The organism is Mesorhizobium australafricanum (genome assembly GCF_033977265.1).
GTDB lineage: Bacteria > Pseudomonadota > Alphaproteobacteria > Rhizobiales > Rhizobiaceae > Mesorhizobium > Mesorhizobium australafricanum.
The window spans coordinates 54,660-166,779 of sequence record NZ_JAVIIT010000003.1; the positions used below are offsets into that span (position 1 = coordinate 54,660).

Consider the following 112,120-nt stretch of genomic DNA (forward strand, 5'->3'; position numbering starts at 1 on the left):
GGCTTCGCGCTCGCGCCCCTCCTCCACAAATCCGCATTTGCGATAGCAGGCGATAGCGCGGGAATTGCTCGATAACACCCGCAGGGACACACGATGCAGGCCGCGCCCGAAGGCATAACCGAGGACGAGCGTGATCGCTTCGGGACCATATCCCTTGCCGAGATACGCTTGGTCGTCGATGCCGATGGCCAAGGCCGCTCTCTTGTCCTGCCAATCTATACTGTGGAGGCGGATATGACCGACAAAGCACCCTGCATCGATCACCCAAGCACAGTTCTGTTGCTCGATGAAGCGAATGGCGGCTTCGGCTTCGCCTCTGGTAAAGGTTGCGTTTGGGTCGAATGTCCCACCGTAAGCTTCAACGATCTCGCGATTCCGTCCAAGCGCGAGCCGCGTTTCCACATCTTGGGGCATTGGCCCGCGAAGGATGAGGCGAGCGCCCCGGAGTTCGGGAAGATCGGCTGTCATTTGCAAAAGCTAAGATGTTCGCGCCTATTTGTCGAATGGCCGGCTCCACCCATCGCGTTCATTCTGCGACAACCAGATGATCAAGTGTCAACCTTAGAGCGGTTCAGCGCTTGATGGATCACCGGCCCCCTAAGTATTTGTTTTTGCGCAATTCCGAGGCGGAAAACGCCGCGCATCCTTCCTGGAATTCCTCTAGATCGTAACGACCATCTTGCCGGCATTGGCGAGCGGCGTCGTGATGCCGGACAGCATCGTGCGGATATGGGCCACGCTCTGGTAGCGGCCATTGACGGAGATGCGCGGCAGCGCATGCAGGAAGCCGGCATGCTCGGCGCGCAGCACACCGTGCCGCGTCGTCACCGCCGAGGCATAGCCCGCGTCGCGGGCAAAGCCCACCTCACGGCAGCCGACGGCGCTGGCATAGCCATATGGGTAGGCCAAATGGCGCGGCTCCTCGCCGAGCTTTTCCGCGAGGATGCGGCGGACGTCGCCGATCTCGCGGCGCGCATCGCCTTCGGAGAGCCGCTTCAAGTTGCGATGGTTGACGGTATGCGCGCCGATCGTAACCAGCGGGTGCGCCGCCATGGTGCGAAGCTCGTCCCAGTTCATCAACGTGCATGGGCGGCCCGAGCCGAATTTGTAGCCATTCGAACGAGCCAGTTCGCGCAGTGCCGCGCCTTGCTCCGCCTCGGGGACTTCCACGGTCAGCCAGACGTTCAGCCGCGCGACGGCCTGGAGCTTCCGGCCTGATGTCGAGCAATCGATGATTGTCGACCCACCCGCCATGTTCAGCGTCAGGCGCGAACTGGTGTCGACGATGTCTTCAATCACGTCCCACCAGAGGTCGGCGGCGCCGTCGATCAAGCCAGGGGCGACGTAGATGGTGATCGGGGCGCCGTGCTTTTCCAGCACCGGAAGCGCCTCGGTCATGTTGTCGCGATAGGCGTCGTCGGCGGTGATCGTGGCGAACTGCCCGCCCTTGCCGCCGACCTTGATGCGCTCGATCGCTTCATCAAGGGAGACAAAGGCATAGCCCCTTCCCTTCATGTCGGCGATGAGCCTGTCGAGGAAGGCGGGATCGATGTTCAGATGCCGATTGACGCTGTTCGGCTTCTCAGGTGTCGCGGTGACGCGGTGCAGCATCAGGATGGCGCCGATGCCGCCGACAAACGGCCGCGCCAAGGGCGCAAGACCGGAGTAGCGGGCAAGGTTCAGCGCCAGTTTCCGGATTGCCTCGCCCCCGTCGATCATTCCTTCACCTTTTGCGCCTAGGCATATCCAAGCACGAATTGCGCCTATGCGAACCCCAAGTCGGATCCAATACGTCTTAAGGATTGAGGTATGGTTGACGCCGCCGCGTCATTTGACGGCAACCGGGTCGCGGCCAAGGAGGCTTCCGCGCGATCCATGCGAGCCGATCGGGGCCGGTGGGTTGCGAGCGCAAGCGACGGTACCGGCCTGGCCGACTACGTTCAATTTTGCGCCTCGGCGCTGTTTGCGCCGGCGCAAAGCGCATCCTGGGTGAGCAACTGGGCGACCGCGACCGGCGCCGACATCGTTGTGGCGACGCTATCGTGCGATGGCCGTCCGGCACTTTCGCTGGCGCTGGAAGTCGTGCGGCGCGGCCCGTTCAAACTTGCCCGTTTCACCGGCGGTCGCCACGCCAATGGCAATTTCACGGCGACTGATCCGCGCTTCCTGCCTGCCATCGACGGCCCGGCGATCCGCTCGATGTTCAAGGAGATCGCCAGGGCGCGGCCGGACATCGATCTGATCTCGCTGGAAAGGCTGCTGCCCGACCTCGATGGCGTCGCCAACCCGCTCGCCGCGCTGCCCGGCTTCCCAAGCCCGAACCTCGCGCTCGCGGTCGACCTAGACGGCGGGTTCGACGCGCTGCTGTCGCGCTGCAGCGGCAAGCGCAAGCGTAAGAAGCACCGCTCGCAAACGCGCAAGTTCGAGGCGGTCGGCACCTTCCGCCGCATCGAGGCGCGCACCCGCGAGCAGGTCGACAGGCTGCTCGATGCCTTTCTCGATATGAAGGAAGCGCGTTTCGCCAAGATGGGCATCGCCAATGTGTTCGGCGATAAGCAAGTACGCGACTTCTTCCGAGCGCTGTTTGCCGAGGCGCTGACGCAGGAAAACCCGTCCTTCCTGCTGCACGGCCTGGAGGTGGCGGGAAAGCTGCGCGCGGTGACCGGCTCCAGCCGGTCGGGCAAGCGGTTGATCTGCGAGTTCGGCGCCATCGCCGAGGACGATCTCGCCTTCACCAGCCCCGGCGATTTCCTGTTCTTCGACAATATCCAGGAAGCCTGCGATCTCGGCTTCGATGTCTACGACTTCTCGGTCGGCGACGAGCCTTACAAACGGCTCTGGTGCGATATCGAGATCCAGCATTTCGAGGTGCTTGCGCCGCTGACGTTGAAGGGCCGCGCACTGGCAACGACCATGCGGCAAGGCGCGCGCGCCAAAGCCTTCATCAAGAACAACCCGACGGTCTGGAAACTGACCAAGATGCTGCGCCGCAAGACGGCGCGTCAGGCTGCGCCCGCTCCAGCCGAGGACGATAACTGATCGTCGCCCCTAAACAGTCGGCCGAGTTCCTTCAGCACCGCCGCGTTCTTCGCGCCACCTTCAGGCCGCCGAGCGGCGACCCGGCACCGGCGTTCCGGGCGGCTCATGGCCTACCGGCGTCACCAGCGTGAGATTGGGATAGCCGTTCTCGATCAGCTTGACAGCGGCCTGCGTCACCTGATCGTCGGCCTCCAGCATCGACAGGAAGACCTCGGTGCCGTCGCCGACCAGGCGCCCGATGCCTTGCGCGTCGGCCGGACCGCATTCGACCACGACGAGGTCGTAGGCCGTGGTCAGCGACTGCATGATGATCGGCAAGCGGTCGGCGGCGCGCATGGCGCGCACCGGATCGGCGGTGCCGACAGGGACGACATGCGCATCCGAATATAGATCGGGATGGATGACGTCGCTGAACTGCGCCTCAGAGGCCAGAAGGTTGGTGATGCCGGGGAAGAGGCTTGAGTCCAGCATCGGCCGCGACGCCGCTCCCGATGCGGTGAGATCGAGCAGCAGCACGCGCAGGCCGGCGTCCGAAACTTCGCGCGCCACCAGCACGGCGGACGCGGCCGCCTCGTCGCCTTCGGGCGAAACGAAGATCGCGCGCGCCGCGCCGGAAGCGATCAGCTTCTCGGCCGCCTTGTCGACATCGATTTCGCCGAGCCTGGATGGAAGCGGTTCGGGTTTCGGCTCAGGGATAGATTGCTTTGCCTCGATGGACCCTGGCTCGATCGCCTGGCTCTCCGATATCCGAGGCAGCCTCTCCGGCAATCGTTCGCTGGCAACAGCCGCCTCATAGGGAGCCAAAGGACTGTCATCGTCTTCGACTTCGGCGACCACTGGTTCGGTGCGTGCAGCAGGCATCGCCACCTGCTCTATATTCTCGAAGCGGGCACCCGGGGCCGGACGCATTGCGCGGCCGGAGAACAGTTCGCCAAGCAGCGTGCCGATCGCCGTCAACAGCAACGAAGCGGCGGCGGCGGCCCCGGTGATCGGCCCGATCTTCGGGAAATAGGGCTGCGACGGCACCTGGGCCTTCGCGATCAGGCTCGCCGCGACTGGCAGGTATTTGCGGTCCTTGCGAGATGCCACCGCGTTGTAGCTTGCCATATAGGATTCAAGCTGTTGGCGCTGAACGTTCGCATCGCGCTGCAAGGCGTCCAGTTGCACCTGCTGCTCGCCGGCGCGCGCCGAGGCGGCCTTTAGGGTGTTGACGTCCGCAACCAGCTGATCCTCGCGGGCCTTGGCCGTCTGGGCCTGAGCCGACAGCCCCCGAATGATCTTTTGAGCCTCATTGCGTATCTGGCCGTCGAGGTCGGCAAGCTGCGACTTCAGCGCCCGAATGCGCGGATGGTTGTCCAGCAGGGTCGTGGAAAGATCGGCAATGCTGGCCCTGAGCTCCACCTGGCGCTCACGCAGGCGCTGGATCAGGTCGGAAGACAGGACTTCCGGCACGCTGTCCAGCGAAGCGCCGTTCTGCAGCGCCCGGCGCACGCTCTCGGCGCTCGCCTCGGCGGCGGCGCGACCGGCTCGCACGCGCGACAATTCACTCGACAATTCAGAGAGCTGCTGCGTTGGAAGCACCGAATTGTTGCCGCCCATCAGAAGGTCCGACTGGGCGCGGAAGGCTGCGACCTTCGCCTCGGCGTCCCTCACGCGATTCTGCAGGTCGGCGATTTCCGGCGCGAGAAAGTCGGTGGCGGCGGCGTTCGATTCGAGCTTGGCATCACTCTTCGAGGCGATGTAGGCGTCGGCAATGCCGTTCGCGATCTCAGCGGCAAGCCTGGGGTCCTTCGAGGCGAACTCGATCGCGATCGCGCGGGTCTTTTCAACGGCGTAGACATTGAGCTTGTCGTGCATTGCGTTCAACACGCGCTCGTCCGGTGGGATGTCGAAGGGATCGCTCTTCAAGCCGACAAGAACAAGCACGCGCCCGAGCGCCGACATCTTCAGCGTTTCGTCGAACTCCGGCAACTTGTCCAGGTTGAGCTTGGTCGCCACCTGCTTGAGGATGTCGGGCGAGGAAATGATCTGAACCTGGGTGGCCACGCCCTGCTCGTCGAGAATAGGCTTGTCGTCGTCGTTGGTGCCCGGCGGCCGGGTAAACTCCGATTCCCGCGAGCCGATCTCCAACTTGGCCGTCGCCTTATAATAGGGCGCCGCGAGCCAGGCGAAAGCAAAGGCCATCCCGGTGACCAGAAGCGTGATAAAAACAATGCGCAGCCAGTTCCGCCCCAGACTGGCGAAAAGCTGTCTCAGGTCGACGTCGACGTCTGCGGCCGCGGACTGAACGGACATGCATCCTGCTCCGAACTTTGAGTCGAGGATGGACCGTAAACAGCTATGGTAACTCACCCGTTAAGATCGGCGTGCGGGCTTATTAGAGGGCACTCAAAGAAGGCCGGGCGAAAGCAATAGAACAATTGAGCTTTTTGCCGATCTGCGCTGTCCCGAACCGCACTCCTTTACCGCCCATTAACCCTAACAGGATGATAACGGACGCACTTTCCTGGGGTTGGCCGCGGCTTGCGGCAAGAGCGATGAAGGTTCCTGGCCGGTCATGAAAAGCACAGCTTCCCTCCTTCACGCTTTGCTTGCTCTGTCGCTGCTCACCGGCTGCTCGAGCTACCGACCGACACCGGCCGCCTTCCATGAAGTGCTCGATCAGCCCTACCGACTCGGCGCCGGCGACCGCGTCCGGGTCACGGTCTTCGAGCAGGACGGATTGACCAACACCTACAGCGTGGACCAGTCCGGCTATCTCTCATTCCCGCTGGTCGGCGCGGTGCCGGCGCGCGGCCACACCGCGCAGCAGCTGGAAAAAGAAATCGCCGACAAATTGCGCCAGGGATATTTGCGCGATCCCGACGTTTCGGTGGAGATCGACCGCTATCGGCCGATCTTCGTGATGGGCGAAGTCGGTGCCGCCGGCCAGTATTCCTACGTGCCGGGCCTCACCGTCCAGAAAGCCGTCGCCATCGCCGGCGGCTTCACGCCGCGCGCCAATCAGGAGAGCGTCGACATCACCCGCGACATCAATGGCAAGGTGATGACCGGGCGGGTGGTGACATCCGACCCACTGCTGCCCGGCGATACCGTCTACGTCCGCGAACGCTTGTTCTGAAAACTGCCGTGGCGGCGAATCTCAGGATCGTCCACTGCTTTCGCTCACCTGTCGGAGGAATCTTCCGGCATGTACGCGACCTGACCGAGGCACAGGTCGCTGCCGGCCATTCGGTCGGCATCGTTTGCGACTCGACCACCGGCGGTGACTATGAAGAGCGCTTGTTCGAGACGATGAAAGACAGCCTGGCGCTCGGCATCCATCGCACGCCGATGCAGCGCCATGTCGGGCCGGGCGACCTCGCCTCGGCCTGGCGCACCTACCGAATCATCCAGGAATTGCGGCCGGACGTGCTGCACGGGCACGGCGCCAAGGGTGGCGCCTATGCTCGGCTGTTCGGCTCACTGTTGCGGGTATCAAGGTTTCGCGTTGCCCGCCTTTATTCGCCGCATGGCGGCTCCCTCCACTATGACGAAACGACGGCGACAGGAAAACTGTTCTTCGGCCTGGAGCGCTTCATGGCGCGCTTCACCGACTGCCTGCTGTTCGTTTCCGACTACGAGCGGAAAACCTATCGCCGCAAAGTCGGCGAACCGCCCATACCCAACCGGCTTGTCTATAACGGCCTGCGCGCCACCGAGTTCGAGCCGGTGGGGACGGCGGCAAACGCCGCCGATTTCTTATACATCGGCATGATGCGCGACCTGAAAGGCCCGGATATCTTCATCGATGCGCTGGCTTCGGCCGGCAGCGCGTTGGGCCGTCCGCTGAGCGCCGTAATGGTCGGCGACGGCGACGACCTGCCGCGCTACCACGCACAGGTCGAACGGCTCGGCCTCAAGAGCCATGTCCGTTTCCTGCCGCCTATGCCGGCGCGGCAGGCCTTTGCACTGGCGGATCAGATCGTCGTGCCCTCCCGCGCGGAGGCGATGCCCTATATTGTGCTAGAGGCTCTCGCCGCCGGCATGCCGATGATCGCGACCGCGGTCGGCGGCATTCCGGAAATCTTCGGCGAGGGCTCCCCTGCCCTGATCCGGCCGGATCCCGGCGAGCTTGCCGGCAAGATGGGCACGGCGTTCGGCGACCGCGATGCTTACCGGAAGGTGATGCCGCAGACCGACGAGCTCAAGGCCCGGTTCGGAGCCGATGTAATGGCGGACGAGATCGAGAAGGCCTATTTCGCGGCGCTGAACAACTAGGCCTTTGCCACACAACAACTCCAAAACCACCGGTTGTTTCAAGGCTTTCTTAGCTCTCTTTTGCTAAGCAGTTGCGCGAAGCTGGCGGACAGTTCCCATGAATGAGATCGACCCCGCGCACCGCTTTTCCATCGATGCGGTGCGCAACTACGACGCTCCCGCCGGGAGCGAAAAACCTGGCGGCATCAACGATGTCGCGCGTCAGGTCGCCTCGCAATACCGGCGCGATACCATGTCGCCGATCATGGTCAGCGGCGTGCTGCGCATGGTCGAGTTCGCGATACTCTTCCTGTCGGGGCTCGGCGTCTATTTCTACTATGTCGGCTTCTTCATTTATCTGGCCTGGCAATATCCGCTGGCGATCGCCGCGACGTCGTTCCTGGCCGTGGTGCTGCTCGACGTGACCGACTGCTACCAGATCGCGGCGCTGATGCGCCCGCTGGCCAATTTCGGCCGCGTGCTGCTCGTCTGGGCCGGCAGCTTCGCGCTGATGGCGCTCACCGCCTTCGCCATCAAGGCTTCGGAAGACTTTTCGCGCCTGTTGTTCGGCACCTGGTTCGTGGCCGGCTTCGTGCTGATCTTCGGCCTCAGGCTGGTGATGTCGACGCTGATCCGGCGCTGGGCGCGCGACGGCCGCATGGAGCGCCGTGCGCTTATCGTCGGCGGCGGCAAGGCTGCTGAACAGCTCATCCGCTCGGTCGAGAGGCAGCCCTACAACGATATCCGCATCTGCGGCATCTTCGACGACCGCAACGACAAGCGCTCGCCGCCGATCGTCGCCGGCTATCCGAAGCTCGGCACGATCTCGGAGCTGATCGAATTCGCCCGCATCGCGCGCATCGATATGCTGATCGTGTCGCTGCCGCTGACCGCCGAATCGCGCGTCTTGCAGCTTCTGAAGAAGCTCTGGGTGCTGCCGGTCGATATCCGGCTCTCGGCGCATTCGAACGCGCTGCAGTTCCGGCCGCGCGCCTATTCCTATATCGGCTCGGTGCCGATGCTCGACATCTTCGACAAGCCGATCAATGACTGGGATTCGGTTGCCAAGCGCGCCTTCGACATCGTCTTCTCGCTGATCGGCATCATCGTCTTCTCGCCGGTGATGCTCGCCACGGCGATCGCCATCAAGCTCGACAGCAAGGGGCCGGTGCTGTTCAAGCAGAAGCGGCACGGCTTCAACAACGAGACGATCGAGGTCTACAAGTTCCGCTCGATGTTTACCGACCGGTCCGACCCGACCGCCAAGCAGACGGTGACCAGGAACGATCCGCGCGTCACCCGCGTCGGCCGCTTCATCCGCAGGACCTCGATCGACGAACTGCCGCAATTCTTCAACTCGCTCTTCGGCTCGCTGTCGCTGGTCGGGCCGCGCCCGCATGCCATCGCCGCGCAGTCGCACAATCTGCTCTACAACGAAGTGGTCGACGGCTACTTCGCCCGCCACAAGGTCAAGCCCGGCGTCACAGGCTGGGCGCAAATCAATGGCTGGCGCGGCGAGATGGACACAAACGAAAAGATCCGCATGCGCACCGAATACGACCTCTATTACATCGAGAACTGGTCGATGCTGTTCGACCTGCGCATCCTGTTCCTGACGCCGATCCGCCTGCTCAACACGGAAAACGCCTATTGAGCGCCATCGCCCATGAATTGCCGGCGCCGGCGGTCAACAGGTTGCCGCCCTCGGCGGTCAACAGGTTGCCGCCCTCGGCGGTCAACGCCAAGCTGATTTCGCTGATTGCGTCGGCGGCGATCGGCGTCGGCATCCTGCTCTCCGGCTTCGTCATCAGCGAGCCCGCGCCTTACGAAATCTACATGGCCGGGCTGATCGCGGTCTGGGCATTGTTCGGCCTCAGGATCTCGCGCGCCATCGTGCCGTTGCTGGTGCTCCTGGTGGCGATGAATATCGGCGGCATGATCGCGATGACGCAGATGGCGGATCTCGCCAACACGCCGCTCTATCTCGCCGTCTCGCTGTTTCTCGCCTTCAGCGCGGTGTTCTTCGCTTCGGTGACCTCGGTCCAGCCAAGCCTCTACCGGCTGATCTTCATCGCCTATGTGGTGTCGGCGGTGGCAACGTCGCTGCTCGGCATCGCCGGTTATTTCCATGCCTTTCCGGGCGCGGAGATGTTCACCAAATACGACCGCGCCGCCGGCGCCTTCCAGGACCCGAACGTGTTCGGGCCGTTCCTGGTGCTGCCCGGAACCTATCTGCTCTATCTGCTCTTGACCGGTCCGGTGGCGCGCATGCCGCTTTTGGCGGTGCCGCTGCTCATCATCACCGCCGGCATCTTCTTCTCCTTCTCGCGCGGCGCCTGGGGCATGTTCGCGGTGTCGGCGGTGCTGCTCACCGCGTGCCTCTTCCTGCAGAGCGCCAGCGGCATGTTTCGGCTGCGGGTGGTGGTGATGACGATCGCGGCCGTGGCGCTGCTCGTCATCGCCATCCTGGTCATCCTGCAACTGCCCGGCGTATCGGACATGTTCACCCAGCGCGCGCAGCTCGAGCAGAGCTACGATTCGGCGCGGCTTGGCCGCTTCGCCCGCTATGCGATCGGCTTCCAGCTGGCGATGGAGCATCCGTTCGGCATCGGCCCGCTGGTCTTCGGCACGATCTATGGCGAGGACACGCACGACATCTGGCTGAAGGCGCTGATGGACTATGGCTGGCTGGGCTTCGTGTCGTTCCTGACGCTGACGCTATGGACGATCGGCGCCGGCTTCCGCATCCTTTTGCGCGACCGGCCCTGGCAGCCCTATCTGCTTTGCGCCTATGTCGCCTATCTCGGCAATATCGGGCTCGGCACCTTCATCGACATCGACCACTGGCGCCATCTCTATCTGCTGATGGGATTGGTGTGGGGCGCCATCGCGCTGGAATATCGGCATCAGCGGCAGTTGCGGCTGGCCAAGCCCGCATCTCTTCTTGCAATTTCGCCTGCGCGATAGGCACCGAATTCGGTTGACCCGCACCGCCTTATCACGATACATCGCCACCCGGTCCGGAGTGTAGCGCAGCCCGGTAGCGCACTTGACTGGGGGTCAAGGGGTCGTCGGTTCGAATCCGGCCACTCCGACCATTTAAATCCTTGAAATCCCCCAATTATTTTGAAAGGCGCCGCTTGGCGCCTTTAGCAATTTCGGAACGAAAGGCGCTCAAATCGCCCGTTTCGGAACGCTGAGTCCCGAAAAAGTCCCGAAGTAGACCCGCGAATGTTCCGCATTCGTCCCGGATGATTCTGCCTAAACCCGCAGCCCACTAGGAACCACGACATTGAAAATACGATCAGCGCGGCCGGTGCGGCAAGCACTGAGTCCGCGGGGATTTCGCACTCTGGCGAAGTTCAATTTTGAGGTGACGCCAGACGTCACGGTTTATGACTGCAGTCTGGTCATGGCGCCAGACGGAAACGTCCTGCTGTACGGCCCTGGCCGCGAAGCGAGCACGCTTTCCGTATCGCGCACCGCCCGCCAGCAAATCATTGAGATGGCGCTCCGCGCCGTGGGGATGGATCTGAATGTCAAAGCATCAGCCTAAAGAGACACTGCTCGACCTGATAGAGGTCGGCGACACTGCCCGCTTGGGCGACTTCTTCTACACCAGCCCGCGAAGGCCAAAGGCATCGTTAAGGTGCGGCCCGCCGACGTCGAATGGGACCACTACACGTTCACGCATGAAATGCTTCAGCCGGCTGAAATCGACCCTGCCGACATGGACGAGGCGATGCGCTGGTGCGTCCTAGTTGACGACATTCCCGAATGCGACGCCGGCACCAAGGCACTGATGTATCTGGAGCGCGATACCGGCGTCATGATAATTGCCGCGCTGTCTGGTCCTGAACATGACCATGACATTGCGATCCGCATGGTGGCGCGAGACCTAAAGGCCGAACAGGCGAATGCACCTGCTCGTAAGGTATTGCGAGAGACTGCCAGGATCGCCGACAACCAGAACAACCAGAAGATCGGCAAGTTCACCATCACGCGATTCCGTGACCTCGGCAAAGCCAAGCCCAAGCCTGTCGTCGTCAAAGGCGTTCGGTACGCCGACGAGATTTCCTACATGGTGGCCAAGCCTGGCGGCGGCAAGTCGGTGCTCGAGGCGGCTGATGCGCCTGTGCAGCCGCTCCTGGCGGGTTGCACATGCTGGCACCCGCGCGGTGACTCTGCGTGGCCGGTGGAGTTGGCCGTTTATCGGCGGTTAGCTACGTGACGCACTTCACAAATCGCTAATGCAACTCCGTGGTAGGCTTGTCAGTCGGAATTTACCGACATTTCAAACTTGGGAGACGTCCATGCCTGGTGAGGAAATTGTCAAGAAGGTGGACCCGTTTGACGAACATAGCATGGCGCACAAATGGAAACACGGCACAGGAACAGAGGCAGGCGGCGGCGATGGATCCAAACAGGAAGGCGCCTATGCGAGCTATTTCGCCGGTTGCTCTGACTGCCCGCAGGCTGGCGGGTGGAAAGGGCCAAGTCACCCGACGCGTGAGGCTGCTCAAGCTGACGCCGATGCTCATAACGACAGCCATCCTGGCCATAGGGCTTCGGTAGTGGCGTTCTAACCTATAGTTCGACGTTGCCGCGCAGCTTGCGGCGGGAATCACCCGCCGCATCCATGCAATATGACCCGCTTGGGTTCGAGCTGCAAATGAACTCCGCGAAATTGGCGAGGGTCGATGATTGGCCATGAGGCGCCCGCCATCCAATGCCAGCCTTCATTTCCCGGGGTCGGAGTTCCATATGTCCCGGTAGAGCTTCCAGCTGCCGTCCTGACCCTTCTTCCAGACCACCACATACTTCCCAGCGGCATCCACCAGCTTCGAATCCTTGCCTGGCGCCTTGAGGGAGAAACTGCCGGACTCGAACGCAAAATCTCCGCTTTCCTGAACGTCAAGCGTGGTGAGCTTGAGCTCCGATATGCCCATATCGATCGCGCCCTGCCATAGCTTCTGGATATTTTGGCGGCCGTCGACTCGCGCCATATCTGGCGGGAATGCAGCCGCATCATCCGCATACTTTGACGCGACCCCAGCCGCATCTTTGCCGTTGTACGCCTTCACGAACTCGGCATTAGCGGCTTCAATGGCTTCTTTCGTAGACTGGGCCTGGGCAGATCCCATGCAGAGCGACGTGAAAACGACGGCCAGCAGACAACGCTTGAATGTCATTTCATCCTCCCGTGTTCCGGTTTCTGGTTACCAGTTCCTCCAAGGTGAAGAGCATTCGTCCGAATGGTCTTGAGCCTCATCCTATATTAATTTAACTATTGCTAATATGCCATGCAAATTGCTGGCTGCCGATCCAACTGCCCTGCCCTCACTGCGCTTCCTCGGTCCGCGTCACGGAGCTTGTGCCCATCGGCGCCAGCGTTGACGGTCACGTCTTCCGTCGACGATGAGTTCGGCATGGAGTGTTGATAGGTTTGTTAATGCGTCCCGGAGTATGAGGTTTTCCAGGCAGCACCGAGAGTTCTGAACACCGCTTCAAAAGAATTGCAGCTAGATACTCTCACAGCCGAGGCACTCTGCATGGAACCGAGGTCTTCTCCAGTTGTGTCGGACTTGACGCAGTTGACCAGCTTGCGGTTCTTCGCAGCCGTCTGTGTGCTTGCATTTCATTCCGCCGACGTCAGCGGAGCGCCATATCTGGTCGCCAATTTCGTGAAGAACGGCTATCTCGGCGTCTCGTTTTTCTTCCTGTTATCCGGATTCATCCTCACCCATTCCTACTTCGACAAGATGTCGGATTGGGGCGACGTTCGACGGTTCGCCATAGCGAGATTTGCCAGAATTTATCCGGTCTATCTCCTTGCCCTTGTTGTGGCTCTGCCGCTGTTAACCCTGCCTTTTGATTATCCGCTTGCATCACTGGCGACACTTGGCCTCATTCAGGCCTGGGGTGCACCGACGTCGGAGCTTGGATTCTTCTGGAATCCTCCGGGCTGGACGCTTTCGATCGAATTCTTTTTCTACCTTATGTTCCCGTTGCTGCTTGCCCTCCTTTCAAGACTTACGAATGCAGCCCTGTGGGTGAGCTTGGCAGTTACGGTGCTGATCTTCGCCGTTATGTGCCTGCCGGGCCTCGGACCGACGGGTTACCTTGCGTTCGGCTGGATGGAGCTGGTGCCTCTCCCGCTTCTGAGGCTGCCCGAATTCATGACCGGCATAATTTGCGCCTTGCTGTTTCGGGCCGGCGCGCTCAATCGTTTTCGCAGCGACTTGGCCGCCATTCTGGCCATGGCGTTCACGGTAGCCACGCTTATCGCGACAAGCACGCAGACGACAGGATGTTTCGCGGCAATAGGCTTCGTTGCCCTGATTGCGACTTGCGCCGTGAATGACGGTATCGTTCAACGCGCGCTGTCTTACAGGCCGCTCTTGCTGCTGGGCAAAGCCAGCTATGCCCTCTACCTCCTTCAAATCCCGGTTCGAGGGTGGACTCTGGTGATATTCACCGGAGAATGGAATTGGGTCGGACGCCTTTTGTATCTGCCCTTGCTGATCATTGTTTCGGTCGTCGTCTTCATTCTGATCGAGGAACCCGCCCGCAAGCTCCTCCGCGGTTCGATTCCGAAGCGGGCGAGCCCTTCCGTCGCATAATTCAAGCCGTATGCGCCGCGAGCATGCGGCGCGCGCTTTCCTCGTCGGTGATCAGGATGGTCGGCGCGATCAGGTTCATGGCGCCGAGCAGCGCCGCGGTCTTCTCCGCGCCGCCGGAGGTGAGGATGCGGATCGGAGCCTTGCGCAGGCGGTCGACATCCACCGACATCACATGGCTGTTGACGGGATGGTCGACCAGATCGCCATTGCGGTCGTAGAAATGGAACAGCAGGTCGCCGACCGCGCCTCGCGCCAGCAGGGCCTCCCGGTCCGCTTCCTTGAGGAAGCCGCCGCGCGAGAAGGTGGTGGCCGAAGCGATGCCGCCGACGCTCAGCAGAACGGCATCGAGCGCGTCGGCCATTTCAAAAACCTCCTGCAGGCCGCAACGCTCGACCAGCGCGATCTTGGTCTCGACGCTGTCGACGACCGCCGGCGTCGGCATCAGATAGCCGTCGCCCTGGAAGATCTGGGCGAAGCGCCAGGCGAACTCGGCCGGGTTGACCCGGCGCGCGATGCCAACACCGCCGAGCAGCGAAATCACCTTGAAATCGGTCAGCGACTTGGCGCTGATGAACGGCAAGGAGTTGAACAGCGTCACGCCCCAGCCGACACCGACCTGCATGCCGGATTTCATCGCGTCGGACAGGAACATGCCGGTCTTGGCGGCGATTGCCGGGATCGGATCGGCACTAGGGTCGGTGAGCGGCGCGACCAGCGCTTGCTGCAGGCCGAAGGTCTTTTCCAGCGCCCGCTCCAGCCGCACGATCTCGGAGAGCTCGCTCTCGATGGTGATCTTGACCTCGTTGCGCGCCCTCGCTTCCGCCAGCATGCGCACGATGGTGACGCGGCCGACGCCGAGCACGTCGGCGATCTCGTTTTGCGTCATCTGCTCGACGAAATACATCCAGGCGGCGCGGATCCTGAGGCGGTCGGTCCGGCTCTCAGTGACGACCTGCTCGGCCGCTTCCGCTGTCGCCTTGCCGTTTACGGATTCGTCCTGCCGTCGCCTGCCCAAGTTCCCCTCCGCGATACAACTGCCGTCGCCGATTCTGCATGCTGGTTAAATATCGCCTATTGATCTACCAATCGATACGAACAATCTAGAGAGGGCGACTGGCACCCCGAAGCCATGGTCGGCTTCAGCATTTCGAGGCGATTGGCGATGCTGCGACAAATTTCCGAAGATGTCCGCGTCAACCTGAAGGATCGGCTTCGGGAACTGCGCGATGCCATCCGCCAGAACCGCCACGACAGCGCCGGCGAGACCTCGCACGATATCGCCGGCAATTTGCCGCCCTTTCCGGGCCGCAGCCTGCTTGGCCATGCCGCCAGCGCTGTCGACGAGGCGCTGACAATCGCCGAATCCTTCGTTCCGCATTCCCGGCCGCTCAAGGTCGACGGCACGACCGTCAAAAGCCTTCGGGCTTATTTCCCGGAAGGTAATGAAGACCGGCAGATCAGCGGCGAACGTCAGTTCAGGCGCGACATGTATTATCTGACCCGTGCGGTTCTCGCCGGCTACGGGGTCGACAATCCGCGCGTTCACGAGGCGAGTTTTTCCGCCGTGCACGCCGCGATGCGCAAGCGCCACGCCGATCTTCTGGCTGGCGCGACGGCAGACGCGGCATCCACGGATCAGGTCGCGGCCGCCTGCGCCGCCCTGCTCGTCGAATGCCTCAACCACCGTCCGGTTCAGCCGGGCGAGATCGGTACGGGCCCGGCGATCGCCGGCGACCGGTCTCTCGACATCAAATGCCTTGCGCCTGTTGTTCTTGCCTGCGGACTGGCGACGAAGGCGGACGGCGGCACGCCGGAGCCCGACATTCTCGAGATTGCGGTGCTGGCGGCCGAGGTGCGGGAGGATCGCATCCGGCAGGCCTGCGCCCAGGCGAATGCGGTGCAGGAACTGATACCGGTTCTCGCCACCCTGCTTGCGCATCTGACGTAACCGCCGCGACGATCCGCTATCTTTCGGCAGCCATGGCCGCGATGGTCTTCTTGGCGCGCTGGATCGAGGCCGGGCTCATGCTGAGCTCGGTCAGGCCCATCTTGATGAAGGCCGGGATCAGATCCGGACGGCCGGCGGCCTCGCCGCACATGCCCACCATGATGCCGGCGGCGACACCGGCCCTGGCCGTCAGCTCGATCGCCGACATCACCGCCGGATTGGTGACGTCATTAAGCTTGGCGACCGTCGGATTGAGGCGGTCGGCCGCCATGATGTACTGGGTGAGATCGTTGGTGCCGATCGAGAAGAACGCCACCTCTTTTGCCAGCGCTGGCGCAATCAGCACGGCGGCCGGCGTCTCGATCATCACGCCGAGGTCGAAGCTTGCATGCGGCACGCCCTCAGCCTGCAGTTCCGCAGCGCATTCATCGACCAGCGCGCGGGTGCGCGTCACCTCCGCAATCTCCGAAACCATCGGCAGCATCACCTTGATGTTGCCTTGGATGGCGGCGCGCAGCAGCGCCCGCAGCTGGCGCTTGAAGATATCGGGTCGGTCGAGACACATGCGGATGCCGCGCCAGCCGAGGAAGGGATTTTCCTCGTCGGGAAATTCGATGCCGGCGATCGGTTTGTCGCCACCGATGTCGAGCGTGCGCACGATGACCGAATGCGGCGCAAACGCCTTGGCCAAAGCGCTGTAGGTCTCGGCCTGCATGTCTTCCGACGGCAGGTGCATGTGGCGCATGAAGAGCAGCTCGGTGCGGAACAGGCCGACGCCCATGGCGCCGGCTTCCTGCGCCGCCTCGATCTCCTCGAGCGAACCGATATTGGCCGCGACCTCGATCACCGTGCCGTCGGCGCGGGTAGGCGTCACGCCCTTGAATACCTTGAGGCCCGCGCGCTCCTGTGCCGCCGCCTCGACACGCCGGGCGAAATCGGCACGCGCCGCCTCGTCAGGATCGACGATCACATGCCCGGCATTGCCGTCGATCGCCACCTGCCTGGCGGTGCGCAACTCGTTGACCTTGTCGCCAAGACCCAGCACCGCCGGGATGCCGTGCGAGCGCGCGATGATGGCGATGTGCGAGGTGGCGCCGCCATGGCCGCAGACCACGCCGCCGATGCGCTTCAGCGGCGCGCGCGCCAGATCCCAGGCGCCGATGTCATCGGCAATCAGGATCGCGCCCTGCGGAATGGTCTCCAGGCTGACCTCGTCCTGGCCGAGCAGCACCAGGCATATCTGCCGGCCGACGGCATGGACGTCGTCGGCCCGGGCGTTGAGATAATGGTCGTCGACCGCGCTGAAATCGGCGGCGACGGTGGCTGCGGCGGCAATGACCGCCGAAACCGCATCGTCGCCGCCCTGGATCAGCCTTTCGACCTCGCCGGTCAAGCTGTCGTCGGCGGCGATGTCGCGCAGCGCCGCGACGATGCCACGGTCACCGGCCGAGAGACTGTCTTCGGCAAGCGTACGATCCATTCGCGCCTGGACCGCGGCGACAGCGCTGCGGAAGCGTTTGCGTTCGCCCTCGATCTCATCGGCCTGCAGGCGCCTCCCCGGTCCCGCAATCTCGGGTGGGAAATGGGCAAAGGCCGGCCCGATGGCCACCCCTTCGCTGGCGGCGACGCCCTGCAGTTTCGGTGTTCCATCCGCCTGTGCGGCAGCCGGTGATGCTGCCTCGGGAGCGGCTGCGGAGGCGGCTTCGACCGCCTCGCCATCGTCGTCGAGACCGGCGCGCGGGTTCTCCAGATAGCCGATCAGCGCCTCGATTGCTTCGATCGCGTCGGCGCCGTTGGCGCGCACGGTGACTTCCTGGTTTTCCTTGACCGCCAGCAGCATGAGCTTGACCGAGCTCTTGGCGCTGACCGCCTTGCCGTCCTTGACCAGCTCGACATCGGATTCGAAACCCTTGGCGAGCTTCACGAACCGCGTGGCGGGACGGGCGTGCAAACCTTCGTGCACTCTGACGATGGTCGAGCGTTCCATGGCAATACTCTAGATTTGGGCGCCGTCGACAGACAGCGCGGATATTATCAGGCGGCGATGGTGATGACAGCGCCTGGCGTTAGCGCCGCCACGAGCGCTCCGGTATCGACCTCGGATGCGCAGACTTCGCCCGGTCTTTCGGCCTCGGTCGCTCCATTGAAGGAGATGACGACGTGGCCCATCTCCCGGACCTTGCTCCATGCGGTGGAACCAACCGCCGTTATCGTCGCCGACACCGGTCCGAGCGTGATCGAGGCGCCCTTTTGCGGCGCGTCGTCGCTGGGTCCCTGCTCCATGCTGTGCAGCACGGAAACCTCGGCCAGTTCGGGAGGCGAGCCATCCGCGAAAAGGATGACCACGCCGCCCTCGGCGAGGTCCGCCACTTCGGGTCCAATTGCCGTGACCCGTGTCTTGAGAAGAACCGACATATGGCGAACCTCGTTTTTTTAGAACACGATCAGGGAGACGACCCATGCGATCAGCACGGAGACCGGGCCCATGATCTGGCGGCTGATGAGCACCGCCGGCACGCCGATCTCGATCGTCTTCGGCTTGGCCTCACCGAGCGCCAGACCGACGGGAACGAAGTCGCAGCCCACCTGGGTGTTGTAGGCAAACAGCGCCGGCAGAGCCATTGCGGGCGAGATGGTGCCGTTGGCGATCTGCGGGCCAATGATGGCGACGCCGATGACCTGCGCGATGACCGCGCCCGGCCCCAGGATGGGCGACAGGAACGGCAGGCCGCAGATGGCCGAGATGACCAGCAGGCCGACGATGTTGTTGGCAAGCGGACCCATCGGCTGCGCCAGCACGTCGCCGATGCCGGTGTAGAGGATCAGGCCGATCAGCATGGTCACGAAGGCCATGAAGGGCAGCACATTGCGGATGACCTGATCGATGGTACGGCGGCCGGCGTTGAAGAAGATGCCGACGACGCGGCCCATGACGCGGCCGATCGAGCTGATCAGGCCGATCATCCCGCCTTCGCTCGGCAGCGGCTGTGGCGCCGCAGCCGCAGTTTTGTTGCTTGAACTCATCGATGCTGCTCCCCCCGCAGTGGTGACCGCCTCGGATCCGTCCGCCATTACGACGTTGGCCGGCTTGACGCCCGAAACGTAGATGTCTTCCGTGATGAACTGGGCGAGCGGACCCGCCTGGCCGACCGGCGTCAGATTGACGGTCGGGATGCGCTTGCGCGGATAGACGCCGCAGCGCGCGGTGCCGCCGCAATCGACGACGACGACAGCCATCTCGCTTTCGATCGGCGGCGCCTTGAAGCCGTCTACGGCCTCGGCGCCGGTCATGTCGGCGATGAGCTGCGCCACCGGATGAATGCCGCCGCCGGTTACCGACACGACCTTGCTGCGCTGCTCGGTCGGCTCGATGACCAGCGGGCCACCCCAACCGGTGGAGCCCCTTGAGATCTTTACTGCCTTGTATGTCTTGGCCATGGTGTCCTCCCGCCCTTTAGAGCTCGACGCCCTGGCGGCGCGCCATGATGGCCGTGATGCGCTCGGTCAGGATGCCCTTCAGCAGGATGACGACGAGGCCGACAAGGGCGTACCAGATGGCCACCTTGACGTGATAGCCGCTGGCGATGACGCCTCGCTTCTCGAGGTCGAGCAGCGCGACCAGCATGCCGCCCCAGACGAAATATTCACCGGGGTTGATATGCGGGAAGAGGCCGAGCGGCGGATGCACGTAAGACACTGCCGCGTCGTAGAAGGCAGGCTTATGCCTTTCTTCCAGGAACGAGCCGAAGGTGTAAGCCATCGGGTTGGTGAGGAAGAACACCGACAGCACCGGCAGCACGGTGTAGCGGGTCAGCGCTATGCGGCCGGCGCCTCGCGCCAGGCCATGGACGCGCTCCTCGCCGACCAGTTCGGTGACGGCGTAGAAGGCGGTCATCAGCACGACCAGCGTAGGGATGATGCCGGTGACGAAGCCGGCGAACACTTCGCCGCCCTTCTGGAAGATGCCGATGAAGTATTTGCCGATCGCGGTCAGCCAGCCGAGCTGCTCTTCCTGCTGCACGTTCTTCAGCTGTTCCTTCAGCTGATCGGCGGTGACCGGCGCGCTGTCGGTCTGCGCCTGCGCCAGGACCACGAGATGATCGGTGGCGTGCTCGACGCCGAGCTTGCCGTGCCAGGCAGCATCCGAGACCATGGTGCCTGCCACATGCAGGTTATGCACCGCCAGGTCGGCATGCTGCGCCAATAACGAAATTATAGACATTTCTCCTCCTTATGACCCCTGCCGGTCATTCCCAGCCGGCTGCCGGCGTCGTTTAAGCCCTTGCTACGTTCAAGCCGGACAGGCCCGGCTTCTTCCCCGGCTCCGACCGCGCGCGGTCGATCTGCTCGATCGCCCGTTTCACGGCCTCGGCCACACCGGGTTCCCCCTCCCCCATGATCGCAGGGTTGGACCGGAGTCGATCGAGGGGGATGCCCTCGAATTCTTCATGTCGCTTGAATTTGGTCAGCACCGAACGGCCGCTCATGACCATCATGCGGCGCACGATGAGGTCCGGCGTCACGACGATGAGCGCGATGGTGCCCTTGGCCAGCCGGCCGCGGAAGTTGCCGGCGCCGACGAAGCCGTCCTTGTACTGATTGGTGACGCCTTTGAAGACGTCCGAATAGTGCCGCATCTGCAGCCAGACGCCGAGCGATTGCAGCGCCCAGACAACAAACAGCAGAAGCAGAGCCCACTGCCAGATCGCCATTTCGGTTTCCTCCCGAGTCTCTTTCTCCGGCGCATATTGAACGGAGGCGAGATGACCCGAAAGTGAGAACATTTGTTTCCAAGAATGTCAACATGTATTATATTGGTCGCCGTAACGCTCCACAGGCGACTGGCCGATTTCGGCATCGGCGGCGCCTGTGCTAGCCTGTCTTCAATTGGGATGTGAGACATGGACCTGCCCTTCAGGCACGAACTGGCGCTTATGCCGGACCTTCGCCACCGACTGCGGCAGTTGCGCTGGTTTCGCGCCACGTTCCGCAGCAGCGCGAAGGTGGTGTCGGAAACATTCGGCGTGCGCTTCGAGATCGACGAGGCCAAGCTGACGCGCGCCTTTCTCGACTGGATCGAGGTGATGGAAGCGCAGAAGCGATTCGCGGCGATAGACCGTGCGGACTTCATCGTCTTCGCCGCCGGGCTGGTGCTGCGCGAGCTGATCCGGCAGGCGCCGGCGCGCGAGATCTCCGGCCTCACCGACATGATCGAGTCGGAGGCCAATGCCGGCACGGCGGAAATCGTGCGCTTCTGGCCGGAGGGATTTCTCTATACCAACTACTGCGTGTCGGCGATCCTGGCTGTGCACGAGCAGGAGTTCGGCACGGCGCCCAGCATCGACAAATGCGCCGACGACCTGCGCACCTGGTGGTCCTATCGCGAGAACGCGACGGAAATGCCCGCTTACGCCGTGGCTTTCCTCGACCGCTTCCTCGGCGCCGAGCCCAACTGGATCACGCCAGACCGCGCCCAGTCGCGCCAGGCCATGCAGCGCGCGCTTGGGTCCTCGCCGGTCAGCGAGGCGCTGCGCCAGCTTTGATGGTCGGCCGCTTACTATTGAACATCTGACTTTTTACCGATAGCGATGTGCAACATTGATATCGAAGCCGGGAGAGGCGCGTGGGGCGATCCAGACTGATGATTTTCGACTGCGACGGCGTTCTCGTCGACAGCGAGCCGCTGGCCGCCAAAGCCTATGAGCGCGTCTATGAGAAGCACGGCATGCCCGGCGTCCATGGCGGCGTCATCGCGCAATGCATCGGCATGAAGCAGTCCGACATCATCGTCAAAATCAAGGAGCTGACCGGCCATCAGTTCCCGCCCGCAGCCGACGGCGACATCTGGGCCGAGACCAAGCTGCTCTTTTCCGAAGAGTTGAAGCCGACGCCGGGCATTGTGCCGTTCTTGAGCGCGCTTGCCGGCGACCGCTGCGTTGCCTCGTCATCCTCGGTCGAACGCATCAACCACAGCCTGTCGGTGACCGACCTGTCGCGCTTCTTTGGCGAGGCGATCTTCTCCTCCTCGATGGTGAAGAACGGCAAACCGGCGCCCGACATCTTCCTCTACGCGGCCGAGAAGATGGGCGCCAAGCCGGCCGACTGCATCGTGGTCGAGGATTCGCCGTTCGGCGTCCAGGGCGCGGTGGCAGCCGGCATGATCGCCATCGGCTATACCGGTGGCGGGCATACTTATCCCGAGCACGGCGCGCGGCTGAAAGCTGCCGGAGCTGATTTCATCTGCGCCGACTGGCATGAGGTTGCCCGGCAGTTGGCGGGGCTTGGCGTGCCGGCCTGAGCTCAGGCGACGCGCTTTAAGTCTTGATGCATGTCGTTGTCCCAGAACCGCTGCACACTTCTGGGCGACATGCATTAGCGAAGACTGGGGAAGCGACGCCGGGTCCAGTCACCGGGCGGGACCACTCCCCCCACACGGAAGTTGAAGGACAGGACCCTCGTCGCATCAGCGTCGACCTCGCAGCGGAAGCTCAGATCGTACCATTGCGTTGTCGTGCTGAAGGCGGCCTGCGGAGGGTTGAGAACATTGCCTTGCTTCAGGGGAATGGTCGGGAGCCATTTCGGCGAGTAGTCGGCGCTTTGCAATTCCTGGTTCAGAACGTTGGCGCAAAGATTGGCAACGCGCTGATCGCGCGGCACGTTCTCCATCGAGCTTGTGGCCAGCGCGTTACCGGTTGCACCCGGCGAGTAAAGCTTTCGGACACCCGGCAGGCCGGAATAGATCGGCGATCCCGCAACCTCGCTGTCGGCGGAGTTCGACCTTCCCGGGTTCCCGCCTGGCGCTCTCAAGGCTCTTGCGGATTTGAACTTCATCGCCTTGGAAGGTTTAGGCTTTGCCTTTTCGGCTGAGGATGGAGGCGCGGGCTTGTCGCCGGGCTCGGCAGTCAGTGGCTTTGGCGGCGCGACCGCCTGCTGTTCGGTGGTTTGAGGCGGCGTCTCCTGTTTGTCGGGCTGCTGCTTTCCGGCATCCTCAGTGGCCTGCTTCTCCTCGCTTTGCGTGTCCGGCGCGGCGGTTGCCGGCTTCTCTTGAGCCTTGCTGGAATCCGCCTGCTGCTCGGGCGTTGCGGACGGAGCCGCCTCGTTCGGCGCGGGCTTTGGTGCGACCGGCGGCTTCGCAGGTTCAGTCTGGGCTGGCGACGGCGCGTTGGCTGGAGCGCTGCCTCCGTCGGCTGATTTCTCCGGGCCGGTATCCTTCTCGCCATACTGGAAAACGGGCTTCAGAACCGGGATGTCCCGCGGTTTCGGCGGCTGCGGAGGCGGTGGCTTTTGCACGGCCTGCTCAGGTGGCTTTTCAGCCTTCTTTTCAGGCGTCGGCTCCGGCGGCTTTGGAGCGGGCTTTGGCTTGGGCTGATCGGGTGGCGGCACGATCGCGACGTTGACCGGCTGTTCCTGCTGATCCGGCTGTTGCTCGGGTCTCGGCAAGCCAAAGAACAGGAACGCCGCGATCAGGGCATGCAGGAATAGCGATGCGGCCAAGGCCCACCGCCAATTCCGAAACCATTCCCGCATCTTGCCGTTCATTGCGCCCGATGTGGAACGAAATGACGGCGGCTTCAAGCACTTGCCGGGATTCGCGCGAGCTGCCGGCCTGACAAGTCGGTGATCGAAGGGCCATGCGGCGCAAGATCAAGGCCCTGCAAGGATTGGTCTACACCAGCATGCCCATCGGGTTTTCGATCAAGCGCTTGAAGGCACCGAGCAGCTCGGCGCCGAGCGCGCCGTCGACGGCCCGGTGATCGGTGGACAAAGTCACCGACATCACATTGGCAATCTTGATCTCGCCGCTCTTGACCACCGCGCGCTGCTCGCCGGCGCCGACCGCCAGGATCGTCGCGTGCGGCGGGTTGATGACGGCGGCAAAGTCCTTGATGCCGAACATGCCGAGATTGGACACCGCCGTGGTGCCGCCCTGGTACTCTTCCGGCTTCAGCTTGCGGCTTCTGGCACGGCTCGCCAGGTCCTTCATCTCGTTGGAGATGGTGGACAGCGTCTTTTCATCGGCATGGCGGATGATCGGCGTGATCAGGCCACCGGGGATCGACACGGCGACGCCGACATCGGCGTGCTTGTGCTTGACCATGGCGCTGTCGGTCCACGAGGCGTTCGCATCCGGCACCGCCATCAGCGCCATGGCCATGGCTTTGATGACCATGTCGTTGACCGAGAGCTTGTAGGCCGGCGCCTCGCCCTTTTCGGTCTTCTTCATCGGTGCCGCCGCATTGAGCTGCGTGCGCAGCGCCAACAGCGCATCGAGTTCGCAATCCAGCGTCAGATAGAAATGCGGAATGGTGCTCTTGGCCTCGACCAGGCGGCGCGCGATGGTCTTGCGCATATTGTCATGCGGCACGAGCTCATAGGAGCCTTCGGCAAACAGCTTCAGCACCTGGTCGTCCGACATAGGCTTGGGCGCGGTGGCCGGAGCGGACGGCGGGGCTTCGGCCGGAATCTCGGCGACCGGCTGAGCAACGGCGGCCGCGCCTTTCGCGGCGACCGCGGCCTCAACGTCGGCGCGCACAACACGGCCGCGCGGGCCGCTGCCCTCTATGCCGGCAATCGAAAGACCTGCCTCGCGTGCCAAGCGACGAGCAAGCGGCGTCGCGCGTGCGGCCGAAGGCGATTGGCCAATCTCCCCCCCAGGGGGGGAGATACCCGGCAGGGCAGAGGGGGGCGCGACAGAGTGAGACGTTGGCGGGACAGCGCCCCCCTCCGTCGACTGCGTCGACATCTCCCCCACAGGGGGGGAGATTGGAGTCTCGTTCTGCGCCGCCTCAGCCGAATACACCTCGTCGTCGGCATAGATCCAGGCAACGGGCTCACCGACGGGAATGTCGACGCGCTCCTTGCCGGTGACGTTGCGCAGCGTGCCGCTGGCAGGCGCATCGATCTCCATCGCCGCCTTGTCGGTCTCGATCTCGAAGAGCACGTCGCCCTTCTTGACGTGCGCGCCTTCCTCGGCGAACCAGCGCGATATCTGGCCGGTCGCCATGTCCATGTCGACCTTGGGAAGAATGACTTCGGTCGGCATCGCTCAGCGGACCCCTTTCACCAGGTCACGCGCGGCGGCGACGATATCGGGGACCTGCGGTACCGTCGCCTTTTCCAGATCCGGATTGTAGGGGATCGGCGTCTCGGCACCGCCGAGGCGCACGATCGGCGCATCGAGATAATCGAACGCCTCGCTTTCTGCGACCAGCGCGCTTACTTCCGCGCCGATGCCGAGCGTCTTTACCGCTTCGTAGACGCAGAGCAGGCGCGAGGTTTTCTTCACGCTGTCGATGACGGTCTGCCTGTCAAGCGGCCTGATCGTGCGCAGATCGACCACCTCGATGTCGATGCCCTCGCCTTCCAAAGTCGCCGCGGCGTCGAGCGCCTTCTGCACCATGATCGATGTCGCGACGATGGTGAGATCGCGGCCCTCGCGCCGGATCTCGGCCTTGCCGATCGGCACGGTGTAGTGGCCCTCCGGCACATGGCCCTTCATCTTGTAGAGCAGCTTGTGCTCGAAGATCATGACCGGGTCCGGATCGGCGACCGCGGCAAGCAGCATGCCCTTGGCATCGTGCGGCGTCGCCGGCTGGATGACCTTGAGGCCAGGCACATGGCCGAGCCAGGCTTCGAGGCTCTGGCTGTGCTGCGCGGCCGCACCGGTGCCGGAGCCGGCGGGGAAACGCATCACCACCGGCACCGAGACCTCGCCGCCAAGCATGAAGCGCATCTTGGCGGCCTGGTTGACGATCTGCTCCATGCCGAGCGTTGCGAAATCCGAGAACTGGAATTCGAAGATCGGCCGCATGCCGGTGACGGCCGCGCCCACCGCGACGCCCGCGCCGCCCAGTTCCGAAATCGGCGTGTCGATCACCCGATCGGTACCGTAGCGCTCGACCAGATCGCCGGTCACCTGGAAAGCGCCGCCATAGACGCCGATATCCTCGCCCATCAGGAAGACACGGTCGTCCATGTCCATGGCGATCGCCATGGCTTCCTGGATCGCCTGGGCGTAGCTCAGTTCACGCACCGCGGCATCCATCACGCATGCTCCGTGTAAACATAGTCCTCAAGGGTGGCGATCTCCGGCGCCGGGCTCGCCTTGGCGAACTCGATGCCGTCGGCGATCTCACGGGTGACCGCGTCGCGGATCGCCTGGATGCCCTGATCGTCGATGAAGCCGAAATCGCGCAGCTCGGTCTCGAAGAGCGCGATCGGATCGCGGTTCTCCATCCAATCCTCGATCTCTTCCTTGGTGCGGTAGCGGTTGCGGTCGCTCTTGGAATGGCCGCGATGGCGGTAGGTCTTCGATTCGATCAGCGTCGGCCCCTCGCCGGCCCGCGCCCGCTCGACCGCCTTGAAAGACGCCTCGGCCACCTCGGAGAAGATGTTGCCGTTGACGATGACGCCGGGCATCGCATAGGCGGCCGCGCGCTCGGCAATGTTCTTCACAGCGGTCGAGCGCGCCGTCGAGGTGGACATGCCATAGCCGTTGTTCTCGCACACGAAGACCACCGGCAGCTTCCAGATCGCCGCCATGTTCAGCGCCTCGTGAAAGGCGCCTTCATTGTTGGCGCCGTCGCCGAAGAAGGAGACCACGACCTTGCCGGTCTTCATCATCTTGGACGAGAGCGCCGCACCGACCGCAATCGGAATGCCGCCGGCAACGATGCCATTGGCGCCGAGATTGCCCTTGGCGACATCGGCGATATGCATGGAGCCGCCGCGGCCCTTGCAGTAGCCGGTGGTCTTGCCGAAGAACTCCGCGAACATGCGGCTGACTTCGGCGCCCTTGGCAATGCAATGACCATGACCGCGATGCGTCGAGGTGATCTGGTCATCCTCGGCGAGCGGCATGCAGATGCCCATGGCGCTCGCTTCCTGGCCGATCGACAAATGCATGGTGCCGTGGATGAGGCCGCGCGTGTAGCACTCTTCCGCGCCCTCTTCGAAGCGGCGGATGAGGTACATCTTGTGGAGCACCTCTGTGAGCTGCTCCGGGCTGTATTGGCGATAGACGAAAGGCGGGTTGGCGCGGCTATCCACGACGGCTTTGCTGGCTCCGGCCATGATCACGCCTCCACGGTACCGTAAACGAGCTTGTCCTGGCGGGCGCGCAATTCGGCGATCTTCGAGCCCGGCGCGAGCGCTGCATTGGCATAGGTGATGAGCTCGCCCTTCTTGATCGGTTGGGTGACCGAGCCGCCCTGCAGCAGGCCGCAGGGGATGGCCCGCGCCGCATGGGCTTCCGGCGCAGTCATGATCCAGGCGCGATAGCAATACTCACCGATGGCATCGAGCTTGTCGCCGGGCTTCATATCCTTCTTGGCGACGGCGCAGACTTCGGCCACCGGCTTGGCCAGCGGCACCATGTCGGCCTTGCCGTAGAGCACGACGCGCGCGCAGGTGAGCGGCACTTCCAGCGAGGTCAAGTGATAGGGGCGATGGAAGGTGAAGTACGGGCCCTTGCCCATCTTGAGGTCTTCCATGCGTTCGGAAATGCGCGGATGCGACATGTCGGCGACGACGAAGACGCCGGGCGCCACACCCTTGCCGATCGAATAGTCGACCACGCCGACCTTGGACAGCACGCCGCCGTCCTTCTCGGGCACCAGCACCTTCGACAATTCGCCGAGTGTCGCCGACGGGCCGTGCATGCCGGGCTTGTCGGGCACCAGCCCGGTCGCATTGGCGATCGCCGCCATCTCGACCATGGTTTTCGAGCCGTCGACGAATTCGACCAGCATGCGCACATTCATGTGCCGGCGCTTCGCCTCCTCCTCATAATCGGGAGGCGTGGCGTCGATGTTGAGCGGGTTGTTCTTGCCCTTGCCGGCGGCGACGATCGGATGGCCCATGGCGGAGACGAACTCGATCAGTTCCATGCAGGAAGACGGCTCATCGCCCGCGCCCAGCGAATAGGTGACGCCCAACCGGTCGGCTTCGGCCTTGAGGTAGGCGCCGATGGTGACGTCGGCCTCGACATTCATCATCACCAGATGCTTGCCATGCTCCATGGCGCGCAGGCCGATCTCGGCCCCGACGGCCGGAACGCCGGTCGCGTCGATGACGACGTCGATCAGGTCATTGCCGATGACAAGGCTGGAATCGTTGGTGACGGCGATCTTGCCCGCCTCCATGGCGGACGTCATCGCCGCGGCATTCGAAACCTCGCGCGCATGGCCAGTTTCCTGGAAGGCGATATCGACCGCCTTGCTGGCCGCCGGCAGGTTGAGTTCGGAAATGGCGCCGATCTCGATGCCGGACATATGGGCGACGCGGGTAACGATGTCGGTTCCCATTTCGCCGGAGCCGATCAGGCCGATGCGGATGGGCTTGCCGGACTTGGCGCGCTCATCGAGGTCACGGGCAAGGCCCGTCAACGAAATATTGGAAGCCATGCCGCTTATTCCTCCCACATCGCATGCTGTTCGATTGCTTGACGGGTATTGAACATCTGTATTTCTGTCAAGACTAATGTCCAAATCTTTGACCATTTGTCGCCGCTTTTCGCGTTGGTCGAGGCGCAACGGCTAAAGGCGCGGGCGGCGGGCGCCTGCACCAAACAAAATGGAAGCGAGCGCCCGCGACCGAATGCCGGTCAAAGCCGCGCGACGGCCTTTTCGCGAACCACGAAGAGATATCTAGGCGGCAATTGCTACTGGCAAACGTCGACCCATACGGCGCCGACCAGATCGGCCATGCGCTGCGGCGTGATGCGCACCGCAGCATTGGTGGCGCCGGCAGCGGGAACGACTTCGCCGAAGGGCTTGAGCGACAGATCGCAATAGATGGGCAGCGGTGCCGGCAAGCCGAACGGGCAGACGCCGCCTGGCGGATGGCTGGTGGCCGCCAGCACTTCCTCGCCACCAAGCATGCGCGGCTTGCCGCCCATCCTGTCCTTGAACTTGCGGTTGTCGAGCCTGGCGACGCCGCTGGTGACAACCAGCATGGTCTCGTCGCCGACGCGCAGGCAGATCGTCTTGGCGATCTGCGCCGGCGTGACGCCATGGGCCTCGGCCGCCAGCGCCACCGTTGCCGAGCTTGCTTCGGTGACGATGACTTCGATGTCGGGCGCATGCTGCGCGAAGAAGGCGCGAACCGATTCCAAGCTCATCGTTAACCCCTCGTCAGGTCTGTCGAACAGCAGCGATCGCCGAATCGCATGGCGCAGCCGTTATTGGCAAGAGCCAGCGCCTCTGCCTTGCAGGCACTAAAAAGCCCGCCGGGCAAAACCTCGGCGGGCTCTCGGATGGACGCTTTTGGCGTCTCTATTGCTGCATGGGCCGATTCTCGGCGGCCGGCACCCTGATCAATTCCTCTTCCGGCATCTGCAATGCCGAGGCAATGCGCCGGAGCTTGGCGGGATCGGCGTCCTTGCCGTCCTCGATGTCGATGATCTCGCCCACGGCCAGGCCGCAGGTCAAAGAGAGTTCCTCGATCGTGTATCCCCTGGTTTCGCGAGCGGCTTTAAACGGATTGAGGCCGGACGCGGCAATGATGTCGTTGGAAACAGCGTTTCGTACGGTGTTGGGCATGGCAACTCCTTGAGATGAAACAGGGTCGGATGAAATGTGGCGTTGCCCGAGACGGGCGGGAGAATGCTCGTTAACAAATGATTTGCCAAGAGCCTCGGCCGTCACGCCATCGTGAAGCGGCATTTTCCGGTCGGATATCGCAGGCCTCGTACATGTAAGGTCGTACGGCGTTCAATCAAGTTCTTTCGAGGGTCCGCGATCGGATTCGCCGGCATTTTCGCGTCTCGATTCGTTAGCCACCAGCTCCGATGAAGAAGCATCACTATCATCACCGCAAGCATCATCGCCATCATCGTCATCACCACCACCACAAGAAGGTGGCGAAGAAGGCATGATCTATCCCTGTTGCTGATGGGAAGGCACGTTCTTGCTTGTTGAGTGGTCCGGTCTTCCCTTCGGAGTTTTTCCGCGTAAGCATCCGGTGATGCCGTACCGCACTCCGGATCTGATGGGAACCAGCGCCGACCTGCCGGCCAGGCACCGTCTGGCGCTGATGGCTGCCCGAATCCTCCTCACCCTTCGCCATCCGCTGCTCGTTGCCCGCTTCGCCGGAAGGTTGGGCTATCTGCCGAATCCGGCCGCCCCGACGCGCTACAACGAGCTGATGCTGTGGCGGAAGATCACCGACCACAATCCACTGTTCGTGAAGCTGACCGACAAGCTGGCTGCAAAGACTTATATCCGCGCCGCCTGTCCCGAGGTGCCGGTGCCTGAAACGCTATGGTCCGGCCGGAATCCGGAAGACATCCCGGCGGAACTGCTTGCCGGGCAAATCGTCGTCAAAACCAATCACGGCTGCGCGATGAACATCTTCGTTTCCGGCAACCGGCCCGAGCGGTCGGAGATCGTCCGCAAGACGAAGCGGTGGATCAGGAAACGCTATGGGCGACGCAATGGCGAATGGGCCTACTGGTCGATCGAGCCCACAGTCTTCGTCGAAGAGAGGCTGACACTCGCAAGCACATCGATCGCCACCGACATCAAGGTTCATGTCTGTGGCGGCGACATCAGTCATGTCTGGGCCGAGGACAAGCTCGCCGGGCGCTCGCATCTGTTCGACGGCGACGGCCGTCCGTTACCCGGACGTGATCCCGACTATCCGCGGGAGGACCAATCCCTGCCGGTCAGTCCCGCCCTGCTCGACTTTGTCCGACAGGCGGTAGCGTTGGCGCCACGGATCGCCGGCGACCTCGATCATGCCAGGATCGATTTCCTGGTTACGGACAGGGGTCTCTATGCCGGCGAGATATGCATCTATTCCGCGGCCGGCTACGGCACATGGTCTAACCCTGTCATCGCCGAGCGGCTTGAACGGCTTTGGCGGCTCGAAGAGTCGGCCTATCTCAGGCGACGGCATCGCGGGGTAAGCCGCCTCTATGCCGAGGCGTTGCATGCCAGATGCGCGGTGCGCGCCGCCAAGGAGAGTCACGCTGAGGTCGACCCGAAGAGCAAGATCAAGCTCGCTCGCTGATCGCAGCCTCCGGCATGGAAATGGCGGCCACAACATGCCGCCGCCATTTCTATCTCGAATCCGAGAAGATCAGCGCCGGCTGATGAGAAGGCCGGCAAGCAGCCCGACCACGACCAGCCCGACTGCGACGGCCGTTGCCGGATGGTCGCGCGCGGACCGCTCGAGCGCCCTGCCCCTGCGCCTTATCGCCGGCAGCGCCTCGTGCAGGCGATCGGCAAGCTGTGAGTAATAGTCGGACGCCGCCTCGCGGCCATCTTCGTAGTAGGCGTCACCCCGCTTGGCCAAAACCTTCTTGAGATCGTTCAATTGTCGCGAGAGCGCCGCGACCTGCTTGTCGAGATCAAGGTCGGAGAGGGTCGAAAACGATGCCATGCCTGTTGTCCTTCTCTTCGAGAGAAGGCCTAACGCATGGACGCAGCGCCAGTTCCGGCGGTCGGACGGAGCGGCGGCAGATCGAACGATGACCGATCAACGAACCTGGTCGAGCAGGCGTTTGCATTCCAGCAGGTCGAACAGCGCCTCCTGCAGCAAGGCACGGTTGTCGCGTGACAATTTCGAAGCGTCAGGTTGAACCGGACCTTCGTCGTCGCCCTTGCCGAGACCAAAGAAGCGGCGGCTGGGCTTCACCTTGGGCTGGCCGACAAGCGCATCCTCGTCGCCGCGCGGCTGCGCGGCCGCCGTCAGTGGCACCTGCTCGGCCTGACGACGCTGGGCAATCGCTTCCACGGCTGCCATGTCGCCATTGCCGATGGCGACCAGAAAATGGTTGCCGTTCTCGCGCAACAGCTTCTGCACGCCTTTGATCGTATAGCCCTGATCGTAGAGCATATGCCGGATGCCCTTGATCAGCTCGACGTCCTGCGGCCGGTAGTAGCGGCGGCCGCCGCCGCGCTTCATCGGCTTGATCTGGGTGAAGCGCGTTTCCCAGAAACGCAGCACGTGCTGCGGCAGATCGAGATCTTCCGCGACTTCGCTGATGGTGCGGAAAGCGTCGGGGCTCTTGTCCATGGGCCAATCCTCCACACTGGACCGCGATCCGGTGCATGATGCCGAATCGTGCCTTATTTCAGCGATTTATGAAACGATATTCAAGCCCAGCGTCAAAACGGCCAGTGGTTTTCAACCGCATTCGCCAGCAAACTACTTGCCGCCCTTGCCCTTGCTGTTCTGATGCGAGCGCAGGATCCGGCTCTTGAGCACGTTCGACGATTTGAACGTCATCACACGGCGCGGCAGGATCGGCACTTCCTCGCCGGTCTTGGGATTGCGGCCGATGCGCTCGTTCTTGGAGCGGACATGGAAGGTGGCAAAGGACGACAGCTTGACCGTCTCACCCCGAACAATGGCTTCGCAGATTTCGTCCAGCACGGCCTCGACGAGTTCCGCCGATTCAGTTCGCGACAAGCCAACCTTCCGGTAAACGGCTTCAGCAAGGTCGGCACGCGTAAGTGTCTTTCCCCCCATGCGACCGTCCCATCTGTTCGCAAAAATGTAAATCGATACAGGCAAAGGCTGAGCCTAAGTAATTGATCCGGCAAGGTCAAGAACCGAACCGGCGCGTTCGGCACTTACCAGCGGAGCAACACCGCGCCCCAGGTGAAACCTCCACCCATCGCCTCGAGAAGCACCAGGTCACCCTTCTTGATGCGGCCGTCGGCGACGGCCACCGCGAGAGCGAGCGGCACGGAGGCAGCCGAGGTGTTACCGTGTAAATCGACGGTGACCACCACTTTCTGCTCGGCAATCCCGAGCTTCTTGGCGGAAGCGTCAATAATCCGTTTATTGGCCTGATGCGGCACGAACCAGTCGAGGTCCTGCGCACTTATGCCGGCCTCACCGAAGGTCGCCTCAATGACATCGGTGATCATGCCGACGGCATGCTTGAACACCTCACGGCCTTCCATCCTGAGATGGCCAACGGTTCCCGTCGTCGAAGGGCCGCCGTCGACGAAGAGCTTGTCCTTGTGCACGCCGTCGGAGCGCAGGCTCGCCGCCAGCACGCCGCGATCGGTGATCGCACCGGTTCCTTCTTCGGCTTCGAGAACCAGCGCTCCGGCGCCGTCGCCGAACAGCACACAGGTCGAACGGTCGTTCCAGTCGAGGATGCGCGAGAAGGTTTCAGAACCGATCACCAGGACGCGTCTGGCCAACCCGCCACGGATATAAAGGTCGGCGGTGGCGACGGCATAGACGAAGCCCGAGCACACGGCCTGCATGTCGAAGGCAAAGCCGTGATGCATGCCGAGCCGGTTCTGGATGTCGACCGCGGTTGCCGGAAAGGTATTGTTTGGCGTCGACGTCGCCAGAATGATGAGGTCGATATCGGCAGGCGTCATACCGGCGCTGTCGAGCGCGGCGCGCGCGGCCGCCTCGCCCAGCGAGGCCGTCGTCTCGTCATCGGCCGCGACGTGGCGCTGGCGAATGCCGGTGCGCTGGACGATCCACTCGTCGGAGGTCTCGACCATGCCTTCGAAATCGGCATTCTTCATGATGCGGCGGGGCAGCGCGGCACCGTTGCCGCGCACGACTGATCTGATCAAAGCTCTTTCCTATTCCTCGACGTCGGCGGCGACGCCGGATTTCCTGTTTGCCTGGGCAGTCGGGTTGCGCGCATGGAACAGATCGAGGTCGGCCTCGATCCGGTCAAGCAGATTGTTGCGCACCATGTCGTAGCCGAGCTCGATGGCCGCCGCGAAGCCATCCGAATCGGCGCCGCCATGGCTTTTCACCACGATGCCGTTCAACCCCAGGAAGACGCCGCCATTGGAGCGACCGACATCCATCTTCTCGCGCAGCCTGTCGAAAGCGCCCTTGGCGAAGACGTAACCGATCTTGGCCATCAGCGTGCGGCTCATGGCGGCGCGCAGATAGCCGGCGATCTGCCTTGCGGTGCCTTCGGCGGTCTTGAGCGCGATGTTGCCGGCAAAGCCCTCCGTGACCACCACGTCGACCGTGCCCTTGCCGATATCGTCGCCTTCGACGAAGCCGCGATAATTCATCGAGGCCATGTTGGCCTCGCGCAGCATGCGGCCGGCCTCCTTGACCTCTTCCTGGCCCTTGATTTCCTCGACGCCGACATTGAGCAGGCCAACGCTCGGCCGCTCGACGCCGAACACCGAACGCGCCATGCCGGTGCCCAGAATGGCGAAATCGATAAGTTGGTGCGCGTCCGCGCCGATGGTGGCGCCGACATCGAGCACCACGCTTTCGCCGCGCGTCGTCGGCCAGAGCGCCGCGATCGCCGGACGGTCGATGGTGGCCATGGTGCGCAGGCAGAATTTCGACATCGCCATCAGCGCACCGGTGTTGCCGGCCGAGATGCAGGCCTGCGCGCCGCCGTTCTTTACCGCCTCGACGGCCTTCCACATCGACGACTTCCAGCGGCCGTGGCGCAGCGCCTGGCTCGGCTTGTCGTCCATGCGCACGGCGATCTCGCAATGGACGAACTCGCTTACTTCGGCGAGTTTCGGGAACTTGGCGAGTTCGGGGCGCACCACGTCCTCGCGGCCATAGATGACGAAGCGGATATCAGGGCGGCGGATGGCGACCGTCATCAGCGCCGGGATGACCACGCTCGGTCCGTGATCGCCGCCCATGGCATCGATGGAAATCCTGATCACGTAGTGCTTTTCTCACGGTTTGCCTGGCTTGCGGGGGGCGCCTGCCAAGGTAAGGGGGCTCGCGAAGGTTCGGCGAAAATAGCGGTTTTGCGCCTGCGCACAACCAACTTTTCCAAAATCCGGACCACTCTCAGGATTTTCCAAGCAGCGAACGCAGCTTTTTGTGGAATTCGCTTTCCTCGGGCTGGTCGTCACCAGCGACGTCGAGAGAGGCTCCCGGCTTGCGCGGATAGGGGTCGATCGCCAGACCGAAAAATTGTTCGGCCAGCGCGCCGACGTCGATGGTTTCGCCGGAAAATGTCTCTGGACTGTCCGGTCCGTCGGCGTCCAGGATGATCTCGCCGCCGCCCTCGAAGCCCTCGCGCCCAAGCTTCGACTGCTCGGGCAGAAACAACGCTTCGACCGGCTCGTCGATGTGGGCGGTTACCGGCTCCAGGGTCACGATGCAGGCCTGTGTGATGTCGGCTTCGACGCGGCCAGTGAGCCTGACGCCGTTGCGCCTCCAGGAGGCTACGAGCAGCTCGGCGCGATAGCTTTCGACCGAAAGCAAGTCATGTTCGGCGGCAAGCGCTTCGCGCTGGCGCTCATCGGCTACGACCACGACAGGCAGGCCCTTTTGCGGCAGCCGCGCGACATTGGCGATAAAGGATACCGGGCTGCGTAATTCGGCGTCTTTCATCATCGCCTCCTCACGCCGCCCCGGCAGCCGGGAACGCGGCCGTGCCGGCGGCGATCGATTCGGCCGGCTGCGCGGCAAGCTTTTGCGAGGCCTGGCAAACATAGTCCGCCAGCAGCGGTGCCTGCGGCCAGGGGCCGGCGTCCGGCCTGACGTTGCGGGCAAGCGCCGCCGCGAGCGCCGCGCGGTCGTCTTGCTTGAGGGCATCGTCATAAGCGGCCGTGCGACCGTAAAACATCTTTGCCAGCTTCTTCATGCGTTTGGGCACGCCGACATCGCTGATGCCAAGCTCGCGCAGCGAATGCTCGACATCGAGGAAGAACTCGTCGATCAGCACTTGCGCGACCTCGGCCGCAGCACCCTGCTCGCCATGCAGGCGGTGCTGGACGAGGTACATGTGCAGCGACAGCATCTCGAAGCGGCCAAGCGGCGTATCCGGCACATTCCAGTCGGAATAAAACACCGTTTGCCGCGCCGCCGCCACGATTTGTGCGTAGAGCGCGTCGGTGATGGCGCGGTTGGCATTGCGTTCGCGGCCAAAAAGGCGCTGGAACATTGAGGGCGGTCTCCCGGGGACCTGTTGTTTGATTTGGCCTTGTTGCATCGGCATGCAAGCTGGTTTACCGGTTTTGCGGCCCAGCGCAAGTTGCGGGGATGTCATGGAGAATTGTTGTTGGGTGCGCTGAAATTCAAGTCGTTCTTTGCGCCCGCCCCAGTGGGCGTGGCTTCGCTGCTGATTGTGGTATCAGCGCTTTCTGCCTGCAATTCGTCCAAGATGTTCGGCGATCTCCATCCAAGCGAAACGCTGACGAAAGGCTACGTCATCGACCAGCAGGCCATCGATTCGGTGCCGGTAGGCTCCAGCCGCGAGCAGGTGATTCTGGCGTTGGGCACGCCGTCGACGACGGCGACCTTCGACAACGAGGCCTTCTACTACATCTCGCAAACGCGCAAGCGCTATGTCGCCTTCGACAATCCTCGCATCATCGACCAGCATGTGCTGGCGGTCTATTTCGGTGCCGACGGCCGCGTCACCCAGATCGCAAATTACGGCCTGAAGGACGGCAAGGTCTTCGACTTCATCTCGAGGACAACGCCGACCGGCGGCAAGGACCAGAACTTCCTCAGCCAGGTCATCAACGGCGCCAGCAAGCTGGCGCCCGGCATCCCGGGTGGCGGTGGCGGCACGCCCTGAGTTTGCTCACCCCTGCAGCCTGGATAGACAAGACCCGCCATTGGCGGGTCTTTTGCTGCCGGCCGAAGGCAAGTCGGCTGCGCTTGCTTATGCTCATCTGGCCACGTATGACGTCGCGGCGATTTCCGGGGGCAGGATATGAGCGACAGCGATCGTATTATACCACAAGGCTGGATGGCGACGGGCACGCCTGACCACCAGACCGTGACATCCGACTGGCTTGCCGTCGATGCGCCGGCGATCGACGGCGTGACGTTCAAGGAAATCCGACCTGTCGCGACTTCGACCGGTTATCTCACCGAAGTCTTTCGTGAGGAATGGGGTCTGGATGGGCTCCCCGTCGGGCAGGTCTTTCAGCGCAGTCTTTATCCCGGCGGAGTGAGCGGATGGCATGCTCATGGCGTCACCACGGACCGGCTTTTTTGCTCGGTAGGCAGCGTTCGGATTTCGCTGTTCGACGGTCGCAAGGCCTCGCCGACGTTCGGCGCGGTCTGGCACAAGATTGTCGGAGCGGTCAGGCCCGCCATCGTCATCATTCCGCCGGGCATCTGGCACGGCATCGCTTCCCTGGGGCCCGAGACGGCCTTGGTGCTCAATCTCGTCGACAAGGCCTACGCCTATGACGCACCCGATCACTGGCGGCTGCCCCTCGATACCGACCAGATCCCCTACAAGCTGGTGTAGCGTGGAACGGGCTGGCCAGCGCGCGCCAACTGGACCGATCGAACCGCTGGTCTCGGTCGTCATAGCGACGCACAATCGTCCGGCGGTGCTGCATCAAGCCCTGAGGAGCCTCGTTGGTCAGACCCTGCAGGACTGGGAAGCCATAGTCATCGGCGACGCGTGCCGGTCGGAGACCGCGACCACGGTCGCCGCTTTCGGCGACGCCCGCATCTCCTATATCGATCTTCCCGTGAACTTCGGCGAGCAGTCGGGGCCGAACAATATCGGCTTTGCCAGAGCCCGCGGCCGTTTCGTTGCCATATTGAACCATGACGACCTCTGGTTTCCCGACCATCTGACATCCATGAGCGGCTGGATCGACGCCACCAGTGCCGATGTGGTGATCGCCCGTGGTGCGGTCATCGAATCGGCCGCGAGCAATGGTTCCAGACATATGATACTCGGGATGGGGCGGGACGGCTTCTATGACCCCGTCACCACAGTCGGATTCGGCTCTGCGCGAATGATCCGTCGGACGTCACTGCCAAGGCTTGGGCCATGGCGCCCGGCCAGCCAGTGCGTCTGCGAAAGTTCCCAGGACTGGCTGTTCCGTGCCTGGCGCAAGGGTGCGGTGATCGCAACGATGCCCCATCTGACCGTGCTCATGCTGCATTCGGGCAAGCGCGAAGGCAGCTATGCGCGAGATACGGCGCAGGAGCAGGAAGAACTGATGGACGCGATGGACGCGCCAGACGCGTTGCGCGCCAGGATTCTTGGCAACGCCGAGGAACCTACTCCCCTCAAGCGCTCCCGCTACCTCAAACGCAGGCTTCTGGCTGCCCTAGGCATACATCCGCGGGCGCGTACCTTCCGCCGCCAACATCGCCGCGGCGCGTTCATTGCCATGCTGCGCCAGAAACGCGGCTTGCCGCCAATGCCCGAGCGAGAACCAGACGCCGATGAGTTGCTGACCCGCTATCGCCATGGCACAGAAAAGCCAGAAGCCAGCTGAGTGCCCACTTAAAGCGCGTCGCGCTGAAACGGATTCAGGCGACGCGCTTTAAGTCCTTGTTTTTATGCATGTCGTTGTCCCAGAACCGCGTACACTTCGGGGCGACATGCATTAGATACGGAATGCATCAAGGATGTCATGCCGAAAAACAAAGCCCGCGGGATCGCTCCCGAGGGCTTTGTCCTGGAATGAATAGCCGCCGCGATTAATGCGCGTCGCGCTGAACCGGATTCAGGCGACGCGCTTTAAGTCCTTGTTTTGACGCATGTCGTTGTCCCAGAATCGCTGCAACTTCTGGGCGACATGCATTAGCCGTGCGCGAGCACGGCGAGCAGAAGCAGCGCGACGATGTTGGTGATCTTGATCGCCGGGTTGACGGCCGGGCCGGCGGTGTCCTTGTAGGGGTCGCCGACGGTGTCGCCGGTGACCGAGGCCTTGTGCGCCTCGGAGCCCTTCAGGTGCTTGACGCCGTCCTTGTCGGTAAAGCCGTCCTCGAACGACTTCTTGGCGTTGTCCCAGGCGCCGCCGCCGGAAGTCATCGAGATGGCGACGAAGAGGCCGTTGACGATGACGCCGAGCAGCGAGGCGCCAAGCGCCGCGAAGGCCGAGGCCTTCGAGCCCGAGATCAGCAGCACGCCGAAATAGACGACGAGCGGCGCCAGGACCGGCAGCAGCGACGGGATGATCATTTCCCGGATCGCCGCCCTGGTCAGGATGTCGACGGCGCGCGCATAGTTCGGCTTCGAGGTGCCGGCCATGATGCCCTTGTCCTCGCGGAACTGCTTGCGCACTTCCTCGACGATCGAGCCGGCTGCGCGACCGACGGCGGTCATCGCGATGCCGCCGAACAGATAGGGGATCAAGCCGCCGAAGATCAGGCCGGCTACGACATACGGGTTGGAGAGATCGAAGGAGATCTCGCCCATGCCCTGGAAGTAGGGGTATTTGTCGCCGTTGGCGGCAAAGAACCTGAGGTCGTTCGAGTAGGCGGCGAACAGCACCAGGGCGCCGAGACCGGCGGAGCCGATGGCATAGCCCTTGGTCACCGCCTTGGTGGTGTTGCCGACGGCGTCGAGCGCGTCGGTGGAGTGGCGCACTTCCTTGGGCAGTCCGGCCATTTCGGCAATGCCGCCGGCATTGTCGGTAACCGGGCCGAAGGCGTCGAGCGCCACGATCATGCCGGCAAGGCCGAGCATGGTGGTGACGGCGATCGCGGTGCCGAACAGGCCGCCGAGCTGGTAGGTGGCGATGATGCCGCCGACGATGACGATTGCCGGCAGCGCCGTCGATTCCAGCGATACCGCAAGGCCTTGGATGACGTTGGTGCCGTGGCCGGTCACCGATGCCTGGGCGATCGAATTTACCGGGCGCTTGTTGGTGCCGGTATAGTATTCGGTGATGACGACAATGAGCCCGGTCACGACGAGACCGATCAGGCCGCAGATGAACAGGTTCTTGCCGGTGATGGCGATGCCGGCGACGGTGCCGACCTCGCCCCAGCCGACCGTTGCCGAGGTAGCGATGGCAAGACCGACGATCGACAGCAGGCCGGTGACGATCAGGCCCTTGTAAAGCGCGCCCATGATCGAGCCGTTGGAGCCGAGCTTGACGAAGAAGGTGCCGACGATCGAGGTCAGGATGCAGGCGCCGCAGATGGCCAGCGGATAAAGCATGGCCGCGCCGAGAGCCGCAGTGCCACCGAAGAAGATGGCGGCAAGCACCATGGTGGCGACGACCGTCACCGCGTAGGTCTCGAACAGGTCGGCGGCCATGCCGGCGCAGTCGCCGACATTGTCGCCGACATTGTCGGCGATGGTGGCCGGGTTGCGCGGATCGTCTTCCGGGATACCGGCTTCGACCTTGCCGACGAGGTCGCCGCCGACGTCGGCGCCCTTGGTGAAGATGCCGCCGCCGAGACGGGCGAAGATCGAGATCAGCGAGGCGCCGAAGCCGAGCGAAACCAGCGAGTCGATAACGACGCGGTCATTCGGCTGCAGTCCCATCGGACCGGTCAGGATGGCGTAGTAAATCGAGACGCCGAGCAGCGCCAGGCCCGCCACCAGCATGCCGGTTATGGCGCCCGACTTGAAGGCGATGTCGAGGCCGGCTGCAAGGCTGTTCGAAGCGGCCTGCGCGGTGCGCACATTGGCGCGCACCGAGACATGCATGCCGATGAAACCGGCGGCGCCCGAGAGCACTGCGCCGATCAGGAAGCCGATAGCGGCGGTGATCGAAAGCAGCCACCAGGCAAGCAGGAGCACGACGATGCCGACGACCGCGATGGTCGTGTACTGGCGCGCCAGGTAGGCCTGGGCGCCTTCGCGGATGGCGGCGGAGATTTCCTGCATGCGCTGATTGCCCTGATCGGACGCAAGGACCGAACGTGTCGCCCAGATGGCGTACAGAACTGACAGCAAGCCGCAGGCGATGACGGCGGTAATGATGGTCATTGCCGGATTTTCCTCGATTGATGGCCCAAAAGAACCCCTCCCTGGGCCGTTGGAACGGGGATGATGCCGCGCGCGGAATCCACCCCTTGGTTGGGGTGTATGCGAAACAGGGCTTGGAACGTCAAGATATTGTTCGGTCTTTGCCCGGCTTTCGCCCAAAAGAAGAGGGCAGGAATTGTTGTGCCAGCGCGGGCCTGATTTTAGATCGATTGAAATGACGCTACGTCCGGTCGCGGGAAGGCTAGCGACGCTGGGAGATGGACGCTTTGCAAATCCTCACTGGCAAGCATATCTTCCAGATGGGACAGGAGTTGATCAATGAAGTTCAAAGCTATCGTTCACGAAGCGGAAGAAGGTGGCTTCTGGGCCGAGGTTCCAGCCATTCCGGGATGCGCGACCGAAGGAGAAACGCTGGACGAACTCTTGGCAAATCTGCGTGAGGCGATTGAAGGCTGCCTTTCCGTTGAGCTGCCCTCTTCGGTCACTTCAGTACCCGGCAGGGTGGTGGAAATCGCAGTTTGAAATCCATTTCAGGTAAAGACCTGGCGAGGGCCGTCGAGCGGCGAGGCTGGCAACTTCTGCGAATAGCGGGCAGCCATCACATTTACGGAAAGGAGGGAAGCATTGTACGTCTTTCCATTCCTATACATGGCAACAAGCCACTCAAAACAGGTCTCGTTCGCCATCTTCTGAAGATGGCGAATATCAGCGAAACTGATGTCTGAACATTCCTACTCCGCCCCCTGCCCCATCCGGCGCGCGGCGTAGCGTTCGATCGCCGACAGGCCGTCATAGATCAATACCGCAAGCGCAGCGACGATCAGCCCGCCTTGCAGCACGAAGGCAAGATTGTTCGAGATAAGGCCGGCGATGATCACCTCGCCAAGCGTCTTGGCGGCAACCGTCGAGCCGATGGTTGCGGTGGCGAGGCTGATGACCACCGAGAGCCGGATGCCGCCGAGGATCACCGGGGCGCTCAACGGCAACTCGACCTTCATCAACCTTTGCCAACCGGTCATGCCGGCGCCGCGCGCCGCTTCCATCACGTTGCCCGGCAGCGTGGTGAGCGCGGTCAGCGCATTCTCGAAGATCGGCAAGAGCCCGTAAAGGAAGAGCGCGATCAGCGTCGGCTTCTCGCCGAAACCGACAGCCGGCACTGCAAGTGCCAGCACGGCAACCGGCGGGAAGGTCTGGCCGATATTGACCAGGCTGCGCGACAAGGGCAGGAACTCGGCACCGGCCGGCCTGGTGACCAGTATGGCCAGCGCCACCGCGACGATCGTCGCCGCCACCGTTGCGATCAGCACTGTTCGCAGATGCTGCAAGGTCAGCGTCAACAGGCTGCCCTGGTTGTAGATTGCCGGCGCGCCATTCTCGGTCAGCGGTTTCAGCAGCGGCTCGAACCAGCTGGGGCTGGTGACGAAGACCACCAGCAGCACCAGGACAACTAGCCTCAGCAGCGCGGGCAGCCAGGCTTTCATTGCGGCCTCGCCGCGCGCTTCACCAGGCCTTCGACGGTGACGCGGCCAAGCAGCTTGCCGTCGGCGTCTTTCACCGGCAGCGCGGGGCGGCCCGACCACAAGAGCTCGGCCAGCGCGTCGCGCTGCGTGGCGTCGCAGGGCATCGCTTCGCCTTCGGCGCCACCCGGCTCCACGGCATCGCGCACGTGGCCAAGCGACAGCAGCCGGAACGGCCTCTCGCCGGCGCCGACCAATGTCTCGACGAAGCCGCTCGCCGGTCTGGCCAGAATCTCGGCCGGCTTTGCGTATTGCACCAGCTTGCCGGCGTCCATGACCGCTATTTTGTCGCCCATGTGCACCGCCTCTTCCATGTCGTGGGTGACAAGGATGATGGTGGTGCCGAAGCGCTTTTGGATCGCCAGCAGGTCCTCCTGCGCCTTGGCGCGGATGATCGGGTCGAGCGCGCCGAAGGGTTCATCCATCAACAGCACGTTGGGTTCGGCGGCAAGCGCGCGGGCAACGCCGACGCGCTGCTGCTGGCCGCCGGAAAGCTCGTGCGGATAACGCGGGCCATAGGCCTGGGGGTCGAGTTGGTAGAGCGTCATCAGCTCGTCGACCCGCGCCTTGATGCGATCGCTGTCCCAGCCGAGCAGCAGCGGCACGGTGGCGATGTTTTGCGCCACCGTGCGATGCGGAAACAGGCCGTGGCCCTGGATGGCGTAGCCGATGCTTCGGCGCAGCTGATAACCGGGCACGGAGCGGTTGTCGGTGCCGTCGAGCTTGATCGCGCCCGAGGTCGGCTCGACCAACCGGTTGATCATCCTGAGCAGCGTGGTCTTGCCGGATCCCGATGTGCCGACAATGGTGGCGATGGTGCTCGGCTCGATGACCATCGAGACATTGTCGACCACCGTCGTCTCGTCATAGCGCTTGGTGATGCCTTCGATCTCGATCATGCCGTTTCAACTACCCTGCGCTTGGTGGCGGTCATCTCGATGACCGCGTCGAGGATGATGGCCGCCGCAAAGGCCAGCGCCACGGTGGGCAGCGCGCCGAGCAGAACGAGATCCATCGCCGTCTGGCCGACACCTTGGAACACGAACACGCCGAAGCCGCCGCCGCCGATCAGCGCGGCGATGGTGGCAAGGCCGATATTCTGCACCAGCACGATGCGGATGCCGGTCAGGATCACCGGAAAGGCGAGCGGAAACTCGACATCGAGCAGGCGCTGGCGATCGGTCATGCCCATGCCGCGCGCGGCGTCGTTGGCCGCGCGGGGTACACCGGCCAGCCCGACCACGGTGTTGGCCACCACCGGCAGCAGCGAATAGAGGAACAAGGCAACAAAGGCCGGCGCGGTGCCGATGCCCCTTATGCCGATCGCGGCGGCACCGGGCACGTGGACGGCGACCCAGCCGAGCGGCGCTATCAGCAGGCCGAAGAGCGCGATCGACGGAATGGTCTGGACGATGTTGAGCACATTGAGGACGCCCGCCCGCAGCTTCTCGATGCGATGGCAAAGGATGCCGAGCGGTATGCCGACAATCACCGCGCCGGCCAGCGAGCCAAGCGCCAGCGTAACGTGCTTGGAAGCCTCAGCCCAGAAACTGTCGGCGCGGCCGGCGTACTCCTTGAGGATGGAGAGACTGTCCCAAAGTCCTGACACGAGCAGCCCGGCGATGGCGAGCGCGGCAAGCACCAGCGCGCCGACACGCGCCCAGGGCGACAGGTTCAGCCGTGTCAGCACATCGGCCAGGAGCAATGTGAAGGCAAAGATCAGCAGCCAGAAACCGGAGGCCGGGGCGACGCGGGCGAAGGTGTTGCCGGCCGGCGTCAGGAAACCGCCGGCGACGCCGATGAGGACCGACAGCGCGACCAGCGCAACGATGCTGGCGGCCAGCCTGAGCACAAGCGGCGTCCTAAGCAGGGCAACGATGGCGCCCACGATCACGATCGCCAGCATCAGCATGCCAAGCGTCGCCGGCAACGCATCGAGGATCGAGCGCGCCTGTCCGGGCACGATACGGTTGGCGCGGAACGTGGCAAAGGGTGCGAGGAGCGCGGCATAAGCCACGATCGCGGCGATGACGATGCCGAGCTTGTCGAGGCGGAGGGTCATGAGGAGCGTTTGCGCGAGGCACCCCCCTCTGTCCTGCCGGACATCTCCCCCTCTAGGGGGGAGATCAGATGTCGCGAAAGCTTGCGCCAATCACCTGGGGTAAAGAAGAAAGCGGGAGGCGGCAACAGCCAATCTCCCCCCTTGAGGGGGAGATGTCCGGCAGGACAGAGGGGGGTGCCTCGCACCGGCGTTTTCAAGGTAGACTTGCTACTTCAAGAACCCGTTCTTCTTCAAAAAGTCCTCCGCCACGCCCTTGGCGGGTTCGCCGCCCAGCTGGACGCGGCCATTGAGCTCCTGCAGCGTGACGAGATCGAGCTTGGCGAAGACCGGTTTCAGCAGCGCCTCGATTTCGGGGTGCTGCTTCAGGACCTCTTCGCGGATGATTGGCGCGGGCTGGTAAACCGGCTGCACGCCTTTGTCGTCCCCGAGCACGACGAGGCCGGAGGGCTGGATCCCGCCATCGGTGCCATAGACCATGGCGGCGTTGGCGCCGTTGGTCTGGTTGGCGGCGGCGGCGATGGTCGCCGCGGTATCGCCGCCGGAGAGCGTGATGAGTTGGTCGGGCTTCAGCGTGAAGCCGTAAGTCGTCTGGAAGGCCGGAAGCGCTGCCGCCGAATTGACGAACTCGGCGGAAGCCGCGAGCACGACCTTGCCGCCGCCGGCGACGAATTTGCCGAAGTCCGTGAGGGTGGCGAGCTTGTTCTCGTCGGCCACTTCCTTGCGCAGCGCTATCGCCCAGGTGTTGTTGGCCGGCGACGGCGACAGCCAGACGATCTTGTTGGCGTCGTAGTCGAGCTTCTTGGCGGTTTCATAGGCCTTGGCGGCATCCTTCCAGACCGGATCGTCGGCCTTCTGGAAGAAGAAGGCGGCATTGCCGGTGTATTCGGGATAGATGTCGATCTCGCCGGCGCTGATCGCCTTGCGCACGACCGGCGTCGCGCCGAGCTGGATGCGGTCGGTGGTCTTGATGTTGTTGGCGTTGAGCACGAGCTGGATGATGTTGCCCAGCACGCCGCCTTCCGTGTCGATCTTCGAGGAGACAACCACCTGGGCACTGGCCGAAGCGGCGGTGATGCCGAGCGCGATCGCCGCCAAAGCGATCTTTCTGATTGAAAACATTGTGAAAATCCCTTGCTATGAACCGAGAATCCGGTGGTCGCATATGAGCACGGCTATAATGGCCAGTCGGGGTACACGGTTTCATAACTAGGAGGACACGCGCAATAATTTTGTTCAGCCGGGGCCAAGGCCCTGTTCCACCCGCCATAATATGACGCCGACCTAAGGCCGGCTGGCGGCCTGCCCTGTTCTGGGGAATATTAGGAACGGCGGGGTCGGCGGCCAACACGGGAGTATGTCATGGCCAAACATAAAGTCGGCTACCTCATCGGCAGCCTTGCCAAGGGGTCCATCAACCGCAAGCTTGCGAAGGCCCTCGTAAAACTGGCGCCGCCGGAACTTGAACTGACGGAAATCCCCTTCAAGGACCTGCCACTCTACAGCTACGATTATGACGCCAACTTTCCGCCGGTCGCGCTGGAGTTCAAGAAAGCCATCGCGTCCGTCCAGGCGGTGCTTTTCGTCACGCCGGAGTACAACCGCTCGATCCCCGGCGGCCTGAAGAATGCAATCGACTGGGCGAGCCGCCCTTACGGCAAGAACTCCTTTTCCCGCAAACCGTCCGCCGTCATCGGAACGTCGCCCGGCGCGATCGCGACCGCGGTCGCCCAGCAGAGCCTGCGCAGCGTCCTGAGCTTCTGCAACGCACCCCAGATGAACTCTCCCGAAGCCTACATTCAGTTTACCCCGGGATTGATCACCGACGATGGCGAGGTGACGGTGGAGACCACCGAAACATTCCTGCGCAACTACATGGACGAGTTCCACATGTTCATCGCGCGGGTCCTCCAGGTGCTCCCGCCGGATGCATGACGCTGGCCGTTTCGGGCACGCCGTCCTGGCGGCCGGAAGAACTGGTCCGGCCGCTTCTTCAAAATTTCGCGGCACCCACCATTTTCAAAGTGCCGAGCGCGACAAAACAAAGCAGGACGACCGGGAAGACGATCCAGTTCAGCATGGTCCAGCCCCAGGCATTGTAGATCGCGCCGGACATCAGCGAGGCGAAGGCGACCGAGCCGAACAGGACGAAGTCGTGGAAGCCCTGGACCTTGCTCTTCTCGGAAGGCCGGTAGCTGGACGCTACCATGGCGGTGGCGCCGATGAAGCCGAAGTTCCAGCCGAGCCCGAGCAAGATCAGCGCCGTCCAGAACTGCCACAGCGCCAGGCCGGAAAGCGCCACGGCGGCGCAGCCGATCAGCAGGACGAGGCCGGCGGCGACGATGCGCTCGGCGCCGAAGCGATGGATCAGCGAACCGGTGAAGAAGCTCGGCCCGAACATGGCCATGACGTGCCAGGAAATGCCAAGCGTCGCATTGTCTTCCGAGAGGCCACAGCCGACCATGGCGAGCGGCGCGCCGGTCATGACGAAGCTCATCAGCGCGTAGCTGCCGACGGTACAGAACAGCGCGGCGACGAAACGCGGCTGAGTGACGATTTCAGCCAGCGGCCGGGCGTCGCTTGCAGCGGTTTCAGCAACGGCGCTCGTCCGGGAGGAAACACTCAGAAACGACAGAATGAGCGCGCCGGCCGCCGCCAGCGGCAGGATCGAGGCGAAGGATCCGGCAAACATCACCGGGGCCAGCAATTCACGCGTGTAGATGACGATCTGCGGGCCGAGGATGGCGGTGATGATGCCACCGGCCAGCACGAAGGAGATGGCGCGGGCCTTGAACTCTGGCGGCGCATTGTCGGCGGCGGCGAAGCGGAACTGCTGGACGAAAGCGCCGCCGGCGCCGATGACGCAGAGGCCGAAGGCGAACAGCCAGAAGCTTGCCTGGAAAAGCGCAAGCGTCGCTATCAAGCCGCCGAGCGCGGTGACGATGGTGCCGGTCATGAAGCCGCCGCGATGGCCGAGCCGGCGGATGATGGCGGCGGCCGGCAAGGCTCCGAGCGCCACGCCGAGATTGAAGCCGGTGACCGGCGCCGTCGCCAACGACTTGTCCGGACCGAGCAGGTATTGACCGGCAAGCGCGCCCAGCGAAATGGCGATCGGAGCGGCCGAACCGACGATCGCCTGCGCGGCGGCAAGCAGCACCGCGGTGCGACGCCCTTCCCTGCCGGTCTCGGCGACCGCGGCCGCTGCGGTCGTCACGAAGCGTCCTTGCCCCGACCCTCGCCGCGAACCTGGCGCGAGACGCGATCGAGAACGGCGTTCACCAGCTTCGGCTCGTCTTCCTCGTAAAAGGCCTTTGCGATGTCGACATATTCGGAGACGATCACGGCGACCGGCACGTCCTCGCGCTTCATCAATTCATAGACGCCGGCGCGCAGGATGGCGCGCAGCGTCGAATCCAGCCGCGACAGCGGCCAATCCTCGGTCAGCGCCTGGCGGATGACGGGATCGATGGTCTTCTGGTTTTCGACGACGCCGGTCAGTATGGCGCGGAACCATTGCGCGTCGGCCTCGCGATAGAGCGCGCCATCGACTTCCTTGCCGAGACGGAAGGTTTCGTATTCGGCCGTGATCTCGAAGACGCCGCTGCCGGCCACATCCATCTGATAGAGCGCCTGGACGGCGGCAAGACGGGCGGCACCGCGCTTGTTGGCGTGGCGCACCGCTCCGGTCGAGGCGGGATCGCTCACGATTGGGCTCCGAATTTCTCTTTGAGCGCGATCATGGTCAGCGCCGCGCGCGCCGCGAAGCCGCCCTTGTCGCCTTCGGTTTTGCGCGCACGCGCCCATGCCTGCGCGTCGTTCTCCGTGGTCAGGATACCATTGCCGATCGCGATTGCCTCCTGCAACGATAGATCCATCAGCGCGCGGCTCGATTCATTGGCGACGATGTCGAAATGATAGGTATCGCCGCGGATGATGGTGCCGAGCGCGACGAAGCCGTCATAATGCGTGCCGCCTTCGGCGGCGCCATCGAGCGCGAAGGTGATGACGGCCGGTATTTCCAGCGAACCGGGAACCGTGACGACGTCATAGGTGGCGCCGGCCTCGTCGAGCGCGCCGGTCGCGCCCTCGAGCAGTGCGTCGGCGAGATCGTCGTGAAAGCGCGCTTCGACAATGAGCAGATGCGCCTTCGCCTTCGGGCGAATGAACGCTTTGCCGTGTTGGGATGTGCCAGCCATAAAAGTCTCCGGGGGGTTGCCGGTGACTTAGGCCGAAGCCGGGTTGATCGCAAGCACAAGATTGCCAAACCGACACCGGCGTTCTCATCCCCGACGGGCTGGGGCTCAAGAAAACTGCGCAGCGCGATCTTTTGGGACGCCCTTGGCTAGGCAGGCGAAGCCTCGATGATCGAGATCGGTGCTCGGGTGTCGATCACCCGCTCGAGCTTCAGGCCTGCGCCTTCGAACAGGCTGGCGAATTGTGCCTTCGTCCGCTCCCGGCCGCCGGTTACGGCGAGCATGACCACATCGATGGACTTGATCTGGGCCGGTTCGTCGCCCGCAGGTACGAGTGTCTCGGCCACGAGCACCCTGCCATGCGCTGGCATGGCCTCGCGGCAACGGCGCAGGATCAACCCCGCGCGTTCATCGTCCCAATCGTGGATCACCCTTTTGATTACATAGACGTCGCCGACGGGGACACTGTCGAAGAAGTCACCGGCGACGAAGTCGGTGCGGGGCAGGTCGCCTCCGGCTCCAGCGCGCGCCGCCGCCACTCCCGAAGGCAGATCGAGAAGAACCCCACTCAAATGGGGATTGCGAGCAAGGATGGCCGAGAGAAGCTGCCCATGCCCGCCCCCGACATCGACAACGCGCCGGTATGGGCCGAAATCATACGCAGCCGCGACCGCCTCGTTGCTGCCCTGGCCTAAGGCGACCATGGCTCGTTGAAACAGCGCGGCCTGCTCCGGGTGAGCCGAAAGCCAATCGAATCTCGGGCTTCCGAACACCTTGTCGAAGGCCGGCTTTCCGGTGCGGACGGAATGTATGAGTTGCTCGAAGGCGAGATAGGCCTCGCTGTTGATCATCCGGATGAAGTCACGCGGTCCAGGCCGGTCGGAGCGAAGCACCGCGCCAACGTCCGTCAAGGCAAAATGGCGAGGGCGAATTTCACTAAACACCCCCTCAGGCGCCAGAAGCCGCATGACGCGATAGAGCGATTCTGCATCCGTCTTCGTGGCGGCTGCCAAATCTTCAACCGATTGCTCGGCGGAGGACAGAAGATCGGGAATGCCGAGTTCGACAATGACGCGCAGCGCCTGTGACACGGCAAATCCGAAACCCAGCCTCATGACTTGTTGCGACGGGTTGATCATGGCTTTCCCTCCGGCCAGGTGAAAGCTTACGAGGGGCGCGAGCACAAGTGAAGCGGGAAGCAGTGCTCAAAGGTGAGCGGGCAGCGTGCTCAAGGGTGAATTGTGCTGGCGGAGGCCGAAGCCGGGTTGATCGCAAGTGGAAGATTGGCGGAGGTGACGCTTGGTCTATCGCATCTTTGCGTTCGGCACGGGGAGTGGACAACCGGTACCCAGGCTTTCGGCCCAGGCAAGGACGACTCCCTGATCCACCACACGGCCGGCGTCCACATCGGCCATTGCTTCGCGGGTCAGACGCTCTAGTCGCTTGGAATTCTCGCCCTCTGTCGTAGTCTCCGTTCTCATCTGAACAGCTCCTCGATATCGGCCATTGGCCGAAACAGCTTCATCGGCTGATCCGGAAATGGCAAGAAACTTTCTCGTTCGTAGAAGCGGCATGCGCTCTCGTCCTTTGCATCGACAATCACGGCGTACGATGCAATCTCACTACGGAGAGACCGATGCAAGGCGTCGGCCAGGAGGTATCGGCCATAGCCCCTGCCCTGTTGTCGTCGATCGACGGCCAGGCGTCCGAGCAGCGTCGCTGGAATGAGCGGATAACGCGGCAGCTTACGCACGGTCTCGGCAGGCCACTCGCCGACATTCACCGCAGTCGATGAGAGCGTGTAGTAACCAGCGACAGCTCCATCCGACAAGACCAGCACGAACGGTGCCGCGATGTTCTTGCGGGCATCTTGTCCGGCCTGTATTCGAAGATATCGATCGAGCGGTTCCGCGCCGCTTTCGAATGCGTTTCTGTTGTGCTGCGGACCGAGCACCTCAACTCGTAAAGACGCCTCGGTTGAGCCCGTCACCCTCAGATGCCAGTGGCTTGGCGATACCGACGCACTGTATCGCGCAGGCGATCGTTCACAGGCTTCGGATTGACGAGGGCATCCACGAAGGCCCGGCTGTCGCGGACAGATAGTTCCAAGCGCTCGTGCTCCTCGATTGCACGGCGGGCGGCTTCCTGGACGCTGGTCAGCACAAAATCCGTCACCGTGCGGCCCTGTAGCGCCGCAGCATGCTCGATAAGACTCTTCTGGTCGGCCGTGACACGTGTTTCCAGACGTTCGCCACGAACACGGCCGCGTGGCAGCTGTGCCGTCATTGTCGTTCTCCTGACAACAATGTACGGCCAATGGCCGGTTAGTTCAAGCCGCCGTCAAAGCCCTTCTTTCGCCGCGTCCGCCAGGCGCGCGGCGTAGCGGGCCATGGTGTCGATCTCGATGTTGACGCGGTCGCCGGCCTGACGTTCGCCCCAGGTGGTGACGTTCAGCGAGTGATGGATCAGAAGCACATCGAAGCGGGTGCCTTCGACCTTGTTGACGGTGAGCGAGGTGCCGTCGAGCGCTACCGAACCCTTCGACGCGATGAACTTCGCCAGATGCCGAGGCGCTTCCAGCGTGAAGCGAACCGCGTCGCCCTCTTCCTTGCGCTCGACGATCTCCGCCGTGCCGTCGACATGGCCGGAGACGATGTGGCCGCCGAGTTCGTCGCCGACCTTCAACGCCCGTTCGAGATTGATCCGGGTGCCGGATTTCCAGTTCGATGCGGTGGTCAGCCTCAGCGCTTCCTCCCAGGCCTCGACCTCGAACCAGCGTGCGTTCGAGCCATGTTCCGGGAGCGCCGTGACGGTGAGGCAGACGCCGCCGCAGGAAATCGAAGCGCCGATGGCGATGGTCCCGGGATCATAAGCCGTGTCGATGCGCAGGCCGACGCCTTCGCTGAGCGGCTTTGCCGTAGCGACGGTGCCCACATCCGTGACAATTCCCGTAAACATCAGAGAGCGTCTTTCGTTTTGACCATGATTTGATCCAAAAACCGGTTCCCACTTTTTGGGATCATGGTCTCACCCACTCGGCATAGCTGTCTTCGCCGAAGCGCATCCGGCGCAATTCACGGAACCCAGCCGGGATATGGTCAGCGTCGATGGGCGATGCAATGCCGTCCTCGCCGATCGCTTCCGGCCCCTGGAACAGGACGATGCGGTCGACCAGGTCTTCTTCAAGGAAAGCCTTGGCCACCTTGGCGCCGCCCTCGACCAAAACGCTCGCCATGCCGAGCGCGGCAAGGTCCTCGAGCAATTCCGGCAGGGCGACGACGCCCCCATATGTCTCGGTGCCGATGAACCGCGCGCCCGCGCGCTCGAGCGCCGCCCGCCGATGCGGATCGGCCTCCAAGCAAGCGGCGATATAGAGCGGCACGCGGTCGACTCCGGATACCAGCCTGGACGTCTCCGGCAGCCGGATCTGCCGATCGAGGATGATGCGCGCCGGCGAGCGGTTCTCCAGCCCCGGCAGACGCACGGTCAGCGCCGGGTCGTCCTCGAGCGCGGTACCGATGCCGACCAGGATGGCATCGGCCTCCGCGCGCATCAGATAGACATCGCGCCGCGCGATCTCGCCGGTGATGGCGACCTGGCCGGCGCCCTTCCTGCCGATCTTGCCGTCGCTCGAAAGCGCAAGCTTCAGAGTTACTTCCGGGCGCTTCTTCAGAGAACGAGTCAGATAGCCGGCCATCTGCTCGGCGGCCTCGGTGGCCAGCACCTTCTCCACCACCTCGACACCGGCGGCACGCAGGATGGCGTAGCCCTTGCCGGAGACGCGCGGATCGGGATCGCTCGCCGCGCCAACGACGCGCGCGATGCCGGCATTGACCAGCGCGTTGGCGCAAGGCGGCGTGCGGCCGTGATGGGCGCAAGGCTCCAATGTGACGTAAGCCGTAGCACCACGCGCGAGCTCGCCGGCCTCGGCCAGCGCCTCGGTCTCGGCATGCGGCCGCCCGCCGACGGCCGTCACGCCGGTGCCGACGATCATCGGGCCGGCGCCGTCGTCGCGCACGATGATGGTGCCGACGGAGGGGTTGGTCGAGGTGCGGCCGGCATTGCGGCGCGACAGCCTGATGGCCGCGGCCATGAAACGGCGATCAAGGGCCGCCTGCGCGGCCTCGTTCAGTTGCGGTCCCGCCATGATCAGCCGGCTTCCTCTTCGGTCTTTTCCTCGTCGCCCTTCAGTTCGCCCAGCAGCTCGTGAAAATCCTTGGCTTCGCGGAAATTGCGATAGACCGAGGCGAAGCGGACATAGGCGACGTCGTCCAGCGATTTCAGCGCTTCCATGACCAGCTTGCCGACCTCGCCCGAGGCAATCTCGGTTTCGCCGGAGCTTTCTAGCTGGCGCACGATGCCGGTGACGGCACGGTCGATTCGCTCCGGATCGACATTGCGCTTGCGCACCGCGATCTCGACCGAGCGCAGCAGCTTATCGCGATCAAAAGGCACCTTGCGGCCGGACTTCTTGACGACGACGAGATCGCGCAATTGCACCCGCTCGAAGGTCGTGAACCGACCACCGCAATCAGGGCACACCCGCCGCCGGCGGATCGCGGCGCCGTCCTCGGCGGGACGCGAGTCCTTCACCTGCGTATCTTCGGACTGGCAATAGGGACAGCGCATAGGAAGCTTTCGGTTTGGCGATTCTCAGGATGCGGAAAGGCTTAGTGCGTTTTGCCGCCATGGCAAAGCGCAGCCTTGGTATCAGAGATAGCGAGGCGCAAGCACAATTGCCAGCGCCCTGCCCCCGACGGCCAGCAGCCTCAGGGCGCAACGTCCTTGGTCGGAAAACCGCAGGACGTGCCCAGATTGCGATAGGCCTTGGTGAAGCCATCCATTGGAATGCTGGCGACGGCCTGCTTGCCGAAAACCACGTCGAGCGAAGTGACCTTGCGCATGGCGCGCAGCAGGGCAAGGCTGGTCTTGGCCTGGTTGTCGACCATCCAGCTGGGCCGGCCACCGGAGGCTGCGTTGGAAGTTACGGTCGCGGCAACTTTCACGCCAGGGTCACCGAATGTCGCGGCGATCTTGCTGCCGGTAGGCAGGGTCTTGTTGTCGACGATGAACATGATGGCGGGGTACGCATCAGGCGGCAACGCGTCGCCGGTCGAGATCGACATCGTCAGAGAGCCCGCATTGCCGAGGCCGTCGACGAAGGCGGTCGAGGCGGCGCAGGTCTTGTGCGCGTCCTGCCCGGTGTCGAGCATATCGATGATGGTTGTCCACCTGCCGAAGGTATTGGTGGCCGGCATGTCGGAGGCAGGCTGCGTCTGCTCCTGCGCAACCACGCTGGAGATGGCGAAAGCGGCCAGCGAGGCGGACAGTGCCAGGGCGGCAGGACGGAAAGTGCGCATCATCCAAGTCTCCGGTAAGCCGCGCCGCCCGATCGAGGAGCGGCGCAAAGCGCAAGGATAAAAGATGACGCGCGGCGCCCAGTCAACCGACAGAGGGCAACCGACAGAGAGGCTCAACCGAGATATGGGTAGAGCGGGAAGCGATCGGTCAGCGCCATGACCTTGGCCTTGACGGCGGCTTCGACCGCGGCATTGCCTTCGTCGGAATTCGCAACCTTCAGCCCGTCCAGCACCTCGGCGATCAGCTTGCCGATCTCGCGGAATTCGGCTTGGCCGAAGCCGCGCGTGGTGCCGGCAGGCGTGCCGAGACGCACGCCGGACGTGACGAACGGCTTTTCCGGATCGAACGGGATGCCGTTCTTGTTGCAGGTGATGTTGGCGCGGCCAAGCGCGGCTTCCGCGCGCTTGCCGGTGGCGTTCTTCGGCCTGAGATCGACCAGCATCAGGTGGTTGTCGGTGCCGCCCGAGACGATGTCGAGGCCGGTTTCCTGCAGGCTGGAGGCCAGTGCCTTGGCATTCGCGACGATGCTTTCGGCATAGGCCTTGAAGCTCGGCTTCAGCGCTTCGCCGAACGCCACCGCCTTGGCGGCGATGACATGCATCAGCGGACCGCCCTGCAGGCCCGGGAACACCGCCGAGTTCATCTTCTTGGCGATCTCCTCGTCATTGCACAGGATCATGCCGCCGCGCGGGCCGCGCAGCGACTTGTGCGTCGTCGTGGTCACGACATGGGCATGGGGCAGCGGCGACGGATGCACGCCGCCGGCGACGAGGCCCGCGATATGCGCCATGTCGACCATCAGATAGGCACCGACCGCATCGGCGATCTCGCGGAAACGCTTCCAGTCCCAGATGCGCGAATAGGCGGTGCCGCCGGCCAGGATCAGCTTCGGCTTGGTCTCATGCGCGGTCTTCTCGATCGCGTCCATGTCGAGCAGGTGGTCTTCCTTGCGCACGCCGTAGGAAACGACCTTGAACCACTTGCCGCTCATGTTGACCGGCGAGCCGTGCGTAAGGTGGCCACCCGAATTCAGGTCGAGACCCATGAAGGTGTCGCCGGGCTGCAGCAGCGCCAGGAACACCGCCTGGTTCATCTGGCTGCCCGAATTCGGCTGGACGTTGGCGAAATTGCAGCCGAAGAGCTTTTTGGCGCGTTCGATGGCCAGTTCCTCGGCCACGTCGACGAACTGGCAGCCGCCATAGTAGCGCTTGCCCGGATAACCCTCGGCATATTTGTTGGTCATGATCGAGCCTTGCGCTTCGAGCACGGCGCGCGACACGATATTTTCCGAAGCGATCAGCTCGATCTCATGGCGCTGGCGACCGAGCTCGTTGCGGATGGCGCCGAAGATTTCCGGATCGGCATCGGCAAGCGTGGTCTCGAAGAAGGACTCGAATTTGCTGGAGGATGCCGCGGCTGTTGACATGGCTTGCTTTCCCTTGGGGCCGGAGGTCTGCGAGGTCGCCGCGCATTAACACAGTTGTTTTCCGCCCGCCACGTTTGCGGCGCGAAATTTGCTGGCCGGTTTGCGCCAAGGCTGGTCGAGCGGACACTAATCCCGTGGTTCGCGACCTTTGAGGATCGCTTCCGAGAAGGTGATCTCGGTGAACAGCTTGCGCGCCGTATGGTCATTGATGTCGCCGCGGCGGAGCATGGCCTGCAGCTCGCCGCGCTCTGCCTCGATGCCGGCAAGCCTGAGCTCGACCTCGATGCGGCCGGACTCACGGGCCTCGGCGCGCGCCTCGTCGGCGCCGTCGGAGAGCGAGATGCGCCGACGATAGATGGACGCGACGCTCTCGGCGATGGCGAGCTTCATCTCCGCTGCCTCTCCTTCATTGCCGTCGCTGGCGAGGCCTTCGATCCTGGCGATGGCCGCATTGGCGGCGCTGACCCGCGCCTTGCGTTCCTCGGCGGCACCAGGATCCTGGCCAGGTTCGACGAGACCGCGCGCGACCGTCGGCAGGGCGAGGCTGGCAATCGCCAGCGAGCAAATGATGACGCCGGCGGCGAGGAAGATCACTAGATCGCGGGCCGGAAAGGGCGAGCCGTCCTGCAGGGTGAGCGGCAGCGACAGGATGCCGGCCAGCGTGACGGCGCCGCGCACGCCTGCGATCGAGCCGGCAAGCCTGACGCGAAAGCCGATGGGCTCGGCCTTGCGCTTGCCGAGCCGTGCGGCCACTACGGCGCCCATGTCGCCGATCCAGATCCATGCGAAGCGCAGGCCGATCAGGCAGAGCGTGAGCAACAGCACGGTCAATGCCGGCTCGAACAGCCAGTGCCGGGTCGTCAGTTCCGGCGGCACCTTGCGGATGATGTCGGGCAGTTGCAGGCCGAGCAGGATGAAGAGCGAGCCGTTGAACATGAAGATCAGCATCGACCAGAGCGAAATCGTCTGGATGCGCGCCGAGACCGCCATGTGGCGGACGATGCCGGAGTATCCGGTGAGAAGGCCGGCGGTGACCGCCGCCAGAATGCCCGAAGCGCCGAAATGCTCGGCGATCAGGTAGGCGACAAACGGCAATAGGACCATGACCAGCACCTGCGCTTCGGCCGGCGTGCTGGTGATGCGGCCGAGGACCTGCAGCGACTTCGCCGCGATAAACAGCGCCGCCACGCCGGCGAGGATGCCGACCGCGACCGCAAAGAGGAAACTCAGGGATGCCGCGGCAAACGAAAAACTGCCGGTCAGCGCCGCCGCGACGGTGAAACGGAACATCACCAGACCGGAGGCGTCGTTGAGCAGCGACTCGCCCTCCAATATGTGCATCAGCCGCGCCGGAACGATGTTGCGGTCGACGATCGAGGATACGGCGACCGCGTCGGTCGGCGACAGCACGGCGGCAAGTGCGAAGGCGACGACCAGCGGGATGCTCGGCACCAGCCAATGCAAGGCGTAGCCGAAACCGACGATGGTGAAGAAGACCAGCCCGATGGCAAGGTCGAGGATCGGACCGCGCAACGCGATCAGCTCGCGCTTTGGCGCCGAAAAGGCATCGCCGAACAGCAGCGGCGGAATGAACACCAGCAGGAAGAGTTCCGGATCGATTTCGACATGCATGCCGCGCGCCGGCCAGGCAAGGGCGGCGCCGATCGCGATCTGCAGCACCGGCAGCGGCACGCGCACCAGCCGCACCAGCGCGCCCGACAGCGTCACGAAGGCGAGCACGATGAGGATGAAGATGGCGACGTCCATGGCGCGATTCCGGCTCTCTGGCGGACCATGCGCAATTGAACGCGCCGCGTCCAGCGCCGACGCCCGGCTACACAAGCCGATGGAGATCGCATGCTCCCCAAATGGGCAAGGTAAAGAGCCGAAGATGCGCCCCGACGGCCCCACGCCCAAGCTCCGCTCCCCTTCGCCGCCGCCGCGGCGTCTGGTCGAGAGCGGCCCCCATGTCGGGGCGCATCTGGCGGCGGCTCGCAATCCTGGGAGCGCCGACCGAAACTCCGGAGCGGTTCACCGTTTTACCGAAACGGCACGTCGTCCTGATACGCGAGCAGAAAACCGTATCAACCTCCCGATACCGCGAGGTTGACAGACGGATGCCGTGAGATTGCGGCCTTGCGGCATGGAACGGCCCGTGCGACCGTGCGTGCCGGGTGGGTTGAAATTGGGGCGACTGATGCTGTCGCGATTGATGACGCATGTCGAAGCGGCGTATGCGGCGCCTACGGCCGGGGATGCCAGCGTGGCCTTCTTCACGGCGATGGAAGATTTCGGCGCCTCCTATCTGCAGACAAGGCTCTACCGGCGGCCGGCGGCAATCCTGACTTCGGCCAGTCATTGGGCGGCCGGCGGCTTCATCACCAGGCTGGCGCCAAGCGGCTGGTCGGGCAGCCCGGCCTTCAACTATGTCTGCTTCGAATGCAACCCGCTGCTCGGCGCCATCCGCGAGAGCCGCACGAGCTACCGCTTCAGCGATTTCGCGCCGCGCGACAGCGCGCTATACGGTTCTTACTGGGAGGCGTTCAGCGAAGCCAACATCGACGACGCGCTCTGCGCCACCTCCTACGGCGCCGATGGCGCCATTGCTTCGCTGCATCTCGGCTTCCACAAACGGGACTTTTCGCCGGACGAGCGTTTCGCCATCCATATGGCTGGCCTCGCCCTGACCGAGCGGCTGATGAGCCTGACCTCGCCGCCACCGACACCCGCTGTCAAACTCACGGCGCGCGAGCGCGACAGCCTGGCGCTCGTCGCCGAAGGCAAGACCGACTGGGAAATCTCGGTGATCCTGGGCATCGCGGAAGCCACGGTGCGCTTCCATGTCGACAATGCCAGGCGCAAGCTCGGCGCCGTGAATCGCACACAGGCGGTGGCGCGGCTGGTCAACCAGCGGCTCATCTAAACAAAAAAGGCCGCTGTGAGAGCGGCCTTTTTGCTTTTTAGATCAGATACTTATTGTGCAGAACTGATCTGCAGCTCCGCAGCGCCGTCGAGGGCATAGATGTCGTCGCGGAACTGCACGACGCCCGGAGCGGTCGACCAGGCCGACAGATAGAGGAAGTGGACCGGCACCGGGTTGACGACCTGAATCGGCGTGTTCTCGCCGGTCTTGATCGCCGCCTCGAAATGCTGGCGATCCCAGCCGGGCGTGTCGCGCAGGATCCAGGTGACGAGATCGCGCACGTTCTGGACGCGCACGCAGCCGGAGGAATCGAAGCGCATCAGCTTGCCGAACAGGCTCTGCTGCGGCGTGTCGTGCATGTAGACGCCGTCCGGGCTCGGGAAGTTGATCTTGACCGAGGCCATGGCATTGTTGTTGCCCGGATCCTGGCGGAAACGGTATTTGGCGGCATCGTCGGTCGACCAGTCGACGGTCATCGGATCGACTTCGCTGCCATCCGGCGCGAACAGCCGGATGTGGCTTTCCTTGAGGTAGTTCGGGTCCTTCCGCATCAGCGGAATGATGTCCTTACGAACGATCGAGACCGGCGCGTTCCAGTAAGGATTGACGATGACCTCGTTGATCTTGGAATTCACGATCGGCGTCTGGCGGTCGATCTTGCCGACGATCGCCGTGTGGCGGAGTACGACGCGGTCGTTCTCGACCGCTTCGACCTGGGCGGCGGGAATGTCGACCAGCACGTAACGGCTGCCGAGCGTGCCGGCCTTCTCCTTCAGGCGCTGCAGATTGGTCTGCAGCTGGCCGAGCCGGATCTGCGCCGAGACGTTCATCGCCGTATAGGTGTATTTGCCCATCGAGCCGTCGGCCGGCAGGCCATGGCGGAGCTGGAAGCGCTTGACCGCCGAGTCGACATAGGAATCAAAGGCCGTCGAAATACCGGCGCTCTGCGGCAGGTCACCCGAGACCATCAGGCGCTTGCGCAGCGGCACGACATCCGGATCGTCGACGCCGAGCTGCAATTTCTTGGTGGCCGGAACCTGTTCCCATCCGCCCTGGGCGACGATGTTCTGGTACTGCGCCACGGCCTGCTCGGTGAAGGCAACCGTCTGCTGGCTGAAGATCGGCAGCGTCGAGGCGACCTTGTTGGTGTTGTTGCCGCGGGCGTCGAACTGATCGTCCCAATTGCCGCGGGTCGAGGATTTCAGGATGTCCCCGATCACGTCCTGCGCGCTGGCGTGGCCGGCGGCAAAAGCGACGGCGAGCGCGGAGGCTCCAGTGAGGAAGAAACGGCGGCTGGTTCTCATGGCAGACATTCTTGGCTATTCGCTCTCGCTCAATTCGCTTGCCCGGGCGGCTTGTCCGCACTCTAGGGTTGGCAAACTTAACAATTCGCCAACCATGACCCGCATCGCCGGCCGCCAGAAACGCGCTGCCGCCATACAGGTTCCAAGGAGCGCAGGGCGTGGACCCGCAGCATCACCCACCACCCGCATCCACCGCGATTATGGCGGCAACGTGGCCTTGGCCCGCGATTTGCTCATGGCAATGGGATGGAAAACGCAACCGGTGCTTTTTGGCACCGCTTCCTTCCACGCCCTGCCTGATCGGTCGCCGGCCGCCTCTGTCCGCCCCCTACTTCACTCGGTTCGGGCAGAGCAGCTTGAACTCATCGATCGTATAGCCGTAGCCAGAGGCGCCCGAGCCATCGAGCACCACATTCTCGTCCGTAGCGGTGATCTTGTATTCGGTCGGACTTCCCTCGGGGCTGCGCCCCTGGAAGAGCATGTTGGCGCCGTAGAAATTGATGAATTTACCGCTCTTGCAGTCAGCGGTGATCTCCAGGTGCAAGGGCGTATTCATCTCCGAGACGATGCAATCCTCGGTCACCTTGCCCACATAATCGCGGCAGAATTCGATGGCGTTTTGCCTGGTGTGCTTGGTGAGCACAACTGCATGCGAGGTGCCGATGCCCGATTTCTTGACGATCGTGACCTTCATTCCCACCCTGGCGCCGTAAAAGATAGTCTTGGCGTTGGCTGGGGAGGCAAGGATCAGAGCGGATATGGCAAGCGGGACGTAGCGCATGAAGAGCCTCCTTCTCTCACGAGAGAGCTTTCACGCACGTGGGCGCCCGGTCAACTCCCCTGTAGCAGCCTGCCTTGGCGAAAAGAAAAGGACCGGTGCGTCCGGCACCGGCCGATATTCTTTCCCCGGGCCGCGCTTCGTCGACGTGGCTTCGATGTTCCAGGCTTCGGATACTTACATCCGGTAAGCGATCGTGTCGTTCCAGAAGCGGTCCAGGCGCTGCAGCGCGCGGTTCATCTGCTTGAACTCGTCGGTGTTGATGCCGCCGACCGCCTCGATCGAGCCGACATGGCGCTCATAGAGGCCGGCGACGACGTCGGCCACCTCATTGCCCTTCGGCGTCAGCGAGACGCGAACCGAACGACGGTCGATGCGCGAGCGCTGGTGGTTGATGAAGCCGAGGTCGACCAGCTTCTTCAGATTGTAGGACACGTTCGAGCCGAGATAGTAGCCACGCGAGCGCAGCTCGCCGGCGGTCAGCTCCGAATTGCCGATGTTGAAGAGCAGCAGCGCCTGGATGGCGTTGATGTCGGAACGGCCGTTGCGGTCGAACTCGTCCTTGATCACGTCAAGCAGGCGGCGGTGCAGACGCTCCACCAGCTGCAGCGATTCCATGTACAGCGAGCGGATAGCCTCGCGGCGATCGTCGGATACGTTTGCGGTCTTCGCCGCCGGACGCGAATTGATCATTGTCTTTGCCTCTCGTTTGTCGCCTTGGTGATTTTTTGTTTTTCACCTTGATCGCGACACTATCGAATACTCATAAAATTCGACTTAAACGCCAGGGCTAACAAGAGCTTACCGGTAAGAGGTTTCGGAAGACGCTTAACGATCGGTCACCCGAGCAAGAACAATTAACCTAAAGATTTAGCCAATGGATCTTGGGGCAGAATGGCGCGCGAAACCGGCCCGGGAGCCAGCGCGGCCGGCTTTATGAGTGGAGCATGATGTCGTCCGAAAACCGCTTCACACTTTTCGGCATCATGCTCTATTGGCGAAGCTGGCGCTTCTGCAGCCAGATGGTGACGCGAAAGACGATGTAGAGCAAGGCCACGCAGGCATGCGAGACGACGATCAGCAGCCGATGGCCGAAGAGATCGGGGAAGCCGGCATACATCACCGTCTCGGTCACCGCGCAGATAAACCAGATCACCGGCCCCCAGGACGCCAGCATCCAAAGCCCTGCGGCGGCGAAGGGGAAGAAGACGGCAAGCGTTGCCGCCGCCACCTGCCAATGCACCGGCATCAGGTCGAAGCGCCACAGCGCGCCGGGATAAATGCCGATGAGCCGGACCCAATAGAGAATGCCGAACAAAAGGCAGTAGCCGGCGATCAGGCGCTGGAACCAGGCGAAGATGATTTCGGTGGTCGAGGGCTGCAGCACCACGCGCCTGGAGGTGACCTCGCTCACAGGACGAGCTCCCCGGGCCCAAGCGGCGCGAAATAGGCGTCGATGTCGGCAGCGTTGACCGCATCCAGGTCCGCCGGCCGCCACCGAGGCTTCGAGCCCTTGTCGATAATAGCGGTGCGGATGCCTTCATAGAAATCATGGCCGGCAAGCATGCGGTTCAGGATGCGGAACTCCATCTTCATGCATTCGTCCATCGACAGCGTCTGCCCGGCGCTGATCTGGCGCCAGGCGACGTTGAGGCTGGTCGGCGAGCGGGTCTTTAGCGTCGCCAGCGTCTTTGCGGCAAAAGCGTCTTCCGCCCTGGCCCGTTCCAGGCTAGCGACCATGTCGGCGAGCGAAGGCTGCGAAAAATGGCGCGCGATCGACTCCAGGTCCTGCCGCTCGGTCTCGCGTTTGGCAGGCACGAAGAAATCGCGCAATTCCGCATTGGCGTCGCCGCTCGTCGCCAGTTCGTCGAGCAGGCCGGCCTGGTCCTCGGCCTTGATGGTGTGGGTGGCCAGCCCGGACCACAGCGCATCACCATAGCGGATGCGATTTCCCGTCAGCCCGAGATACATGCCGAAACAGCCGCCCAGGTCCGGCAGCAGGTGGCTGGCGCCGACATCGGGGAAGAAGCCGATACCAACCTCGGGCATGGCGAACTGCGCGTTCTCGGTCAGCACGCGATGCGAGCCGTGGAAGGAGATGCCGACGCCGCCGCCCATGACGATGCCATCGATCAGCGCGACATAGGGTTTTTTGAAGCGGGCGATGCGGGCGTTGAGCCGGTACTCGTCGGCGAAGAAGTCGACGGGCGGCCTGCCGGCGCGGCCTGCCTCATAGATGTGCAGGATATCGCCGCCGGCGGAAAACGCCCTGCCCTCTGCCTTGACGACGACGACGCCGACCCCTGGGTCCTGCTCCCAGGCATCGAGCGCCTTGCCGAGAGCCCTGACCATGTTGTGCGTGACGGCGTTGAGCGCCTTCGGCCGGGTCAACGTGACCACGCCCGCCTTGCCCAGCCGCTCGAAGCGGATCTCGTCGCCTCCGCCAAAATCCATAATGAGAGAATCCTCCCCCGCGTCTGCGGGAGGAGAAGTGCTAATGGCGGCATGGGGACGCGTCAATGGTGGCGGTCCTTGCGCTAGCGGGCGGCCGCGCCAGATGTTAGGTAACCGGCAAAACACTGTGCCTGCGCCCCGACAGGTTTCGAGCTGATCGACATGGCTGGAATTTCTCGCTTCGTGGTTGGATTGGTCGGTCTCCTCTTTCTGGGAGCACCCGTCCGTGCCGCGACAGTCGCCGAGCTCTATCAGGCGCAAACGATCGTCACCGGCACCGGAGATGTAAACCGGCAGATCGGCTTTCGCGATTGCCTGGACAAGGTGCTGGTCAAGGTTTCGGGCGACCAGCGGCTGATGCAGAAGACGGAGATGCTGGCGCTGCGCGACAAGGCGGCCGACTTCGTCCAATCCTTCCGCTACCACGACCGGCTCGAGGGCATCCCGATTCATGACGAGCAAGGCACCCATGACCGGCCGCATGATCTGACTTGCCTCTATAAGCCGGCTGTCGTCGACAAGCTTTTGGCGCAGCTCGGCAGCAGGCCGTGGCTTGGCGCGCGGCCGCTGATCGCCGTTTTCATGACCGCCGAGCAAGGTTCGCGGCGTTTCGTGCTGACCCCCGACGAGGATCGTGGCCACGCGATGCGCGAATCCTTCACCAATGCCGCCAGTCCTTTGCTGATGCGCGTCAGCTTTCCGAAAACCGGTCAGCTTGGCAGCCTCGATGAGAAAGCGCTCTTGGCGGCCGACATGGCAAGGATCGAGAAACTCGCGAAGAAAGCGGGAGCGGTCCGGGCGCTCGCCGGCAGCATCGTCTGGAGCGACAAGGACCTCGGCTGGATCGCCGACTGGCGGCTGGCCGATCGCGGCAAAACCTATCGCTGGCAAGTGCGGGGCGTCAGCTTCGACGAGGCTTTTCGGGTGGCGATGAGAGGTGCCGCGCAGATCCTGTCGGGGAATGGGCAGCCCTGAGAGGAACTTGCGCCCCGGCTGGCACAATCGTGTCGCATTGGTCAGTGGCAAGGGCGCGTGGTAAAAGCCGGGTCAAAACGAGAGTTTCGGCGATGAACAAATTCACTCCCGCAAAACCCGCCGGCGCGCGCGGCGTCGACGAGATCACCGGCAGCCGGCGGCTGCGACGCATGCGCAAGGCCGACTGGTCGCGTCGGCTGGTGCAGGAGAACCAGCTTTCGGTGAACGACCTGATCTGGCCGATCTTCGTCATCGACGGCAAGAATACGCGCGAGCCGATCGCCGCCATGCCGGACGTCTATCGCCTGACCATCGATCTGGCGGTCAAGGAAGCGGAGCGCGCCGCCAAGCTCGGCATTCCGGCCATCGCCACCTTCCCCAATGTCGAGCTTGCGCTGCGCGATCAGACCGGCTCGCACATCCTCGACCCGGACAACGTCATCAATCGCGCCACGCGCGCCATCAAGGACGCGGTGCCGGAGATCGGCATCATCACCGATGCCGCGCTCGACCCCTTCACCAGCCATGGCCATGACGGCATTTTGCGCGACGGCATCATCGTCAATGACGAGACGGTGGAGCAAGTCACCGCCGCGGCCGTCATCCAGGCGGCGGCCGGCGCCGACATCATCGCGCCGTCCGACATGATGGACGGCCGCATCGGCGCCATCCGCGACGCGCTCGACGCCAACGGTTTTCAGGACGTGGCGATCATGTCCTATGCGACGAAGTTCGCCTCGGCCTTTTACGGGCCCTATCGCGAGGCGGTGGGCACCGCCGGCCTGCTCAAGGGCGACAAGAAAACCTACTACATCGATCACGCCAATTCGGACGAGGCGGTGCGCGAGGCCGAGCAGGATCTCGCCGAAGGCGCCGACATGCTGATGGTGAAGCCGGGGCTGCCCTATCTCGACATCATCCGCCGGCTGAAGGACGAGCTGCAGATGCCGACCTTCGCCTACCAGGTGTCGGGCGAATATTCGATGATCAAGGCAGCCGCCGCCAATGGCTGGATCGACGGTGAAAAGGCGATGCTGGAATCGCTGCTTGCGCTGAAGCGCGCCGGCTGCGACGGCGTGCTGACCTATTTCGCGCCGACTGTGGCGGAGATGCTGAAGGGCTAGGCGGTACCGCGATTTTGGAATTCTGACGGGATCCGTTAGAATAGTTTCATGAGCCGCAATGAAGTGATCGGACGGTTGCAGAAGAACGCAGATGCCATCAGAGGCATGGGCGCGACTTCGCTTTATCTGTTTGGGTCGGCCGCGCGCGGCGACGTACGGGTCGGACAGCGATCTTGATCTCTTCATAGACTACGATCCGGCGCGGCGGTTTTCCCTGATCGACCTCGTCGGCATCAAGCAATTTCTGGAAGAGAAAATGTCGGCCGAAATCGACATCACCACGCGGGACAGCCTTCATCCGATGTTGAAGGCTGATATCGAACGATCGGCCGTGCGCGTATTTTGATGGCTCCGCGTCGGATCAAGCCGATCCTCGCCGAGATCGTTGCGGCTCTGGATTGAACGTATCCTTGATGCTGCCGACCGAGAGTTGCTCAGCTAATCGCTTTTCTCGACCAAAAATTGCGACGGTGTCCCTTACCCGCTTTCGCCCCAATATTCCCGTGCAGCTACCGTTCCGGCGACGATCCCGACGCTGCCCGGCCCGATCGCGCCGGAAAATACCGCTTGCATTTCGCAATCAGTCAAGCTACTCAACAACTGCTTGCAAATTACAACTGGTTTAGGAGGCAAACGATGTCCACGCTGCGTGTCAATGCTTTCACCCTGTCGCTCGACGGTTACGGCGCCGGGCCTGATCAGACGCTCGCCAATCCGCTCGGCGTCGGCGGCGAAAATCTGCACAAATGGATGGTCGGCACCCGCACCTTCCGCCATATGGTGCTCGGCAAGGACGGGGGCACCACGGACGTCGACGACAGTTTCGCCGTGCGCAGCTTCGAAAATGTCGGCGCCTGGATCCTCGGCCGCAACATGTTCGGGCCAATCCGCGGCGAATGGCCCGACGAGAACTGGAAAGGCTGGTGGGGCGACAACCCGCCCTATCACGTGCCGGTGTTCGTTCTGACGCACCACAAGCGCGCGCCGATCGAGATGGAAGGCGGCACGACGTTCTACTTTGTCACCGACGGCATCCAATCGGCGCTCGAACAGGCGAAGGCAACGGCCAGTGGAAGGGACGTGCGGGTCGGCGGCGGCGTTTCAACCATTCGCCAATATCTCGAGCAGCGGCTGATCGACGAGATGCATCTGGCGATCTCGCCGATCCTGCTCGGCTCCGGCGAGCACCTCTTCGCCGGCCTCGACATGCTGAAGCTCGGCTATCGCTGCACCGGTCAGGTCGCGACAGCCGACGCGACGCATGTGACGATCGGACGGGCGTAGGCGAAGTAGCCCTTTCTCCCCGTCTCTATACGGGGAGAAATGCCCGGCAGGGCAATGAGGGGCAGCGCTGCCGGTTGGAGATTAGCCACAGCATCTGTAGCGCCTGGCCCGCGCGGCGAATTGGAAGCCAACCGCAAACGCCGGCGCCGCCCCTCATCCGCCCTTCGGGCACCTTCTCCCCGTGAAACGGGGAGAAGGAGTGTGCTCAATACTTCTCCGGCACGTAGAGGTCGCGCGGCAGCACCTGGCGCTCGTACTCAGGATTGAAGACGCGCTCCGGCAGCGATATCTCCTCGTGCGGCACTTCCTCGTAGGGCAATTGCTGCAGCAGGTGGTCGATGCAGTTCAGCCGCGCCCGCTTCTTGTCGTTGCCCTCGACGATGAACCAGGGCGCTTCCGGAATGTTGGTGCGGGCGAAGGTCTCTTCCTTGGCCTTGGTGTACTGCTCCCAGCGCACGCGTGACTGCAGGTCCATCGGCGACAGCTTCCACTGCTTCATCGGGTCGTGGATGCGCATCAGGAAGCGCATCTGCTGCTCCTCGTCGGTGATCGAGAACCAGTATTTGACCAGGGTGATGCCGGAACGGACCAGCATGCGCTCGAATTCCGGCACGTCGCGGAAAAACTCCTCGACCTGATCCCCATTGGCAAAGCCCATCACCCGCTCGACGCCGGAGCGGTTGTACCAGGAGCGGTCGAACAGCACGATCTCGCCGCCGGCCGGCAGATGCGGCACGTAGCGCTGGAAATACCATTGCGACTTTTCGCGCTCGGTCGGCGCCGGCAATGCCACGACACGGGCGATGCGGGGGTTCAGCCGCTGGGTGATACGCTTGATGACGCCGCCCTTGCCGGCGGAATCCCGGCCCTCGAAGATCACCACCAGCTTCTTCTTGTGGTAGGCCACCCATGACTGCAGCTTGATCAGCTCGGACTGCAGCCTGAGCAGCTCGCGGAAATAGGTCATCCGCTCGATCGAAGGCGGATGCGACTTCTTGTAGATCTTGGCGATCTCGAGCGAGAGCGCCGGCTCGGAAAGCTCCAGCTCATAGTCCTCGTCGAGCGTGTCCTCGAGTTCGGCTTCGAGCCAGTCCTTCGCCCCGGAATTCGGTTTCACTTCGTTCATCGCGCAGCTCCGTCTGCCTGTCAGCCATCATCGCTTCGGAATGCGCTCCGGCTCCGCCCGGACACTCCGTAAGCCGACTGAGATACAGAGGCGCAATGACGGTTTTATTGCAAGCACCTCAAAGCAGGCAGGATATAGCCGATATGTGATCGACGCGTATCGATAGCGAGGCGACAAGTCGCCGGATTTGTCCTACAAAACCCTTCGCCAATTCCCGGCGCTGGTGCTTATCCCTACTGGCACCAGCAGTTCACGGCCAGGGACCGTTTCGGACCGGCCGATCGGGTGCTCGACCGCTCCGGCGCCTAAAGCGCGTCGCGCTGAGACGGATTCAGGCGACGCGTACACTTCTGGGCGACGTACACTAGCAGTTCAGCGTTGGTAGAATCGGCCGCCCTGCTCCAGCTTCCGGGAATTGAGCTAACCGGCGATAAAGCGCCAGACTTCGGGATCGGGCTGGATCTGCCCGCTCAGCACGAAATATTTGTAGAGGACGAGCAGCGAGATCGCCTGCTCGTCCTGCTCGTTGCCGAATTTGCGGCAATAGGCGTTGGCGGCGGCGGTAATCCGTCCCGCCTCGGCGGGGTGTTTTTCGAAATATGCCACCTTGTCGACCAGGTCGGAGAAGTCCTGCTGCAGCGGCACGTAGTGGACATTGGGCTCGACCTGGGCTTCCGCAAACCAGGTTTCGTAAGTCGGTTCCGGCATCAGGCAGAGCGAATTGGAGCTCATGATCCATTTCAGGTTCGTCGCGACATCATTGCCCTCGAGCGAAACGATGTAGCGATAGCGCCGCTGCTCCTCGATGTTCAGAAAAGGCTTGCGGTATCCGTCCGGCGCATCGGCCCTGTGGGAACCCGCATCGCAAATCGGCAGGTTGGCGGCCTTTTCCACGAAGCGGGTGCGAATCGGATTGTTGAGATGACCGCGCCAGACCACCATCGGGCGCTTGGCAGCGAAAGACAGGCTATCGGGCGGCATGTAGAAGTGACGGAACTTGTTCAGCTTCATCAGCACGCCATTCGCATTGTCGTCGCCGATGGGCCGGTCCTTGACGATCCTCGGAACCTCCGGAACGCCGACGACGTCGCCGTATTCGAAATCGATCAGCAGACCGGGATCGAAATAGCGGGCGAATTCCTTGAGGTCGTAATAGTACATGCTGGAAGAGGACGGCAGCTTGCCGACGGGTATGGCGTCCGGACTGGGGACGAACGGGTGTTCCAGCTTGTTGTAGTAGTTCAGTCGCTCGCGAACCGTCTTGCCTGAAAGCCTGGCCTGCTCGAGCCGCCTGGCCAGGCGGTCACGGAACATCGACTGGGGTGCGCGGTCACGCGCGAAATTGCGCGCGTAGTAGAACAGCTTTGCGGCGGTTCGTGAGAGTGTGGCCATGCGTCCGCGAGTTCAGCAAGATGGTCAAAGGTGGTCAGCCTTCATCCCCCTCGTCTCCTACAGCATTCTCCCGGCCATGTTGCAAGCCTGCTAATGCGATTGGCCACACGAGAACTTACGCCGCGACGACGGCGAACCCTCTGGCGCGCAAGCCGCGCCGGTCGTCATGGAGCGAGGCGACCAGCCGATCGCGGCTGCCGGCGATGTGATCAGAAAGCAGCCGCGCCGCTTCGTCGGCATGGCCGGCCCTGACGGCGGCGAGGATGGCATGATGTTCGGCCCAGGCGCGGCCGAGCGCCTTTTCATCGCGCACCTCCAGCCAGCGTGCCCGCGACAGCCTGGTCATCGCGTCGCGAACGGCCCTGAGCAGAAACTCGTTGCCGGAAAGCCTTGCCAGTTCGATGTGGAAATCCATGCCGACGCGGTGCCATTCCTCGCGCGGCGTCTCGATATCGCAGGAATCGAGCATCGCCGCGATCACATCGATCCCGCTGCGGTCTTCGAGCGCCGCCGTCAGGCGGACCGCCGCAACCTCGACTGCCTCGCGGTAGACGGCGATCTGGCCGAGTTCGGCAAGGTTGATCGGCGCCACCGTCCAGCCGCGGCCGTCGCGGCCGACCAGCCCTTCCGTTTCCAGGCGCAGCAGCGCCGCCCGCACCGGCGTGCGTGAAGCGCCGAAACGGCTTTCGATCCAGCGCTCGGTCAGCCGCTCGCCCGGGCCGATCTCCAGGCCGAGGATCATCTCGCGAAGCTGCCTTTCGACATTTTGCATTTGCGACATTGTCGTCCCGCTTTCCAAAGCCGCATTGACAGCGGCAAGTCCCAGGTCCATGACGGATACCAGTTTGGTATCCCAAACTGGTATCCGCAACAACCCCAGCATTGGCACGCCGTGACATGACGCCGAACGAATCCGAACAGAGCGGCTTCAACATCCATTGGCGGCGTAACCTTGCCGTCTGCTTCGCCGGCTCGTTCAGCACGCTTATCGCCATGACGCTGCTGTTGCCTTTCCTGCCGCTCTATGTCGAACAGCTCGGCGCCGTTGGTCATGCGGCGATCGTGCAGTGGTCGGGCATCGCCTATGGCGCGACCTTCCTTGCGGCAGCGCTGGTCGCGCCCTTGTGGGGACGGCTGGGCGACCGCTACGGCCGCAAGCTCATGCTGGTGCGCGCGTCGTTCGGCATGGCCATCTGCATGTCGCTGACCGGCATGGTTCAGAGCGTCTGGCAGCTGGTGCTGCTTCGGCTGCTGATCGGCTTTGCCGGCGGTTATTCATCGGGTTCCACGATCCTGGTGGCGATGCAGACGCCGAAGGAGCGTTCGGGCTGGGCGCTTGGCGTGCTGGCCGCGGGCATCACCGCGGGCTCGCTGGTCGGACCGCTGCTCGGCGGCCTGCTGCCACCGCTGATCGGCATCCGCGCCACCTTCCTGCTTTCGGGCGCCGTGATCTTCCTGGCGTTCCTGGCGACGACTTTCCTGATCAAGGAAAATCCGCCGCAGCCCAGGCCTGGCTCGGCGAAGAAGGCTAAAAGCGGCTGGTCGCAGATTCCGGACAAGCGGCCGATCGTCGCCATGCTGACCACCGGCATGCTGCTCGCCTTCGCCACCATGTCGATCGAGCCGATCATCACCGTCTATGTACAGCAGCTCATCGAGGACCAGAGCAAGGTGACCATGGTCGCCGGTGTCGTCATGTCGGCTGCGGCGCTCGGCACGATCCTGTCCTCGTCATGGCTCGGCAAGCTCGCCGACCGCGTCGGCCACTGGAACGTCGTGGTCGGCGCGCTTGCCGTCTCGGCGCTGCTGCTTATCCCGCAGGCCTTCGTCACCAATGGTTGGCAGCTGATCGGCCAGCGCTTCCTGATGGGCCTGGCGCTGGGCGGACTGTTGCCCTGCATCACCAGCGTCATCCGCCACAACATCCCCGACGGGATCGGCGGCAATGTGCTTGGACTGGCGATCTCGGCGCAATATTTCGGCCAGGTCGCGGGGCCGCTGTCGGGCGGTTTCGTCGGCGGGCATTTCGGCATGCGCTCGGTGTTTTTGGGCACGTCGGTGCTGATGGCGCTCGGCGCGGTCTACAACTGGATTGTCCAGTCGCGCCGGGCACGGCATATGCTGCTGGAAGCCGGCGAGTCCTGATCGACGACGCCGGCCAGCCGACAGGGAGCACCCAAAATGAGCTTTGCCGCGCAACCGTCGAATGGCGGCAGCCGTATCCTGGTCTTGGTCGCCGGGCTGCTCGGTGCGGCGGGCGTGGCGCTGTCGGCGGCGGCTGCGCATCGCGGCGGCGCCTTTACCGGCACGGCGGCCAACTTCCTCCTGATGCATGCGCCGGTATTCCTCGCCGTCGGTCTTGCCGGCGGTGGCCGCTGCCTCAGGATCGCCAGCCTGATGCTGCTTGTCGGCCTGCTGCTGTTTTGCGGCGACCTGCTTGCGCGCGACTTCCTCGGCTCGCGGCTGTTCCCGATGTCGGCGCCGATCGGCGGCACCTTGCTGATCGCCGGCTGGGTGGCGATCGCCGTCTCGGCGCTGTGGCGTCCTCGCCCTTAAAGCGCATCGCGCCGAACCGGATTCAGGCGACGCGCTTTAAGTCTTTGTTTTGATGCATGTCGTTGCCCCAGAACCGCTGCACACTTCTGGGCGACATGCATTAGACTATTTTCGGCTGGCACCCCGCTTTCGCGCGGGCGGTTCGCCGGCGCGGCGCCGCTCGGGCTGCTCGGTTCCGGGCGTGATGCCCCAATAGTTGCGGTAGATGTCCTGAAACAGATGACCAATCGGATGCATGACTGCTTCTCCTTCTAATTGAATCGATCCAATCTTTCGACGCTGAAAATGGCTGCGGCTCAGCCGCCCTTGCGCTCCACGAGGAAGCGCGGCGTGCGCCTCCAAGGACCCAATCTGCCGCGGCGCTTCTCGCTGATGGCGACCGAGGCGATGCCCCAGTCGTTGCGGTAGATGTCCTCGAACAAATAGCTCACCGGATGCATGGTATCCTCCTGCTGAAACCCGCTCCACCATGAAGCGGGCAACTTGGATCGATTCAAAACATAGACCCGCGCCACCTGAAGTCAAGCAGAAATTTGAATCGATCCAACAAAAATGTTAGATGACCGGCAGCAATTCAGCGGTCATGTTCGTCCCGTGACCGGATTCGGAGGAACGACATGGCATCACTCCTCGAAGGCCAGGCAAGACCCATCCGGCTGGCAGACATCGCGAAGGCCGCAGGCGTCTCGCATGGTACTGCCTCGAATGTTTTCAGCCGCCCCGAGATCGTGCGCGCCGAAGTGCGCGAGCGGGTCAAGGCAGTGGCGGAGCGGATGGGCTATGCCGGCCCGGATCCGAAGGGTCGGCTGCTGCGCGCCGGCAAGGTCAACGCCATCGGCGTTGCCACCACCGAGCCCCTCTCCTACTTCTTCGACGATCCGTTCGCGCGCGTGATGATGGCCGGCATTTCGGAAGCCTGCGACGCCACCGGCGCGGGCATCGCGCTGGTCTCGGCCGCCAACCAGGAAAAACTTGCCTGGAACATCCAGAGCGCGCTTGTCGACGGCTTTATCCTGTTCTGCATCGAAGGCGGCTCGCGCCTCGTCGACCTGACGCGCGAGCGCAGGCTGCCATTCGTGGCGCTGGAACTCGGGTTTCAGGACGAGACCGTCTCGGCCATCGGCGTCGACAACGTCGATGGCGCGCGGCTCGCCGCGCGCCATCTGGCCGAACTCCGCCATCGCCGCTTCGCGGTTCTGTCGCTGACCCTCGGTGAGGAACGCACTGGTTTCGTGACGCCGGAAATGGTCCGCTCGGCGATCTATACGGGAACGCGCGATCGTCTCGCCGGCTATTTCGAGGAATTGTCCCGCTTCGGCGTCGACACGACGAAGGTCCCGATTTATGAGACCGAGAACGAGGAAAAAAGCACCAGGGCCGGCCTCGAGGCGATCTTCGCCGGCGGCGAAGCGCCGACCGCCATTCTAGCGATGTCGGACCGCATGGCCCTGATCGCCATCGACTGGCTGAAAGCGCGGGGTCTCGACGTTCCCGGCGATGTCTCGATCGTCGGCTTCGACGGCGTGCCGGACGGCGCGCTGTGCACGCCGCCGCTGACCACCATCGCCCAGCCGATCACCGAGATCGGCCGCCGCGCCGCGCGCATGATCCTCGACCATGATGGCGCGGTGCGGCGCGAGACGATGGGCGTCGAGCTCATCGTCAGAGCGTCGACCGGTCCGGCCCGCAAAGGCTGAAGCGAAACTCAGTAGCCGCCCACTCTCGCCGGCACCGGTTGCGCGCCGAACGGCGCGCGCACAGGCTCCTCGCGAACCGGCCTGGCACGAGACGGGCCGAGGCCGGCAAGCCATTCGAGATAGAGCGCGAGCGCGAACTGCATGGCGATGCCGGCCGAGATCAGCAGCGTATCGTAGGCCAGGCCGCCCGGGTTGATCAGCTTCAGCACCTGCGCCGCCATGGCAAGCAGCGTGCCGGCGATGAACACTGGCAGCGAGCGCTTGCCCAGAATTGCCAGCGGATTGTCGGGCCGGACCCGGAAGAGGTTCGAGACCGCCGGCAACGCGACGATCAGATAGCTGACCGATAGGATGTGCAGCAGCCGCGGCAGCGACAGGAAGGTCTTGTCGAAGCCGCCGATCACCACCGGCAGGTCGAACCAGGTGATCTGGCCCCAGAGCGGGCTGTGCACCCAGATCGCGGCGCCGACCACATAGATGCCAGCAGCACCAAGCAGCCACGGATTGAGCGGAATCCGCCCGCCCCGCTTGACATGCAGCATGGCAGCAAGGCCGATGTTGAACAGGAACTGCCAGGACAGCGGATTGAGGAACCAGAAGCCAGGCTCAGGATAGTTCGGCGGCGCGATCTGCCAGATGCCGGCAACGAGCCAGATCAGACCGGACACGATCAGCGCCGGCACCGGCCGATAGCTGACGAACAGCACGAAAGCGGGTGCCGCCAGAAGCAGCGCAGCATACACCGGCAGGATGTTGTTGTAGCCAAGCTGATGACCGAGCGTGACGATGCCGAGCAGCACTTGCGGCGTGTTGCGCATCAAGGGTTCGATGTTGATCATCGTCAGCATTTCCGGCCGATGCACGAACACCGCGGCGGCGCAAAACAGCGCGATCACCACCATCGTGGTGACGAGGTGAGAGATGTAGAGCACGCCGGCGCGCCGCCACATCTTCAGGGTCGCCAGCAACCGGCCGCCCGGCTTGAACTTCGTGCCGTAGGCCAGCGCCACCGAGATGCCGGAAATCAGCACGAAGGCTTCGGCCGCATCGGAAAAGCCGAAATTCTTGTAGGTCCAGTTCTCGAAGACGGTGCCGGGCACATGGTCGACGAAAATGGTGAGCAGCGCGAGCGCGCGCAGCACGTCGATGCGCGTATCGCGATCTTTGATACGCGTATCGCGATCCTTGATACGCGTGTCGCGATCGTAGATCTCGTGCTCTGCAGAGACAGGGGTGGTCATCGACAAAAGGCCTCAAAGCTGGTTGTTCATACCCAGCAATGCGACCTCCGGGGCGCACCGCTTCGATTCCTCCCACGGGAGTGTATCGGCGCAGAAACGGACTGAAATGCGCCTAGTTCAATCAACTTTCGCGGAGCGCGAAAATATTCCGTTTTGAAGCCGGCAAATCAACAAATCTCTCATGGAATCAAATGGATATGAGCGCTCCTGAATATAGTGACAAAAACAGCGTCCTGCGCGAGGATCTCACATTTTCCTACCGCCTGCTGACGCCGGCAAACGCAAGCGGTGAGTGCCTGTTCGTGCTGCACGGGTCGGGCGTCGACGAGACAACGATGCTGCCGCTGGCGAGACAGACCGCGCCCCATACGGTGATCGTCGCGGCGCGCGGCCGCATTCCACAGGAGGACGGATTTCGCTGGTTCGAGCGAATCACGCCGACCAGCTTCGAACAAACCTCCATCCGTGCCGAGACGGCCGCCTTTGCGCAATTCGCAAGGGAAGCCGCGCGCCAGCACGGCCTCGACCTGCAGCGTGCGACCTTTCTCGGCTATTCGAACGGCGCCAACGTCGTCTCCAGCCTGATGCTGCTCCATCCCGGCTTGGTCAGGCGGGCTGCGCTTTTGAGGGCGATGCCGGTGCTCGACACTTGGCCGATGACCGACCTCCGGGGCAGCCGAGTGCTGATCGTCGCCGGGGCCGCCGACCAGACTTACGGCCCGTTCGCGCCGGCTCTGGTGACACTGTTCAGCCAGCGCGGCGCCGAGATCGACGCGCGCATCGTCGCCGCGGGCCATGAATTCGGCGATGCCGACGCCGCGATCGTGCGGCAATGGCTGGCAGCGCCTATTGCGGCCGCCTGACCACGCCCGCCAAACGGGCTTCGGTGCCTTTTCGCAAGGCCGACGCCCTCAGCGGAGCAGGACGATGCCGCACAACCCGGCTGAGTCGTTGAAAAGTAACCTTTTTCACGGTTGTGGGGACTGAATCCTTCCATTGTCCACAGCGGCGACATATCTCTGTTACAGACTGTCTATCGAGATACTGTTCACTGAGGGGAGGTCTCAATGGCCGGTGAGAACAGCATTACTCTGCTCGACGACACTTCGAAATTGCCTGTCATTGCCGCCAGTCCGGGTGAAGTCGCCAAGATTGAAGGCGGCATCGATATTCGCGACCGCGCGGCGATTTCGATCTTCGGCGACCGCGCCCAGCAATCGGTCAGCGACTTTGCCGACAAGATCCTGTCGCAGATCCGCAACCGCGATCTCGGCGATACCGGCACGTTGCTCACCGACATCATCATGAAGGCCAAGAACCTCGATCCGGCTTCGCTGAAAGAGGAAGGGTTCCTCAGCAACCTGTTTTCTTCTTTCAAGGCCAGGCTCGAACGCTTCAAGGAGAAATACGAGGATGTCGCCGGGCAGATCGATCGCATCGGTCTGGAGCTCGACCGTCACAAGGATACGCTGCGGCGCGACATCGCCGTGCTCGACGACCTGCACGAGCAGACGAAGGACTCCATCCTCAACCTCGACGCCTATGTGCAGGCCGGCAAGAAATTCGTCGATGAATACCGTGCAAACGAGCTGCCGAAGCTGAAGGCGGCGGCCGACGCCAAGGCGAGCGATTCTGCCGGGGCGCTGGAGGCGCAGACCTATCAGGACGCCGTGCAGGCGCTCGACCGGCTGGAAAAGCGCATCTTCTATCTGGTGCAGGCGCGCCAGCTCGGCATCCAGCAATTGCCGCAGATCCGCATCGTGCAGTCAGGCGACGAGACGCTGATCGAGAACCTGCAGGCGACCTCTGCGCTGACCGTGCCGGCCTGGAAGCAGAAGATGGTCATCCTGCTTGGGTTGACCAACCAGAAGTCGGCGCTGGAGCTGCAAAAGACGGTGACCGACGCGACCAACGAGATGATCCGCCAGACATCGAAGATGATGAAGGATCAGGCCATCTCCATCGAGGAGCAGGCGCAGCGCGGCATCGTCGATGTCGAGACGCTGGCGCAGGCCAACCGCGACCTGATCGACACCGTGCAGGGCGTGCTCAAGGTCCAGGAGCAAGGCCGGGCGAAGCGGGCCGACGCCGAAAAACAGATGGACCAGATGACCGCCGATCTCAAGAAAGCGCTCACCGGAGCATGATGCCGAAAAAGTGTGAAGCGGTTTTCGGACGACATCATGCTCCATCTCTTTGATTTGGAGCCGGATGATTTCAGGTCGAGTGGACCTGAAATCATCCGGCTCCAGGGCTGACGGGGCCTCGATGCCGATGAAGCTTTCGACCGTTCTCGCGCTGGCGGCCGCGCTGCTGCTGGCCGCCTGCAATTCGAGCAATGTCAGATTCTCGATCGTCTCGGGTTCCGAAAACACGGTGCTGGAGCCGATCGTGCAGGAGTTCTGCGCCAAGCAGGGCGCGACCTGCACCATCTCCTACCAGGGCTCGCTCGACATCGGTCTCGGCCTGCAGAGAGCCAGCGGGCTCGATCAGGACGCGGTGTGGCCGGCATCGAGCGTCTGGGTCGACCTATTCGATTCCGGCCGCAAGGTGCGCAACCTCACCTCGATCGCGCAGATGCCGGTCATCCTCGGCGTTCGCAAATCCAAGGCCGCCGAGCTCGGCTGGATCGGCAAGCCAGTCTACATGAAGGATATCCTCGCCGCGGTGAAGGACGGCAAGCTCAAATTCCTGATGACTTCGGCGACGCAGTCCAACTCCGGCGCCAGCGCCTATCTGGCGATGCTCTCCAGCGCGCTCGGCGGCAAGCAGGTGATCGAGCCCGGCGATCTCGACAATTCGTCCGTGCACGACACGGTCGGCGCCCTGCTGCAAGGCGTCGAGCGCTCGTCCGGCTCGTCGGGATGGCTGGCCGACCTCTATGTGGACTCCGCGCGCAAGGGCACGCTCTATGACGCGATGTGGAATTACGAGGCGACGCTGAAGGAGACCAACGACAAGCTGAAGCAGATGGGCGACGAGCCGCTCTATGCGGTCTATCCGGCCGATGGCGTGGCGGTCGGCGATTCCCCGCTCGGCTTCATCGATCACGGGCGCGGCGCCGACGTCGAAAAATTCTTCACCGACCTGCTCGCCTATCTGCAATCGGATGCGGTGCGCAAGCGCATCGCCGACACCGGCCGGCGACTGCCGCTCGGCGGCGCAGCGATCCAGGCGACGGCGGACCCCGACTGGAATTTCGATCCCGGCAAGCTGGTGACGGCGATCCGCATGCCGGAACCGGCAGTGATCCGCAAGGCGCTCGACCTTTACCAGCAGGCCCTGCGCAAACCGTCATTGACGGCGCTCTGCTTCGACTTCTCGGGCTCGATGGAGAACGAGGGCGAGACGCAGCTGCAGCAGGCCGCCCAGTTCCTGTTCACGCCGGAGAAGTCGAGCGAGGTGCTGGTGCAGTGGACGCCTTCCGACCACATCTTCGTGCTGCCCTTCGACAGCACGGTGCGCGACGTCTTCGACGCGACCGGTGATCCGGCGGGCCAGAACCAGCTGCTCAGCGACGTGGCGCAGCAGCGCGCCGGCGGCGGCACCGATATGTATGCCTGCGCCGACCAGGCGCTGCAGAAGATCATCGCCACGCCTGATCTTTCGAGATACCTGCCGGCTATCGTCATCATGACCGACGGCCGCACAGACGGCAGCGCCGATTTCTTCCTTTCTCACTGGCAAGGCGCACCGGTGCGGGTGCCGGTGTTCGGCATCACTTTTGGTGACGCGGACAAGAGCCAGCTCGACAGCCTCGCCAAAGCGACCTCGGCGCGCGTCTTCGACGGCAGCGGCGATCTGGCCGGTGCCTTCCGCGCCGCGCGCGGCTATAACTAAGGCCAACGATGCGCGGCTTGTTCGGCAATGACTGGAACTGGATCGCGGCGGGGCTGGTGTCGGCCGCGCTGCTGGTTGGTCTCAGCACACTCACCCACTTCCCGTTCCTGGTCTCGGTGGTGATCTCGGCGCTGGTATTCGCCGGGCTGATCTTCGTGCTGGCGCCACGCCAGCTTTTCGAAGGCCTCGACCTCCGCTCCATCGGCGGCGGCCAGGTGGCGTTCGCGCGCGAATTGCTGGCGCAAGCGCAGCCGGCCGCCGACCGGCTGGCGGCGGCGGCTGGCTCGATCGCCGACAAGGATATGAAGGCCAAGGTGAAGAACCTGTCCGACATCGCCACCGACGTGATTTCCAAGGTCGAGGCGAAGCCGGCAAGCGCGGCTTCGGTCCGCCGCTTCCTGACCTATTACGTGCCGCAGGCGGCGGAAGTCGCGGAAGGCTATGCCACGCTGGCCGATCGCCGCGCGCCAAGCCAGCAGCGGCTTGCCACTATCGGAGCGGTGATCACCAAGCTGCAGGACGCCTTCGTCCACTATGCCGACAGCCAGGCGGACTCCGAGCTTGGCACGCTCGACGTTGACCTTCGACTCATTCAGGAGTCGCTGAAAGAGGATATCGGTCGCTGATGGCCCTTTCTCGCCGCGCTTTCGGACTGGGACTGCTTGCCGCCGCCGCGGCCGGAACGGGCGGCTATCTGACGCTCAAGGACCGGCCGGAGTTCCGCGGCTATCTCGGCAACCGCGCGCATCTGTTCGGCTTCATCGGCGGCGAGAAGCAGGCCTTCCTGGCCGACCCCGATGTGGTCGGCGCGCTCGGCGGCTACGGGCTGGAGCTCGACGCGCGCGTCGCCGGCTCGGTCGAGATGGTGCGCGAGCCGGCGCTCTTGACCCAGAAACCGCAATTCCTGTGGCCGTCCTCGTCGATCATGGTCGACCTTGCGCGCAAGAACGGTGTTTCCATCCGCAACGACCAGGTCGTGCTCAATTCGCCGATCGTGGTCTACACCTGGGGGCCGGTGGTCGAGGGCCTGAAAAAAAGCGGGCTGGTCACCGTCGCGGCCAAGGGCGGCTACAACCAGCTCGACCTCAAGGCGCTGCTCGATGCCATCCTTGCCGGCAAGAACTGGTCGGATCTCGGCATTTCGGAGCTTTACGGCCGCACCCGCATCGTCTCCACCGACCCCAACCGCTCCAATTCAGGCTTCATGTTCGCAGGGCTTGTGCTCAGCCTAATGAGCGGCGACGTGGCGACGCAGGAATTGCTTGCCCGGCATGGTGAAGAGGCGAAGTCTATCTTCCGCAGCATGGGGCTGAAATCGTCGTCTTCGGGCAAGCTGTTCGACCAGTATATCGCCGGCGGCCTCGGCGCCGAGCCGATGGTGGTGGGCTACGAGAACCAGCTGGTCGAGTGGGCGCTCGCCGATCCGGCGCGCTGGCAGCGCGTGCAGGCCGGCGCCGGCGCCAAGCCGGAAATCCTCTACCCGCGCCCCACCGTCTATTCGTCGCATCCGCTGATCGTCATCGACGCGCTGACCAGCCCGAAGCTGCAGCAACTTGCCTGGTCGAAGCACGGGTTCCGCGGGCCGCTCGGCACCGTGGCTGGCGATGCCGACGCCATCGCCGGCGTGCGGCCGGCGGAAATCGAGGCGGTGCTGCCGATGCCGTCGGCCGACGTCATGCTTTCGCTGCTGTCGCAGATGGAAATCTAATGCATGTCGCCCAGAAGTGTGCAGCGGTTCTGGGACAACGACATGCATCAAAACAAAGACCTAAAGCGCGTCGCCTGAATCCGGTTCAGCGCGACGCGCTTTAGCCGGCCAGCCTGGACAGCAGCGCCGAAACCTCACCCCTGCCCCATCCGGTTCCAGGCGTCCAAGCCCGCGATCTTGTAGGCTTCGGCGAGCGTCGGGTAGTTGAAGGTGTTGTTGACGAAAAAGTCGACCGTGCCGCCGAGGTTGATCACCGCCTGACCGATATGGATGAGCTCGGTGGCGCCCTCGCCGACAATATGGGCGCCGAGCAGCCGGCGCGTCTCGACCGAGAACAATAGTTTCAGGAAGCCGCTGTTGACGCCCATGATGTGGCCGCGCGACGTTTCGCGGAACCGGGCAAGGCCGACCTCATAAGCGGCGCCGCTCTGGCGCACCTGCTCCTCCGACAGGCCGACCGTCGAGATCTCAGGCACCGCGTAGATGCCGTAAGGAAAGCTTTCCGGCGGCGGCGGCAGGTTGACGCCGAAGGCGTGGCAGGCCGCCACCCGTCCCTGCTCCATCGAGGTTGAGGCCAGGCTTGGGAAGCCGATGACGTCGCCGGAGGCGTAGATGTTTGGAACGCTGGTCTGGAACGTGTGCGGATCGACCTTGACGCGGCCCCGGGCGTCGGCCTCGATGCCGACCATATCGAGGCCGAGGCTGGCGACATTGCCGGTGCGGCCGGCGGCGTAGAGCACCATCTCCGAGCGGATGGTGCGGCCGTCGGCGAGCGTCACCTCGGCATGGTCGGGTTTCGAGGCAATCTCCTTGACCGCGCTGCCGAGCCGAATGGTCATGCCGCGGTCGCGCATCTGGTGGATGAAGTCGTCGACGATCTCGCGGTCGATGAAATCGAGGATGGTGTTGCGCGGCTCGACCAATGTCACCGGCACGTCAAGCGCCGAAAAGATGGTGGCATATTCGACGCCGATGACGCCGGCGCCTATCACGGTCAGCGTGCGCGGCAGATGGTGGAGTTCCAGCATCTCGTCGCTGTCGAAGACGCGCTTCCTGTCGAAGGGCACGTCGGCCGGCCGGTGCGGTCGGGTGCCGACGGCGATCAGCGCGTTGGCAAAGCCGACCTCGCTGTAATCGCCATTGTCGGCGGTCAGGCTGACCTTGTTGGGCGTAAGGAATTTTGCCGCGGCGCGCGCGCTCCTCACCGTATTGCGCATGAACTGGTGCTGCAGCACCTCGACCTCATGGTCGAGCGTCTTGTGCAGCCGGTCGACCAGATCGCTGATCGAAATATCCTGCTTGACCCGGTAGCCGCGCCCATAGAAGCCGCGCTCGCGCCAGCCCGAGAGGTTCAGCACCGTCTCGCGCAGCGTCTTCGACGGGATGGTGCCGGTATGCACCGAGACGCCGCCCAGGCGCCGGCCCCTGTCGACCACCAGCACCGACTTGCCGAGCTTGGCCGATTGCACCGCGGCGCGGCGCCCCGAAGGGCCGCTGCCGATGACCAGCATGTCGTAGTCCATCTTCCCGTCCCGTTTGTGCGCCGCAGCAAGCTAAACCGGGAAGAATGTCATGTTCAACTGGCAACGCACCATTCCCGCGGCAGACGAATCCGCCAATGCAACCAAACGCACGCAAAACCTTAACCGGACGGCAAGGCTTACGTGCAATGGTTCATGTCGAGGGAACCATCGGGGTAGCAGAGTTGGCGATTTCCAAAAGTGACACGCTGCCTGGCGCAGAATCGGGTTTTTGGTCGGGGCTGCGAACCACCGAAATCGTCACCGACCTGCGCGAGGGCCTGTTCCGTTTCATCGCGCTGGCAGTCGCCGCGATCTTCGTCTATCGCGGCGCGTACCATCTGGTCATCGATCCAGGCCGTCTCAACGTCCTTTTACTCATGATCTCCGATGCGCTGACTTTTACCTGGCTGCTTCTGGCTCGGCGACCGATTGTCCGCGACTGGAGCCCTTTCACGGTATTCATCTCGCTGACGGCCGGTTTCGGTTCGGGCTTCATATCGCTGCAGGACGGCATCGCCGTCATCCCGCTCTATATCGCGGCGCCGCTGCAGTTCCTGGCGCTGTGGCTGGTGATCTGGGGGAAGATGTCGCTTGGCCGCTCCTTCGCCATCCTGCCTGCCAATCGCGGCGTCGTCACCAGCGGCGCCTACCGGTTCGTCCGGCACCCGATCTATGCCGGCTACCTGGCGGGGCATATCCTTTTCCTGCTGTCGAGCTTCTCGCTCTATAATTTCGCCGTCTACGCGGTCATCACCCTGTTCCAGATCCATCGCATCCTGCGCGAGGAGCGCATCCTGGCGCTGACAGAGGAATATCGCGACTATCTCGGACGGGTCCGCTACAGGCTCTGCCCCGGCATCTTTTGACATCGCGCCGGTCCGCCGGCGCCGACGTTCCTTGAATTCCAGGCCGCCCTCACCATCTGACAAAGCGGCAGGCATCCTCATGCGGATGCCGCGATCGAGGAACGGACATGAACGCACGCGTATTGGACGGCGAGATCATCACGACCAGGTTCGAGGATACCCGCGCTTATCGCGGGGTGCGGACAAGGCGCGTCTTTGCCTTCCTGCTCGACTATTTCTTCGTTGCGCTGCTGACCATTCCTTTCGCAATCCTGGTGGCCATTCTCGGGCTTTTGACCTTCGGCCTCGGCTGGGCGCTGTTTTCGGTGCTGGTGCCGATGGTCGCCATCCTCTACATCTGGAACACGCTGGGCAGCCGCGACCAGGCGACGACCGGCATGAAGATCATGGGCATCCGCCTGGAGAAGCTCGACGGCAGCCGCATCGACGGCATGACGGCGGTGGTGCACTCGGTGCTGTTCTGGGCCGGCAACGTCATCCTGACGCCGCTGGTGCTGCTGGTCACGCTGTTCTCCGACCGCAAGCGCACGCTGCACGACCTGCTGCTCGGCACCGTGGTCACCCGCACCGACATCTGACGGTGTCCACGGCCGCGTTCATCGAACCGCTGCGCCGCCTGTGCTCAAATATGAACAGGCCGAGGCCGTCGCGGCAGCATAATCCTGTTGAATTTTTCGCCGACCGGGCCAAAGGTAGAGCGATTCGCAGGAGCGTTTCCAAGATTAGATGACGCAGCATCCGACCCAGTCGCCGCAGTTCTTCCTGACAGCGCCGTCACCGTGCCCCTATCTGGAGGGGCAGTTCGAGCGCAAGGTGTTCACGCACCTTGTCGGCGACAAGGCGCCGGAGATGAACGACCTTTTGACGCAAGGCGGATTCCGGCGCTCGCAGAACATCGCCTACCGCCCGGCTTGCGAATCCTGCCGCGCCTGCGTTTCGGTGCGCATCCTGGCGCAGGAATTCGACCCCAGCCGCAACATGCGCCGCGTCATCCAGCACAATGCCGATCTGGTCGGCGCCATGCATGACGCGCAGCCCTCGACTGAGCAATACTCGCTCTTCCGCGGCTATCTCGACGCCCGCCATCGCCGTGGCGGCATGTCGGACATGACCGTGCTCGACTATGCGATGATGGTGGAAGACACGCATGTCGACACCAAGATCATCGAATACCGGCGTCGCGGCCCGGACACTTTCATCACCGGCAGGGGCCAGGGCGAGCTGATCGCGGTGGCGCTGACCGACAAGATGGCCGACGGCCTGTCGATGGTCTATTCCTACTTCAATCCCGACTTCGAGAACCGCTCGCTCGGCACTTTCATGATCCTCGACCACATCGCCCGCGCCAAGGCGATGGGGCTGCCCCACGTCTATCTCGGTTACTGGGTCAACGGCTCGCGCAAGATGAGCTATAAGATGCGCTTCATGCCGCAGGAGCATCTCGGCCCGAAAGGCTGGGAACGCTACGACCACGAAGCGGTCAGTCGCTGATCCGCCCCACGCTTCATCCTTAAACTGTTTCAAGGAGGAGGACGCTGGTCTTCCGGCCATCGGGCTGGAAGCACCGCGGCATGGCCGCTTTGCGCCTCCTCAAGATTGTTTGCGAGACTCCCAAGTGTCCACCCATACCGATCACCAAAAAGGTCTTCTGATCACCGCCATTGGCGGGCTGACACTGACCGTCGATATACCGCTGATCCGGCTCGCCGACGGCACCCCCTGGACGATCATGATGTTGCGGACCGGCACCACATTGCTGGCCGGACTGGTGATATGGGCCATCTGGCGGTCGTTGGACAGGAACGCACCCCGGCTCATTCCGGGCTGGTCGGGACTTGCCGTGGCATTCTGCTACGGCATGACCGGGATTAGCTTCGTCACGGCCGTCTATCACACCTCGACCGCCGATCTTGTCTTCATCCTGGCCTTCAACACCGTGTTCGCGGCGCTGCTGTCATGGCTTATCCTCAAGGAAAGACCACGGCCTGCAACCGTGATCGCCATGCTGGCGATGATCTTCGGCGTGCTGATCATCGTCGGCGGCTCGGTCGGCACGGGGCATCTGTTCGGCGACTTCATGGCGCTGTGCTCGGCCTTCTTCGTCGCCTTGGCCATCACCATCTCGCGCGCCAACGGCAAGGACATGGGCTTCACCGCGCTCGTCGGCGTCATCATACCGCTGGCGCTCGCCGTCTTCATGGTTTCGGGCGAAGGCGTCCACGTCAGCGCGCCGTGGTGGATCATCTTCAACGGCGCTGTGATCATGCCGATCTCGTTCTTCTGCCTTGCCAACGGACCGAAATACATTTCGGGCCCGGAGGTAGCGATGTTCTATGTTTTGGAAACCGTGCTCGCTCCGGTCTGGGTCTGGCTGATCTTCGCCGAGGCGCCGACGCGCAACAGCCTGATCGGCGGCACTATCCTGATCGTCACGCTCGTCGCGCATTCGCTTTGGCAATTGCACGAGGGCCGCAAGCGCCGCGCCGACCTCGCGGTGCATCACCCGGCTTGATGTGTCTTAACGCGGCTCCCACCGCGGATCAGGCGCTGGCTTTCTTCGCCGGACCGGGTGCAGGCAGAACCTCGATCTGTGGGTCCGCTTCGATTTCGGTCGCCGAGCCGGCAGCCGTCTCGTCAGCTACCTCTCGCAGCCATTCACGCCAGATAGCGACGAGTAGCGCCATCAGCACCGGGCCGATGAACAGGCCAAGAAAGCCCATCGTCTTGACGCCGCCGATGAGGCCGAAAAAGGTCGGCAGGAACGGCAGCTTGATCGGGCCGCCGACAAGCTTGGGCCGCAGCGTCTTGTCGACGATGAAGAGTTCGACCGCGCCCCAGACGAACAAGGCAAGGCCGGCGAACAGCTTGCCGCTGGCAGCGAGGTAGATCGACACCAAAGTGAAGGAGAGCGGCGCGCCTCCCGGGATCAGCGCCATGATGCCGGTGAGCGCGCCCAGCGTCACCGGCGACGGCACGCCGGCCAGCCAATAGGCGATGCCAAGCACCAGCCCCTCGCCTATGGCGATGACGGTCATCCCGGTGACGGTGGACGAGATGGTCGCCGGCACGACGCGCGAGAACCGCTCCCAGCGCATCGGCAGGATGCGTTCGCCGACGCGATCGACCTGCGCGGCGAAAGCCTCACCGTCGCGATAGGCGAAGAACAGCGCGATCATCATGAACAGAAGCGTCAGCAACAGGCCGAAGGCGCTGCCGCCGGCGGCTAAAGCGCCGCGATAGATATTGCCGATGTTGGAGCCGCTGATCAGCTGGATCAATTCGCCGATGCCGCCGGGGTGGCCGAGATAGGCGATCCACTGCTCGTTCAGCCACTCGCCGACAACCGGCATGGTGGCGATCCATTGCGGCGTTACCGAACCGTGTCGGTTGGTCTCGATCGCCCAGGTCACCCACTCACGCAGTTCGTTGATGGCATAGGTGCCGGCAAGCGCGATCGGCACCACCAGGAAGGTCAGGATGAAGAGGATGGCCAGCGTCGCGCCGACGGTGCGATTGCCGCCGACGGCGGTAAGCAGCCGGCGATAGAGCGGCCAGCTGGCAAAGGCGATGACGAGGGCCGCCAGCACCGGGAACAGGAAGCCGTGGAAGAAATAGACGCCAGCGGCGGCGATCAACACCAGGAGCCAGCGTGCCGCCGATATCGGCGGGATGACAGCCGCCCTCAGCGGTGTCGACAGGCCGAACAGCCGCTGCCCCGACTTCTGGATCTCCGTCCGCTTCAACCCGGCGTTTCTCCCCTGCCCGATGGTTCGATGGATGCTTATGCACCATCATAGTGCAGCAATCGTGACGACGGTCCAAATGTTTGCGCGCTGGCTTCTCCCCTTGTGGGAGAAGGTGGATCGGCGCGTAGCGCCGAGACGGATGAGGGGTGTTCCAGCGGAATGAGGCGTTTGGCGTTCCCTGGAGCAACCCCTCATCCGTCGCCTTCGGCGACACCTTCTCCCACAAGGGGAGAAGGGGGAGCCTCGCTACCCAAATTTCCCCGTCCTAGGGAAACCCTTCGGCACCATGCGGCCGGCGGCGGCCCGCGCCCCGATCCATTCGGCCAGTTCCTCGCGCGACTTGACGAAGGTGCGGTCGGCCGAATCCTGCCAGGAGAGCCCGGCTGCAATCGTGAATGTTTTCAGGTCCAGCACGCCGCCGTCCTTGTATTTCTGCAGGCGCACGCCCTTGCCGCGCGCCATTTCCGGGATTTCGGCCAGCGGGAAGACCAGCATCTTGCGGTTCTCGCCGACAATGGCGAGATGGTCGCCCGAAACCGGAATGCAGCGCTTGGCCTCGTCCGGCGCCTTGACGTTCATCACTTGCTTGCCCTTGCGGGTGTTGGCGACGACCTCTTCCTCCGAAATGACAAAACCGTTGGCGTCGTGGGAGACGAGCAGCAGCTTGCGCTTGGGATCGTGGACAAAGGCGGTAACGATGTCCTGGTCGTTCTCCATGTCCACGATGATGCGGATCGGCTCGCCATGGCCGCGCCCGCCCGGCAGCCGGTCGGCGCCGATGGTGTAGAACTTGCCGCCGGTGGTGAAGACCAGGATCTTGTCGGTGGTCTGGGCGTGGAAGGCAAGCTTCAGGCTGTCGCCCTCCTTGAAGGCAAGCTGCGAATGGTCGGTCAAGTGACCCTTCATGGCGCGCAGCCAGCCCTTTTCCGACACGACGACGGTGACCGGCTCGCGCTCGATCATGGCATGCGCGATGTCGGTCAGATCATGCTCGGGCGCATCGGCGAACTGGGTGCGGCGCTTGCCGAGCTCGGTCTCCGGACCGAACTGGTCGCGGACCTTGGTGACTTCCCACTTTATCGTCGACCATTGCCTGGCGTCGGATGCCAGCAGGGCCTCGATCTGCTTCTTCTCCTCTGTGAGGCCATCGAATTCCTTGCGAATCTCGATCTCTTCGAGCTTGCGCAAAGCGCGCAGGCGCATGTTGAGGATGGCTTCCGCCTGGTTGTCGGTGAGCGACCAGCGGGCCATCATCACCTGCTTGGGCTCATCCTCCTCGCGGATGATCCTGATGACCTCGTCGATGTTGAGATAGGCGATCAGGTAGCCGGCGAGGATTTCCAGGCGCTTCTCGATCTCGCCGAGCCGGTATTTCGAGCGGCGGATCAGAACCTCGCGGCGGTGGTCGAGCCATTCCTTCAGCACGCCCTTCAGCGAGAGGACGTTCGGCACCTTGCCGCGCGACAGCACGTTCATGTTGAGCGGGAAGCGGGTTTCGAGCTCGGTGAGCTTGAACAGCGATTCCATCAGCAGGCCAGGATCGACGGCGCGGCTCTTCGGCACCAGGACGACGCGGATGTCTTCGGCACTCTCGTCGCGGATGTCTTCGAGCAACGGCAGCTTGCGCGCCATCAAAAGCTCGGCGATCTTCTCGATCAGCCTGGCCTTCTGCACGCCGTAAGGGATCTCGGTGACGACGATGCTCCAGGTGCCCCTGCCCTGGTCCTCCTGGCCCCATTTGGAGCGCACGCGGAAACCGCCGCGGCCCGTCTCATAGGCTTCGAGGATCGAGGCGCGGCTGTCGACGATGATGCCGCCGGTCGGGAAATCCGGCCCCTGGACGAAATCCATCAGCTTCGCCACCGGCGCTTCCGGGTTCTCGATCAGATGAAGCGCGGCGTCGCAAAGCTCGGCGGCGTTGTGCGGCGGAATGGATGTGGCCATGCCGACCGCGATGCCGGAAGAGCCGTTGGCGAGCAGGTTCGGAAAGGCGCCGGGGAGAACGGACGGTTCCTCGTCCTCTTCATTGTAGGTCGGCCGAAAGTCGACGGCGTCCTCGGTGATGCCGGCAAGCAGCTCGCTTGCCACCTCGGTCATGCGCGCTTCGGTGTAGCGCATGGCGGCGGCGTTATCGCCGTCGATGTTGCCGAAATTGCCCTGCCCGTCGACCAGCGGGTAGCGCATCGAGAAGTCCTGCGCGAGGCGCACCAAGGCGTCGTAGATCGACTGGTCGCCATGCGGGTGGAACTTGCCCATCACGTCGCCGACGATGCGGGCGCATTTGGCGAAGCCCTGATCGGGGTTGAGCCGCAACAGCCGCATGGCATGCATGATGCGGCGATGGACAGGCTTCAGCCCGTCGCGCACATCCGGCAGTGCCCGGTGCATGATGGTCGACAGCGCGTAAGCGAGATAGCGCCGCTCGAGCGCTTCCTTCAGATCGACCGGTTCGATTTTGTCGCCGCCGCCATTGTCATCAGGCGGCAAAAGCCTTTTTCCCATGGATTTGGACTAGCCGAGCGGGTGATTCGCGGCAAGCGCCGCGTGAACGTCGGCGCATTCGTCGCGGCCACAAAAGCCCGATCGGCGGTGTGAAGGATTTCACGGAAGCGGCGCGGCGGCGGCTGCAATTTGCCGCCGATCTGCAACTGGCATCGGCGGCATCTCGACGCCGGCCAACATCAATCCGTTACATGCGGCCTCTATCTGGGCACGCAACGCGCTGGCGGAGGAAAGCCGCGGTCTTCATGACAAATTCACCGCATCGGGCGATGGCTGCCGACCGGCGTTTGCTTTTCATCGCCATTTTCGACAAATGTGCCGGGAAATGCCTTTTTCCCGTCCCGTTCGTCACGGAATGGTGATGGAGCAGGTTTCAAAACAATTTTGATCACAGCAAATCAGGACAGGGAACTCGCCATGACAATCCAACGCTCAACGCTCAAGAAACTGGCCTTTTCGACCTTTCTGCTGACCCTGCCGCTCAACGCGGCCTTCGCCGCCGATCCGGCGGTGGCCGAGCGTATCAAGGCGGCCCTTGCCGCCCAGGGCGTCGAGATTTCCTGGACCGGCGTCTCCGGCGATGATTCGAACGCCGTGCTGCAGGGTGTTTCCATCAAGCCGGCGGCCGAGAAGGAAGCGCTGCCGATCGGCGACGTGAAGCTGGAAGGGGTCGCCGAGGCCAATGGCGGCTATGAGATCGCCACCGTCTCGACCTCGCCTTTCGAGCACAGCAAGGACGGCGTGACGCTCAACCTCAGCCCGGTGGTCGTCCATGGCATGAAGGTTCCGGCCGAAGGCGGCACCGACCCGCTCGGCTCGCTGATGATGTACAAGTCGGCCGAGCTCTCCAACATGACGGTCAAGGTCGGCGACAAAACGGCGTTCGCGATGGACGGGCTTGCCGTCCAGATCACCCCCCCGGCCGACGGCAAGGCGATGGACTTCACCGCCAACACCGAAAAGTTCACCGCCGACCTGTCGCTGGTCGACGACCCGAAGTCGAAGGAAGCCATCGAGGCGCTCGGCTACCAGAACATCTCCGGCAACATTGCGATGGCCGGCACCTGGCAGCCCAGCGACGGCAAGATGGAGCTGTCGAAATATGACATCTCCGTCGAGAATGCCGGCACGCTCGGCATGACCTTCAACCTCGGCGGCTACACGGTCGACTTCATCAAGTCGATGCAAGAGATGCAGAAGAAACTCGCCTCACAGCCGGAAGGCGCCGACAATTCGGCGCAGGGCATGGCCATGCTCGGCCTGATGCAGCAGCTTTCCTTCAACGGCGCCTCGGTGCGCTTCGAGGACGATTCGCTGACCGGCAAGGTGCTCGACTATGTCGGCAAACAGCAGGGCATGTCGGGTAAGGACGTCGCCAACCAGGCCAAGGCGATCGTGCCGTTCGGCATGGCGCAGCTCAACAATCCTGAGCTGACGGCGGAGGTATCGGCGGCGGTGAACACCTTCCTCGACGATCCGAAGAGCCTCGAGATCTCGGCCGAACCGCCGTCGTCGGTGCCCTTCGCGCTGATCATGGCCGGCGCCATGTCCAACCCGCTCGACCTGCCCAAGACGCTCGGCGTCAAGGTCAAGGCGAACCAGGACTGATCGAATTGGCTGCCTTCTCCCCGTCACTATACGGGGAGAAGGTGCCGGCAGGCGGATGAGGGGCAGCGCCGACGCTTGCGAATATGAAATTCGATGCTGAACCGATTGCCTGTCAGAAGGCCTCGGCTGCTACGACCGCTCGCAAGTCGCCAGCACCCGCGCTGCCCCTCATTGTCCTGCCGGACATTTCTCCCCGTATAGAGACGGGGAGATAGGGCAGTTGCAACGCTGCCGTCAGTCCTTCTTCGCCACCGCGACGCGCAGCGACAGCTCACGCAGCTGCTGCGGGGTCGCTTCCGAAGGCGCATTCATCAACAGGTCGTAGGCCTGCTGGTTCATCGGGAACATGGTGATCTCGCGCAGGTTCTTGGCGCCCACGAGCAGCATGACGATGCGGTCGACGCCCGCCGCCATGCCGCCATGCGGCGGCGCGCCATACTGGAAGGCGCGGTAGAGGCCGCCGAAGCGCTCCTCCACCGTCGCGCGGTCCAGGCCGACCATCTCGAACGCCTTGACCATGGTTTCCGGCAGATGGTTGCGGATGCCGCCGGACGCGATCTCGAAGCCATTGCAGACCATGTCGTACTGGAACGCCTTGATGCCGAGCGGCTGCTCGCCATTCAGCGCATCGATGCCACCCTGCGGCATGGAGAACGGATTGTGGGCGAAGTCGATTTTCTTCTCGTCCTCGTTCCATTCGAAGAACGGGAAATCGACGATCCAGCAGAGCTCGAACCGCTCGCGGTCGACGAGGTTCAGTTCCTCACCGGCGCGCGAGCGCGCCGCACCCGCAAAGGTGGCGAACTTCTTCGGGTCGCCGGCGACAAAGAACGCGGCATCGCCATCGGCAAGGCCGAGTTGCTGGCGGACCGCCTCGGTGCGCCCCTCGCCGATGTTCTTGGCGATCGGGCCGGCGCCTTCGAGCTTGTCGCCCTCCTTGCGCCAGAAGATGTAGCCCAGTCCCGGCTGGCCCTCGCCTTGCGCCCAGGAGTTCATGCGGTCGCAGAAGGCGCGGCTGCCGCCGGTCTTGGCCGGAATGGCCCAGACCTCGGCCTTCGCATCGTTGGCCAGGATGTTGGCGAACACCTTGAAGCCGGAATCGCGGAAATGATCCGAGACCGCCTGCATCTCGATCGGGTTGCGCAGGTCCGGCTTGTCGGTGCCGTAGGTGCGCATCGCCTCGTCATAGGGAATGCGGCGGAATTTCTGGGTCACCGGCTTGCCGGCGGCGAAAGTCTCGAAGACGCCGCGAAGCACCGGCTCCATGGTGGAGAGCACGTCGTCCTGCTCGACGAAGCTCATCTCGAGGTCGAGCTGGTAGAATTCGCCCGGCAGCCGGTCGGCGCGCGGGTCCTCATCGCGGAAGCAGGGGGCGATCTGGAAATAGCGGTCGAAGCCGGAGACCATGATCAATTGCTTGTACTGCTGCGGCGCCTGCGGCAGCGCGTAGAAGGTGCCGGGATGGATGCGCGAGGGCACCAGGAAGTCGCGCGCGCCTTCCGGCGACGAGGCGGTCAGGATCGGCGTCGAGAACTCGGTGAAGCCGATCTCCCCCATGCGCTTGCGCATCTCGGCGATGATCTTGGTGCGCGCCACGATGTTCTTGTGCAGCGTCTCGCGGCGCAGGTCGAGGAAGCGGTATTTCAGGCGGATGTCTTCCGGATAATCCGGCTCGCCGAAAACCGGGAGCGGCAGTTCCTTGGCCGCCGACAACACCTCGATCTCGCGCGCGAAAATCTCGATCTCGCCGGTCGGCAGGTTGGCGTTGGTGGTCTCCGGCAAGCGCGCCTTGACCTCGCCGTCGACGCGGATCACCCACTCGCCGCGCAAGGTCTCGGCCACCTTGAAGGCCGGCGAATCCGGATCGGCGACGATCTGGGTCAAGCCGTAATGGTCGCGCAGATCGATGAAGAGCAGCCCGCCATGGTCGCGCACGCGATGCACCCAGCCCGACAGGCGGACGGAATTGCCGACGTCGCTCTTTCTCAACTGGGCACAGGTATGGCTGCGGTAGCGATGCGTGGTCATGGGTAAAGTCCGGAAATTGCGGGCATCAGCCCGGCTCGAAAATTGGCGCGAAAAGCGCATGAGAGGCAGGCTTTGTCAAGGCAAGCGGTCACACAGGCGCGCCGCCTCCGCCGATCAGGCAAAGTGGACTTGCGCACCCTGGCTTTGGAAATCGGCGAGCGTGGCAGAAGGCGCGGTCTTTTCCACCACTAGGTGGCGGATCGCCTCCGCTCCCGCCACGCGATACGGCGCCGCGGTGGCGAGCTTGTCGTTGGTGACCGCAATGACGATGCCAGCGCTGTTCCTGGCCATGGCGCGTTTCACTTCGGCTTCGGCCGAATCGAAAGCGGTGACGCCGCGCGCCACATCGAGCCCGCAGGAGCCGAGAAAGAACAGATCGGCGCCGAGCTGCGCCACGGCGGCGAGCGTGTCGGCGCCGACGCAGGTGCCGAGATCGGGCACATAGCGGCCGCCGAGCACGATCAGTTCGACCAGGGGAAGGGCCGTGAGAGCCGAAGCGACGCCCAGCGAATTGGTGGCGACGGTCAGTTGGACGTCACGCGGGATCGCCCTGGCAATCGCCTCGTTGGTCGTGCCGCCGTCGATGAACAGCGACTGCCCTGCGCTGAGCAGCCCAACCGCCGCCTTGGCCAGACGTGTCTTTTCCTCGACCGCATGACGGCTGCGCTGGCTGAGCGTCGCGGCGGCAAATGGCGCCGATGCGACCGCGCCGCCATAGACGCGGCGCAACTGCCCGGCCTTCGCCAGTTCCCTGAGATCGCGGCGCACCGTGTCTTCCGAGACGCCGAAACGGCTGGCGAGCTCGCCGGCCAGCACCCTTCCGTCCGCCGCAAGCTGGTCGCAAATCAGTTGGTACCGTTCCTCGGTGAGCATGCACGATCCTACTTATTTGTGCATATTCTTGCATGTTTTGCCTGTTCATGCAAGAAACAGAGTCGTGAGCGGAACTGAAAGTGTGCCCGCCAAAATCTCCTTGTTGGATTGCTCGTAATGACCCTTGGCCTGAAACTCGCCCCCCAGCACCGCGTCTATGCCGGCTTCGCGATCTACTCCTTTGCCATGGGCAACATCTTCCCGCGCCTGCCCGACATCAAGCGCGCCATGGAGATCGAGGACGGCACGCTCGGTCTCGCCCTGATCGGGACGCCGATCGGCACCCTGATCGCGCTGACGCTGGCGACGCCGATCCTGGAGCGCGTGGGCTTTCGCCGCGCGCTGCTCTGGCTGGTGCCGCTGCTTGCCCTCGTCTATGCAGTCGCGGTGCACGCGCCAGGCCCGGCCGCTCTTTTCCTGATGCTGCTCCCCGTCGGATTGATGATCGGCAGCATCGAAATCATCCTTAATGTCGAGGCCGACAGGACCGAGTTTCTGCTCCAGCGCCGCGTCATGAACCGGGCGCATTCGTTCTGGAGCATCGGCTTCTTCGGCGCCGGGCTGTTCGGTGGCGTGCTCGCCCATCTCGGCCTGTCGCCGCAATTGCATCTGGCGCTGGTCGTGCCGATGGTGGCGGTTGCGATGGCGCTGTTCCTCGGTGGCTTCGAACCGGCGCCTGCCCGTTTCGCCGCGACCGGCGAAAAGCCGCCGATGTTTGCCCGGCCGACGCTACCGATCCTCATCCTCGTCGCGGTGACGCTGTCGGCCATGCTGATGGAAGGCGCCAGCATGGACTGGTCGGCGATCTATATGCGCACCGTGTTCGAATCGGGCCCGTTCGTTGCCGGGATCACGGTGGCGCTGTTCGCCTTCTCGCAGGCGACGACACGGTTCTTCGCCGATAGCTTTGTCGATCGCCACTCGCCGAGCGGCGTGGCGCGCGTGCTGTTGGCAACAATGGCGGTCGGCGTGTTCATCGTGTTCTTCTCGCCCCTGCCCTTCATCTCGATGCTGGGCTTTGCGCTTCTGGGCATCGGCAGCAGCGCCATCTTCCCGCTGGCGATCTCGGCGGCGGCGCAGCGCACCGACCGTCCCGCGGCGATCAATGTCGCGGCGCTGTCGCAGATTTCCTTCGTCGCCTTTCTGCTCGGCCCGCCGCTGCTCGGCTTCGTGTCGGATCACTGGGGTATCCGCTCGGCCTATGGCATCGGCATCCCCTTTATCCTGCTCAGCCTGGCCACAGCCGGCGCGCTCGGGCGACGGCCGTCGGCCGAACTCACGGATATCGCAAGGCAACCGGTGGAGGCGCCGGTCGGCGAGGCCTGAATCACGCTGCCGGGCCATCGGATATCGCCGTCCCGCGAAAGTAGCGGTGCGTGATGACGTTGCGGCGCTTGACGAAAGCGCGCGCGGCTGAAATTGAAGGAGCCTTAATATTGTGCCAAAAGCGATTTGATGCGCGTCATCACCACACAAGAAGAACTCGAGAGCGTTATCGCGGCGTTCGAAAAGTCGGAATTCGTTACCGTCGATACCGAATTCATCCGCGAGACGACCTTCTGGCCGATCCTCTGCCTGATCCAGATCGCCGCGCCTGGGATTGAGGCGCTTATCGATCCGTTGTCGCCCGGCATCGACCTGAAACCGTTTTTCCGGCTCATGGCCAATGAAGCGGTGCTGAAGGTCTTCCACGCGGCGCGGCAGGACATCGAAATCATCGTCCATCTCGGCAATTTGGTGCCGCATCCAGTGTTCGACACGCAGGTGGCGGCGATGGTCTGCGGCTTTGGCGACAGCGTTTCCTATGACCAACTCGTCCAGAAGGTCACCGGCGCCCGGCTGGACAAGTCCTCGCGCTTCACCGATTGGCGGCACCGGCCGCTTTCGGACAAGCAGCTCGAATATGCGCTTGCCGACGTCACCCACCTGATCAAGGTCTATCAGCATCTCAGCGCCGAGCTGAAGCGCGAGGACCGCGCCCATTGGCTGAACGAGGAGATGGACGTCCTCACCTCGCGCGAGACCTACGATCCGCATCCCGAGGACGCCTGGAAGCGGCTGAAGATGCGGCTGCGCAAGCCACAGGAGCTGGCGATCGTGCAAGCCGTGGCGGCCTGGCGCGAGCGCGAGGCGCGCGAGCGCGACGTGCCGCGCGGCCGCGTGCTCAAGGACGATGCGATCTACGAGATCGCGCAGCAGGCGCCGCGCGACACGGCGGCGCTCGGCAAGCTGCGCACCACGCCGAAAGGCTGGGAACGCTCGGCGACGGCAACGGCGCTGCTTGGCGCGGTCAACGCCGCCCTTGCCTTGCCCAAGGACGCGATGCCGAAACTGCCGAAAAGCGTGCAGCCGCCTGAAGGATCGAACGCGGCGGCGGAACTGCTCAAAGTGCTGCTCAGGATCGTCGCCGAGAAGGAAGGCGTCGCCACCAAGGTGCTTGCCTCCAGCGACGATATCGACCGCATAGCGGCCGAGGGCGACGAAGCCGATGTGCAGGCGCTGCAAGGCTGGCGCCGCGCCGTTTTCGGCGAGCAGGCGCTAAGGCTGGTGCGAGGCGAGATCGGCATCAAATTCGACAAGCGCAGGATCGCGGTGTTCGATCTTTAGGATCTCTCCCTTCTCCCCTTGTGGGAGAAGGTGGATCGGCGCGCAGCGCCGAGACGGATGAGGGGTGTTCCAGCGGAGTGAGACGCCACCTTTCCCTGGAGCACCCCTCATCCGTCGCCTTTGGCGACACCTTCTCCCACAAGGGGAGAAGGGGAAAGGCGAGCATCACACCGCCCCGAGCAGGTGGAGCGCGAACCAGATCCACGCGATGAGAAGTATGCCCGCGCCGAGGTAGAAGGCGCGGCTGCGGTGCAGCATATAGTTTCTGTCGAGATGCACCCAGGCGTGAATATAGCGCGTGACTATGAACAGCCACATCAGCACCAGCGTGAGATAATTCACGCCGTTGGTGACGAACAGCGCCAGGCACAGCACATGGAAGAGAGCCGGCAGTTCGAACTGGTTGATCAAATTGTTGGCAACGGTGGCGCTCGATGCCGGTTCGGTCGAGCGGACCTTGTATTGGCCGATCCTGGCTTCGCCCGACTTCACGGCGAGATAGCGCCGCTTCAGCATCACCAGATAGACGATGTAGACCAGGAGCACATGAGCCAGCATCGGCCAGAAGATGGCGGTCTGGGACATATGTGCGCCTCTCCTTCCGTCAGCGCCGCCGCTGTGCGGCCAGCGCGAAGACCGCGATGACGAAGAATGGGATCGCCAGCAACGCGAATTTGGTGACGGTCAGCAAGGAGGCGAATGCCAGGGAATCGGGATTGGCCGACTGAAAATCGGACAACAGCCGCGCGAGGGCGAGGTTCTGGGCATAATCGGCGATCGTATAGGGTAGCACCAGCACAAGCGAGAACAGGGCCTGCACTTGCGCCGGCATGGCGCGGAAAGTGCTGAGCCGCCGGCCGAAGGCAAGAATGAGGCTGACCAGCGTGAGCGACAACAGCGCCGGAAACAGGAGGTCGAAGGTCAGGTAGTGCCAGACGATGATGATCTCGCCGCCGCGCCGGCCGAGCGCGGTGAGCCACGCCATGCCTTCGTCGGGCGTGAAGCCGGCGACGCGCATGTCGAGCGAGGCCAGGCCGCCGCTCAGGCGCTGGAAATAGACGAACTCCAGCGCCGTCATGACAAGGAAAAGCGCAATCGAGGCAATAGACAGCGCCGCCGCATGCCGCGACAGCCGCAGCACCGCCACACTCAAGCCACGCCACAGCCCCTGGCGGTCGGACTGCTCGGCCTGCCGATCAAAGTCCGCCCGGATAGTTGGGGCTTTCGCGGGTGATCGTGACGTCATGGGCGTGGCTTTCACGAAGTCCGGCGTTGGATATGCGCACAAAGGTGGCGCGCTCGCGGAAATCTGCAAGGTCACGTCCACCCACATAACCCATAGCGGCTTTCAGGCCGCCTGCAAGCTGGTGCAGCACGCCAGCCACAGGTCCTTTGTAGGGAACCTGCCCTTCAATGCCCTCCGGAACCAGTTTCAGCGTATCGCGGACCTCGGCCTGGAAGTAGCGATCGGCCGAGCCGCGCGCCATGGCGCCGACCGAACCCATGCCGCGGTAAGCCTTGAAGGAGCGGCCCTGGTGCAGATAAACTTCGCCCGGGCTCTCGTCGGTTCCGGCAAGCAGCGAGCCGATCATGGCGGCACTTGCGCCAGCGGCGAGCGCCTTGGCCAGATCGCCCGAATATTTGATGCCGCCATCGGCAATGACGCTCACGCCGGCCTTGCTGGCCGTCTCGACCGCCGACATGATCGCCGACAATTGCGGGACGCCGACGCCGGCGACGATTCTGGTGGTGCAGATCGAGCCCGGGCCGATGCCGACCTTGACGGCGTCGGCGCCGGCGTCGATCAGCGCCCGCGTGCCGTCGGCGGTGGCGACATTGCCGGCCAGGATGCGCACGGAGTTGGACAATTTCTTTGCCCGCGCCACCGCGTCCAGCACGCGCTGCGAATGGCCGTGCGCGGTGTCGATGACCAAAAGGTCCACGCCGGCGTCGATCAGGCGTTCGGCGCGCTCGAAGCCGTCATCGCCGACGCTGGTCGCGGCGGCGGCGCGCAGCCGGCCTTGCGCGTCCTTGGTGGCATGCGGATTGAGCTGCGACTTTTCGATGTCCTTGACGGTGATCAGGCCGACGCAGTTGCCCTTCCTGTCGACCACCACCAGCTTCTCGATGCGGTGCTTGTGGAGCAGGCGCTTGGCCTCGTCCTGGTCGACATTCTCCTTGACCGTGATCAGGTTCTCACGGGTCATCAGTTCATAGACCTTCTGCGCCGGATCGGAGGCAAAGCGCACGTCACGGTTGGTGAGGATGCCGACGAGCCGGCCGACCGTATGGCCGCCGGTGCCGCCATTCTCGACCACCGGAATGCCGGAAATGCCGTTGCCGCGCATCAGCGTCAGCGCGTCGGCGAGCGTTGCGTCCGGACCGATGGTGACCGGGTTCACCACCATGCCGGATTCGAATTTCTTCACCTGCCGGACCTGCTCGGCCTGCTCGGCGGGCGTCAGATTGCGATGGATGACGCCGATGCCGCCGGCCTGTGCCATGGCGATCGCCAGCCGCGCCTCGGTGACGGTGTCCATGGCGGCCGACAGGATCGGCACGTTGAGATCGATGTCGCCGGCAATGCGGGTGCGGATGTCGGTCTCGCCCGGCATGAACTCGGAATGGCCGGGCTGCAAGAGCACGTCGTCGAAGGTCAGCGCCAGAGCGCCGGTGGACGTTTCGATGATTTTTGCCATGGCCAGTCCTTTTGAATGCGGAAAAGGCGCTGGGCCAAGATGGCCAGCGCCGACTCTGATCTTCCCTTTCAGGATTGGCGCTGGCTGGTAACACGTCCGGCGGGCGATGAAAAGCCGGTCGTTGCGCGGTATGTCAGATGCTAGTCGGCGCCCAGGAAGGCATCGAGCAAAGCATGACGCGGCGACGCAAAAGGATTGACCACGGTTACGCCTCCCCAGGTAAAGCCATCTTGTAGGTTCTCGGACAAGAGGAGCCGGCAACCCGTTTGCGAGGCCATGGAAAGGATGACCGCGTCCCAGATGCCAAAATGGTGATCCGCAGCCAAGTCGGCTGCCATCAGCATCACCTCGGGCGTCGTTCCGGCAACCGGAAATGCGTCCTGCCAACCCAGCAGCGTATCGCGAGCGACTTCCCGCGATCGCCCGGCCTTGCGGACAAGCACATTGTACAGTTCGCCCAACACTTGGATGGGAACGATGGCCGCCGCTTGCGGAACGTTGCTCAACAATTCGAGGACGGTATCGCGTTTTTCAGCGCTATCGACCCCTTCTGCATACACAAGAATGTTGGTGTCGAGCGCCACCTTCACCGATCGTCCTCATAGAGATCATCGCGTGTCCAGCCTTCGACTTTGACGATCGGCTGCTGTTTGAGTCGCGACAACAATGCCGCGCGCGAGCGGGCGGCCACGCCTTCGTCCTTTTCAGCAGGTACGATCCGGGCCACAGGCCGCCCGTGGCTGGTCACCACGTAGCTCCGGCCATCACGTACTTCGCGCAAGATATGAGAGAACCTACGATTGGCATCGGCTGCTGAAACGGCTTCATCCACAATTACACCCATTGTAGTGATTTTCACTACAATAGCGATGGAGCCCTCATTTATCAAGCACCGCTGTCGGTTAGTCCACCAGGGGTTGCGGTCGCGCAAAAGTGACAGCAATTTAATGCGACACCCGGACCAATGCGTGATAACCGCCCGGGCGTGCCGGCTTGCCCCCAAGCCAGGCTCCAGATTCGTGAAGACAAATCAGGGCGTTTCCCTTGAACCGCATCATCCCGCTCATTCTGGCGGTCGCACTTTTCATGGAGAACATGGATTCGACCGTGATCGCGACGTCGCTGCCGGCGATCGCCATCGACATCCACACCAGCCCGATCGCGCTGAAGCTGGCGCTGACGGCCTATCTGGTGTCGCTGGCTATCTTCATTCCGATCAGCGGCTGGATGGCGGACCGGTTCGGGGCCAAGAACGTGTTTCGCGCCGCAATCGGCGTCTTCATCGCCGGCTCGGTCGCCTGCGCCTTCGCCAATTCGCTGCCGGCATTCGTGGTGTCGCGCTTCCTGCAAGGCATCGGCGGCGCCATGATGACGCCGGTCGGACGCCTTGTGCTGGTGCGCGCCACGCCGAAGAACGAGCTGGTCGCGGCAATGTCGTGGCTGACCGTGCCGGCGCTGGTCGGCCCCCTGGTCGGGCCGCCGATCGGCGGCTTCATCACCACCTATTTCACCTGGCACTGGATTTTTCTGATCAATGTGCCGATCGGCCTGATCGGCATGTGGCTTGCCACGCGCTATTTGCCGGAAACCGAGCCGACCGAGACGCCGCCGCTCGATTTCCCCGGCTTCGTGCTTTCGGGGCTTGCGGCTTCCGGCATCGTCTTCGGCCTTTCCGTCGTCAGCCTGCCGGCGCTGCCGCCGATGGCCGGCTTCGTCACCGTCGCCGCCGGCGTGGTCTGTGGCGTGCTCTATCTCATCCACGCCCGCCGCGCCACGAACCCGCTGCTGGCGCTGGAGCTGTTCCGCAACCAGGTTTTCCGCTCCTCCGTGCTCGGCGGCTCGCTGTTTCGCATCGGCATCGGCGCGGTGCCGTTCCTTTTGCCGCTGATGTTCCAGATCGGTTTCGGGCTGACGCCCTTCCAGTCCGGCATGATCACCTTCGTTTCGGCGATCGGCGCCATCGGCATGAAGTTCGTCACCGCGCTGCTCTTCCGCCTTGCCGGCTTCCGGCGCGTGCTGATCTGGGGCTCGCTTGTCGCGGCCGCCTCAATCGCCATCTACGGCCTGTTCACGCCGCAGACGCCCTATGCGCTGATGCTGGCGATCCTTTTGGTCGGAGGCTTCATCCGCTCGATGTTCTTCACCGGCGTCAATGCGCTCTCCTATGCCGAGATCACGCCCGCCGACACCAGCAAGGCGACTCCGATCACCGCGGTCTTTCAGCAATTGTCGATCGCGCTCGGCGTGGCGCTGGCCGGCGGCATCCTCGAAGTGTCGACCTCGATCCACGGCGGGCCGCTGACCTTGAGCGACTTCCACATCGCCTTCTTCATCGTGGCGGCGGTCTCGGCAGCGGCGTCGATCACTTTCATGCGGCTTGCGCCGGAAGCGGGCAATGCCGTCTCGGGGCACGGCCGGCTGACCACGCCGAAGACGCTGGAGACGGTGGGCGCGGGGAAGTAGCAGCGCCCTCTCCTTCTCCCCCTGTGGGAGAAGGTGGATCGGCGCGCAGCGCCGAGACGGATGAGGGGTGCTCCAGCGGAGTGAGACGTCCGCTTTCCCTGGAACACCCCTCATCCGGCCGCTTCGCGGCCACCTTCTCCCACAAGGGGAGAAGGAGAAGTCGCTACCCCTTGAACTCCTTCGCCAGCAGGTAAAGCTCCACCGATTCGTCGCGCGAGGCCGGCGGCTTGACGTGGTGGACCGAGCGGAAGTTCTGCTTCAGCCGCGACAGGAGCTCGTTCTCGGCCCCGCCCTGAAATGTCTTGGCGAGGAAATGCCCGCCGGGTTTCAGGACGTGCAACGCGAAATCGGCCGCGACTTCGCACAGATGCATGGTGCGCAGATGATCGGTGCGGCGGTGCCCGGTGGTGGGCGCTGCCATGTCGGACAGCACCACATCCGGCTGGCCGCCGAGCGCCTCGGCAAGCTTCCGCGGCGCGTCGGGATCCAGAAAATCCATCTGCAGGATGACTGCCCCCGGGACCGCATCCATTTCGAGATAGTCGATGCCGACGACGTGCGGATTCTCGGCAGTCGATTTCGTCCGCGCGGCCGCCACCTGGCACCAGCCGCCGGGGGCCGCACCCAGGTCGATGACCTTCATGCCCAGCTTCAACAGATGGTGCTTGTCGTCGATCTCGATCAGCTTGTAGGCGGCGCGGGAGCGGTAGCCGTCGGCCTTGGAGCGCTGAACATAGGGATCGTTCATATGGCGCTCGAGCCAGCGGCGCGACGATTCCTTCAAGCCGCTCTTCTTCTTGATCCTGGTCTTGAGAACGCGAATGCTCCCTGAACCCGGCTTTCCCGGTTTATTACCCATCACCGGCCACGCCCATCGTTGCGCCAGATGCCGTCATCGGCCATCAGCTCGCTCAGGATACCTTCACGCAGGCCGCGGTCGGCGACGCGCAGCCGCTCGGACGGCCAGACACCGCGGATCGCTTCCAGGATGGCGCAGCCGGCGAGCACGAGGTCGGCACGGTCTGCGCCAATGCAGGGGTTGGCGCAACGCTGCTGGAAATCCCAGCCGATCAGCCTCTCGATCATGCGATCGACGCTGTCGCGGTTCATCCACAGCCCGTCGACGCGGCGGCGGTCGTAGCGATCGAGATCGAGATGCACGCCGGCCAGCGTGGTCACCGTGCCCGACGTGCCGAGCAGGTGGAAATTGGGGCTGGCCAGCACATGCGCGAGCCTGTCGCGGCCGTCGAAGACCTTCAGCCGCGCGGCCACGTCGTCGACCATGGCGATAAAGGTCTCGCGCGTCACCGTGCGGCCGCCGAAGCGCTCGGCGAGCGACACCACGCCGACGGGAAGCGAGGTCCACGATACAATGTGGTTGGCAAGCCGCGACGAGCGGCGTCCAGTCAGGTCGATCAAAGCGATTTCGGACGAGCCGCCGCCAATGTCGAACAGCACCACGCCTTGCGTGTCGCGCTCGACCAGCGAGCCGCAGCCGGAAACAGCAAGGCGGGCCTCGGTCTGGCGGTCGATGATCTCGAGCTTCAGCCCGGCCTCGCGCTCGACCCGTTCGAGGAATTCGACACCGTTGGCGGCCGAACGGCAGGCTTCGGTTGCGATCAGCCTGGCTTTCCTGATCTTGCGGTTGCGCAGCTTGTCGCCGCAGATCTTCAGCGCCTCGACCGCACGGTCCATCGCGGCCTGGCTGAGCCGGCCGCTGGCCGTCAGCCCCTCGCCCAGCCTGACGATGCGCGAGAAAGCGTCGATGACGCGGAACTGGCCGTGACGGCCAGGCACCGCGACCAGCAGCCGGCAATTGTTGGTGCCGAGATCGAGCGCGGCGAACACCGGCAATTCCTGCTGCGGCGGGCGTGGTGGGAACGGCTTCGGCTGGGGTATGGCCGGCGCGGGCTCCGGCGCGCGGGCGGCAGAAATAGCGGGGGTCGATGACGGTATGGCGCCATTCTCGTCGCGCGCGAAGACCTTGCGGCCGCGCCGGCGCTTGCGGCGCTTGCGCGTCTTGCCCTTCTGGCTCTCGCCGTGATTATCGGCATGTCTTTGGTCGGCATGTCTTTGGTCGGCATGTCTGGCATGCGCGCCCGCATGGCGGCTGAAACGCCCTGCGGACGGGGCCGCCGACTCCGCCGACGATGCCCCGGACACACCCACTGCCGACGCGCCCGCGCCGGTGTCGTGGTCTTCCACTTCAGTTCCTTCCGGCGCCGCGCGAACCAAAGACGGACGCAGCAGGCACCTCGATTTGTTTCAAGTTGGCAACAGACTAGCAGCGCCGTTCGCAATCACCAAGAGCGCATGGCCGAATTTCGCCAACGTCACATTTTGCCGACATCACGTTCGGGCAATGTCTTGCCGGTTGAATAGCCGGCTTCGATCAGGCATGTCTGAAAATGACGATAATGCGGGCGAAGTGGGGCCAATCCGGACGAATGAGCTGCAACGCATGATGACGACGCCATGAATTGGAGGCGCTATTTCTGGCCGGTCATAGGCATTGCGGCCGTAGCGTTCTCGCTGTGGCTGCTCATTCACCAACTGCGCGGCACTTCGCTCGATGACGTCTGGGCCGGCATCGCCGCCATCCCGCCGCGTGGCTGGGTGCTCGCAGCGCTGAGCTCGGTCGTCGCTTACGCCTCGCTCGCCGGCTACGACCACATCGCGCTGCTGCATATCGGCAAGAAAGTATCGTGGCTGTTCGTCACGCTGTGCTCCTTCACCACTTACGCGGTCTCGCACAATATCGGCGGCTCGGTGTTTTCGGGCGCGGTGATCCGTTACCGCGCCTACGCCACGAGGGGGCTGACCGGCCAGGAGATCGGCGTGCTGGTGGCGATCTGCTGGTTCACCTTCATCCTGTCCAGCGTTCTTCTCGGCGGCCTCGTGCTGTTGCTTGAACCGCAGATCATCGATCGTTTCACGGGCGCGCCTCATCACGGCGCAGCGTTTGCCGCGGGGTTTGCCATGCTCATCCTCGTCGGCGCCTATGCATTCGGCAGCTGGCTGCGGCTCCGGCCGCTGAAGATCGGCTCCTTCCAGCTGCACTATCCGGCGTTGCCGATCGTCGCGCGGCAATTGCTGATCGGCCCGGTCGAACTGCTGGCGGCCGCCGCGATCATCTACTTTGCCCTGCCCGAGGCCGGAAATCCCGGCTATTTCGTCGTGCTCGGCGTGTTCATGGTGTCGTTCTCGATCGGGCTCCTGTCGCATGCGCCGGGCGCGCTTGGCGTGTTCGAGGTCGTCTTCCTCACCGGCCTTTCGGATATGGACCCCGTGGGCGTACTCGCCGCGCTTCTGGTGTTTCGCCTGTTCTATCTCATCATTCCGCTTCTGATCGGCCTTTGCGTGGTGCTCTATTTCGAGCACTCCCAATACAGCCGCGGGAAGAGCTGAGGCCTTGTGCCCGCCCGGCGGAAACGGCCTCGGCAAAAAGGCTGCGGTTGAACGCAGCTGCGGGCTTGACTATTTTTTGATGGCGGCTACAAGGCAGCGCTCGCGGCGCATGAGCCGCCCGCTTCGCGCGATACCAGTCGCGCCTGCTGGGGAATAGGTTAACGGTAGACCCACGGACTCTGACTCCGTTAGTCCTGGTTCGAATCCAGGTTCCCCAGCCAGATCGTTTTTCTTTATAAAATCAACTAATTAGATTCTCACGTTGGCAGGGTTCGTTAGCGCCCTTTTGTTAGCTCATGTGCCTGTGGATATTGCCCGTCTGGCGATGACGACGGCGCGGCGGAAATCGCTGTCAACTGGGGCGGGTGGGTTGGCATGCCGCCGACGTCGTGCGGAAAAGCGAGGAGCTACCCGCGCCCGCACCGGTTGCCTTCTCCTTCGATTGGAAGGGTGCTTACACCGGCGAAACGCAAAAGCAGGATCAAGGAATAGAGTCAGCCGGCCGGCCGGCCCACCGCCAGTTCCCGTCCACACGACGATATATTAGCTAATTAACGAATCGTAGACCGCGCTGTCCTATTCTGGGACAGCGCGGTCACTACCCCATGCGCCGCGCAGGCGGCTCCGGCTTTCAGGCAACCCTACCCCTAGTCGGAGCCGCCACCTAGTACATACCAGTAAGGGTTGAATCAACTCTTACCAAGCATCCTTACTGGTGCATTTTGCCGATCGTTAGAATTTGAAATGCGACGATATTGTTCGAGACGCCCCGAGCAGTCGCCGTTGAGCGTGGTTGCACGCGCTCTGCTATGAAGCTTCCGCCACAGTCAATAGCTGCCATGCGCCCGTCCAAAAGGTTTCGCCATTTATATTAGCAATCAACGATATATTAACAGCTCAGGCGCAGTCTTGCCGGATCGGGGACGAGAACCGCCCCCTGATCGACGATCCGGCACTTTATGTGCCGAGACGTTCGACCGATGCGGAGCCAAACGCATGAGTGTCGAAACAGCGCTGGCGCAGCTGTTGCGCATGCTTCACCGTCGAGCCTTGAACCTGGCGGCGTTGCCGGACGATGAAAGACTTGCTCATTACGACCGCATCCGCCGCTCATGCTGCGGCGCGGCCGAGCATATCGGCCAGAGCCCCGACAACGCAGCCATCACGGCTAACAGCGTGGTCGAATTTACCCGGGCGATGGTCGGCATCATCGAGGCGGGGCACAGGTAGACCGCAGACTTCGACACTCGTGACGAGTTCGGGAGATGCCGATAAGCGCGGTTACGGTGCGTTGCCCGAAGGTCGCAGGGTGATAATGCCACCTCGTGTCGATCGGCGAGCAGGCTTCCAGGCAATCGTTGTCTCAGACCGCGCCCGAGGGGCGCGGCCGTGACCGTGCCCTTCTACTGATCTGCTCCGAAACTTGCCGGCTGCATCAGGCGAACCCTACTCCGCCGCCTCGTATCCCGCGATGCCCTTGATCTCGAGGAAATCCTCCAGGCCGTATTCGGCATATTCGCGGCCGTTGCCGGACTGCTTGTAGCCGCCGAAGGGCAGGCCCGCGTCCCAGGTCGGGTAGTTGATGTAGACATTGCCGGAGCGCATGCGGGCCGCGACCTGGCGCGCCTTCTCGATATCCTTGGCCTGGATGTAGGAGGCGAGGCCGAAGACGGTGTCGTTGGCCTGCTCGACCGCCTGTTCGACCGTGTCGTAAGGCATGATCGACAGCACCGGTCCAAAGATCTCTTCGGTGGCGATGCGCATGTCGTGCGTCACATTGGCGAACACGGTCGGGCGGACATAATAGCCGCGGTTGAGCTCCGCCGGACGGCCGGGGCCGCCGGTCACCAGCGTGGCGCCCTCGTCGATGCCGCTCTGGATCAGACCCTGGATCTTGTCGAACTGAAGCTGGCTGACCACCGGGCCGAGCTTGGAACCCGGCGCGTCGGCCGGGCCGACGGTGAATTTTTCCGCCGCCGTCCTGGCATAGCCGGCCGCCTCGTCATGCCGGTCGCGCGGCACGAACATGCGGGTCGGCGCATTGCAGGACTGGCCGCTGTTGCCGAAGCAGCCGGCGACGCCCTTGGTGACGGCCCTTTGGAGATCGACATCGGGGAACAGGATGTTGGCAGACTTGCCGCCAAGCTCCTGATGCACGCGCTTGACCGTATCGGCGGCAGCCTTGGCGACCAGGATGCCGGCGCGAGTGGAGCCGGTGAAGGACATCATGTCGACATCCGGATGGCTGGCCAAAGCCTGGCCCACGGTCGGGCCGTCGCCGTTGACGAGGTTGAAGACGCCCTTCGGTACACCGGCCTCGTCGATGATCTCGGCGAAGATGATGGCGTCAAGCGGCGCGATCTCGGACGGCTTCAGCACCATGGTGCAGCCGGCGGCAAGCGCGGGACCGACCTTGCAAGTGATCTGGTTGAGCGGCCAGTTCCAGGGCGTGATCAGGCCGACGACGCCGATCGGCTCTTTCACGATCAGCGAGGACCCTTTGACGTGGCGGAACTGGAAGGTCTTCAGCACCTCGGCCATCTTTTCCAGATGCGCCTGGCCGACGCCGACCTGGCTGTCCAGCGCCATCTGGCGCGGCGCGCCCATCTCGCGCGAGACGGCGAGCGCCAGATCCTTGCTGCGCTTCTTATAGATTTCGATGATGCGGTTGAGGATGTCGAGGCGCTCCTCGACTTCAGTGAATCCGAAAGTGGCGAAGGCGCGCTTGGCTGCCGCCACGGCCTTGTCGACATCGGCCTTGGAGCCCAGCGAAATCTGCGCGAAGGCGTCCTCGTTGGACGGATCGATCACGTCGAGCGTGTTCGGGACCGCCGGATCGACCCAGGCGCCATCGATATAGAACTGCAGATTGTGTGACATGCTTTCGCTCCCTGCGGGCCGCCGCAGCTCGATTGTGGTGAGGTGATCGTCGTATATCGTCAGAAATAACGATGCGGCAAGCGCCCTGTCAAACGCAAGCTCGGGCGATTGAGCCAGTTGCCCGACGGCAATCGTTCGTAAAAATCGATCATTATAACTCGAATAATTCGTTGGAAAGATTGGTTCTGGAATGGCATTTCCCCGGCGAGATTGCCTGGAGAATTCAATTGTCTTTCCTCCCTGTCACCGCGAACGATCTTCCAAACGGCCTCAATCCGGTCGGCAAGAGCCCGGCCCTCGCGCCAGTCTGGTCCGGCATCGTGCCGGGAATTGTGCTGGTGGCGATGATCACGACCGTCGCCTATTCGGCGCGCAGCTTCTCCGGCCTCACCCTGCTCAGCCCGATGATTCTCGCGGTCGTCGCCGGCATGATCTATTCCAACGTGCTTGGCCTTCCCGCGCACGCCAAGCCCGGCATAGCGTTCTCGCAAAAGCGCCTGCTGCGCTTCGCCATCGTGCTGCTCGGCTTCCAGCTCACGCTCGGCCAGGTGGCCGGCATCGGCCTCGGCGGCGTCGGCATCGTCGCCGCCACGCTTAGCGCCACCTTCCTCTTCACCATCACGCTCGGCCGGCTGATCGGCGTCGACCGCAAACTCGCGCAGCTGATCGCCGCCGGCACCTCGATCTGTGGCGCCTCGGCAATCGTCGCCACCAACATCGTCACCGACGCACGCGACGAGGACGTCACCTATGCGGTTGCCGCGATCACGCTGTTCGGAACCGTGGCCATGCTCGGCTTTCCGCTGCTGGCGCCGGTCTTCGGGCTCGACCAGCACGCATTCGGTCTGTGGGCAGGAGCCTCGATCCATGAGGTGGCGCAGGTGATCGGCGCCGGCTTCCAGAACGGCGCGCAGGCCGGCGAGACCGCGACCGTCGCCAAGCTGACGCGTGTCGCGATGCTGGCGCCGATGGTCATCGCGCTCGGCCTGATGGCGCGCCGCGGCAGCACCGAGGCTTCCGGCACCAAGCCGCCAATGCCCTGGTTCGTCGTGGCTTTCGTCGCGGTCGTGGCGCTGAACAGTCTTGTCGCCATTCCCGCCCAGATCCATACCGCAATCGCCCTGGCCGCGCAGGTCATGCTGACCATGGGGCTCGCCGCCATGGGCCTTCAGGCCGACATTTCGCAGTTGCGCTCGCGCGGCCTGCGGCCGCTGATGCTGGCCTTCTCTGCCTTCATCTTCATCGCGGCTTTCAGCCTGATGCTGGTGAAATTCGCCTGAGGTTCAGGCGAGGCCGGCCTAATCGTCGCCGTCCTCGAACGAACTCGCCGCGACATAGATCGCGGCGAGCTTCTCGATGCCGGCCTGGTCTTCCTTGTCGAACCGGCCGGGCAGCGGGCTGTCGAGATCGAGCACGCCGAACGTCCCATCGGCATCGCGCAAAAGCACGACCAGTTCAGAGCGCGAGTCGGCATCGCAGGCAATGTGCCCGGGAAATTCGTGGACGTCCTTGATCAGCATCGACATGTCGAGCTCGACGGCCGTGCCGCAGACGCCCTTGCCGACGGCGATGCGAACGCAGGCCGGCTTGCCCTGGAAGGGGCCGAGCACCAGCTCGTCGTCGGAGGCGAGGAAATAGAAGCCGGCCCAGTTGAGGTCGGGCACCATCTGATAGATCAGCGCCGCGGTGTTGGCGGCATTGGCGATGGAATCGCCCTCGCCTTCCAGCAATGCTTTCAATTGCGCCGCCAACTCCTTGTAGAAGGCCGGCTTGTTGCTCGTGTCGATGGCGGTTGGCGCAAACATAGTGTCGTCTCTCCGTTGCAAGGGCGCCGACGCGCCCGCTAGAGTCCCGTTCTCTCTGCCATCAATGCAGCGCCCGGGAAATACACAATCGTGAGTGCCGCCCTAGCCAACCGACCACGCGAGCGCGCCCAGACGGAAGCACGCCAAGCGCCCCTCACCTTCGCGGTGCTGGTCTTTCCCGGCTTTCCAATGATGGCCTTCTCGTCGGTGATCGAACCGCTGCGCGGCGCCAATGTGCTCGCCAGGCGCGAATGCTATCGCTGGGTGATCGTGGGGGCCGAGCAAGGCACGGTCGAGGCCTCCAACGGCGTCGTCATCCAGCCCGGCTTCTCGGCCGCCAGCGCGCCGAAGGTCGACCGCATCGTCGTCTGCTCCGGCGGCGATGCCGACCATGTCGTCGCCGACGAGGCGATGAGCTGGATCCGCAAAAGCCTGCGCGGCGGCGCGCATATCGGCGCCGTGGCGGACGCCGCGTTCTTCCTCGCCCGCGCCGGGCTGCTCGACGGGCATGCCTGCACCTTGCACTGGACCAGCCAGGCCGCCTTCACCGAGGCTTTTCCGGATATCGAGCTTCGGCGCGACCTTTTTGTCATCGACCGCAAGCGCTTTACCTCGGCGGGCGGCGTCGGCAGTCTTGATATGATGCTGGAAATTATCACGCGCGATTATGGCGCTGAGCTGGCGGCCGGTGTCGCCGAATGGTTCGTGCACAGCCCCTTGCGGTCCAGCGTCGACCGCAAGCTGATGCCGCTCAGGCTGCGCACCGGTGTCCAGAACGAGCTGATCCTGTCGGCCATCGCCATCATGGAGGACGCGGTCGAGGAGCGGCTCGGCATGGCCGAGCTGGCGGAACGGCTTGGCGTGTCGTCCGATAAGCTCGAGCGCAATTTCCGTGCCGAGCTGGATATCTCGCCCAATGGCTATTACCGGCGGCTCAGGCTGAAGCGCGCCGCCGATTTGTTGGCGCATTCGACGCTGATGGTGCGGGATGTGGCGCTGGCGTGTGGATTTGCCTCGATGTCGAGCTTTGCAAGGGCGTTTCGCGAGGAGCATGGACACGCGCCCAAGGCGATGCGTCGGCATTAGCGTTCATCGTCCTGCTAGGCTGAGTTCCTTCACACCCCCCTCTGGCCTGCCGGCCATCTCCCCCGCAAGGGGGGAGATTGGATGTCACCACTGCTTTCGCCAATCGTCGACGACGCAGGAAAGGCGCCGGCAGCGGAACTGCTGATCTCCCCCCTTGCGGGGGAGATGTCCGGCAGGACAGAGGGGGTGCTGTCCCGCCAACATCTCTGCGGCGCCCAGCACAACATTTGCGGAATGTCGCACAGCCTCCGCATTCTGCCCCGCTATGTTCGCGAGAACAGGAGGCCTCCCATGAGCATCGTCGTTTTCGACCCGGACAGCACCGAGGATGTGGACTTCAAGGACCGCATGCGCCACCCGGCCGCGGCCGATCCCGCCGGCGGGATGTGGCTGTCGGACACCGAGCCGTCCTTCATCGATGCGGACGCGCTGCGTAAGGGTCGACTTACTAAACTGCGCGCCTGGATGCGCGAGGCGGGCTATGGCGGCGTCGTGCTGTTCGATCCGTATAACCAGCGCTATGCCACCGGCTCGCGCAACATGTTCGGCTATTTCCTGCGCAACTCGACCCGCTACTTCTTCATCCCGACCGAGGGGCCGGTCGTGCTGTTCGAATATCCGCAAAGCTACCACGTCTCGATGGTGCTCGACACGATCGACGAGGCGCGGCCTTCCAAGCTGGTGTGGTCCTCGGTCTCCGGCCGCGACGACGAGACCGCTGGGCCGTTCGCCGACGAGATCGCCGAGTTGTTGAAGAAGCATGGCGGCGGCTCGATGAAGCTCGGCCTCGACCGCTGCAGCCACCTGCAGGCGCTGGCGCTGGAAAGGCGCGGCTGCGAGGTCAAGGATTGCCAGGGCGAGATACTGGCCGTGCGCGCGGTGAAGACACCGGAGGAAGTCAAATGCCTGCTGGCGTCGATGGCGGGCGCTGAAGCCGCGGTGGCGGCGGTGCGCGAGGCGATCAAGCCCGGCGTTTCCGAAAACGAGCTGTTCGCCATCATGTATGGCGAGGTCATCCGCCAAGGCGGCGAGTTCATCGAGACGAGGTTGCTGACGTCGGGGCAGCGCACCAATCCGTGGTTCAACGAAGCGAGCGGGCGCAAGATCCGGCCGGGCGAGTTGCTCGCCCTCGATACCGACACGATCGGCTGCTACGGCTATTATTCCGATTTCTCGCGCACCTTCCGCTGCGGTCCTGGCAAGCCGACGCCCTACCAGAAGTCGCTCTACCGCATGGCGCATGATCAGGTGCAGCACAATATCGGCATCGTGAAGCCCGGCATGGCGTTTCGCGAGATCGCCGAGAAAGCATGGAAGATCCCGGACCGCTTCGTCGACCAGCGCTACACCTCGGTCATGCACGGCGTCGGCATGCATGGCGAGACGCCTTTCATCGCCCACGCGATGGATTACGAGACCTATGGCCGCGACGGCATCATCGTGCCGGGCATGGTGGTGAGCGTCGAAAGCTATATCGGTGAGAAAGGCGGCCGCGAGGGCGTCAAGCTGGAGGATGAGATCCTGATCACCGAGACAGGCACGGAGCTGCTCTCGCGCTTCCCATATGAGGATGAATTCCTCGAATGAGCGAAGTGATGCCGGCGCCCACTGCCAGCCGGGGTGCGATATCGCAAAGCTTCGAGACTAGCCGTGGCGTACCTGCCGTCGTCATTCTAGGGCGGAGCAAGGAGCGGAGCGACGCAGCGCAGACCCTGGAATCCATGCCGTTACGACGAAGCGTTGCAACAGTGCAGAATTCTGTTCCGCTGCATTCTTCGATGAACGTAACGGCATGGATTCCAGGGTCTTCGCGACGCCGCTTCACGGCTGCTTCGCCCTGGAATGACGAAGCTGATAGGCTATCCCACCGCGCCCCTTCGAGAGCATTCGCATGAAAACGCCCATTTCCATCCGACGCGGCACTGTGGCCGCAGTGTTCATCGATCTCCAGGAGGAGCATCGCAAGGACAAGCGCTATCTGGTCGAGGGTTATGCCGACATCCTCGCCAACGTCCAGCGGCTGCAGGAGGCAGCGCGACGCAATTTCGTGCCGCTCCATCACTGGGCCTATATCGTCGACCTCGCCGAGGCGCGGCCGTTCCATCCGGTGGACGAGAGCGGAAAGTCGGCCTTCTCCGACAAGGATGATCCACTGACGGCGATCTGCCATGAAGTGGCGCCGCAAGACGGCGAAGCCATGCTGATCAAGCGGGAAGCGAGCGCGTTCGGCAAGAACGACTTTGCCGACAAGCTCAAGGCGGCCGGCATCGAATGGCTGGTGATCGCCGGCGTGTGGACCGAGGCGTGTATCGACGCCACGGTGAAGGACGCGGTGGCGCGCGGTTTTCGCGTGCTGCTGGTCAAGGACGCCTGCGGCAGCGCGAGCGCCGCCATGCACCAGACCGGCGTCCTCAATCTCGCCAACCGCCTCTATGGCGGCGCCGTCACCAACACGATCGACGCCTGCCGGCTGATGGCCGGCGACACGGTCAGCGCGTGGCAAGTCGAGGGCTCGGTGCCGCTGCGCTTCACCTTCGAGAACGCCGCGCAGCTTTACGCCGAGCTCTGACGGCAATGGCCGGCGACCCAAT

Annotated in this window: 115 protein-coding genes, 2 tRNA genes and 1 pseudogene (2 of these 118 only partly in view); 50 read left to right on the forward strand and 68 right to left on the reverse strand. The window is 63.4% G+C overall.

Annotated features, from left to right (window positions below; translation table 11 throughout):
• Both RFM98_RS07115 and RFM98_RS07120 read right to left on the reverse strand, forming a co-directional pair.
• Positions 1-468: the 5' portion of a GNAT family N-acetyltransferase gene (locus RFM98_RS07115; protein WP_320308208.1), read on the reverse strand. It extends 72 nt beyond the left edge of the window; the window shows 468 of its 540 coding nt (coding positions 1-468); it begins with the start codon at positions 466-468; its stop codon lies off the left edge, out of view.
• 192 nt (positions 469-660) lie between these two features.
• A complete protein-coding gene (locus RFM98_RS07120) occupies positions 661-1,719 on the reverse strand; it encodes a polysaccharide deacetylase family protein (protein ID WP_320308209.1) in 1,059 nt (352 codons plus the stop codon).
• 90 nt (positions 1,720-1,809) lie between these two features.
• On the opposite strand from RFM98_RS07120, the gene RFM98_RS07125 reads away from it, so the two are divergent.
• Positions 1,810-3,039: a GNAT family N-acetyltransferase gene (locus RFM98_RS07125; RefSeq protein ID WP_320308210.1), complete on the forward strand. Its 1,230-nt coding sequence runs from the start codon at positions 1,810-1,812 to the stop codon at positions 3,037-3,039.
• Positions 3,040-3,099: 60 nt separating this feature from the next.
• On the opposite strand, the gene RFM98_RS07130 is transcribed toward RFM98_RS07125, so the two are convergent.
• A complete protein-coding gene (locus tag RFM98_RS07130; RefSeq protein WP_320308211.1) occupies positions 3,100-5,334 on the reverse strand; it encodes a GumC family protein in 2,235 nt (744 codons plus the stop codon).
• Positions 5,335-5,596: 262 nt separating this feature from the next.
• On the opposite strand from RFM98_RS07130, the gene RFM98_RS07135 reads away from it, so the two are divergent.
• The 8 genes from RFM98_RS07135 (at position 5,597) to RFM98_RS07170 (ending at position 11,864) form a co-directional block, all read left to right on the forward strand.
• A complete protein-coding gene (locus RFM98_RS07135; RefSeq protein ID WP_320308212.1) occupies positions 5,597-6,160 on the forward strand; it encodes a polysaccharide biosynthesis/export family protein in 564 nt (187 codons plus the stop codon).
• A gap of 8 nt (positions 6,161-6,168) precedes the next feature.
• The gene (locus RFM98_RS07140; RefSeq protein WP_320308213.1) at positions 6,169-7,299 is read left to right on the forward strand and encodes a glycosyltransferase; all 1,131 of its coding nucleotides are present in this window, start codon (positions 6,169-6,171) and stop codon (positions 7,297-7,299) included.
• Between the two features lie 97 nt (positions 7,300-7,396).
• Complete coding sequence (locus tag RFM98_RS07145; protein ID WP_320308214.1) at positions 7,397-8,932, forward strand: undecaprenyl-phosphate glucose phosphotransferase; 1,536 nt, start codon at positions 7,397-7,399, stop codon at positions 8,930-8,932.
• A gap of 5 nt (positions 8,933-8,937) precedes the next feature.
• Positions 8,938-10,245, forward strand: a complete 1,308-nt coding sequence (locus RFM98_RS07150; protein ID WP_430682277.1) for an O-antigen ligase family protein — start codon at positions 8,938-8,940, stop codon at positions 10,243-10,245.
• 54 nt (positions 10,246-10,299) lie between these two features.
• Positions 10,300-10,376 (forward strand) — tRNA-Pro (locus RFM98_RS07155).
• A 194-nt stretch (positions 10,377-10,570) separates the two neighbouring features.
• Entirely contained in the window at positions 10,571-10,834 is a 264-nt protein-coding gene (locus RFM98_RS07160) for a hypothetical protein (RefSeq protein ID WP_320308215.1), read from the forward strand.
• 93 nt (positions 10,835-10,927) lie between these two features.
• Positions 10,928-11,509 (forward strand): hypothetical protein, encoded by a 582-nt coding sequence (locus tag RFM98_RS07165; protein WP_320308216.1) that lies wholly within the window; start codon positions 10,928-10,930, stop codon positions 11,507-11,509.
• An 82-nt stretch (positions 11,510-11,591) separates the two neighbouring features.
• Positions 11,592-11,864 carry a hypothetical protein gene (locus RFM98_RS07170; RefSeq protein WP_320308217.1) on the forward strand — a complete coding sequence of 91 codons (273 nt, stop codon included), beginning with the start codon at positions 11,592-11,594 and terminating at the stop codon, positions 11,862-11,864.
• Between the two features lie 153 nt (positions 11,865-12,017).
• Here RFM98_RS07170 and RFM98_RS07175 read toward each other — a convergent pair whose 3' ends face one another.
• Positions 12,018-12,470, reverse strand: a complete 453-nt coding sequence (locus RFM98_RS07175; RefSeq protein WP_320217807.1) for a YybH family protein — start codon at positions 12,468-12,470, stop codon at positions 12,018-12,020.
• A gap of 393 nt (positions 12,471-12,863) precedes the next feature.
• On the opposite strand from RFM98_RS07175, the gene RFM98_RS07180 reads away from it, so the two are divergent.
• Positions 12,864-13,901, forward strand: a complete 1,038-nt coding sequence (locus tag RFM98_RS07180) for an acyltransferase family protein (RefSeq protein WP_320308218.1) — start codon at positions 12,864-12,866, stop codon at positions 13,899-13,901.
• Position 13,902: 1 nt separating this feature from the next.
• On the opposite strand, the gene RFM98_RS07185 is transcribed toward RFM98_RS07180, so the two are convergent.
• The gene (locus RFM98_RS07185; protein WP_320217805.1) at positions 13,903-14,916 is read right to left on the reverse strand and encodes a sugar-binding transcriptional regulator; all 1,014 of its coding nucleotides are present in this window, start codon (positions 14,914-14,916) and stop codon (positions 13,903-13,905) included.
• A gap of 147 nt (positions 14,917-15,063) precedes the next feature.
• Between RFM98_RS07185 and RFM98_RS07190 the strand changes: the two genes are divergently transcribed.
• Complete coding sequence (locus tag RFM98_RS07190) at positions 15,064-15,849, forward strand: hypothetical protein (RefSeq protein ID WP_320217804.1); 786 nt, start codon at positions 15,064-15,066, stop codon at positions 15,847-15,849.
• A 16-nt stretch (positions 15,850-15,865) separates the two neighbouring features.
• On the opposite strand, the gene ptsP is transcribed toward RFM98_RS07190, so the two are convergent.
• From ptsP to RFM98_RS07215, 5 genes are read right to left on the reverse strand one after another with little or no spacing between them, the layout of a single operon-like run.
• Positions 15,866-17,836 (reverse strand): phosphoenolpyruvate--protein phosphotransferase, encoded by a 1,971-nt coding sequence (gene ptsP / locus RFM98_RS07195; RefSeq protein ID WP_320308219.1) that lies wholly within the window; start codon positions 17,834-17,836, stop codon positions 15,866-15,868.
• Positions 17,837-17,883: 47 nt separating this feature from the next.
• Complete coding sequence (locus tag RFM98_RS07200; protein ID WP_320308220.1) at positions 17,884-18,264, reverse strand: PTS glucitol/sorbitol transporter subunit IIA; 381 nt, start codon at positions 18,262-18,264, stop codon at positions 17,884-17,886.
• An 18-nt stretch (positions 18,265-18,282) separates the two neighbouring features.
• On the reverse strand, positions 18,283-19,287 hold the full coding sequence (srlE, locus tag RFM98_RS07205) for a PTS glucitol/sorbitol transporter subunit IIB (protein WP_320308221.1): 1,005 nt from the start codon (positions 19,285-19,287) through the stop codon (positions 18,283-18,285).
• A gap of 16 nt (positions 19,288-19,303) precedes the next feature.
• Positions 19,304-20,071 carry a PTS glucitol/sorbitol transporter subunit IIC gene (srlA, locus tag RFM98_RS07210; RefSeq protein ID WP_320308222.1) on the reverse strand — a complete coding sequence of 256 codons (768 nt, stop codon included), beginning with the start codon at positions 20,069-20,071 and terminating at the stop codon, positions 19,304-19,306.
• A gap of 52 nt (positions 20,072-20,123) precedes the next feature.
• A complete protein-coding gene (locus tag RFM98_RS07215) occupies positions 20,124-20,561 on the reverse strand; it encodes a transcriptional regulator GutM (RefSeq protein ID WP_320308223.1) in 438 nt (145 codons plus the stop codon).
• A 189-nt stretch (positions 20,562-20,750) separates the two neighbouring features.
• Here RFM98_RS07215 and RFM98_RS07220 point away from each other — a divergent pair, with 189 nt between their 5' ends.
• Together RFM98_RS07220 and RFM98_RS07225 are read left to right on the forward strand one after the other, a co-directional pair.
• A complete protein-coding gene (locus tag RFM98_RS07220; protein ID WP_320308224.1) occupies positions 20,751-21,392 on the forward strand; it encodes a hypothetical protein in 642 nt (213 codons plus the stop codon).
• Between the two features lie 98 nt (positions 21,393-21,490).
• Entirely contained in the window at positions 21,491-22,147 is a 657-nt protein-coding gene (locus RFM98_RS07225; RefSeq protein ID WP_430682278.1) for an HAD family hydrolase, read from the forward strand.
• Positions 22,148-22,221: 74 nt separating this feature from the next.
• Here RFM98_RS07225 and RFM98_RS07230 read toward each other — a convergent pair whose 3' ends face one another.
• From RFM98_RS07230 to RFM98_RS07265, 8 genes are all read right to left on the reverse strand, one after another.
• Entirely contained in the window at positions 22,222-23,388 is a 1,167-nt protein-coding gene (locus RFM98_RS07230; protein ID WP_320308226.1) for a DUF930 domain-containing protein, read from the reverse strand.
• A 127-nt stretch (positions 23,389-23,515) separates the two neighbouring features.
• Complete coding sequence (locus RFM98_RS07235) at positions 23,516-24,892, reverse strand: pyruvate dehydrogenase complex dihydrolipoamide acetyltransferase (protein ID WP_320308227.1); 1,377 nt, start codon at positions 24,890-24,892, stop codon at positions 23,516-23,518.
• A gap of 3 nt (positions 24,893-24,895) precedes the next feature.
• Complete coding sequence (locus RFM98_RS07240; RefSeq protein WP_320308575.1) at positions 24,896-25,894, reverse strand: alpha-ketoacid dehydrogenase subunit beta; 999 nt, start codon at positions 25,892-25,894, stop codon at positions 24,896-24,898.
• Positions 25,894-26,922, reverse strand: a complete 1,029-nt coding sequence (locus RFM98_RS07245) for a thiamine pyrophosphate-dependent dehydrogenase E1 component subunit alpha (protein ID WP_320308228.1) — start codon at positions 26,920-26,922, stop codon at positions 25,894-25,896. Before RFM98_RS07245 ends, RFM98_RS07240 begins: the two co-directional genes overlap by 1 nt.
• A 2-nt stretch (positions 26,923-26,924) precedes the next feature.
• Positions 26,925-28,253, reverse strand: a complete 1,329-nt coding sequence (locus tag RFM98_RS07250; RefSeq protein ID WP_320308229.1) for an NAD(P)H-dependent oxidoreductase — start codon at positions 28,251-28,253, stop codon at positions 26,925-26,927.
• A 257-nt stretch (positions 28,254-28,510) separates the two neighbouring features.
• The gene (locus tag RFM98_RS07255) at positions 28,511-28,969 is read right to left on the reverse strand and encodes a YbaK/EbsC family protein (RefSeq protein ID WP_320308230.1); all 459 of its coding nucleotides are present in this window, start codon (positions 28,967-28,969) and stop codon (positions 28,511-28,513) included.
• Positions 28,970-29,123: 154 nt separating this feature from the next.
• Positions 29,124-29,390 (reverse strand): helix-turn-helix domain-containing protein, encoded by a 267-nt coding sequence (locus RFM98_RS07260; protein ID WP_320308576.1) that lies wholly within the window; start codon positions 29,388-29,390, stop codon positions 29,124-29,126.
• 171 nt (positions 29,391-29,561) lie between these two features.
• Positions 29,562-29,723 carry a hypothetical protein gene (locus RFM98_RS07265; RefSeq protein WP_320308231.1) on the reverse strand — a complete coding sequence of 54 codons (162 nt, stop codon included), beginning with the start codon at positions 29,721-29,723 and terminating at the stop codon, positions 29,562-29,564.
• Positions 29,724-29,814: 91 nt separating this feature from the next.
• Between RFM98_RS07265 and RFM98_RS07270 the strand changes: the two genes are divergently transcribed.
• Positions 29,815-30,861, forward strand: a complete 1,047-nt coding sequence (locus RFM98_RS07270) for an ATP-grasp fold amidoligase family protein (RefSeq protein WP_320308232.1) — start codon at positions 29,815-29,817, stop codon at positions 30,859-30,861.
• 69 nt (positions 30,862-30,930) lie between these two features.
• Here the strand turns inward: RFM98_RS07270 and RFM98_RS07275 are convergent, their stop codons facing one another.
• From RFM98_RS07275 to RFM98_RS07305, 7 genes are all read right to left on the reverse strand, one after another.
• On the reverse strand, positions 30,931-31,233 hold the full coding sequence (locus tag RFM98_RS07275; protein WP_320308233.1) for a glycine zipper domain-containing protein: 303 nt from the start codon (positions 31,231-31,233) through the stop codon (positions 30,931-30,933).
• A 96-nt stretch (positions 31,234-31,329) separates the two neighbouring features.
• Positions 31,330-31,869, reverse strand: a complete 540-nt coding sequence (locus tag RFM98_RS07280; protein WP_140682553.1) for a MerR family transcriptional regulator — start codon at positions 31,867-31,869, stop codon at positions 31,330-31,332.
• Positions 31,870-32,001: 132 nt separating this feature from the next.
• Positions 32,002-32,325 (reverse strand): integration host factor subunit alpha, encoded by a 324-nt coding sequence (locus tag RFM98_RS07285; RefSeq protein WP_023815657.1) that lies wholly within the window; start codon positions 32,323-32,325, stop codon positions 32,002-32,004.
• 104 nt (positions 32,326-32,429) lie between these two features.
• Entirely contained in the window at positions 32,430-33,401 is a 972-nt protein-coding gene (locus RFM98_RS07290) for a beta-ketoacyl-ACP synthase III (protein WP_320308234.1), read from the reverse strand.
• Positions 33,402-33,410: 9 nt separating this feature from the next.
• Positions 33,411-34,481, reverse strand: a complete 1,071-nt coding sequence (gene plsX / locus RFM98_RS07295; RefSeq protein WP_320308235.1) for a phosphate acyltransferase PlsX — start codon at positions 34,479-34,481, stop codon at positions 33,411-33,413.
• 130 nt (positions 34,482-34,611) lie between these two features.
• Positions 34,612-35,160: a YceD family protein gene (locus RFM98_RS07300; protein ID WP_320308236.1), complete on the reverse strand. Its 549-nt coding sequence runs from the start codon at positions 35,158-35,160 to the stop codon at positions 34,612-34,614.
• Between the two features lie 10 nt (positions 35,161-35,170).
• Positions 35,171-35,713, reverse strand: a complete 543-nt coding sequence (locus RFM98_RS07305) for a ubiquinol-cytochrome C chaperone family protein (protein WP_320217495.1) — start codon at positions 35,711-35,713, stop codon at positions 35,171-35,173.
• A 117-nt stretch (positions 35,714-35,830) separates the two neighbouring features.
• On the opposite strand from RFM98_RS07305, the gene RFM98_RS07310 reads away from it, so the two are divergent.
• The 3 genes from RFM98_RS07310 to RFM98_RS07320 all read left to right on the forward strand — a co-directional run bounded on the left by RFM98_RS07310 (position 35,831) and on the right by RFM98_RS07320 (position 38,027).
• Complete coding sequence (locus RFM98_RS07310; protein ID WP_320308237.1) at positions 35,831-36,352, forward strand: outer membrane protein assembly factor BamE; 522 nt, start codon at positions 35,831-35,833, stop codon at positions 36,350-36,352.
• A 174-nt stretch (positions 36,353-36,526) separates the two neighbouring features.
• A complete protein-coding gene (locus RFM98_RS07315; RefSeq protein WP_320308238.1) occupies positions 36,527-37,036 on the forward strand; it encodes a dTDP-4-dehydrorhamnose 3,5-epimerase family protein in 510 nt (169 codons plus the stop codon).
• A 1-nt stretch (position 37,037) separates the two neighbouring features.
• On the forward strand, positions 37,038-38,027 hold the full coding sequence (locus RFM98_RS07320; protein ID WP_320308239.1) for a glycosyltransferase family 2 protein: 990 nt from the start codon (positions 37,038-37,040) through the stop codon (positions 38,025-38,027).
• Between the two features lie 308 nt (positions 38,028-38,335).
• Here RFM98_RS07320 and RFM98_RS07325 read toward each other — a convergent pair whose 3' ends face one another.
• The gene (locus RFM98_RS07325) at positions 38,336-40,477 is read right to left on the reverse strand and encodes a sodium-translocating pyrophosphatase (RefSeq protein WP_320217499.1); all 2,142 of its coding nucleotides are present in this window, start codon (positions 40,475-40,477) and stop codon (positions 38,336-38,338) included.
• Positions 40,478-40,795: 318 nt separating this feature from the next.
• Here RFM98_RS07325 and RFM98_RS07330 point away from each other — a divergent pair, with 318 nt between their 5' ends.
• A complete protein-coding gene (locus RFM98_RS07330; protein WP_320308240.1) occupies positions 40,796-40,999 on the forward strand; it encodes a type II toxin-antitoxin system HicB family antitoxin in 204 nt (67 codons plus the stop codon).
• Positions 40,996-41,202 carry a type II toxin-antitoxin system HicA family toxin gene (locus RFM98_RS07335; protein WP_320308241.1) on the forward strand — a complete coding sequence of 69 codons (207 nt, stop codon included), beginning with the start codon at positions 40,996-40,998 and terminating at the stop codon, positions 41,200-41,202. The genes RFM98_RS07330 and RFM98_RS07335 overlap by 4 nt, the downstream gene beginning before the upstream one ends.
• A gap of 6 nt (positions 41,203-41,208) precedes the next feature.
• On the opposite strand, the gene RFM98_RS07340 is transcribed toward RFM98_RS07335, so the two are convergent.
• From RFM98_RS07340 to osmF, 4 genes are all read right to left on the reverse strand, one after another.
• Positions 41,209-41,958, reverse strand: a complete 750-nt coding sequence (locus RFM98_RS07340; protein WP_320308242.1) for an ABC transporter permease — start codon at positions 41,956-41,958, stop codon at positions 41,209-41,211.
• Complete coding sequence (locus tag RFM98_RS07345; protein WP_320308243.1) at positions 41,955-42,893, reverse strand: ABC transporter ATP-binding protein; 939 nt, start codon at positions 42,891-42,893, stop codon at positions 41,955-41,957. Before RFM98_RS07345 ends, RFM98_RS07340 begins: the two co-directional genes overlap by 4 nt.
• Positions 42,890-44,056 carry an ABC transporter permease gene (locus tag RFM98_RS07350; protein WP_320308244.1) on the reverse strand — a complete coding sequence of 389 codons (1,167 nt, stop codon included), beginning with the start codon at positions 44,054-44,056 and terminating at the stop codon, positions 42,890-42,892. The genes RFM98_RS07345 and RFM98_RS07350 overlap by 4 nt, the downstream gene beginning before the upstream one ends.
• A gap of 207 nt (positions 44,057-44,263) precedes the next feature.
• Entirely contained in the window at positions 44,264-45,175 is a 912-nt protein-coding gene (gene osmF, locus RFM98_RS07355; protein WP_320217503.1) for a glycine betaine ABC transporter substrate-binding protein OsmF, read from the reverse strand.
• A 240-nt stretch (positions 45,176-45,415) separates the two neighbouring features.
• Between osmF and RFM98_RS07360 the strand changes: the two genes are divergently transcribed.
• The gene (locus RFM98_RS07360) at positions 45,416-45,988 is read left to right on the forward strand and encodes an NADPH-dependent FMN reductase (protein WP_320308245.1); all 573 of its coding nucleotides are present in this window, start codon (positions 45,416-45,418) and stop codon (positions 45,986-45,988) included.
• 58 nt (positions 45,989-46,046) lie between these two features.
• Here RFM98_RS07360 and RFM98_RS07365 read toward each other — a convergent pair whose 3' ends face one another.
• From RFM98_RS07365 to RFM98_RS07420, 13 genes are all read right to left on the reverse strand, one after another.
• A complete protein-coding gene (locus tag RFM98_RS07365; protein WP_320308246.1) occupies positions 46,047-47,267 on the reverse strand; it encodes an MFS transporter in 1,221 nt (406 codons plus the stop codon).
• Positions 47,264-47,758 (reverse strand): transcription antitermination factor NusB, encoded by a 495-nt coding sequence (nusB, locus tag RFM98_RS07370; protein ID WP_320308247.1) that lies wholly within the window; start codon positions 47,756-47,758, stop codon positions 47,264-47,266. The genes RFM98_RS07365 and nusB overlap by 4 nt, the downstream gene beginning before the upstream one ends.
• Positions 47,755-48,249: a 6,7-dimethyl-8-ribityllumazine synthase gene (gene ribH / locus RFM98_RS07375; protein WP_320308248.1), complete on the reverse strand. Its 495-nt coding sequence runs from the start codon at positions 48,247-48,249 to the stop codon at positions 47,755-47,757. The genes nusB and ribH overlap by 4 nt, the downstream gene beginning before the upstream one ends.
• Positions 48,250-48,395: 146 nt before the next feature.
• Positions 48,396-49,385 carry a methyltransferase gene (locus RFM98_RS07380; protein WP_320308249.1) on the reverse strand — a complete coding sequence of 330 codons (990 nt, stop codon included), beginning with the start codon at positions 49,383-49,385 and terminating at the stop codon, positions 48,396-48,398.
• Between the two features lie 165 nt (positions 49,386-49,550).
• A complete protein-coding gene (locus tag RFM98_RS31545; protein ID WP_502572758.1) occupies positions 49,551-49,820 on the reverse strand; it encodes a CopG family transcriptional regulator in 270 nt (89 codons plus the stop codon).
• Entirely contained in the window at positions 49,724-50,200 is a 477-nt protein-coding gene (locus tag RFM98_RS07385) for a GNAT family N-acetyltransferase (RefSeq protein ID WP_430682267.1), read from the reverse strand. Before RFM98_RS07385 ends, RFM98_RS31545 begins: the two co-directional genes overlap by 97 nt.
• 38 nt (positions 50,201-50,238) lie before the next feature.
• Positions 50,239-50,532: a type II toxin-antitoxin system TacA family antitoxin gene (locus RFM98_RS07390; protein WP_320308251.1), complete on the reverse strand. Its 294-nt coding sequence runs from the start codon at positions 50,530-50,532 to the stop codon at positions 50,239-50,241.
• A 54-nt stretch (positions 50,533-50,586) separates the two neighbouring features.
• On the reverse strand, positions 50,587-51,204 hold the full coding sequence (locus RFM98_RS07395) for a riboflavin synthase (protein WP_320308252.1): 618 nt from the start codon (positions 51,202-51,204) through the stop codon (positions 50,587-50,589).
• Positions 51,205-51,265: 61 nt separating this feature from the next.
• Positions 51,266-52,393, reverse strand: coding sequence for a bifunctional diaminohydroxyphosphoribosylaminopyrimidine deaminase/5-amino-6-(5-phosphoribosylamino)uracil reductase RibD (gene ribD / locus RFM98_RS07400; RefSeq protein WP_320308253.1), 1,128 nt, complete (start codon positions 52,391-52,393; stop codon positions 51,266-51,268).
• Between the two features lie 2 nt (positions 52,394-52,395).
• Entirely contained in the window at positions 52,396-52,875 is a 480-nt protein-coding gene (gene nrdR / locus RFM98_RS07405; protein WP_320212264.1) for a transcriptional regulator NrdR, read from the reverse strand.
• A gap of 140 nt (positions 52,876-53,015) precedes the next feature.
• A complete protein-coding gene (locus RFM98_RS07410) occupies positions 53,016-53,606 on the reverse strand; it encodes a hypothetical protein (RefSeq protein ID WP_430682279.1) in 591 nt (196 codons plus the stop codon).
• A 113-nt stretch (positions 53,607-53,719) separates the two neighbouring features.
• Positions 53,720-55,033: a serine hydroxymethyltransferase gene (gene glyA, locus RFM98_RS07415; protein WP_320308255.1), complete on the reverse strand. Its 1,314-nt coding sequence runs from the start codon at positions 55,031-55,033 to the stop codon at positions 53,720-53,722.
• A gap of 126 nt (positions 55,034-55,159) precedes the next feature.
• On the reverse strand, positions 55,160-56,800 hold the full coding sequence (locus RFM98_RS07420; RefSeq protein ID WP_320308256.1) for a Na+/H+ antiporter: 1,641 nt from the start codon (positions 56,798-56,800) through the stop codon (positions 55,160-55,162).
• Positions 56,801-57,230: 430 nt separating this feature from the next.
• Between RFM98_RS07420 and RFM98_RS07425 the strand changes: the two genes are divergently transcribed.
• Positions 57,231-57,956, forward strand: a complete 726-nt coding sequence (locus RFM98_RS07425; protein ID WP_320308257.1) for a helix-turn-helix transcriptional regulator — start codon at positions 57,231-57,233, stop codon at positions 57,954-57,956.
• 50 nt (positions 57,957-58,006) lie between these two features.
• Here the strand turns inward: RFM98_RS07425 and RFM98_RS07430 are convergent, their stop codons facing one another.
• The 5 genes from RFM98_RS07430 to RFM98_RS07450 form a co-directional block, all read right to left on the reverse strand.
• On the reverse strand, positions 58,007-59,260 hold the full coding sequence (locus RFM98_RS07430) for a L,D-transpeptidase family protein (RefSeq protein ID WP_320308258.1): 1,254 nt from the start codon (positions 59,258-59,260) through the stop codon (positions 58,007-58,009).
• A gap of 328 nt (positions 59,261-59,588) precedes the next feature.
• Positions 59,589-60,041 (reverse strand): hypothetical protein, encoded by a 453-nt coding sequence (locus RFM98_RS07435; RefSeq protein WP_320308259.1) that lies wholly within the window; start codon positions 60,039-60,041, stop codon positions 59,589-59,591.
• Positions 60,042-60,215: 174 nt separating this feature from the next.
• Positions 60,216-60,731, reverse strand: coding sequence for a transcriptional regulator LdtR (ldtR, locus tag RFM98_RS07440; RefSeq protein WP_040983294.1), 516 nt, complete (start codon positions 60,729-60,731; stop codon positions 60,216-60,218).
• A 298-nt stretch (positions 60,732-61,029) separates the two neighbouring features.
• Positions 61,030-61,452 carry a DUF6163 family protein gene (locus RFM98_RS07445; RefSeq protein WP_320308260.1) on the reverse strand — a complete coding sequence of 141 codons (423 nt, stop codon included), beginning with the start codon at positions 61,450-61,452 and terminating at the stop codon, positions 61,030-61,032.
• A complete protein-coding gene (locus RFM98_RS07450) occupies positions 61,449-62,492 on the reverse strand; it encodes an enoyl-CoA hydratase/isomerase family protein (RefSeq protein WP_320308261.1) in 1,044 nt (347 codons plus the stop codon). Before RFM98_RS07450 ends, RFM98_RS07445 begins: the two co-directional genes overlap by 4 nt.
• Positions 62,493-62,654: 162 nt before the next feature.
• Here RFM98_RS07450 and RFM98_RS07455 point away from each other — a divergent pair, with 162 nt between their 5' ends.
• From RFM98_RS07455 to RFM98_RS07470, 4 genes and pseudogenes are all read left to right on the forward strand, one after another.
• Entirely contained in the window at positions 62,655-63,467 is an 813-nt protein-coding gene (locus RFM98_RS07455) for a DUF2066 domain-containing protein (RefSeq protein ID WP_320308262.1), read from the forward strand.
• A 92-nt stretch (positions 63,468-63,559) separates the two neighbouring features.
• Positions 63,560-64,591, forward strand: a complete 1,032-nt coding sequence (gene hemB, locus RFM98_RS07460) for a porphobilinogen synthase (protein WP_320308263.1) — start codon at positions 63,560-63,562, stop codon at positions 64,589-64,591.
• A gap of 48 nt (positions 64,592-64,639) precedes the next feature.
• Positions 64,640-64,937: pseudogene (locus RFM98_RS07465) on the forward strand (nucleotidyltransferase family protein).
• Positions 64,938-65,227: 290 nt separating this feature from the next.
• Positions 65,228-65,875 (forward strand): dihydrofolate reductase family protein, encoded by a 648-nt coding sequence (locus RFM98_RS07470; protein ID WP_320308264.1) that lies wholly within the window; start codon positions 65,228-65,230, stop codon positions 65,873-65,875.
• A gap of 205 nt (positions 65,876-66,080) precedes the next feature.
• Here the strand turns inward: RFM98_RS07470 and ppk2 are convergent, their stop codons facing one another.
• From ppk2 to RFM98_RS07485, 3 genes are all read right to left on the reverse strand, one after another.
• On the reverse strand, positions 66,081-67,001 hold the full coding sequence (gene ppk2 / locus RFM98_RS07475) for a polyphosphate kinase 2 (protein WP_320212249.1): 921 nt from the start codon (positions 66,999-67,001) through the stop codon (positions 66,081-66,083).
• A 420-nt stretch (positions 67,002-67,421) separates the two neighbouring features.
• Positions 67,422-68,393: a glycosyl transferase family 90 gene (locus RFM98_RS07480; RefSeq protein ID WP_320308265.1), complete on the reverse strand. Its 972-nt coding sequence runs from the start codon at positions 68,391-68,393 to the stop codon at positions 67,422-67,424.
• Between the two features lie 115 nt (positions 68,394-68,508).
• Positions 68,509-69,174 (reverse strand): GntR family transcriptional regulator, encoded by a 666-nt coding sequence (locus RFM98_RS07485; RefSeq protein WP_320308266.1) that lies wholly within the window; start codon positions 69,172-69,174, stop codon positions 68,509-68,511.
• A gap of 116 nt (positions 69,175-69,290) precedes the next feature.
• Between RFM98_RS07485 and RFM98_RS07490 the strand changes: the two genes are divergently transcribed.
• Together RFM98_RS07490 and RFM98_RS07495 are read left to right on the forward strand one after the other, a co-directional pair.
• Positions 69,291-70,538, forward strand: a complete 1,248-nt coding sequence (locus RFM98_RS07490; protein ID WP_320308267.1) for an MFS transporter — start codon at positions 69,291-69,293, stop codon at positions 70,536-70,538.
• A 36-nt stretch (positions 70,539-70,574) separates the two neighbouring features.
• Positions 70,575-70,949 carry a DUF423 domain-containing protein gene (locus tag RFM98_RS07495; protein WP_320308268.1) on the forward strand — a complete coding sequence of 125 codons (375 nt, stop codon included), beginning with the start codon at positions 70,575-70,577 and terminating at the stop codon, positions 70,947-70,949.
• Positions 70,950-71,054: 105 nt separating this feature from the next.
• Here the strand turns inward: RFM98_RS07495 and RFM98_RS07500 are convergent, their stop codons facing one another.
• Positions 71,055-71,186: a hypothetical protein gene (locus RFM98_RS07500; protein ID WP_320308269.1), complete on the reverse strand. Its 132-nt coding sequence runs from the start codon at positions 71,184-71,186 to the stop codon at positions 71,055-71,057.
• A gap of 59 nt (positions 71,187-71,245) precedes the next feature.
• Positions 71,246-71,389, reverse strand: a complete 144-nt coding sequence (locus tag RFM98_RS07505) for a hypothetical protein (RefSeq protein ID WP_320308270.1) — start codon at positions 71,387-71,389, stop codon at positions 71,246-71,248.
• Positions 71,390-71,566: 177 nt separating this feature from the next.
• On the opposite strand from RFM98_RS07505, the gene RFM98_RS07510 reads away from it, so the two are divergent.
• Positions 71,567-72,646: a LacI family DNA-binding transcriptional regulator gene (locus RFM98_RS07510; protein WP_320308271.1), complete on the forward strand. Its 1,080-nt coding sequence runs from the start codon at positions 71,567-71,569 to the stop codon at positions 72,644-72,646.
• Between the two features lie 8 nt (positions 72,647-72,654).
• On the opposite strand, the gene RFM98_RS07515 is transcribed toward RFM98_RS07510, so the two are convergent.
• Entirely contained in the window at positions 72,655-73,887 is a 1,233-nt protein-coding gene (locus tag RFM98_RS07515) for an OpgC family protein (protein ID WP_320308272.1), read from the reverse strand.
• 197 nt (positions 73,888-74,084) lie between these two features.
• On the opposite strand from RFM98_RS07515, the gene RFM98_RS07520 reads away from it, so the two are divergent.
• From RFM98_RS07520 to RFM98_RS07540, 5 genes are all read left to right on the forward strand, one after another.
• Positions 74,085-74,750, forward strand: a complete 666-nt coding sequence (locus RFM98_RS07520) for an alpha/beta hydrolase (protein WP_320308273.1) — start codon at positions 74,085-74,087, stop codon at positions 74,748-74,750.
• 204 nt (positions 74,751-74,954) lie between these two features.
• Positions 74,955-76,034 (forward strand): toxic anion resistance protein, encoded by a 1,080-nt coding sequence (locus RFM98_RS07525; protein WP_320308274.1) that lies wholly within the window; start codon positions 74,955-74,957, stop codon positions 76,032-76,034.
• Between the two features lie 121 nt (positions 76,035-76,155).
• Positions 76,156-77,727 (forward strand): substrate-binding domain-containing protein, encoded by a 1,572-nt coding sequence (locus RFM98_RS07530; RefSeq protein ID WP_320308275.1) that lies wholly within the window; start codon positions 76,156-76,158, stop codon positions 77,725-77,727.
• An 8-nt stretch (positions 77,728-77,735) separates the two neighbouring features.
• Positions 77,736-78,353: a 5-bromo-4-chloroindolyl phosphate hydrolysis family protein gene (locus RFM98_RS07535; RefSeq protein ID WP_320308276.1), complete on the forward strand. Its 618-nt coding sequence runs from the start codon at positions 77,736-77,738 to the stop codon at positions 78,351-78,353.
• Entirely contained in the window at positions 78,353-79,435 is a 1,083-nt protein-coding gene (locus tag RFM98_RS07540; protein WP_320308277.1) for a hypothetical protein, read from the forward strand. The genes RFM98_RS07535 and RFM98_RS07540 overlap by 1 nt, the downstream gene beginning before the upstream one ends.
• 134 nt (positions 79,436-79,569) lie before the next feature.
• On the opposite strand, the gene sthA is transcribed toward RFM98_RS07540, so the two are convergent.
• The gene (gene sthA, locus RFM98_RS07545) at positions 79,570-80,958 is read right to left on the reverse strand and encodes a Si-specific NAD(P)(+) transhydrogenase (protein ID WP_320308278.1); all 1,389 of its coding nucleotides are present in this window, start codon (positions 80,956-80,958) and stop codon (positions 79,570-79,572) included.
• A 182-nt stretch (positions 80,959-81,140) separates the two neighbouring features.
• Between sthA and RFM98_RS07550 the strand changes: the two genes are divergently transcribed.
• The 4 genes from RFM98_RS07550 to RFM98_RS07565 all read left to right on the forward strand — a co-directional run bounded on the left by RFM98_RS07550 (position 81,141) and on the right by RFM98_RS07565 (position 84,336).
• Positions 81,141-81,824 (forward strand): methyltransferase family protein, encoded by a 684-nt coding sequence (locus RFM98_RS07550; RefSeq protein ID WP_320308279.1) that lies wholly within the window; start codon positions 81,141-81,143, stop codon positions 81,822-81,824.
• A 107-nt stretch (positions 81,825-81,931) separates the two neighbouring features.
• Positions 81,932-82,402: an RDD family protein gene (locus RFM98_RS07555; protein ID WP_320212234.1), complete on the forward strand. Its 471-nt coding sequence runs from the start codon at positions 81,932-81,934 to the stop codon at positions 82,400-82,402.
• Positions 82,403-82,550: 148 nt separating this feature from the next.
• Entirely contained in the window at positions 82,551-83,315 is a 765-nt protein-coding gene (locus RFM98_RS07560) for an arginyltransferase (protein ID WP_320308280.1), read from the forward strand.
• A gap of 124 nt (positions 83,316-83,439) precedes the next feature.
• A complete protein-coding gene (locus RFM98_RS07565; protein ID WP_320308281.1) occupies positions 83,440-84,336 on the forward strand; it encodes a DMT family transporter in 897 nt (298 codons plus the stop codon).
• A gap of 28 nt (positions 84,337-84,364) precedes the next feature.
• On the opposite strand, the gene RFM98_RS07570 is transcribed toward RFM98_RS07565, so the two are convergent.
• Positions 84,365-85,567 (reverse strand): AI-2E family transporter, encoded by a 1,203-nt coding sequence (locus tag RFM98_RS07570; RefSeq protein WP_320308282.1) that lies wholly within the window; start codon positions 85,565-85,567, stop codon positions 84,365-84,367.
• A 249-nt stretch (positions 85,568-85,816) separates the two neighbouring features.
• Positions 85,817-88,072 (reverse strand): DNA topoisomerase IV subunit A, encoded by a 2,256-nt coding sequence (gene parC, locus RFM98_RS07575; RefSeq protein WP_320308283.1) that lies wholly within the window; start codon positions 88,070-88,072, stop codon positions 85,817-85,819.
• 89 nt (positions 88,073-88,161) lie between these two features.
• Here parC and RFM98_RS07580 point away from each other — a divergent pair, with 89 nt between their 5' ends.
• Both RFM98_RS07580 and RFM98_RS07585 read left to right on the forward strand, forming a co-directional pair.
• Positions 88,162-88,434, forward strand: a complete 273-nt coding sequence (locus tag RFM98_RS07580) for a hypothetical protein (protein ID WP_320308284.1) — start codon at positions 88,162-88,164, stop codon at positions 88,432-88,434.
• A gap of 55 nt (positions 88,435-88,489) precedes the next feature.
• Positions 88,490-89,680 carry an aq_1923 C-terminal domain gene (locus tag RFM98_RS07585; RefSeq protein ID WP_320308285.1) on the forward strand — a complete coding sequence of 397 codons (1,191 nt, stop codon included), beginning with the start codon at positions 88,490-88,492 and terminating at the stop codon, positions 89,678-89,680.
• A 234-nt stretch (positions 89,681-89,914) separates the two neighbouring features.
• On the opposite strand, the gene aspS is transcribed toward RFM98_RS07585, so the two are convergent.
• Entirely contained in the window at positions 89,915-91,708 is a 1,794-nt protein-coding gene (gene aspS / locus RFM98_RS07590; RefSeq protein ID WP_320308286.1) for an aspartate--tRNA ligase, read from the reverse strand.
• A gap of 114 nt (positions 91,709-91,822) precedes the next feature.
• Positions 91,823-92,581, reverse strand: a complete 759-nt coding sequence (locus tag RFM98_RS07595) for a DeoR/GlpR family DNA-binding transcription regulator (protein WP_320308287.1) — start codon at positions 92,579-92,581, stop codon at positions 91,823-91,825.
• Positions 92,582-92,698: 117 nt separating this feature from the next.
• On the opposite strand from RFM98_RS07595, the gene RFM98_RS07600 reads away from it, so the two are divergent.
• Positions 92,699-93,907 (forward strand): MFS transporter, encoded by a 1,209-nt coding sequence (locus RFM98_RS07600; RefSeq protein WP_320308288.1) that lies wholly within the window; start codon positions 92,699-92,701, stop codon positions 93,905-93,907.
• Positions 93,908-94,036: 129 nt separating this feature from the next.
• On the forward strand, positions 94,037-95,188 hold the full coding sequence (gene rnd, locus RFM98_RS07605; RefSeq protein WP_320212224.1) for a ribonuclease D: 1,152 nt from the start codon (positions 94,037-94,039) through the stop codon (positions 95,186-95,188).
• A gap of 165 nt (positions 95,189-95,353) precedes the next feature.
• On the opposite strand, the gene RFM98_RS07610 is transcribed toward rnd, so the two are convergent.
• The 5 genes from RFM98_RS07610 to RFM98_RS07630 form a co-directional block, all read right to left on the reverse strand.
• Positions 95,354-95,773 carry an MAPEG family protein gene (locus RFM98_RS07610; RefSeq protein WP_320308289.1) on the reverse strand — a complete coding sequence of 140 codons (420 nt, stop codon included), beginning with the start codon at positions 95,771-95,773 and terminating at the stop codon, positions 95,354-95,356.
• Positions 95,774-95,792: 19 nt separating this feature from the next.
• Entirely contained in the window at positions 95,793-96,341 is a 549-nt protein-coding gene (locus RFM98_RS07615; protein ID WP_320308290.1) for a hypothetical protein, read from the reverse strand.
• A gap of 43 nt (positions 96,342-96,384) precedes the next feature.
• Positions 96,385-97,887, reverse strand: coding sequence for an IMP dehydrogenase (gene guaB, locus RFM98_RS07620; protein ID WP_320308291.1), 1,503 nt, complete (start codon positions 97,885-97,887; stop codon positions 96,385-96,387).
• 140 nt (positions 97,888-98,027) lie between these two features.
• Positions 98,028-98,477 (reverse strand): PIN domain-containing protein, encoded by a 450-nt coding sequence (locus RFM98_RS07625; RefSeq protein WP_320308292.1) that lies wholly within the window; start codon positions 98,475-98,477, stop codon positions 98,028-98,030.
• The gene (locus RFM98_RS07630; RefSeq protein ID WP_320308577.1) at positions 98,474-98,719 is read right to left on the reverse strand and encodes a type II toxin-antitoxin system Phd/YefM family antitoxin; all 246 of its coding nucleotides are present in this window, start codon (positions 98,717-98,719) and stop codon (positions 98,474-98,476) included. Before RFM98_RS07630 ends, RFM98_RS07625 begins: the two co-directional genes overlap by 4 nt.
• A gap of 212 nt (positions 98,720-98,931) precedes the next feature.
• Between RFM98_RS07630 and RFM98_RS07635 the strand changes: the two genes are divergently transcribed.
• The gene (locus tag RFM98_RS07635) at positions 98,932-100,350 is read left to right on the forward strand and encodes an MFS transporter (RefSeq protein WP_320308293.1); all 1,419 of its coding nucleotides are present in this window, start codon (positions 98,932-98,934) and stop codon (positions 100,348-100,350) included.
• A gap of 163 nt (positions 100,351-100,513) precedes the next feature.
• Here RFM98_RS07635 and RFM98_RS07640 read toward each other — a convergent pair whose 3' ends face one another.
• Complete coding sequence (locus RFM98_RS07640; RefSeq protein WP_320308294.1) at positions 100,514-101,209, reverse strand: RlmE family RNA methyltransferase; 696 nt, start codon at positions 101,207-101,209, stop codon at positions 100,514-100,516.
• Positions 101,209-102,555: a Ppx/GppA phosphatase family protein gene (locus tag RFM98_RS07645; RefSeq protein WP_320308295.1), complete on the reverse strand. Its 1,347-nt coding sequence runs from the start codon at positions 102,553-102,555 to the stop codon at positions 101,209-101,211. The genes RFM98_RS07640 and RFM98_RS07645 overlap by 1 nt, the downstream gene beginning before the upstream one ends.
• A 270-nt stretch (positions 102,556-102,825) precedes the next feature.
• On the opposite strand from RFM98_RS07645, the gene RFM98_RS07650 reads away from it, so the two are divergent.
• The 3 genes from RFM98_RS07650 (at position 102,826) to RFM98_RS07660 (ending at position 104,988) form a co-directional block, all read left to right on the forward strand.
• Positions 102,826-103,758 carry a lysylphosphatidylglycerol synthase transmembrane domain-containing protein gene (locus tag RFM98_RS07650; RefSeq protein ID WP_320308296.1) on the forward strand — a complete coding sequence of 311 codons (933 nt, stop codon included), beginning with the start codon at positions 102,826-102,828 and terminating at the stop codon, positions 103,756-103,758.
• A 147-nt stretch (positions 103,759-103,905) separates the two neighbouring features.
• Positions 103,906-103,979, forward strand: a tRNA-Gln gene (locus tag RFM98_RS07655).
• Positions 103,980-104,754: 775 nt separating this feature from the next.
• Positions 104,755-104,988, forward strand: coding sequence for a hypothetical protein (locus RFM98_RS07660; RefSeq protein WP_320308297.1), 234 nt, complete (start codon positions 104,755-104,757; stop codon positions 104,986-104,988).
• Between the two features lie 216 nt (positions 104,989-105,204).
• Here the strand turns inward: RFM98_RS07660 and RFM98_RS07665 are convergent, their stop codons facing one another.
• Positions 105,205-106,638, reverse strand: a complete 1,434-nt coding sequence (locus RFM98_RS07665; protein WP_320308298.1) for an aldehyde dehydrogenase family protein — start codon at positions 106,636-106,638, stop codon at positions 105,205-105,207.
• 227 nt (positions 106,639-106,865) lie between these two features.
• On the opposite strand from RFM98_RS07665, the gene RFM98_RS07670 reads away from it, so the two are divergent.
• Positions 106,866-107,918: a YeiH family protein gene (locus tag RFM98_RS07670; protein WP_430682268.1), complete on the forward strand. Its 1,053-nt coding sequence runs from the start codon at positions 106,866-106,868 to the stop codon at positions 107,916-107,918.
• A gap of 18 nt (positions 107,919-107,936) precedes the next feature.
• On the opposite strand, the gene msrC is transcribed toward RFM98_RS07670, so the two are convergent.
• Positions 107,937-108,443, reverse strand: coding sequence for a free L-methionine (R)-S-oxide reductase MsrC (gene msrC / locus RFM98_RS07675; RefSeq protein WP_320308299.1), 507 nt, complete (start codon positions 108,441-108,443; stop codon positions 107,937-107,939).
• A 189-nt stretch (positions 108,444-108,632) separates the two neighbouring features.
• Between msrC and RFM98_RS07680 the strand changes: the two genes are divergently transcribed.
• The 4 genes from RFM98_RS07680 to RFM98_RS07695 all read left to right on the forward strand — a co-directional run.
• Positions 108,633-109,529, forward strand: a complete 897-nt coding sequence (locus RFM98_RS07680; RefSeq protein ID WP_320308579.1) for a GlxA family transcriptional regulator — start codon at positions 108,633-108,635, stop codon at positions 109,527-109,529.
• Between the two features lie 291 nt (positions 109,530-109,820).
• A complete protein-coding gene (locus RFM98_RS07685; RefSeq protein ID WP_320308300.1) occupies positions 109,821-111,116 on the forward strand; it encodes a M24 family metallopeptidase in 1,296 nt (431 codons plus the stop codon).
• Positions 111,117-111,420: 304 nt separating this feature from the next.
• Complete coding sequence (locus RFM98_RS07690; RefSeq protein WP_320308301.1) at positions 111,421-112,098, forward strand: isochorismatase family protein; 678 nt, start codon at positions 111,421-111,423, stop codon at positions 112,096-112,098.
• A gap of 5 nt (positions 112,099-112,103) precedes the next feature.
• On the forward strand, positions 112,104-112,120 hold the start of the coding sequence (locus RFM98_RS07695) for an alpha/beta hydrolase (protein WP_320308302.1). It continues 949 nt past the right edge of the window; only the first 17 of its 966 coding nucleotides appear in the window; its start codon is at positions 112,104-112,106; its stop codon lies beyond the right edge, outside the window.

Bases quoted from the DNA above. Each gene is read 5' to 3' on its own strand.
- RFM98_RS07125 (WP_320308210.1), top strand. From the start codon at position 1,810: ATGGTTGACGCCGCCGCGTCATTTGACGGCAACCGGGTCGCGGCCAAG.
- RFM98_RS07480 (WP_320308265.1), bottom strand. From the start codon at position 68,393: ATGGCCACACTCTCACGAACCGCCGCAAAGCTGTTCTACTACGCGCGC.
- RFM98_RS07305 (WP_320217495.1), bottom strand. From the start codon at position 35,713: ATGTTCCAGCGCCTTTTTGGCCGCGAACGCAATGCCAACCGCGCCATC.
- RFM98_RS07505 (WP_320308270.1), bottom strand. From the start codon at position 71,389: ATGCATCCGGTGAGCTATTTGTTCGAGGACATCTACCGCAACGACTGG.
- ribD (WP_320308253.1), bottom strand. From the start codon at position 52,393: ATGGCGGGACCGCAACTGAACGAGGCCGCGCAGGCGGCCCTTGATCGC.
- RFM98_RS07395 (WP_320308252.1), bottom strand. From the start codon at position 51,204: ATGTTTACGGGAATTGTCACGGATGTGGGCACCGTCGCTACGGCAAAG.
- RFM98_RS07230 (WP_320308226.1), bottom strand. From the start codon at position 23,388: ATGAACGGCAAGATGCGGGAATGGTTTCGGAATTGGCGGTGGGCCTTG.
- RFM98_RS07270 (WP_320308232.1), top strand. From the start codon at position 29,815: ATGCCGTACCGCACTCCGGATCTGATGGGAACCAGCGCCGACCTGCCG.
- RFM98_RS07530 (WP_320308275.1), top strand. From the start codon at position 76,156: ATGCCGATGAAGCTTTCGACCGTTCTCGCGCTGGCGGCCGCGCTGCTG.
- ribH (WP_320308248.1), bottom strand. From the start codon at position 48,249: ATGGCTGGCACATCCCAACACGGCAAAGCGTTCATTCGCCCGAAGGCG.
- RFM98_RS07285 (WP_023815657.1), bottom strand. From the start codon at position 32,325: ATGGGGGGAAAGACACTTACGCGTGCCGACCTTGCTGAAGCCGTTTAC.
- RFM98_RS07490 (WP_320308267.1), top strand. From the start codon at position 69,291: ATGACGCCGAACGAATCCGAACAGAGCGGCTTCAACATCCATTGGCGG.
- RFM98_RS07560 (WP_320308280.1), top strand. From the start codon at position 82,551: ATGACGCAGCATCCGACCCAGTCGCCGCAGTTCTTCCTGACAGCGCCG.
- RFM98_RS07120 (WP_320308209.1), bottom strand. From the start codon at position 1,719: ATGATCGACGGGGGCGAGGCAATCCGGAAACTGGCGCTGAACCTTGCC.
- RFM98_RS07325 (WP_320217499.1), bottom strand. From the start codon at position 40,477: ATGACCATCATTACCGCCGTCATCGCCTGCGGCTTGCTGTCAGTTCTG.
- RFM98_RS07260 (WP_320308576.1), bottom strand. From the start codon at position 29,390: ATGCCCAACACCGTACGAAACGCTGTTTCCAACGACATCATTGCCGCG.
- msrC (WP_320308299.1), bottom strand. From the start codon at position 108,443: ATGTTTGCGCCAACCGCCATCGACACGAGCAACAAGCCGGCCTTCTAC.
- ppk2 (WP_320212249.1), bottom strand. From the start codon at position 67,001: ATGAACGAAGTGAAACCGAATTCCGGGGCGAAGGACTGGCTCGAAGCC.
- RFM98_RS07595 (WP_320308287.1), bottom strand. From the start codon at position 92,581: ATGCTCACCGAGGAACGGTACCAACTGATTTGCGACCAGCTTGCGGCG.
- RFM98_RS07215 (WP_320308223.1), bottom strand. From the start codon at position 20,561: ATGGCGATCTGGCAGTGGGCTCTGCTTCTGCTGTTTGTTGTCTGGGCG.
- RFM98_RS07220 (WP_320308224.1), top strand. From the start codon at position 20,751: ATGGACCTGCCCTTCAGGCACGAACTGGCGCTTATGCCGGACCTTCGC.
- sthA (WP_320308278.1), bottom strand. From the start codon at position 80,958: ATGGACTACGACATGCTGGTCATCGGCAGCGGCCCTTCGGGGCGCCGC.
- RFM98_RS07555 (WP_320212234.1), top strand. From the start codon at position 81,932: ATGAACGCACGCGTATTGGACGGCGAGATCATCACGACCAGGTTCGAG.
- RFM98_RS07585 (WP_320308285.1), top strand. From the start codon at position 88,490: ATGACAATCCAACGCTCAACGCTCAAGAAACTGGCCTTTTCGACCTTT.
- ldtR (WP_040983294.1), bottom strand. From the start codon at position 60,731: ATGATCAATTCGCGTCCGGCGGCGAAGACCGCAAACGTATCCGACGAT.
- RFM98_RS07470 (WP_320308264.1), top strand. From the start codon at position 65,228: ATGTCCACGCTGCGTGTCAATGCTTTCACCCTGTCGCTCGACGGTTAC.
- RFM98_RS07510 (WP_320308271.1), top strand. From the start codon at position 71,567: ATGGCATCACTCCTCGAAGGCCAGGCAAGACCCATCCGGCTGGCAGAC.
- guaB (WP_320308291.1), bottom strand. From the start codon at position 97,887: ATGGCAAAAATCATCGAAACGTCCACCGGCGCTCTGGCGCTGACCTTC.
- RFM98_RS07435 (WP_320308259.1), bottom strand. From the start codon at position 60,041: ATGCGCTACGTCCCGCTTGCCATATCCGCTCTGATCCTTGCCTCCCCA.
- RFM98_RS07610 (WP_320308289.1), bottom strand. From the start codon at position 95,773: ATGTCCCAGACCGCCATCTTCTGGCCGATGCTGGCTCATGTGCTCCTG.
- RFM98_RS07520 (WP_320308273.1), top strand. From the start codon at position 74,085: ATGAGCGCTCCTGAATATAGTGACAAAAACAGCGTCCTGCGCGAGGAT.
- RFM98_RS07425 (WP_320308257.1), top strand. From the start codon at position 57,231: ATGCTGTCGCGATTGATGACGCATGTCGAAGCGGCGTATGCGGCGCCT.
- RFM98_RS07450 (WP_320308261.1), bottom strand. From the start codon at position 62,492: ATGGATTTTGGCGGAGGCGACGAGATCCGCTTCGAGCGGCTGGGCAAG.
- RFM98_RS07225 (WP_430682278.1), top strand. From the start codon at position 21,491: ATGATTTTCGACTGCGACGGCGTTCTCGTCGACAGCGAGCCGCTGGCC.
- RFM98_RS07650 (WP_320308296.1), top strand. From the start codon at position 102,826: ATGAATTGGAGGCGCTATTTCTGGCCGGTCATAGGCATTGCGGCCGTA.
- RFM98_RS07300 (WP_320308236.1), bottom strand. From the start codon at position 35,160: ATGAAAGACGCCGAATTACGCAGCCCGGTATCCTTTATCGCCAATGTC.
- RFM98_RS07245 (WP_320308228.1), bottom strand. From the start codon at position 26,922: ATGGCCGGAGCCAGCAAAGCCGTCGTGGATAGCCGCGCCAACCCGCCT.
- RFM98_RS07420 (WP_320308256.1), bottom strand. From the start codon at position 56,800: ATGGACGTCGCCATCTTCATCCTCATCGTGCTCGCCTTCGTGACGCTG.
- RFM98_RS07685 (WP_320308300.1), top strand. From the start codon at position 109,821: ATGAGCATCGTCGTTTTCGACCCGGACAGCACCGAGGATGTGGACTTC.
- RFM98_RS07410 (WP_430682279.1), bottom strand. From the start codon at position 53,606: ATGCGCACTTTCCGTCCTGCCGCCCTGGCACTGTCCGCCTCGCTGGCC.
- RFM98_RS07540 (WP_320308277.1), top strand. From the start codon at position 78,353: ATGGCCCTTTCTCGCCGCGCTTTCGGACTGGGACTGCTTGCCGCCGCC.
- glyA (WP_320308255.1), bottom strand. From the start codon at position 55,033: ATGTCAACAGCCGCGGCATCCTCCAGCAAATTCGAGTCCTTCTTCGAG.
- RFM98_RS07380 (WP_320308249.1), bottom strand. From the start codon at position 49,385: ATGATCAACCCGTCGCAACAAGTCATGAGGCTGGGTTTCGGATTTGCC.
- srlE (WP_320308221.1), bottom strand. From the start codon at position 19,287: ATGGCCAAGACATACAAGGCAGTAAAGATCTCAAGGGGCTCCACCGGT.
- RFM98_RS07135 (WP_320308212.1), top strand. From the start codon at position 5,597: ATGAAAAGCACAGCTTCCCTCCTTCACGCTTTGCTTGCTCTGTCGCTG.
- RFM98_RS07525 (WP_320308274.1), top strand. From the start codon at position 74,955: ATGGCCGGTGAGAACAGCATTACTCTGCTCGACGACACTTCGAAATTG.
- RFM98_RS07170 (WP_320308217.1), top strand. From the start codon at position 11,592: ATGCCTGGTGAGGAAATTGTCAAGAAGGTGGACCCGTTTGACGAACAT.
- RFM98_RS07640 (WP_320308294.1), bottom strand. From the start codon at position 101,209: ATGGGTAATAAACCGGGAAAGCCGGGTTCAGGGAGCATTCGCGTTCTC.
- RFM98_RS07680 (WP_320308579.1), top strand. From the start codon at position 108,633: ATGATGGCCTTCTCGTCGGTGATCGAACCGCTGCGCGGCGCCAATGTG.
- RFM98_RS07345 (WP_320308243.1), bottom strand. From the start codon at position 42,893: ATGATCGAGATCGAAGGCATCACCAAGCGCTATGACGAGACGACGGTG.
- srlA (WP_320308222.1), bottom strand. From the start codon at position 20,071: ATGTCTATAATTTCGTTATTGGCGCAGCATGCCGACCTGGCGGTGCAT.
- RFM98_RS07240 (WP_320308575.1), bottom strand. From the start codon at position 25,894: ATGGATGCCGCGGTGCGTGAACTGAGCTACGCCCAGGCGATCCAGGAA.
- osmF (WP_320217503.1), bottom strand. From the start codon at position 45,175: ATGTTTTCAATCAGAAAGATCGCTTTGGCGGCGATCGCGCTCGGCATC.
- nrdR (WP_320212264.1), bottom strand. From the start codon at position 52,875: ATGCGCTGTCCCTATTGCCAGTCCGAAGATACGCAGGTGAAGGACTCG.
- parC (WP_320308283.1), bottom strand. From the start codon at position 88,072: ATGGGAAAAAGGCTTTTGCCGCCTGATGACAATGGCGGCGGCGACAAA.
- RFM98_RS07600 (WP_320308288.1), top strand. From the start codon at position 92,699: ATGACCCTTGGCCTGAAACTCGCCCCCCAGCACCGCGTCTATGCCGGC.
- RFM98_RS07430 (WP_320308258.1), bottom strand. From the start codon at position 59,260: ATGAGAACCAGCCGCCGTTTCTTCCTCACTGGAGCCTCCGCGCTCGCC.
- RFM98_RS07280 (WP_140682553.1), bottom strand. From the start codon at position 31,869: ATGGACAAGAGCCCCGACGCTTTCCGCACCATCAGCGAAGTCGCGGAA.
- RFM98_RS07145 (WP_320308214.1), top strand. From the start codon at position 7,397: ATGAATGAGATCGACCCCGCGCACCGCTTTTCCATCGATGCGGTGCGC.
- ptsP (WP_320308219.1), bottom strand. From the start codon at position 17,836: ATGGAACGCTCGACCATCGTCAGAGTGCACGAAGGTTTGCACGCCCGT.
- RFM98_RS07315 (WP_320308238.1), top strand. From the start codon at position 36,527: ATGGCGACGGGCACGCCTGACCACCAGACCGTGACATCCGACTGGCTT.
- RFM98_RS07665 (WP_320308298.1), bottom strand. From the start codon at position 106,638: ATGTCACACAATCTGCAGTTCTATATCGATGGCGCCTGGGTCGATCCG.
- RFM98_RS07255 (WP_320308230.1), bottom strand. From the start codon at position 28,969: ATGAGCTTGGAATCGGTTCGCGCCTTCTTCGCGCAGCATGCGCCCGAC.
- RFM98_RS07250 (WP_320308229.1), bottom strand. From the start codon at position 28,253: ATGGCTTCCAATATTTCGTTGACGGGCCTTGCCCGTGACCTCGATGAG.
- RFM98_RS07330 (WP_320308240.1), top strand. From the start codon at position 40,796: ATGAAGTTCAAAGCTATCGTTCACGAAGCGGAAGAAGGTGGCTTCTGG.
- RFM98_RS07515 (WP_320308272.1), bottom strand. From the start codon at position 73,887: ATGACCACCCCTGTCTCTGCAGAGCACGAGATCTACGATCGCGACACG.
- RFM98_RS07350 (WP_320308244.1), bottom strand. From the start codon at position 44,056: ATGACCCTCCGCCTCGACAAGCTCGGCATCGTCATCGCCGCGATCGTG.
- RFM98_RS07500 (WP_320308269.1), bottom strand. From the start codon at position 71,186: ATGCATCCGATTGGTCATCTGTTTCAGGACATCTACCGCAACTATTGG.
- rnd (WP_320212224.1), top strand. From the start codon at position 94,037: ATGCGCGTCATCACCACACAAGAAGAACTCGAGAGCGTTATCGCGGCG.
- RFM98_RS07235 (WP_320308227.1), bottom strand. From the start codon at position 24,892: ATGCCGACCGAAGTCATTCTTCCCAAGGTCGACATGGACATGGCGACC.
- hemB (WP_320308263.1), top strand. From the start codon at position 63,560: ATGAACAAATTCACTCCCGCAAAACCCGCCGGCGCGCGCGGCGTCGAC.
- RFM98_RS07200 (WP_320308220.1), bottom strand. From the start codon at position 18,264: ATGTCGGTTCTTCTCAAGACACGGGTCACGGCAATTGGACCCGAAGTG.
- RFM98_RS07360 (WP_320308245.1), top strand. From the start codon at position 45,416: ATGGCCAAACATAAAGTCGGCTACCTCATCGGCAGCCTTGCCAAGGGG.
- RFM98_RS07175 (WP_320217807.1), bottom strand. From the start codon at position 12,470: ATGACATTCAAGCGTTGTCTGCTGGCCGTCGTTTTCACGTCGCTCTGC.
- RFM98_RS07340 (WP_320308242.1), bottom strand. From the start codon at position 41,958: ATGAAAGCCTGGCTGCCCGCGCTGCTGAGGCTAGTTGTCCTGGTGCTG.
- aspS (WP_320308286.1), bottom strand. From the start codon at position 91,708: ATGACCACGCATCGCTACCGCAGCCATACCTGTGCCCAGTTGAGAAAG.
- RFM98_RS07455 (WP_320308262.1), top strand. From the start codon at position 62,655: ATGGCTGGAATTTCTCGCTTCGTGGTTGGATTGGTCGGTCTCCTCTTT.
- RFM98_RS07265 (WP_320308231.1), bottom strand. From the start codon at position 29,723: ATGCCTTCTTCGCCACCTTCTTGTGGTGGTGGTGATGACGATGATGGC.
- RFM98_RS07495 (WP_320308268.1), top strand. From the start codon at position 70,575: ATGAGCTTTGCCGCGCAACCGTCGAATGGCGGCAGCCGTATCCTGGTC.
- RFM98_RS07660 (WP_320308297.1), top strand. From the start codon at position 104,755: ATGAGTGTCGAAACAGCGCTGGCGCAGCTGTTGCGCATGCTTCACCGT.
- RFM98_RS07690 (WP_320308301.1), top strand. From the start codon at position 111,421: ATGAAAACGCCCATTTCCATCCGACGCGGCACTGTGGCCGCAGTGTTC.
- RFM98_RS07190 (WP_320217804.1), top strand. From the start codon at position 15,064: ATGCTGCGACAAATTTCCGAAGATGTCCGCGTCAACCTGAAGGATCGG.
- RFM98_RS07535 (WP_320308276.1), top strand. From the start codon at position 77,736: ATGCGCGGCTTGTTCGGCAATGACTGGAACTGGATCGCGGCGGGGCTG.
- RFM98_RS07275 (WP_320308233.1), bottom strand. From the start codon at position 31,233: ATGGCATCGTTTTCGACCCTCTCCGACCTTGATCTCGACAAGCAGGTC.
- RFM98_RS07130 (WP_320308211.1), bottom strand. From the start codon at position 5,334: ATGTCCGTTCAGTCCGCGGCCGCAGACGTCGACGTCGACCTGAGACAG.
- RFM98_RS07390 (WP_320308251.1), bottom strand. From the start codon at position 50,532: ATGACGGCACAGCTGCCACGCGGCCGTGTTCGTGGCGAACGTCTGGAA.
- RFM98_RS07485 (WP_320308266.1), bottom strand. From the start codon at position 69,174: ATGTCGCAAATGCAAAATGTCGAAAGGCAGCTTCGCGAGATGATCCTC.
- RFM98_RS31545 (WP_502572758.1), bottom strand. From the start codon at position 49,820: ATGCCGCTTCTACGAACGAGAAAGTTTCTTGCCATTTCCGGATCAGCC.